The sequence below is a fragment of the Erwinia sp. MYb416 genome, assembly GCF_037479575.1.
Classification (GTDB): domain Bacteria; phylum Pseudomonadota; class Gammaproteobacteria; order Enterobacterales; family Enterobacteriaceae; genus Erwinia; species Erwinia rhapontici.
On sequence record NZ_JBBGYT010000437.1, the window covers coordinates 1 to 115,343 of the forward strand.

General features: G+C 54.1%; 103 protein-coding genes, 1 rRNA gene and 1 pseudogene (1 of these 105 running past the window's edge). 54 read left to right on the forward strand and 51 right to left on the reverse strand.

The annotated features are described in order from the left end of the window. Positions 1 to 340: ribosomal RNA gene (locus WH277_RS08295) — 16S ribosomal RNA — on the reverse strand; the annotation flags it as partial. Between the two features lie 585 nt (positions 341 to 925). Between WH277_RS08295 and WH277_RS08300 the strand changes: the two genes are divergently transcribed. Beyond that, positions 926 to 2,299 (forward strand): DHA2 family efflux MFS transporter permease subunit, encoded by a 1,374-nt coding sequence (locus WH277_RS08300; RefSeq protein ID WP_445235316.1) that lies wholly within the window; start codon positions 926 to 928, stop codon positions 2,297 to 2,299. Between the two features lie 4 nt (positions 2,300 to 2,303). On the opposite strand, the gene rbsR is transcribed toward WH277_RS08300, so the two are convergent. The 8 genes from rbsR to budA form a co-directional block, all read right to left on the reverse strand. Further along, positions 2,304 to 3,314, reverse strand: coding sequence for a ribose operon transcriptional repressor RbsR (gene rbsR / locus WH277_RS08305; protein ID WP_339505234.1), 1,011 nt, complete (start codon positions 3,312 to 3,314; stop codon positions 2,304 to 2,306). A 2-nt stretch (positions 3,315 to 3,316) separates the two neighbouring features. Then, positions 3,317 to 4,246 carry a ribokinase gene (gene rbsK, locus WH277_RS08310; RefSeq protein WP_133844902.1) on the reverse strand — a complete coding sequence of 310 codons (930 nt, stop codon included), beginning with the start codon at positions 4,244 to 4,246 and terminating at the stop codon, positions 3,317 to 3,319. A gap of 62 nt (positions 4,247 to 4,308) precedes the next feature. Beyond that, the gene (rbsB, locus tag WH277_RS08315) at positions 4,309 to 5,190 is read right to left on the reverse strand and encodes a ribose ABC transporter substrate-binding protein RbsB (RefSeq protein WP_374760145.1); all 882 of its coding nucleotides are present in this window, start codon (positions 5,188 to 5,190) and stop codon (positions 4,309 to 4,311) included. Between the two features lie 27 nt (positions 5,191 to 5,217). Beyond that, positions 5,218 to 6,186, reverse strand: a complete 969-nt coding sequence (gene rbsC, locus WH277_RS08320; RefSeq protein ID WP_339505236.1) for a ribose ABC transporter permease — start codon at positions 6,184 to 6,186, stop codon at positions 5,218 to 5,220. Between the two features lie 2 nt (positions 6,187 to 6,188). Continuing rightward, positions 6,189 to 7,694 (reverse strand): ribose ABC transporter ATP-binding protein RbsA, encoded by a 1,506-nt coding sequence (gene rbsA, locus WH277_RS08325; protein WP_133844892.1) that lies wholly within the window; start codon positions 7,692 to 7,694, stop codon positions 6,189 to 6,191. Between the two features lie 8 nt (positions 7,695 to 7,702). Next, a complete protein-coding gene (gene rbsD / locus WH277_RS08330) occupies positions 7,703 to 8,122 on the reverse strand; it encodes a D-ribose pyranase (protein ID WP_133844891.1) in 420 nt (139 codons plus the stop codon). 206 nt (positions 8,123 to 8,328) lie between these two features. Next, on the reverse strand, positions 8,329 to 10,008 hold the full coding sequence (gene alsS, locus WH277_RS08335) for an acetolactate synthase AlsS (protein WP_133844889.1): 1,680 nt from the start codon (positions 10,006 to 10,008) through the stop codon (positions 8,329 to 8,331). Between the two features lie 19 nt (positions 10,009 to 10,027). Then, positions 10,028 to 10,810 (reverse strand): acetolactate decarboxylase, encoded by a 783-nt coding sequence (budA, locus tag WH277_RS08340; protein ID WP_133844887.1) that lies wholly within the window; start codon positions 10,808 to 10,810, stop codon positions 10,028 to 10,030. 104 nt (positions 10,811 to 10,914) lie between these two features. Between budA and WH277_RS08345 the strand changes: the two genes are divergently transcribed. After that, positions 10,915 to 11,796, forward strand: a complete 882-nt coding sequence (locus WH277_RS08345) for a LysR family transcriptional regulator (protein WP_339505239.1) — start codon at positions 10,915 to 10,917, stop codon at positions 11,794 to 11,796. Here WH277_RS08345 and WH277_RS08350 read toward each other — a convergent pair. Beyond that, positions 11,793 to 12,191 carry a YgiW/YdeI family stress tolerance OB fold protein gene (locus tag WH277_RS08350; protein WP_166653740.1) on the reverse strand — a complete coding sequence of 133 codons (399 nt, stop codon included), beginning with the start codon at positions 12,189 to 12,191 and terminating at the stop codon, positions 11,793 to 11,795. The two genes, WH277_RS08345 and WH277_RS08350, sit on opposite strands and share 4 nt — an antisense overlap. Before the next feature lie 217 nt (positions 12,192 to 12,408). Between WH277_RS08350 and qseB the strand changes: the two genes are divergently transcribed. Both qseB and qseC read left to right on the forward strand, forming a co-directional pair. After that, positions 12,409 to 13,071, forward strand: a complete 663-nt coding sequence (gene qseB / locus WH277_RS08355) for a quorum sensing response regulator transcription factor QseB (RefSeq protein ID WP_339505241.1) — start codon at positions 12,409 to 12,411, stop codon at positions 13,069 to 13,071. Then, a complete protein-coding gene (qseC, locus tag WH277_RS08360) occupies positions 13,071 to 14,420 on the forward strand; it encodes a quorum sensing histidine kinase QseC (RefSeq protein WP_425306584.1) in 1,350 nt (449 codons plus the stop codon). The genes qseB and qseC overlap by 1 nt, the downstream gene beginning before the upstream one ends. A 110-nt stretch (positions 14,421 to 14,530) precedes the next feature. On the opposite strand, the gene kup is transcribed toward qseC, so the two are convergent. Next, complete coding sequence (gene kup, locus WH277_RS08365; protein WP_133844876.1) at positions 14,531 to 16,399, reverse strand: low affinity potassium transporter Kup; 1,869 nt, start codon at positions 16,397 to 16,399, stop codon at positions 14,531 to 14,533. A gap of 259 nt (positions 16,400 to 16,658) precedes the next feature. On the opposite strand from kup, the gene ravA reads away from it, so the two are divergent. The 17 genes from ravA to WH277_RS08450 all read left to right on the forward strand — a co-directional run bounded on the left by ravA (position 16,659) and on the right by WH277_RS08450 (position 33,912). Continuing rightward, positions 16,659 to 18,152, forward strand: coding sequence for an ATPase RavA (gene ravA, locus WH277_RS08370; RefSeq protein WP_133844874.1), 1,494 nt, complete (start codon positions 16,659 to 16,661; stop codon positions 18,150 to 18,152). Next, the gene (viaA, locus tag WH277_RS08375) at positions 18,149 to 19,609 is read left to right on the forward strand and encodes an ATPase RavA stimulator ViaA (protein WP_159338285.1); all 1,461 of its coding nucleotides are present in this window, start codon (positions 18,149 to 18,151) and stop codon (positions 19,607 to 19,609) included. Before ravA ends, viaA begins: the two co-directional genes overlap by 4 nt. Before the next feature lie 63 nt (positions 19,610 to 19,672). Further along, positions 19,673 to 21,832, forward strand: a complete 2,160-nt coding sequence (gene ovoA, locus WH277_RS08380; RefSeq protein ID WP_212815743.1) for a 5-histidylcysteine sulfoxide synthase — start codon at positions 19,673 to 19,675, stop codon at positions 21,830 to 21,832. Positions 21,833 to 21,957: 125 nt separating this feature from the next. Further along, the gene (asnC, locus tag WH277_RS08385) at positions 21,958 to 22,419 is read left to right on the forward strand and encodes a transcriptional regulator AsnC (protein WP_133844867.1); all 462 of its coding nucleotides are present in this window, start codon (positions 21,958 to 21,960) and stop codon (positions 22,417 to 22,419) included. A 27-nt stretch (positions 22,420 to 22,446) separates the two neighbouring features. Continuing rightward, positions 22,447 to 22,698 (forward strand): hypothetical protein, encoded by a 252-nt coding sequence (locus WH277_RS08390; protein ID WP_339505244.1) that lies wholly within the window; start codon positions 22,447 to 22,449, stop codon positions 22,696 to 22,698. Beyond that, positions 22,680 to 23,120, forward strand: coding sequence for an FMN-binding protein MioC (mioC, locus tag WH277_RS08395; RefSeq protein ID WP_133844863.1), 441 nt, complete (start codon positions 22,680 to 22,682; stop codon positions 23,118 to 23,120). The genes WH277_RS08390 and mioC overlap by 19 nt, the downstream gene beginning before the upstream one ends. 466 nt (positions 23,121 to 23,586) lie before the next feature. Further along, a complete protein-coding gene (gene mnmG / locus WH277_RS08400; protein WP_171149543.1) occupies positions 23,587 to 25,476 on the forward strand; it encodes a tRNA uridine-5-carboxymethylaminomethyl(34) synthesis enzyme MnmG in 1,890 nt (629 codons plus the stop codon). Beyond that, complete coding sequence (gene rsmG / locus WH277_RS08405) at positions 25,473 to 26,093, forward strand: 16S rRNA (guanine(527)-N(7))-methyltransferase RsmG (protein ID WP_159338281.1); 621 nt, start codon at positions 25,473 to 25,475, stop codon at positions 26,091 to 26,093. The genes mnmG and rsmG overlap by 4 nt, the downstream gene beginning before the upstream one ends. Positions 26,094 to 26,918: 825 nt before the next feature. After that, positions 26,919 to 27,299: a F0F1 ATP synthase subunit I gene (gene atpI / locus WH277_RS08410; protein WP_133844857.1), complete on the forward strand. Its 381-nt coding sequence runs from the start codon at positions 26,919 to 26,921 to the stop codon at positions 27,297 to 27,299. A gap of 8 nt (positions 27,300 to 27,307) precedes the next feature. Continuing rightward, on the forward strand, positions 27,308 to 28,120 hold the full coding sequence (gene atpB / locus WH277_RS08415) for a F0F1 ATP synthase subunit A (RefSeq protein ID WP_133844856.1): 813 nt from the start codon (positions 27,308 to 27,310) through the stop codon (positions 28,118 to 28,120). Positions 28,121 to 28,170: 50 nt separating this feature from the next. Continuing rightward, positions 28,171 to 28,410 carry a F0F1 ATP synthase subunit C gene (gene atpE / locus WH277_RS08420; protein ID WP_003849523.1) on the forward strand — a complete coding sequence of 80 codons (240 nt, stop codon included), beginning with the start codon at positions 28,171 to 28,173 and terminating at the stop codon, positions 28,408 to 28,410. A gap of 100 nt (positions 28,411 to 28,510) precedes the next feature. Next, positions 28,511 to 28,981 carry a F0F1 ATP synthase subunit B gene (atpF, locus tag WH277_RS08425; protein WP_062744106.1) on the forward strand — a complete coding sequence of 157 codons (471 nt, stop codon included), beginning with the start codon at positions 28,511 to 28,513 and terminating at the stop codon, positions 28,979 to 28,981. 11 nt (positions 28,982 to 28,992) lie between these two features. Beyond that, positions 28,993 to 29,526, forward strand: a complete 534-nt coding sequence (atpH, locus tag WH277_RS08430; protein ID WP_133844854.1) for a F0F1 ATP synthase subunit delta — start codon at positions 28,993 to 28,995, stop codon at positions 29,524 to 29,526. Positions 29,527 to 29,540: 14 nt separating this feature from the next. Next, positions 29,541 to 31,082 carry a F0F1 ATP synthase subunit alpha gene (atpA, locus tag WH277_RS08435; RefSeq protein WP_133844851.1) on the forward strand — a complete coding sequence of 514 codons (1,542 nt, stop codon included), beginning with the start codon at positions 29,541 to 29,543 and terminating at the stop codon, positions 31,080 to 31,082. A 54-nt stretch (positions 31,083 to 31,136) separates the two neighbouring features. After that, positions 31,137 to 32,006, forward strand: coding sequence for a F0F1 ATP synthase subunit gamma (gene atpG / locus WH277_RS08440; protein WP_133844849.1), 870 nt, complete (start codon positions 31,137 to 31,139; stop codon positions 32,004 to 32,006). A 35-nt stretch (positions 32,007 to 32,041) separates the two neighbouring features. Beyond that, the gene (gene atpD / locus WH277_RS08445) at positions 32,042 to 33,424 is read left to right on the forward strand and encodes a F0F1 ATP synthase subunit beta (protein ID WP_133844847.1); all 1,383 of its coding nucleotides are present in this window, start codon (positions 32,042 to 32,044) and stop codon (positions 33,422 to 33,424) included. A 68-nt stretch (positions 33,425 to 33,492) separates the two neighbouring features. Beyond that, positions 33,493 to 33,912 (forward strand): F0F1 ATP synthase subunit epsilon, encoded by a 420-nt coding sequence (locus WH277_RS08450; RefSeq protein ID WP_133844845.1) that lies wholly within the window; start codon positions 33,493 to 33,495, stop codon positions 33,910 to 33,912. A gap of 84 nt (positions 33,913 to 33,996) precedes the next feature. On the opposite strand, the gene WH277_RS08455 is transcribed toward WH277_RS08450, so the two are convergent. Beyond that, positions 33,997 to 34,374 carry a T6SS amidase immunity protein Tai4 family protein gene (locus WH277_RS08455; protein WP_133844843.1) on the reverse strand — a complete coding sequence of 126 codons (378 nt, stop codon included), beginning with the start codon at positions 34,372 to 34,374 and terminating at the stop codon, positions 33,997 to 33,999. A 393-nt stretch (positions 34,375 to 34,767) separates the two neighbouring features. On the opposite strand from WH277_RS08455, the gene glmU reads away from it, so the two are divergent. From glmU to WH277_RS08470, 3 genes are all read left to right on the forward strand, one after another. After that, complete coding sequence (glmU, locus tag WH277_RS08460) at positions 34,768 to 36,138, forward strand: bifunctional UDP-N-acetylglucosamine diphosphorylase/glucosamine-1-phosphate N-acetyltransferase GlmU (protein WP_133844841.1); 1,371 nt, start codon at positions 34,768 to 34,770, stop codon at positions 36,136 to 36,138. A gap of 172 nt (positions 36,139 to 36,310) precedes the next feature. Beyond that, positions 36,311 to 38,143, forward strand: coding sequence for a glutamine--fructose-6-phosphate transaminase (isomerizing) (gene glmS, locus WH277_RS08465; protein ID WP_133844839.1), 1,833 nt, complete (start codon positions 36,311 to 36,313; stop codon positions 38,141 to 38,143). Between the two features lie 146 nt (positions 38,144 to 38,289). Then, positions 38,290 to 39,630, forward strand: coding sequence for a serine hydrolase domain-containing protein (locus WH277_RS08470; protein WP_133844837.1), 1,341 nt, complete (start codon positions 38,290 to 38,292; stop codon positions 39,628 to 39,630). Here WH277_RS08470 and WH277_RS08475 read toward each other — a convergent pair. Next, positions 39,572 to 40,513: a LysR family transcriptional regulator gene (locus WH277_RS08475; RefSeq protein WP_205945580.1), complete on the reverse strand. Its 942-nt coding sequence runs from the start codon at positions 40,511 to 40,513 to the stop codon at positions 39,572 to 39,574. The two genes, WH277_RS08470 and WH277_RS08475, sit on opposite strands and share 59 nt — an antisense overlap. Positions 40,514 to 40,608: 95 nt before the next feature. Between WH277_RS08475 and WH277_RS08480 the strand changes: the two genes are divergently transcribed. The 8 genes from WH277_RS08480 to WH277_RS08515 all read left to right on the forward strand — a co-directional run bounded on the left by WH277_RS08480 (position 40,609) and on the right by WH277_RS08515 (position 48,346). Beyond that, the gene (locus tag WH277_RS08480; RefSeq protein ID WP_339505249.1) at positions 40,609 to 41,502 is read left to right on the forward strand and encodes a DMT family transporter; all 894 of its coding nucleotides are present in this window, start codon (positions 40,609 to 40,611) and stop codon (positions 41,500 to 41,502) included. Positions 41,503 to 41,653: 151 nt separating this feature from the next. Further along, entirely contained in the window at positions 41,654 to 42,694 is a 1,041-nt protein-coding gene (pstS, locus tag WH277_RS08485) for a phosphate ABC transporter substrate-binding protein PstS (protein ID WP_133844836.1), read from the forward strand. 98 nt (positions 42,695 to 42,792) lie between these two features. Continuing rightward, entirely contained in the window at positions 42,793 to 43,755 is a 963-nt protein-coding gene (gene pstC / locus WH277_RS08490; protein WP_133844835.1) for a phosphate ABC transporter permease PstC, read from the forward strand. Continuing rightward, the gene (gene pstA, locus WH277_RS08495; RefSeq protein ID WP_133844834.1) at positions 43,752 to 44,639 is read left to right on the forward strand and encodes a phosphate ABC transporter permease PstA; all 888 of its coding nucleotides are present in this window, start codon (positions 43,752 to 43,754) and stop codon (positions 44,637 to 44,639) included. The genes pstC and pstA overlap by 4 nt, the downstream gene beginning before the upstream one ends. 43 nt (positions 44,640 to 44,682) lie before the next feature. Next, positions 44,683 to 45,453 (forward strand): phosphate ABC transporter ATP-binding protein PstB, encoded by a 771-nt coding sequence (gene pstB / locus WH277_RS08500; RefSeq protein WP_133844833.1) that lies wholly within the window; start codon positions 44,683 to 44,685, stop codon positions 45,451 to 45,453. A gap of 17 nt (positions 45,454 to 45,470) precedes the next feature. Continuing rightward, positions 45,471 to 46,208, forward strand: coding sequence for a phosphate signaling complex protein PhoU (phoU, locus tag WH277_RS08505; RefSeq protein ID WP_133844830.1), 738 nt, complete (start codon positions 45,471 to 45,473; stop codon positions 46,206 to 46,208). A gap of 125 nt (positions 46,209 to 46,333) precedes the next feature. Beyond that, positions 46,334 to 47,572: an MFS transporter gene (locus tag WH277_RS08510; protein ID WP_133844828.1), complete on the forward strand. Its 1,239-nt coding sequence runs from the start codon at positions 46,334 to 46,336 to the stop codon at positions 47,570 to 47,572. A gap of 462 nt (positions 47,573 to 48,034) precedes the next feature. After that, entirely contained in the window at positions 48,035 to 48,346 is a 312-nt protein-coding gene (locus WH277_RS08515) for a hypothetical protein (RefSeq protein WP_238337116.1), read from the forward strand. 55 nt (positions 48,347 to 48,401) lie between these two features. On the opposite strand, the gene yieH is transcribed toward WH277_RS08515, so the two are convergent. Further along, on the reverse strand, positions 48,402 to 49,064 hold the full coding sequence (gene yieH, locus WH277_RS08520) for a 6-phosphogluconate phosphatase (protein ID WP_133844826.1): 663 nt from the start codon (positions 49,062 to 49,064) through the stop codon (positions 48,402 to 48,404). 200 nt (positions 49,065 to 49,264) lie between these two features. On the opposite strand from yieH, the gene WH277_RS08525 reads away from it, so the two are divergent. Then, positions 49,265 to 50,578: an NCS2 family permease gene (locus tag WH277_RS08525; protein ID WP_133844824.1), complete on the forward strand. Its 1,314-nt coding sequence runs from the start codon at positions 49,265 to 49,267 to the stop codon at positions 50,576 to 50,578. Positions 50,579 to 50,617: 39 nt separating this feature from the next. Here the strand turns inward: WH277_RS08525 and WH277_RS08530 are convergent, their stop codons facing one another. The 6 genes and pseudogenes from WH277_RS08530 to rpmH form a co-directional block, all read right to left on the reverse strand. Beyond that, positions 50,618 to 51,361, reverse strand: a complete 744-nt coding sequence (locus WH277_RS08530; protein WP_133844822.1) for a 4'-phosphopantetheinyl transferase family protein — start codon at positions 51,359 to 51,361, stop codon at positions 50,618 to 50,620. A gap of 156 nt (positions 51,362 to 51,517) precedes the next feature. Then, positions 51,518 to 52,882, reverse strand: a complete 1,365-nt coding sequence (gene mnmE, locus WH277_RS08535) for a tRNA uridine-5-carboxymethylaminomethyl(34) synthesis GTPase MnmE (protein ID WP_133844820.1) — start codon at positions 52,880 to 52,882, stop codon at positions 51,518 to 51,520. 154 nt (positions 52,883 to 53,036) lie between these two features. Continuing rightward, the gene (gene yidC, locus WH277_RS08540; protein ID WP_339505255.1) at positions 53,037 to 54,683 is read right to left on the reverse strand and encodes a membrane protein insertase YidC; all 1,647 of its coding nucleotides are present in this window, start codon (positions 54,681 to 54,683) and stop codon (positions 53,037 to 53,039) included. A gap of 2 nt (positions 54,684 to 54,685) precedes the next feature. Continuing rightward, a pseudogene (gene yidD, locus WH277_RS08545) lies at positions 54,686 to 54,944 on the reverse strand (membrane protein insertion efficiency factor YidD). Continuing rightward, complete coding sequence (rnpA, locus tag WH277_RS08550) at positions 54,908 to 55,267, reverse strand: ribonuclease P protein component (RefSeq protein ID WP_062744083.1); 360 nt, start codon at positions 55,265 to 55,267, stop codon at positions 54,908 to 54,910. The pseudogene yidD and the gene rnpA overlap by 37 nt, the downstream one beginning before the upstream one ends. Before the next feature lie 17 nt (positions 55,268 to 55,284). Next, positions 55,285 to 55,425 carry a 50S ribosomal protein L34 gene (rpmH, locus tag WH277_RS08555; RefSeq protein ID WP_003023858.1) on the reverse strand — a complete coding sequence of 47 codons (141 nt, stop codon included), beginning with the start codon at positions 55,423 to 55,425 and terminating at the stop codon, positions 55,285 to 55,287. A 630-nt stretch (positions 55,426 to 56,055) separates the two neighbouring features. On the opposite strand from rpmH, the gene dnaA reads away from it, so the two are divergent. From dnaA to WH277_RS08605, 10 genes are all read left to right on the forward strand, one after another. Further along, on the forward strand, positions 56,056 to 57,447 hold the full coding sequence (dnaA, locus tag WH277_RS08560) for a chromosomal replication initiator protein DnaA (protein WP_133844812.1): 1,392 nt from the start codon (positions 56,056 to 56,058) through the stop codon (positions 57,445 to 57,447). A 2-nt stretch (positions 57,448 to 57,449) separates the two neighbouring features. Next, complete coding sequence (dnaN, locus tag WH277_RS08565; RefSeq protein ID WP_133844810.1) at positions 57,450 to 58,550, forward strand: DNA polymerase III subunit beta; 1,101 nt, start codon at positions 57,450 to 57,452, stop codon at positions 58,548 to 58,550. A 74-nt stretch (positions 58,551 to 58,624) separates the two neighbouring features. Beyond that, positions 58,625 to 59,710 carry a DNA replication/repair protein RecF gene (gene recF, locus WH277_RS08570; RefSeq protein WP_133844808.1) on the forward strand — a complete coding sequence of 362 codons (1,086 nt, stop codon included), beginning with the start codon at positions 58,625 to 58,627 and terminating at the stop codon, positions 59,708 to 59,710. A gap of 17 nt (positions 59,711 to 59,727) precedes the next feature. Beyond that, positions 59,728 to 62,136 carry a DNA topoisomerase (ATP-hydrolyzing) subunit B gene (gene gyrB, locus WH277_RS08575; protein ID WP_133844806.1) on the forward strand — a complete coding sequence of 803 codons (2,409 nt, stop codon included), beginning with the start codon at positions 59,728 to 59,730 and terminating at the stop codon, positions 62,134 to 62,136. Positions 62,137 to 62,413: 277 nt separating this feature from the next. Further along, complete coding sequence (rbsK, locus tag WH277_RS08580; RefSeq protein ID WP_133844804.1) at positions 62,414 to 63,622, forward strand: ribokinase; 1,209 nt, start codon at positions 62,414 to 62,416, stop codon at positions 63,620 to 63,622. A gap of 44 nt (positions 63,623 to 63,666) precedes the next feature. Next, positions 63,667 to 64,590 (forward strand): dihydrodipicolinate synthase family protein, encoded by a 924-nt coding sequence (locus tag WH277_RS08585; RefSeq protein ID WP_133844802.1) that lies wholly within the window; start codon positions 63,667 to 63,669, stop codon positions 64,588 to 64,590. 104 nt (positions 64,591 to 64,694) lie between these two features. Then, the gene (locus tag WH277_RS08590; RefSeq protein WP_339505258.1) at positions 64,695 to 65,186 is read left to right on the forward strand and encodes a YhcH/YjgK/YiaL family protein; all 492 of its coding nucleotides are present in this window, start codon (positions 64,695 to 64,697) and stop codon (positions 65,184 to 65,186) included. Then, on the forward strand, positions 65,183 to 66,484 hold the full coding sequence (locus WH277_RS08595) for an MFS transporter (RefSeq protein WP_133844798.1): 1,302 nt from the start codon (positions 65,183 to 65,185) through the stop codon (positions 66,482 to 66,484). Before WH277_RS08590 ends, WH277_RS08595 begins: the two co-directional genes overlap by 4 nt. Before the next feature lie 91 nt (positions 66,485 to 66,575). After that, the gene (gene yidA, locus WH277_RS08600; RefSeq protein ID WP_133844796.1) at positions 66,576 to 67,385 is read left to right on the forward strand and encodes a sugar-phosphatase; all 810 of its coding nucleotides are present in this window, start codon (positions 66,576 to 66,578) and stop codon (positions 67,383 to 67,385) included. 84 nt (positions 67,386 to 67,469) lie between these two features. Beyond that, positions 67,470 to 68,738 carry a DUF3748 domain-containing protein gene (locus WH277_RS08605; RefSeq protein WP_133844794.1) on the forward strand — a complete coding sequence of 423 codons (1,269 nt, stop codon included), beginning with the start codon at positions 67,470 to 67,472 and terminating at the stop codon, positions 68,736 to 68,738. Here WH277_RS08605 and WH277_RS08610 read toward each other — a convergent pair. Continuing rightward, positions 68,719 to 69,081, reverse strand: a complete 363-nt coding sequence (locus tag WH277_RS08610; RefSeq protein WP_133844792.1) for a YceK/YidQ family lipoprotein — start codon at positions 69,079 to 69,081, stop codon at positions 68,719 to 68,721. The genes WH277_RS08605 and WH277_RS08610 overlap by 20 nt on opposite strands. A 299-nt stretch (positions 69,082 to 69,380) precedes the next feature. On the opposite strand from WH277_RS08610, the gene ibpA reads away from it, so the two are divergent. Next, on the forward strand, positions 69,381 to 69,803 hold the full coding sequence (gene ibpA, locus WH277_RS08615; RefSeq protein ID WP_133844789.1) for a small heat shock chaperone IbpA: 423 nt from the start codon (positions 69,381 to 69,383) through the stop codon (positions 69,801 to 69,803). Between the two features lie 46 nt (positions 69,804 to 69,849). On the opposite strand, the gene WH277_RS08620 is transcribed toward ibpA, so the two are convergent. Then, positions 69,850 to 71,100: a valine--pyruvate transaminase gene (locus WH277_RS08620; RefSeq protein WP_133844787.1), complete on the reverse strand. Its 1,251-nt coding sequence runs from the start codon at positions 71,098 to 71,100 to the stop codon at positions 69,850 to 69,852. A gap of 363 nt (positions 71,101 to 71,463) precedes the next feature. Between WH277_RS08620 and WH277_RS08625 the strand changes: the two genes are divergently transcribed. Then, entirely contained in the window at positions 71,464 to 72,672 is a 1,209-nt protein-coding gene (locus tag WH277_RS08625; RefSeq protein ID WP_133844785.1) for an aldose 1-epimerase family protein, read from the forward strand. A gap of 401 nt (positions 72,673 to 73,073) precedes the next feature. Here the strand turns inward: WH277_RS08625 and ghrB are convergent, their stop codons facing one another. From ghrB to fdnG, 15 genes are all read right to left on the reverse strand, one after another. After that, positions 73,074 to 74,039 (reverse strand): glyoxylate/hydroxypyruvate reductase GhrB, encoded by a 966-nt coding sequence (gene ghrB / locus WH277_RS08630; protein ID WP_133844783.1) that lies wholly within the window; start codon positions 74,037 to 74,039, stop codon positions 73,074 to 73,076. 30 nt (positions 74,040 to 74,069) lie between these two features. Further along, complete coding sequence (locus tag WH277_RS08635; protein ID WP_159338272.1) at positions 74,070 to 75,353, reverse strand: MFS transporter; 1,284 nt, start codon at positions 75,351 to 75,353, stop codon at positions 74,070 to 74,072. A gap of 69 nt (positions 75,354 to 75,422) precedes the next feature. Beyond that, on the reverse strand, positions 75,423 to 76,382 hold the full coding sequence (locus WH277_RS08640) for a sugar kinase (protein WP_133844779.1): 960 nt from the start codon (positions 76,380 to 76,382) through the stop codon (positions 75,423 to 75,425). 3 nt (positions 76,383 to 76,385) lie between these two features. Further along, positions 76,386 to 77,135, reverse strand: coding sequence for a sugar phosphate isomerase/epimerase family protein (locus WH277_RS08645; protein ID WP_159338270.1), 750 nt, complete (start codon positions 77,133 to 77,135; stop codon positions 76,386 to 76,388). Positions 77,136 to 77,359: 224 nt separating this feature from the next. Further along, positions 77,360 to 78,388, reverse strand: a complete 1,029-nt coding sequence (locus WH277_RS08650) for a LacI family DNA-binding transcriptional regulator (protein WP_159338269.1) — start codon at positions 78,386 to 78,388, stop codon at positions 77,360 to 77,362. Between the two features lie 59 nt (positions 78,389 to 78,447). Beyond that, positions 78,448 to 79,434, reverse strand: coding sequence for a LacI family DNA-binding transcriptional regulator (locus WH277_RS08655; protein ID WP_159338268.1), 987 nt, complete (start codon positions 79,432 to 79,434; stop codon positions 78,448 to 78,450). Positions 79,435 to 79,566: 132 nt separating this feature from the next. Then, positions 79,567 to 80,229, reverse strand: coding sequence for an OmpA family lipoprotein (locus WH277_RS08660; protein ID WP_133844771.1), 663 nt, complete (start codon positions 80,227 to 80,229; stop codon positions 79,567 to 79,569). 114 nt (positions 80,230 to 80,343) lie between these two features. Continuing rightward, positions 80,344 to 80,907, reverse strand: coding sequence for a DNA-3-methyladenine glycosylase I (locus WH277_RS08665; RefSeq protein WP_133844769.1), 564 nt, complete (start codon positions 80,905 to 80,907; stop codon positions 80,344 to 80,346). A 36-nt stretch (positions 80,908 to 80,943) separates the two neighbouring features. Beyond that, a complete protein-coding gene (gene selB, locus WH277_RS08670; protein ID WP_339505272.1) occupies positions 80,944 to 82,782 on the reverse strand; it encodes a selenocysteine-specific translation elongation factor in 1,839 nt (612 codons plus the stop codon). Then, entirely contained in the window at positions 82,779 to 84,170 is a 1,392-nt protein-coding gene (gene selA / locus WH277_RS08675) for an L-seryl-tRNA(Sec) selenium transferase (RefSeq protein WP_339505383.1), read from the reverse strand. The genes selB and selA overlap by 4 nt, the downstream gene beginning before the upstream one ends. Next, positions 84,167 to 84,778, reverse strand: a complete 612-nt coding sequence (locus WH277_RS08680; protein WP_133844765.1) for a glutathione S-transferase — start codon at positions 84,776 to 84,778, stop codon at positions 84,167 to 84,169. The genes selA and WH277_RS08680 overlap by 4 nt, the downstream gene beginning before the upstream one ends. Positions 84,779 to 84,781: 3 nt before the next feature. Then, positions 84,782 to 85,708, reverse strand: a complete 927-nt coding sequence (gene fdhE, locus WH277_RS08685) for a formate dehydrogenase accessory protein FdhE (protein WP_159338266.1) — start codon at positions 85,706 to 85,708, stop codon at positions 84,782 to 84,784. After that, positions 85,708 to 86,358, reverse strand: coding sequence for a formate dehydrogenase cytochrome b556 subunit (fdoI, locus tag WH277_RS08690; RefSeq protein WP_159338265.1), 651 nt, complete (start codon positions 86,356 to 86,358; stop codon positions 85,708 to 85,710). Before fdoI ends, fdhE begins: the two co-directional genes overlap by 1 nt. Beyond that, positions 86,355 to 87,236: a formate dehydrogenase subunit beta gene (gene fdxH / locus WH277_RS08695; RefSeq protein ID WP_159338264.1), complete on the reverse strand. Its 882-nt coding sequence runs from the start codon at positions 87,234 to 87,236 to the stop codon at positions 86,355 to 86,357. Before fdxH ends, fdoI begins: the two co-directional genes overlap by 4 nt. Positions 87,237 to 87,239: 3 nt before the next feature. Next, positions 87,240 to 90,287, reverse strand: coding sequence for a formate dehydrogenase-N subunit alpha (gene fdnG / locus WH277_RS08700; protein WP_166653737.1), 3,048 nt, complete (start codon positions 90,285 to 90,287; stop codon positions 87,240 to 87,242). A gap of 143 nt (positions 90,288 to 90,430) precedes the next feature. On the opposite strand from fdnG, the gene fdhD reads away from it, so the two are divergent. After that, positions 90,431 to 91,255 carry a formate dehydrogenase accessory sulfurtransferase FdhD gene (gene fdhD, locus WH277_RS08705; RefSeq protein WP_339505280.1) on the forward strand — a complete coding sequence of 275 codons (825 nt, stop codon included), beginning with the start codon at positions 90,431 to 90,433 and terminating at the stop codon, positions 91,253 to 91,255. Here fdhD and WH277_RS08710 read toward each other — a convergent pair. After that, positions 91,252 to 92,028: a DeoR/GlpR family DNA-binding transcription regulator gene (locus WH277_RS08710; protein WP_133844750.1), complete on the reverse strand. Its 777-nt coding sequence runs from the start codon at positions 92,026 to 92,028 to the stop codon at positions 91,252 to 91,254. The genes fdhD and WH277_RS08710 overlap by 4 nt on opposite strands. 181 nt (positions 92,029 to 92,209) lie before the next feature. Here WH277_RS08710 and WH277_RS08715 point away from each other — a divergent pair, with 181 nt between their 5' ends. The 5 genes from WH277_RS08715 (at position 92,210) to WH277_RS08735 (ending at position 98,491) form a co-directional block, all read left to right on the forward strand. After that, positions 92,210 to 93,550, forward strand: a complete 1,341-nt coding sequence (locus tag WH277_RS08715; RefSeq protein ID WP_133844748.1) for an aspartate aminotransferase family protein — start codon at positions 92,210 to 92,212, stop codon at positions 93,548 to 93,550. A gap of 434 nt (positions 93,551 to 93,984) precedes the next feature. Beyond that, entirely contained in the window at positions 93,985 to 94,599 is a 615-nt protein-coding gene (gene sodA, locus WH277_RS08720) for a superoxide dismutase [Mn] (protein ID WP_133844746.1), read from the forward strand. A 292-nt stretch (positions 94,600 to 94,891) separates the two neighbouring features. Continuing rightward, positions 94,892 to 96,397 carry a sugar ABC transporter ATP-binding protein gene (locus WH277_RS08725; RefSeq protein WP_212815751.1) on the forward strand — a complete coding sequence of 502 codons (1,506 nt, stop codon included), beginning with the start codon at positions 94,892 to 94,894 and terminating at the stop codon, positions 96,395 to 96,397. Next, positions 96,394 to 97,398, forward strand: coding sequence for an ABC transporter permease (locus WH277_RS08730; RefSeq protein WP_133844742.1), 1,005 nt, complete (start codon positions 96,394 to 96,396; stop codon positions 97,396 to 97,398). Before WH277_RS08725 ends, WH277_RS08730 begins: the two co-directional genes overlap by 4 nt. Before the next feature lie 25 nt (positions 97,399 to 97,423). Next, positions 97,424 to 98,491: a sugar ABC transporter substrate-binding protein gene (locus tag WH277_RS08735; RefSeq protein WP_133844740.1), complete on the forward strand. Its 1,068-nt coding sequence runs from the start codon at positions 97,424 to 97,426 to the stop codon at positions 98,489 to 98,491. A 67-nt stretch (positions 98,492 to 98,558) separates the two neighbouring features. Here the strand turns inward: WH277_RS08735 and WH277_RS08740 are convergent, their stop codons facing one another. After that, positions 98,559 to 99,041, reverse strand: a complete 483-nt coding sequence (locus WH277_RS08740; RefSeq protein WP_133844738.1) for a hypothetical protein — start codon at positions 99,039 to 99,041, stop codon at positions 98,559 to 98,561. Beyond that, positions 99,038 to 99,841: a winged helix-turn-helix domain-containing protein gene (locus WH277_RS08745; protein ID WP_339505284.1), complete on the reverse strand. Its 804-nt coding sequence runs from the start codon at positions 99,839 to 99,841 to the stop codon at positions 99,038 to 99,040. The genes WH277_RS08740 and WH277_RS08745 overlap by 4 nt, the downstream gene beginning before the upstream one ends. A gap of 375 nt (positions 99,842 to 100,216) precedes the next feature. Between WH277_RS08745 and WH277_RS08750 the strand changes: the two genes are divergently transcribed. After that, entirely contained in the window at positions 100,217 to 100,486 is a 270-nt protein-coding gene (locus WH277_RS08750) for a FaeA/PapI family transcriptional regulator (protein ID WP_133844734.1), read from the forward strand. Between the two features lie 111 nt (positions 100,487 to 100,597). Here WH277_RS08750 and WH277_RS08755 read toward each other — a convergent pair whose 3' ends face one another. The 8 genes from WH277_RS08755 to WH277_RS08790 form a co-directional block, all read right to left on the reverse strand. Next, complete coding sequence (locus WH277_RS08755) at positions 100,598 to 102,670, reverse strand: FKBP-type peptidyl-prolyl cis-trans isomerase N-terminal domain-containing protein (protein ID WP_167863221.1); 2,073 nt, start codon at positions 102,668 to 102,670, stop codon at positions 100,598 to 100,600. Continuing rightward, a complete protein-coding gene (locus WH277_RS08760) occupies positions 102,667 to 103,074 on the reverse strand; it encodes a hypothetical protein (protein WP_133844730.1) in 408 nt (135 codons plus the stop codon). The genes WH277_RS08755 and WH277_RS08760 overlap by 4 nt, the downstream gene beginning before the upstream one ends. Before the next feature lie 96 nt (positions 103,075 to 103,170). After that, positions 103,171 to 103,812 carry a helix-turn-helix transcriptional regulator gene (locus tag WH277_RS08765; protein WP_133844728.1) on the reverse strand — a complete coding sequence of 214 codons (642 nt, stop codon included), beginning with the start codon at positions 103,810 to 103,812 and terminating at the stop codon, positions 103,171 to 103,173. Between the two features lie 332 nt (positions 103,813 to 104,144). After that, positions 104,145 to 104,507: a YibL family ribosome-associated protein gene (locus tag WH277_RS08770; RefSeq protein WP_339505289.1), complete on the reverse strand. Its 363-nt coding sequence runs from the start codon at positions 104,505 to 104,507 to the stop codon at positions 104,145 to 104,147. Positions 104,508 to 104,580: 73 nt separating this feature from the next. Next, the gene (mtlR, locus tag WH277_RS08775) at positions 104,581 to 105,141 is read right to left on the reverse strand and encodes a mannitol operon repressor MtlR (RefSeq protein ID WP_133844934.1); all 561 of its coding nucleotides are present in this window, start codon (positions 105,139 to 105,141) and stop codon (positions 104,581 to 104,583) included. Positions 105,142 to 105,206: 65 nt separating this feature from the next. Further along, positions 105,207 to 106,355, reverse strand: coding sequence for a mannitol-1-phosphate 5-dehydrogenase (mtlD, locus tag WH277_RS08780; RefSeq protein WP_171149531.1), 1,149 nt, complete (start codon positions 106,353 to 106,355; stop codon positions 105,207 to 105,209). 99 nt (positions 106,356 to 106,454) lie between these two features. After that, entirely contained in the window at positions 106,455 to 108,386 is a 1,932-nt protein-coding gene (locus tag WH277_RS08785; RefSeq protein WP_159338258.1) for a PTS mannitol transporter subunit IICBA, read from the reverse strand. Between the two features lie 459 nt (positions 108,387 to 108,845). After that, positions 108,846 to 109,562, reverse strand: a complete 717-nt coding sequence (locus WH277_RS08790) for a DUF3053 domain-containing protein (RefSeq protein WP_133844721.1) — start codon at positions 109,560 to 109,562, stop codon at positions 108,846 to 108,848. Positions 109,563 to 109,894: 332 nt separating this feature from the next. On the opposite strand from WH277_RS08790, the gene WH277_RS08795 reads away from it, so the two are divergent. After that, the gene (locus tag WH277_RS08795; RefSeq protein ID WP_167863220.1) at positions 109,895 to 110,188 is read left to right on the forward strand and encodes an HTH-type transcriptional regulator; all 294 of its coding nucleotides are present in this window, start codon (positions 109,895 to 109,897) and stop codon (positions 110,186 to 110,188) included. 46 nt (positions 110,189 to 110,234) lie between these two features. Here WH277_RS08795 and WH277_RS08800 read toward each other — a convergent pair whose 3' ends face one another. The 3 genes from WH277_RS08800 to glyQ form a co-directional block, all read right to left on the reverse strand. Beyond that, on the reverse strand, positions 110,235 to 111,281 hold the full coding sequence (locus WH277_RS08800) for an NAD(P)-dependent alcohol dehydrogenase (RefSeq protein WP_133844717.1): 1,047 nt from the start codon (positions 111,279 to 111,281) through the stop codon (positions 110,235 to 110,237). A gap of 218 nt (positions 111,282 to 111,499) precedes the next feature. Further along, the gene (gene glyS / locus WH277_RS08805; protein ID WP_133844715.1) at positions 111,500 to 113,569 is read right to left on the reverse strand and encodes a glycine--tRNA ligase subunit beta; all 2,070 of its coding nucleotides are present in this window, start codon (positions 113,567 to 113,569) and stop codon (positions 111,500 to 111,502) included. 9 nt (positions 113,570 to 113,578) lie between these two features. Further along, the gene (gene glyQ, locus WH277_RS08810) at positions 113,579 to 114,490 is read right to left on the reverse strand and encodes a glycine--tRNA ligase subunit alpha (RefSeq protein WP_012443081.1); all 912 of its coding nucleotides are present in this window, start codon (positions 114,488 to 114,490) and stop codon (positions 113,579 to 113,581) included. A gap of 228 nt (positions 114,491 to 114,718) precedes the next feature. Here glyQ and WH277_RS08815 point away from each other — a divergent pair, with 228 nt between their 5' ends. Then, positions 114,719 to 115,343, forward strand: the 5' portion of a protein-coding gene (locus tag WH277_RS08815) for an acyltransferase (protein WP_133844713.1). The gene runs 371 nt beyond the window's last position; 625 of the gene's 996 nt are visible here — the first part of the coding sequence; the start codon lies at positions 114,719 to 114,721; the stop codon falls past the right edge of the window.

The following is a 115,343-nucleotide window of genomic DNA, read 5'->3' on the forward strand; positions in this document are numbered from 1 at the left end:
AGTCTGGACCGTGTCTCAGTTCCAGTGTGGCTGGTCATCCTCTCAGACCAGCTAGGGATCGTCGCCTAGGTGAGCCATTACCCCACCTACTAGCTAATCCCACCTGGGCACATCCGATGGTGTGAGGCCCGAAGGTCCCCCACTTTGGTCCGAAGACGTTATGCGGTATTAGCTACCGTTTCCAGTAGTTATCCCCCTCCATCGGGCAGTTTCCCAGGCATTACTCACCCGTCCGCCACTCGTCACCCAAGGAGCAAGCTCCTCTGTGCTACCGTTCGACTTGCATGTGTTAGGCCTGCCGCCAGCGTTCAATCTGAGCCATGATCAAACTCTTCAATTAAAAGTTCGATTTGCTGCAACAAGTGCAGCGATGCTCAAGTGTAAAACGTCATAATGAATTTCATTATGTGTTCACTCTTAAGACTTGATATTTTTTGTCACCCGGAGGTGACTGATATCAATCCTGCGAGTGCCCACACAGATTGTCTGATAAATTGTTAAAGAGCGGTGCAATCAGTGCCGAAGCTTCCTGTTGCGAGGTGGCGTATATTACGCTTTCCTCCTTCGGAGTCAACTTCTTTTTGAGAAGTTTTTTCCGGCGGTTCAGATGCTTCCTGAACCTCCTGAGCCGCTGGCCGTAAGCCGTTGTGCCGTCTCAGTGGTTGCGCATTATAGGCAGTTTCCGACGAGTGACAAGTGTTTATTGCAATAAAATGACTGAGCGCGTTATTTTTCATCAGAAGCGTTAAAAGCATACGCTTTCAGGGCAATAAATCAGCATTTACTGACAGAAAACTGCGAAAGACCGAGGAGGAAAGCAAAAATGAGATGCTATTCTTTCTGCTTCACAGGGGATTTTTCTGCCGCACTCACAAAAGAAAGGGATACCAATGATTAAATCCGCGCGCAGTATGGCCGGACTTCCATGGATTGCCGCTATGGCTTTCTTTATGCAGGCTTTATGCAGGCGCTGGATGCCACCATTCTGAACACGGCCCTTCCGGCCATCGCCCACAGCCTGGGGCGTTCTCCGCTGGCGATGCAGTCCGCCGTTATCAGCTATACCTTAACTGTCGCGATGCTGATCCCGGTCAGTGGCTGGCTTGCCGATCGCTTTGGTACCCGTAAAGTCTTTATCGCCGCGGTATTTCTGTTTTCCCTGGGTTCTCTGGCCTGCGCACTTTCGGGTTCGTTGTCGATGCTGGTCACATCCCGTGTGGTGCAAGGTGTGGGTGGGGCAATGATGATGCCGGTGGCTCGTCTTGCCCTGCTCCGGGCCTATCCGCGCAGCGAGCTGCTACCGGTACTCAATTTTGTCACGATGCCGGGACTGGTTGGCCCGGTGTTAGGCCCTTTACTGGGGGGCGTATTGGTCACCTGGGCCACCTGGCACTGGATTTTCCTCATTAATATCCCAATCGGTATTCTCGGCATTTTCTATGCACGCAAATATATGCCGGACTTTACCACTCCGAAACGCCGCTTTGACCTGATCGGCTTCCTGCTGTTTGGTTTGGGTCTGGTGGGCATCTCCAGCGGCATCGAATTATTCGGTGAACAGGTTGTATCAAGCGTGATTGCTCTGGGTGTGTTGCTGGCGGGTATCGCATTATTACTTCTATATATAGTGCATGCGCGGCGCCACCCTGCCCCGTTGCTGCCGTTACCCATGTTTAAGACGCGCACCTTCTCCGTCGGCATCGTGGGCAATATCGCTTCAAGACTGGGTACAGGCTGTATTCCCTTCCTGATGCCATTAATGTTACAGGTCGGATTTGGCTACACCGCCCTGCTGGCGGGCTGCATGGTCGCGCCCACCGCCCTCGGTTCCATTCTGGCGAAGTCGACGGTCACCCAGGTACTGCGCTGGTTTGGTTATCGCAAAACCCTGGTCGGGATCAGCATGATTATCGGCGTACTGATCGCCACCTTTGCTTTGCAGGTTCCTGGCTGGAGCATGCTGGCGCTGCTCATCCCACTCTTTATTCTGGGTATGGCGATGTCCACACAATTTACCGCGATGAACACCATCACCCTTGCAGACCTGACGGATGCCAATGCCAGCAGCGGTAACAGCATGCTGGCCGTCACACAACAGTTAGCGATTGGGTTTGGTGTCGCAGTGAGTGCAGCGGTGTTACGCTTTTATGAAAACTTTGATGGCACCACACTCCAGCACTTCCATGCCACCTTCCTGACGATGGGGGTCATTACCGTGCTGTCAGCGCTGGTCTTCCTGCTACTGAAACCAGGGGACGGTCGCAACCTGATTAGCGACCGTGATAAGAAGAAAACCTAGGCGCTTATTCCTTGCGGATATCGCCCACGGAGGCACGTTCCATCAGTTCCGGCGTCAGCACCAGCAACTGGGGGCTGGCCGTTGGATCTGTCAGGCGGTGTAGCAGAGCATCGATCGCCAGCTCCCCCAGTTCGTCTTTAGGCTGGTGAACGGTGCTGAGGGGCGGCGTCATATAGCGCGCCAGTTCGATATCATCGTAACCCACCACGGCCATATCCTGCGGGATACGCATTTCCGCCAGATAGAGCGCGTGATACACGCCAACAGCCATCGCATCATTACAGGTAAAGACAGCCTGAGGTGGAGGATCGAGGGCCAAAAGCGTATTCATGGCATTGAATCCGCCCTGGAATTCAAAATCGCTACTGACAATGTAGTCAGGCGGTATCGCTAACCCGGCGCTATCCATTGCCTGCTGATATCCTTCAAGACGCAGACGCGCAGGTGTTTTGTCCTGTGGCCCGGCAATACAGGCAATCCGTGTATAACCACGTGAAATGAGATGTCGCGTCGCCATCTCCCCACCCAGCAGGGAGTTATCCTGGATAATGTCGCTGCCGCCTTCAAACGGCGCCCAATCCATCATGACTGAAGGGATCGTGGGATAACGATGAAGTAATTCAGCGGAAGGCAGGTGACTTTCGGTACACATAATCAGTAAGCCATCAACACGCTTTTGCAGCAGTGTTTCAAGGCTTCGATTCATACGGTCTTCATCGCCTTCGGTATTGCACAATACCAGGCTATAACCACGCTCATAGCAGCTACGCTCAACACCCCGTACCACCTCGGAATAGAACGGGTTACTGCTGGCCGTCAGTAACATGCCAATAGTACGGGTCTGATTGAGCTTCAGACTACGCGCCAGCGCAGAGGGTGCGTAATTCAGCTGGCTTACCGCCGAGGTCACTTTTTCACGAACCGCTTCGCTCACGAAGCGGTTGTTATTGATAACGTGAGACACGGTGGAGGTTGAGACGCCCGCCAGGCGGGCGACATCTTTCATGGTCGCCACATCTACCCCTGCTGTTGCAAGAAGCTGTCAATCTCATCACGCCAGGGAACGGAAGGTTGTGCACCACGGCGGGTCACGGCAATCGCTGCGGCTGCATGGGCAAAGCGTACGGCTTCAGCCATCGGACGCTGCTCAATCAGTGCCGTGATCAGCGCACCATTAAAGGTGTCGCCCGCGGCAATAGTATCCACCGCTTCCACACGGAAACCAGGAATACGCTGACCATTCCCCTGCTCACTTAACCACACGCCCCGGCTGCCGAGGGTAATCAATACTGTACGGATACCTTTTTGATGCAGCACTGCCGCTGCTCGTGCAGCGTCTTCATCGCTGTTGACCGCCACACCCGTGAGGATCTGCGCTTCGGTTTCATTCGGGGTAATCATATCCACCAGCGACAATAGCTCGTCAGAGAGTTCTGTCGCCGGGGCCGGATTCAAAATCACCTGCGTCTGATGCTGATGCGCGATCTTCGCAGCCGCCAGCACGCTTTCCAGCGGTGACTCCAGCTGCATCAACAGTGCTGCGGCATCCGCAATCACCTGCTGGTGCTGCTCAACGCGCTCGGGCGTCAGGGCAGCGTTGGCGCCGGCGTGAATGCCGATCGTATTCTCACCTTCACCGTTAACAAATATCAGTGCCACACCCGTCGAGTCGCCGGCAACGGCTTCCACCGGGCTGACATCAATACGGTCATCAACCAGTTGCTGGCGGATACGTTCGCCAATGTCGTCTTCACCCACGCAGGCGATAAAGGCAATGTCTGCGCCACTGCGCCCGGCGGCAACGGCCTGGTTTGCACCTTTCCCACCGAATGCGACCTGATACTGCTTCCCGATCACCGTTTCACCCGGACGCGGGAAATGCGCCAGATTCAGAATGTGATCTGCATTAATGCTGCCGAGGACAGCCAGTTTGCCAGTTTTCATCATAAGGGGATTGTCCAGATAAGTGCGCCCCCCCAAGGTGGGGCCGTGCCATGCTTTTCTTTGATTTATTGGGTAACCAGCTTCAGGTCAACCGGATTGATAGCCTGTACTTTCTGGCCTTTCAGCACTTTATCAGCCGTCTGAACGCCGATAACGCCGATTTGCTCCGGTAACTGAGCCACGGTCGCAGCCAGTTTGCCACCTTCAACCGCTTTGATACCATCTGGGGTGCCGTCGAAGCCCACCACTACGACATCAGATTTGCCTGCCGTTTGCAATGCACGCAGGGCACCCAGTGCCATTTCGTCGTTCTGAGCAAACACCGCCTGCACGTCCGGGTGAGCGGTCAGCAGGTTCTGCATCACGTTCAGGCCTTTGGTACGGTCGAAGTCAGCCGGCTGGCTGGCGAGAATATTGAATTTGTGTGCATCGGCAGCCTGCTTGAAGCCTTCACCACGCTCACGCGCAGCAGACGTTCCGGCAATGCCCTGCAGCTCAATGATTTTTGCATTGTCGCCGACTTTTTTGGCGATGAAGTTACCGGCCATTTTGCCGCCGAAACGGTTATCAGACGCCACGTGGCTGACCACGGTACCCTGAGAGGCTACACGGTCCAGGGTGATCACCGGAATGTTCGCCTGGTTTGCCATTTTCACGGCGTTACCCACCGCATCAGAATCGGTCGGGTTAATCAGCACCAGCTTGGTGCCACGAACGGTCAGATCCTGCACGTTAGCCAGTTCTTTCGCCGGGTTGTTCTGAGAATCCAGCACCACCAGGTTATAACCCAGTTTATCCGCTTCTTTCTGCGCGCCATCTTTCAGCGATACGAAGAACGGGTTATTCAGGGTAGAAACCACCAGCGCAATGGTGTCCTTTGCCAGCGCGTTAGCGCTCAGCGTGGCGCCTAACAGTACAGCCAGTGCAGTCAGTTTATTCATCTTCATTTTCATATCCTGTAAAGGTAAAGAGTGTTATTTACTGCTTTTGTTGTCTACCAGCACCGCCAGCAAAATCACCACAGCTTTGACGATCATTTGGTAGTAAGAAGAAACACCGAGCAAGTTCAGCCCGTTATTCAGGAAGCCTAAGATCAGCGCACCTATCAGCGTGCCCATAATCCGGCCTTTACCGCCTGCGAGGCTGGTTCCACCCAGCACCACAGCTGCAATCGCATCCAGCTCATAGCCCGTACCGGCCGTCGGCGGCGCCGAAGAGAGGCGTGCCACTTCAATGGTGCCCGCCAGTGCAGCCAACATGCCGCACAGTGCATAAACGATAATTTTGACGCGGTTAACACTGATGCCGGACAGACGCGTTGCCGCTTCGTTACCGCCCAGCGCATAAATGTAACGGCCAAGGCGCGTGTGATGCAGCATGTACCAGGCGGCGAGGAACACCACACCCATTAACCAGACCGGTGTCGGGATACCCAGAGGACGACCGATACCAAACCAGCCAAACAGGTCTGCATTGTCGTTAAAGCCGGTATTCACCGGGCTGCCGTTGGTGTACACCATCGTCACACCACGCAGCAGCAGCATCATGACCAGTGTGGCAATAAACGCCTGCACTTTACCTTTCGCGACAATCGAGCCGGTAATCGCACCAATAAAGGCACCCAGTGCCAGCGATGCCGCCACCGCCACCAGAGCATTCACTTCCAGCCCGACAATCGAGGCAGCGACTGCCCCGGTCAGCGCCAGCAATGACCCCACGGAGAGATCGATACCGGAGGTGAGGATCACCAGCGTCATACCCACCGCCATAATGGCGTTGACCGACGTCTGTTGCAGAATGTTAAACAGGTTAGCCACGGTGAAGAAATTCGGGCTCAGACTGGAAACGATGGCAATCAGCACCACCAGCGCAATCAGCGATTTCTGCTCAAGCAGCCATGCCTTACTGATCAGGCGGCGTGAAGGAATTGTTTGCGTACTCATAGTTATGCCAGCTCCGCGCTGTAATGTTTACCAACTGCCGCCGCCATCAAAATTTCCTGCGAGGCTTGTTCAATCGGGAAGTCACCGCTCAGGCGACCTTCGTGCATCACCAGCACGCGGTCACTCATGCCCAGAACTTCCGGCATTTCGGAGGAGACGAGAATGATGCTCAACCCTTCCTGTTTAAACTGATTAATCAGCTGATAAATCTCTTTTTTCGCGCCAACATCGACGCCACGCGTTGGCTCATCCAGGATCAGCACTTTTGGCCGCGTCATCAGCCCGCGCGCAATGGCCACCTTTTGCTGGTTACCCCCTGAGAGCAAACCAATCGGCTGATTCATTGATGGCGTTTTAACGTTAAACAGCTTGATAAAATCACCGACCGCCTGCTGCTCTTCCGCATGTTTCAGGCGGCCCGCGCCATAGCTAAAATAGTTGAGGGCGGTCAGTGACATGTTCTCTTTCACCGACATGCCCAGCACCAGACCATCACGCTTACGATCTTCAGAAATATAGACGATACCGTTGGCCAGCCCCTCTTCCGGGGAACGCGCGAAGACGGTTTTTCCGTCCAGCGTTACGCTACCACTGCTGCGTGACAAGGCGCCATACAGCACTTTCATTAGTTCGGTACGCCCCGCGCCCATCAGCCCGGACACACCCAAAATTTCGCCTTTACGCAGCGTAAAGCTGACATCCTCAACGCCGGAACCACTCAGATTCTCCACCTTCAGGCGAACCTCACCCGGTGCTTTATCCAGGCGTGGATACTGCTCTTCCAGCTTGCGGCCGACCATCATTTCAATCAGCGACTCTTCCGTCAGCTGAGCCACTTCACGTTCTGCAATAAACTGCCCGTCACGGAAGATGGTGACATCGTCGCAGATCTCAAAAATTTCTTTCATTCGGTGGGAGATATAAACAATGCCGCAGCCCTGCGCTTTCAGCTCGTTGATCACTCGGAACAGCGAAGCGGTCTCGGTATCCGTCAGCGCGTCCGTCGGTTCGTCCATGACGATCACTTTTGACTCGAAGCTCAGGACCTTGGCAATTTCCACCATCTGCTGGTCACCGATCGACAGATCACCCACCAGCTTATGGCCGCTGAAGCGCAGATTCAGGCGCTTCAGTAAGGCATCCGCCTCGGCATACATCTTTTTCCACTGGATGCGGCCAAAACGGTTAACAAATTCGCGACCCAAAAAGATGTTTTCCGCAATGCTCAACTGGGGGATCAGGTTCAGTTCCTGATGAATAATACCGATCCCGGCTTCCTGCGACTCTTTCGGCCCGTTAAAGGTGGTTTCCTGACCGAGCCATTCAAACGTGCCCGCATCACGGGCGTAGATCCCGGTAAGCACCTTCATCATGGTCGACTTACCCGCACCGTTCTCGCCCACCAGCGCCATCACGCGGCCAGGATAAACAGAGAGGGCGGCTCCCGACAGCGCCTTGACGCCCGGGAAGGCTTTATCAATGCCTTTTAATTGCAGTAAAGGTTGCATAACAGCCTCTAAAAGGTCACGCCAGCGATCAGGATGACATTCGCATACGGAGAACACTCTCCGCTGCGAATGACAGCCTGACTACGCTGAGTTTGGTGTTTGAACTGTTCGTGACTGACATAACTGATACTGATTGAATTACCCTGGTGTTGTTGCAGTAAGTCGAGCAGGGCGATCAATTCACTATGAAGCTGCGGATTATGCTGCTTAATTTCTTCCGCAATGATGGCACTCTCGACCTGCATCTCGCTGGTGACCGCCTGGGTAACCTGTAAAAATGTCGGAATTCCATGCGTCAACGCCAGATCAATACGCTGCGGACCTTGTGGGACCGGCAGGCCGGCATCGCCAATCACGATGCTGTCAGTATGACCGAGACGTGAAATCACGGACGAGATATCAGAATTCAGTAAGGTGCCTTTTTTCATTATTCACTCCAGAGCGAAACGTTTCGCTGAGGGCAGTGTAAGAAATGGTCAGGGGAAAACAATCATCAAATGTTGAAAATGTGATCGCCATCGAAACGTTTCGCTGACGCAGAGAGAGGATTTGTTTTAAGGAAAAAAATGGCCCTTTTATGTTACCGGTAAAGGGCCATGACTGAATGTAATGAATATCTGGAAGGTATAGCAGCTCACAAAATCTGGCTGAGATGAAGCTGTCCCATCAGCAGAGGGTTGTCTGCGTAGTCCACCGGAATAGCCACCACCGCCGGTCCCTGCACATCCATCGCTTTACGCAACGTCGGTTCCAGCATTTCTGCACTTTCCACCGCAAACCCCGCGGCACCAAACGACTCGGCGTAAGCTTTAAAATCGATCGGACCGAATTTTACCCCGGAAACCCGCTGATATTTCTTCTCTTCCTGCATCGCCACCATGTTGTAGCACTCATCCACCCAGATGATATGCAGCAGATTCGCCCCCAGTCGTACCGCTGTTTCCAGCTCCATACTCGATTGCAGGAACCCGCCATCCCCGGAGACCGACACCACTTTGCGCGACGGGTCCACCAGCCAGGCACCGATTGCCCAAGGTAATGCCACGCCCATGGTTTGCTGGCCGTTGGAGATCATGATCTGACGGGCACGGAAGCTGTAAAGATAACGCGCGATCCAGATATGAAAGCTGCCCATATCCACCGTCAGGGTGACGTCACTGTTGATGATGTCCTGCATAGCACGCACGATGCGCAAAGGATGCAGGGCAAACTGATTCAGCTGATGGCCGCGCAGCGCCAGCAGTTCACGCTGTTGCTGGCGGTCGCTGAGGATCGCCGCCGCCTGTGGGCTAAGCGTTAACGGGCCGTGGATACGTGCCGTCAGTTTATCCAGCGTGGCAGCAATATCACCGACCAGCTCGGCATCAGGCTGATAACAGTTGTCGGTATCGGCGGGCAACACATCGATATGCACCAGGGTGGCTTTGCCACTGTTCCACATCGCAGGTTCATACTCTACTGGGCTATAGCCAATGGTGATAATCAGGTCGGCTTCTCGCAGTAACCGATCGCCCGCCTGATTATTAAAGAGCCCGACACGCCCGGCAAAGCGGGAAAAATGCTCCTGCCGCACTGCACCTGCCGCCTGGTAGGTACTGGTGACCGGAATATGGCTACGCTCCAGCAGCTGATGCAGCGCATCGCTGTTGGCGGGCTGGCTGGCCATCAGGCCCAGCAGCAGCACCGGGTTTTTCGCCTGTGCGATTTGGCGGGCAACGGCGTCAATCGCCACATCCGGTGCCGCCCCCAGCAGCAGCTGGCCACTGGTATTCAGCAGATGTCCGCGTGCGGGCTCATTAATAATGTCCTGCGGCAGGCTGACAAAAGCGCCGCCGGGGCGCCCCTGCTCCGCACTGCGAAACGCATTCGATAACACTTCGGCAATGGCATCTGAGGAACCGACTTCTACCGCATATTTACTCACAGGGCGGAACATCGCGACGGTATCCATGCTTTGATGCACCTGTTTGGCGCTATCCGCGCGTTTTACCGCCCCCCCCAGTGCCACTACCGGATCGCCCTCGGTGGTCGCCGTTGCCATACCGGTGATCAAATTGGAACAGCCAGGCCCGGAGGTGACCAATGCAACGCCGGCTTTGCCGGTCAGCCGACCCACGGCCGCTGCCATAAATGCGGCGTTGGCTTCATGACGTACGGCAATCGTCTGGATGGAGGTGTCCAGCAGCGAATCAAAGACTTTATCGATTTTGGCACCGGGAATGCCGAAGACCTGCTTCACCCCCTGTGCTTCCAGTTGAGCCACGACCAGATCGGCACCGTGTGCCCACTGTTGAACCTCAGTGACGTTTTTCATCTTTTGTTCTCTCTCTTTTTCAGCTTTCAACAGAACGAATGGCGGAATCCAGGTTTTCCGGGCTGAGATCCGCCCGCAGGAAGTCGCTGTCGCCAGGCAGGTCAATCACCAGCTTGCTGATCTCACCAAAGGTCAGCGTGCCGTGATCAAGCTGATAGTCCAGAAGATGACCGCCACCCTGGCGATCGTCAGTAATGAAATGTTCGTGATAGCCCGCGACGTTGATGCCCTGCATATACTGCGGCGTGCGAAAACCGATCAACACGCCATTGCGCTGCTCAAAATGAAAGGTGGGCTGCTTGCCGAGCACCTCTGGCATCGATTTATACGGGCGGTGCTGACAGGGAACCGTGCGGGTTTCTGCGCGGCTGAACAAACCGTCGAGACGCAATGCGCAGAACTGATTATCGGAACTGACCTGCTGGTCGATGACCTGATGTACCCCGGCCCGATCAACCGGGCCGGTAAAGCGATGCTGATACTGAGGGTGGAAGAAGGTCATCACTGCAAACGGCGATTGCTGATCGGGACTGGCAGCACGGGCACTGCCATCTGAACGCAACTGGTACACTTCACGGTTAAAAGCGATAAGCTCGCCATCCAACTGATTAAACGTCCCGAGGCCAAAATCGCCTTTCTTCAGCAGGTCAGCCACCGTGGTGGTACCGTCATAGACGCCGCTCAGTAACGCGCTCATCAGAGAGGTCTGATAGATTACACTTTCTGGCCTTTCCTTCTGCATCCCCCTGACCGTTTCGGTCAGTTGTTCCGAACATGAACAATCAGTTACAGAATGTGTCATTGCCATTTCCCCCGATAAACTGTTAAGAAGTATTGAATCAATGTTGACTCGATTCAGTTCGGGATTCCAATATAGAACACCCCCCACTTTGAGACGTTTTCGATATGGAACTGCGGTATCTGCGTTACTTCGTTGCGGTCGCTGAGACGAAGCACTTCACCCGGGCGGCGGAAAGGCTGGGTATTTCCCAGCCCCCGCTGAGTCAGCAAATCAAAAAACTGGAAGAAGAGATTGGTACACCGCTGCTGAAAAGGCTGACGCGTGGCGTGGAACTGACGGATGCCGGGGAAGCGTTTTATCATGATGCCTGCCAGATCCTGGCACTGACCGGCCATGCGCTGGAGAAAGCCAAAGGGATTGCCCGCGGGATCAGTGGAAAGCTGTCGATTGGTTTTGCCAGCTCCACCGCGTTTCATCCGCAGATTTTCCGGCTGCTGCACTGTTTTCAGGATCGTTTTCCGGCCATCACCTTACTGCCCCAGGAAGAGAGTATGGCGACGCTGATGCATAATCTGGAGGAGGGATTACTGGATGCCGCCTTTGTACGTCTGCCCTGTGAGAGCAGTAAGACGTTTAATCTGAAGGTGATTGCTTCTGAGAAAATGGCTGTGGTGCTACCGACGGGTCATCCGCTTGGCAGCGTACCCTCTTTGTCGCTGGCACAGTTACGTAAAGAATCACTGATTTTATTTCCACGTGAGGTTGCCCCCAGCCTGTACGAAGTGATTATCAGTGCCTGTCTGCGTGCCGGTTTTCAGCCAGATGGCGTGCAGCAGTCACCGCAAATTTCGTCGGGCGTGAGCATGGTCGCCGCAGGCTTCGGCATCACCATCGTGCCTGATTCACTGCGCTGCATCAGCCTGCCCGGCGTCAGCTTCCATCAGATTGAGGATGCTGCGCTGGGCAGTGATATCGCCCTGGCCTGGCGGCGTTGGGATCGCTCCCCCGCCGTCCACCACCTGGTCACGATGCTTGCCGGCGATTAGCCACCGATTTTGCGCACCTGTTTGACGTCCAGCTCCAGCGAGTTGAAGTCTTTATCCAGCTTGCCCTGGAGTTCAACATTGTCTTTCGGACCAATGGTCTGTCCGTCCCAGCGCTTATCGTCAATTTCGACGGTCATGGTGCCGGTGGCATCACGGAACAGATAGTCTTCATCACCAATGCGCTTTTCAATATGACCACGCATTGTTACCCAGGCATCATCACTCATATCCTGAGCCTGCTTGACGGTAGCCACCGTACCGTTCGGGCCGCTGAACCCGCCCTTCTGTACCTGGGCTGCCGGGGCGCTCGGGTCAACAAAACCGCCGCCCTGGACGGCAAGTACGGGCATGGACATCAGGGCGGTGATCGCCAGTAATGCAGCTGTCTTCTTCATCATTTTCACTTTTCCTTATGCAATAGAGCAGTCAGTTCTGCCCGGTAACGTCGGTTCAGTCAGTATTACAGCAAAAGGTTCTTAACAGGATCTTAAGAACTCTTTTATCACGAGTTTATTGTTCTAAATTGACGAAAAGTCGCGAATTTCGTCGATCGTTGCTGTACAAGCCGTATCATGATTCCGTATAACTCGGTCAACTGCGAAGGATAACACCATGCGAATTCTGTTAATCGAAGATGACCGCCTGATTGGCGACGGCATCAAAGCCGGGTTAAGCAAACTGGGGTTCAGTGTTGACTGGTTTACCCAGGGCAACGAGGGACTTCGGGCGCTGAGTGCCGCGCCCTATGATGCGATAGTACTGGATCTCAGCCTGCCAGAAATCGACGGACTCACCATTCTCCGCCAGTGGCGACAGCAGGGGCGTGATGAACCGGTGTTGATCCTCACGGCCCGCGATGCCCTGGAACAACGCGTCAGCGGGTTGCAGCAGGGAGCCGATGACTATTTATGTAAACCCTTTGCCCTCAGCGAAGTGGCCGCACGTTTACAGGCACTGATCCGCCGCCGCCACGGTCAGCTTCAGCCGACACTGCAACATGGCAGCCTGATCATGGAACCGGGTTCCCATACCGTTACCCTGAAGGGTGAACCGCTGGTACTGAAAGCGCGTGAACTGGCGCTGCTGGAACTGTTTCTGCTCAACAACGGGCGCGTGCTCACCCGCCCACAGTTAGAAGACAAACTCTATGGCTGGGATGACGACGTTTCCAGCAATGCCGTGGAAGTGCACATCCATCACCTGCGTAAAAAACTGGGCAGTGAGTTTATTCGCACCATTCACGGCGTGGGTTACACACTGGGAGCGGCACCCTGATGCGCCAAAGTCTGCGACTGCGTCTGATGCTCGGTTTTTTGTTGCTCAGCCTGCTGTGCTGGGGAGTGGCCGCTGTGGGGGCCTGGTGGCAGACCCGTCACAATATCAATGCGTTGTTTGATACACAGCAAATGCTGTTCGCGAAACGGCTCACCACCCTGAATATTGAGTCAGGGGATGAGAAAACGATAACACTGCCGAAAACAAAAAAAATCCTGCGCCATCACCGCGGCGATCAGGACGATGATGCGCTGGCCTTTGCCGTGTTTCGCCGCGATGGCCAGATGCTGCTTAATGATGGTGATAATGGCCGTAATTTCATCTTTGATTATCAGCGTGATGGTTTTGTTGATGGCCGCCTGCGCGGTGACGATGACCGCTGGCGTATGGTGTGGCTGCGTACCCCGGACGATCGCTATGTGGTGGTGGTCGGTCAGGAGTGGGAGTATCGCGATGATATGACCCGCGATCTGGTGCAAACCAACCTGACGCCGTGGCTGGTGGCACTGCCGGTAATGCTGATGTTGATGTTGTGGCTGATCACCCGGGAGCTGGCGCCGCTGAAACAGATCGCCGACCAGCTGCGGCAGCGCGCCCCGGATGACATTACGCCCCTCACCGCACAGCGTGTGCCGCAGGAAGTCCGCCCGTTGCTGACTGAACTGAATCAACTGTTTGGGCGCATCGGTGACATGCTACTGCGCGAACGCCGTTTTACCTCGGATGCCGCACATGAACTGCGCAGCCCGCTGGCCGCGTTAAAAGTGCAGACGGAGGTTGCCCAGCTGGCTCATGACGATGCCGCAGTACGCCACCATGCGCTGACCAGCCTGGATGCGGGGATAGACCGCGCTACCCGGCTGGTGGATCAACTGCTGACGCTGTCGCGTCTGGATGCCGGGGAAGATCTGGAAACACAAAGCGTGCAGTGGCAGGCGATCGTGCAGAAAGCCGTGGTGGATCAGTATGCAGCCGCACAGGCTGCGGGCGTGGAACTGGCGCTGGATGCCCCTGATGCGCCCGTTATCTGTCAGGGTCAACCGCTGCTGCTGGCGCTGTTGGTTCGTAATCTGCTGGATAATGCCATTCGCTACAGTGCGGCGGGCAGTGAAGTATGGCTGAAACTGACCGCCGGCACGTTGCAGGTGCTGGACAATGGACCGGGCGTCAGCCCGGAAGCGCTGGCACGTATTGGTGAACGATTTTATCGCCCGCCAGGCCAGCAACAGTCTGGCAGCGGTTTAGGCTTGTCGATCGTTCATCATATTGCCCGCCTGCACGGCATGACGGTGACCCTGGAAAATCGGGCAGAAGGCGGATTTGCGGTGACGGTAAATATTAACGGATAACCAGGGCGAGGCGTGCCTCGCCCCTACGATGGATCTGCTTAGGAGAGGGTGTGCCTCGCCCCAGCGACAGACAGGTTTGTAGGGGACGGGCATGCCCGTCCCGAACCGTGCTAAATCTCGACCTGAGTACCCAGCTCAATCACCCGGTTAGGCGGAATTTTAAACTGATCGGGTGCCCGCAGCGCATTACGTTGCAGCGCAAGGAACAGCTTGCCGCGCAGGCGCAGGTACCACGGACGCTTACCGATAATCAGCGACTCATGTGACATAAAGAACGAGGTCTCCATCATCCGGCAGCTCAACCCTTCCAGACCGCAGCGGTGGAAAATCTCCTCCACGTTTGGCGTTTCACGCCAGCCGTAACTGGCCACCACACGCCAGAAGGTCGGCGACAGTTGCTCGATGGTCACACGCTTCACGTTATGGACATAAGGCGCATCTTCGGTACGCAGCGTAAGCAGCACCACGCGCTCATGCAGCACCTTGTTGTGTTTCAGGTTATGCAGCATGGCGAACGGGATCACGTTCAGGGCGCGGGACATATACACCGCGGTGCCCGGCACGCGCACCGGTGGCGATTTCTCCAGCGAGGCGATCATTGCCTCCAGAGAATTACCGTGTTCGTGCATCCGACGCAGCAGACGGAAACGTTCGCTCTTCCAGGTGGTCATCACCACAAACATCACCAGCGCCAGCGAAAGTGGTAACCAGCCTCCGGCAAACACTTTCACCAGGTTTGCGGAGAACAGTGACACGTCAATGCACAACATGCCCACCAGCAGCGTCATCACCAGATAACGATTCCAGTGCCAGTTTTTAATCGCCACCACGCTGCACAGGATTGCAGTGAGAACCATCGTTCCGGTTACGGCAATACCGTAAGCCGCAGCCAGGTTGCTCGAATGCTCAAAGCCCACAATCACAATCACTACCGAGACAAACAGCAGCCAGTTGATTACCGGAATGTAAATCTGGCCCGACTCCTCTTCCGAGGTGTAAACAATACGCATCGGCGGCAGATAGCCGAGACGTACCGCCTGACGCGTCAGGGAGAAGACACCGGAAATCACCGCCTGAGAGGCGATCACTGTCGCCAGCGTGGCCAGAATCAGCATCGGGATCAACGCCCAATCGGGGGCTAACAGGAAGAAGGGGTTTTTAATCGCTTCCGGATTTTTCAGCAGCAACGCGCCCTGGCCGAAATAGTTCAGCACCAGCGACGGCAGCACCACAATAAACCACGCAAGACGGATCGGATACTTACCAAAATGGCCCATATCGGCGTACAGCGCCTCAACGCCCGTGATGGCCAACACAACGGCCCCAAGCGCAAAGAAGGACACCATTTTGTATTCAACAAAGAAATGAATCGCCCAGTAAGGATTCATGGCGTGCAGCACTTCGGGGTTACTGATGATGCCGCGCGCACCCAGTACCGCCAGCACCAGAAACCACAACAGCATCACAGGTGCGAACAGCTTACCGACCAGGCCGGTACCGTGTTTCTGGATCATGAAGAGCAATGTCAGCACGCCAATCGCCAGCGGCACGATATAGCGGTCAAGGGAGGGCGCGGCGATCTCCAGGCCTTCAATGGCCGAAAGCACCGATACCGCCGGGGTGATCACCACCTCGCCGTAGAAGAAACTGCCACCAATCAGGCCCATGATCACCAGCACGGCGGTTGACCGCGCACCGGTATTGCGTCCCGCCAGTGACATCAGTGTCAATATCCCGCCTTCCCCGGCATTATCGGCACGCATCACGTAACTGATATATTTCAGTGAAACGGTGAGTAATAACAGCCAAAAAATCAGCGACAGGAAGCCGAAAACGGCATCGCGCTCAACACCAAAACCAAACTGCCCGGAAAGACACTCACGCAGTGTATACAGCGGGCTGGTGCCGATATCACCATACACCACACCTATCGCTGCCAGGGTAACGGCACCAAGGGATTGCTTCTTCTCAGAACTCATAGACTTGTCTTTTGTTGCGGTGGACTGACGCGGGATTGCGTACGGCTCAACTGCCCGTCAAAACGCGCACAGTATGCATGATTAAACATGAATGCCTATCCTTAATTGCCTGTTAAATGACAACTTCAATGGTCAGTGTCACCCTTTGATAATAAAAAAGCTGACTGCAATCAACTCTTTCAAGCATCATAGCCAGTAGTGTTTGCGCTCGCCAGACAGCAATCTGGCCTGACCGTAGAAAAAGGATGAATGTTTGATTATGGCCCACTCTCAATTATTGGCGGAACGCATCGCCCGCCTCAGCAATGCATTAGAGAAAGGACTTTACGAACGCCATCATGCGATTCGCCTTTGCCTGCTCGCCGCCCTGTGCGGTGAGAGTGTCTTTTTACTCGGCCCACCGGGCATTGCCAAAAGCCTGATTGCCCGCCGGCTCAAGTATGCTTTCCAGCATGCCCGCGCGTTTGAATACCTGATGACGCGCTTCTCCACGCCGGAAGAAGTCTTTGGCCCCCTTTCTATTCAGGCACTAAAAGACGAAGGGCGCTACCAGCGCCTGACTAAAGGCTACCTTCCTGACGCAGAAATCGTGTTTCTTGACGAGATCTGGAAAGCCGGGCCCGCCATCCTGAATACGTTGCTGACCGCGATTAATGAACGCCGTTTTCGTAACGGTGACAGCGAAGATAAAATCCCGATGCGCCTGCTGGTCACTGCCTCTAACGAACTGCCGGAAGCGGATAGTGGGCTTGAAGCACTGTACGACCGTATGCTGATCCGCCTGTGGCTGGATAACGTGCATGAAAAGCAGAACTTCCGCAGTCTGTTGACCCACCAGCAGGATGAGAATCAGAATCCGGTATCCGATTCACTCTGCATCAGCGATGAAGAGTATCTGGAGTGGCAACAAGGTATCAGTAAAGTCAGCCTGCCCGACGATGTTTTCGAGCTTATTTTCCAACTGCGTCAACTGTTAGAAAATCAACCAGAAGCGCCGTATATCTCCGATCGCCGATGGAAAAAAGCCATTCACTTGTTGCAGGCCAGTGCCTTTTACAGTGGCCGTAGCGTGATCGCGCCTATTGATTTGATCCTGCTGAAAGACTGCCTGTGGCACGATGTGGGATCGATGAAACTGCTGGATCGTGAACTGGATAATCTGATCACCCAGCAGGCGTGGCAGCAGCAACCGATGCTGTTCAAATTGCAGCAAATTAATGCCCGCCGTCTGGCGCTCCAGCAGCAACAAAGTGTGGAACAGGCCATCCGCCTGGAGAAACATGGCGGCATGTTCAGCCGCAAACCTCACTTTGATCTGCCGGCAACGCTGTCAGCCGATGCGCTGACGCTGATGCTGCAAAAACCGCTCACGCTGCATGATATGCAGGTCACGCATATCACCCTGACCCGCGAAGCTCTGCATCACTGGCTGCAAAAAGGTGGCGAAATGCGTGGCAAGCTCAATGGTATTGGCTTTGCCCAGACGCTGGATTTGCACGTAGACGGCCATGACTGCCTGACATTGCGCGACGTCAGCCTGCAAGCCTCACGCCTGATGCTGCCGGGTAAACCGCAGCAAGGGCTGCCGGAAGAGATTTCGCTGGCGCTGGATGAGCTTGATACCCAGCTTCGGGCACAGCGCACGCTGTTCAGCCAGCATCATCGCTGCCTGTTTATCAGCGATGACTGGCTGGCACGTGTTGAAGATAGCCTGCAACAGGTGGCGGAACAGCTGAAGCAGGCGCGGCAGTGATCTCACTTGATACATTGAGTATGTTTCTGGCAGTCAGTGAAAATGAGCTGATTGAAGAACTGGTGATCACGTTGCTGGCCTCACCGCAGCTGGCCGCCTTTTTTGAAAAGTTTCCCCGGCTGAAAAATGCCCTGACGCGCGATCTTCCACGCTGGAAGTCAGAGATCCTGCAACAGTTAAAATCGACCCCGGTTCCGGACGATTTGGCTGCAGAGTTCAGCCGCTTCCAGCAGTGCCAGACTCTCAGCCAGCATGACTTTAGCAGTCAGCTGCCCGAATTACTGACATGGCTTGCGCAGAATCACTCACCCTTTGCTGAAAAAGCGCAAGCGCTGGTCAGCCATCACGATACCTTGCAGCTCAGCGGCGCTCAGCAGACGCTGTTTTTACAGCGCTGGCGACTGAGCCTGACGCTGCAAACCCTGACCCTTAACCAACAGTTACTCGATCAGGAGCGTGAAAAACTGCTGGCTGACCTGCAACAGCGGCTGGCCATGAGTGGTCAGCTGGCTCCCGTGCTGGCCACCGACGACGAAGCCGCTGCCGGGCGCTTATGGGATTTGACCCGCAGTTCACTGCAACGCGACGACTACCAGCTCATGGTGCAATACGGCGATTTCCTGGCCAGCCAGCCGGAGCTGCTGAAACTGGCGGAACAGCTGGGCCGCAGCCGTGAAGCCAAAGCGGTACTCTCGGACGATGCTCCGCCGGAAGCCTTCCACCAGTTGGTGCGCGAACCAGAAAGCGTGCCGGAAGAAGTCAGCGGTCTGCACCAGAGTGACGATATTCTGCGCCTGCTGCCACCAGAGCTGGCCACGCTGGGCATCAGCGAACTGGAGCTGGAGTTTTACCGTCGGATGGTGGAAAAACGCTTGCTCACCTACCGTCTCCAGGGAGAGAGCTGGCATGACAAAGTCACGCTGCGCCCGGTGACTCACCACCATCATGATGAGCAGCCGCGCGGCCCGTTTATCATCTGCGTGGATACATCCGGTTCAATGGGTGGCTTTAATGAACGCTGTGCCAAGGCGTTCTGCCTGGCGCTGCTGAAGGTGGCACTGGCAGATAACCGCCGCTGCTACATTATGCTGTTTGCCCATGAAGTGGTGGGCTATGAACTGACCGCTGAAGATGGCATCAGCCAGGCGATCCGTTTTCTCAGCCAGCGTTTTCGTGGCGGCACCGACCTTGCTGCCTGCCTCGATGCCGTCTTACTCAAGCTCTCCGGCCCACAGTGGCAAGATGCTGACGCCGTTATTCTCTCTGACTTTATCGCTCAACGTCTTCCTGATGTACTGGTCAAACGCGTACGCGACCACCAGAACCAACAGCAACAGCGTTTTCATGCCGTTGCCATGTCCGATCATGGAAAACCCGGCATTATGCGCATCTTTGACCACATCTGGCGTTTCGACACCGGGCTAAAAAGCCGCCTGCTCCGTCGCTGGAAACGCTGAACCCCGCCTTTGACCTAATCTGACAAAGCTTATTTGCTATAGTGATGTATACGCTTTAGCCACATGGCAAGATGGGAGCATCACGTGACTTCGCAACAACACCAGACAGGATTACCTGCCCCAACCCGCACGCTGCAGTTAACCGGCAATGACCCGGAACAAAAACGTCAGCAATTGCTCAATTACTTCCGCCAGACATGGGAGCTGTATGAAAGCCTGTTTGACTGCCTGGCGGATGAACGGGCGTGGACAACCAAAGCGATATCGCTACGGCATCCGCTGATCTTCTACTACGGTCACACCGCCACGTTCTATATCAATAAGCTGATGGCAGCTCGCCTGCTCGACAACCGTACCGACGATAGCATTGAAGCGATGATGGCCATCGGCGTCGATGAGATGAGCTGGGATGACCTCGACACCAGTCACTATGCCTGGCCATCGGTCGCTGAACTGCGCGATTATCGCGGTAAAGTGCGCGCCCGCGTTGAACAGCTGATCCGTGAGATGCCGCTAACGCTGCCGATCACCTGGGATAGCCCGGCCTGGGTTATCCTGATGGGCATCGAACATGAGCGTATCCATCTGGAAACCTCCAGCGTGCTGATTCGACAGTTGCCGCTGGCATGGGTCAAACCGCAGCCACACTGGCCGGTGTGTCCGGATGCGCGCCATGAGCGTCAGACGGTGCCGCATAACAGCCTGATCAGTGTTGCCGCAGGACGTGTCACTCAGGGAAAAACCGATGACACCTACGGCTGGGATAACGAGTATGGCAGCCGCATCACCGACGTGAAGGCTTTCGAGGCCAGTAAAATGCTGGTCAGTAACGCAGAGTTCTTCGACTTCGTGACGGCGGGTGGCTATCAGACACCACGCTGGTGGGATGACGAAGGCTGGGGCTGGCGTGAATTCGCGAAAGCCAGCCAACCCACTTTCTGGACTGGTCATGCAGACCAGCCGGAAACGCTGAAGCTCCGCCTGATGGCGGAAGAAGTCCCGATGCCCTGGGACTGGCCAGCCGAAGTCAATCAGCTTGAAGCTGCGGCATTCTGCCGCTGGAAAGCCGAAGTGACAGGCCAGTCTGTTCAGCTTCCCGCCGAAAGCGAATGGATGCTGCTGCGTGAGAAGGTGGCCGGCGATCAGCCTGACTGGGATAACGCACCGGGTAATATCAATCTCTCCCACTGGGCCTCATCCTGCCCGGTCGATCGTTTTGCTCAGGGTGAGTTTTTCGATCTGATCGGTAACGTCTGGCAATGGACGACCACACCCATTTCAGGTTTTGAAGGTTTCCGCGTCCATCCTTTATATGATGACTTCTCCACGCCGACGTTTGATGGTAAGCATTCGCTGATCAAAGGCGGCAGCTGGATCTCTACGGGGAATGAAGCGCTAAAGTCGGCACGCTACGCTTTTCGCCGCCACTTCTTCCAGCACGCGGGTTTCCGCTATGTGGTCTCCGATCATCAGGAAAGCCGGGCCAGTAACCCCTATGAAACCGACAGCATGGTGTCACAGTACCTCGACTTCCAGTACGGGCCGGAATACTTCGGCGTGGCCAACTACGCGAAAGTGCTGGTTGAGATAGCCTGCGGTGTCACAAACCAGCGTCAGCGGGCACTGGATATTGGCTGTGCCACAGGACGTGCGAGTTTTGAACTGGCACGTCATTTCGGCCAGGTGGTGGGAATGGACTATTCCGCACGCTTTATCGACGTGGCATTACAGCTCACCAGCGGCGAAGAGTTCCGCTACGTCACCCAGGAAGAGGGCGAGCTGGTGGAATACCGACAGGTACAGTTGAAGGATATTGACCTCGGTACTGAACAGGCCAGCCGTATTCAGTTTGTACAGGGCGATGCCTGTAACCTGAAACCGCAGGCTGAACCCTTCGATCTGGTGCTGGCTTCGAACCTGATTGATCGTCTGCGCCAGCCACGTCGCTTCCTGCAGGACATCACCCGCATGATCCGCCCCGGCGGTGTGCTGATGCTCTCTTCTCCTTATACGTGGCTGGAAGACTTCACGCCGAAGGAAAACTGGCTGGGAGGCATTCGTGAAAACGGTGAGGCGCTATCGACTTACCAGGCGTTGCAGCGCCTGCTGGCACCCGATTTTGAGGAGATCGAACCCGCACAGGATGTGCCGTTTGTCATCCGCGAAACGGCGCGTAAGTACCAGCACACCGTCGCTCAGGTGACACTGTGGCGTAAACGTTAATCTTTTGTTCTCCGGCGGGCACCCTTCGGTGCCCGCTGTCATATCGGCACTCTGATTGCCATTCTGTTCACGATCCCGCACATTAATACTCTGTTCATTGAATAACATTCAATCTCGGAGTCACTATGCCGGAAAATATGCAGCCAGATAATCTCGACCGCGGCATTCTCAATGCACTAATGGAGAATGCCCGTACCGCCTATGCCGAACTGGCCAAGCAGTTCAACGTCAGCCCCGGCACTATCCACGTGCGCGTGGAGAAGATGAAGCAGGCGGGGATCATTAAAGGAACGCGCGTTGAGATAGATCCGAAGCAGCTTGGTTATGATGTCTGCTGCTTTATCGGCATCATTCTGAAAAGTGCCAAAGACTATCCGTCAGCAGTGGCGCGACTGGAAGCACTGGATGAAGTGGTCGAAGCGTATTACACCACCGGGCACTACAGCATCTTTATTAAGGTCATGTGCCGCTCGATCGATGCCCTGCAACAGGTATTGATCAACAAGATCCAGACCATCGATGAAATCCAGTCCACCGAAACCCTGATCTCCCTGCAAAACCCGATTATGCGCACCATTATCCCGTGATCGGTGCATAAGGTTATCCACACCAGAATGTTTTCTCAGATCCCCTCCTCGTCATGCACCGTCGACGGTGTCGTCAGTTTCGATCCGGCCAGCGCACAGCACCCGCAGCGTACTGAAGTACATGAGGAGCGCGAGCACTGCCCGGATTGGAACTGGCCAACAAGCCAGGTGCCTGGCAGTAATACCCTTAATTATCCACAGGTAGATCCCATGGTGATCACAGAGTACAATGCCCGCCATTATCATTCAGGGATCTCATCATGGCCGACATTACCTTAATCAGTGGCAGCACCTTAGGCAGCGCAGAATATGTGGCCGATCATCTTGCTGAGAAGCTTGAAGAAGCAGGACATACAACAGAAACACTGCATGGGCCGGAGCTGGAAGAGCTGAAAATGGAAGGGATATGGATTGTGGTGAGTTCTACCCACGGTGCCGGTGAACTGCCCGATAACATTCAGCCACTGTTTGAAGCCATAAAGGAACAGCAACCGGATCTGAGTAACCTGCGTTACGGGGCTGTAGGCATTGGTAATCGTGAATATGATCTGTTTTGCGGTGCCATTATCCAGTTTGACGAGCTGCTGACATCACTGGGAGCACAGCGTATTGGCGATCGACTAGATATAGATGTGCTGCAACATGAGATTCCCGAAGATCCTGCCGGTGTCTGGGTAGAAAGCTGGAAAGAACTGATCTAACTCTTGCCCGGATCGGCCGGAGATCCTCTGCCCGATCCGCAAAACTGGCCTTTTTCGATCCTGAGTTTTGTAAATATTGCCCTTTTTTGCCTGGTTTTAACGCATTCAACTGTGGATAACTAGGCTCAATACAGTCTGATAACCGGTGTTTATCCCAAGGACAACATGAGTACCTGGCTGAGCCTGTGGATAACATGCCATTTAGATCCCAGCTTATACGGTGTGGGATCACCGATCATTAACAGCTAATGATCCTGTCTAATCACTTGATCCTTATCAGCAAAAAAGGCTTATCCACAGAGATCGTCGATCCTAATAGAAGATCTAATAAAGAGATCTCTAAATAAAAAAGATCTTCTTTTTAATACACGAAGATCCCGGTGCTTTCGCCATCGTCTAAAGTTGAGTAGAATCCACGCCCTCAGCAACACTCCCTTAATTCGCACAAACCGCGAGGTGCAGTACCATGTTTTATCCAGATCCTTTTGACGTCATCGTAATCGGTGGTGGTCATGCGGGAACGGAAGCAGCGATGGCTGCTGCCCGTATGGGTCAACAAACCCTGTTATTGACCCATAACATCGACACACTGGGGCAGATGTCCTGCAACCCAGCGATCGGCGGTATCGGAAAAGGACATCTGGTAAAAGAAGTGGACGCACTGGGCGGGCTGATGGCTCATGCCATTGACCAGGCAGGTATCCAGTTTAGGATACTAAACGCCAGCAAAGGTCCGGCAGTGAGAGCAACCCGTGCTCAGGCCGATCGTGTACTGTATCGTCAGGCGGTACGTACAGCACTGGAGAATCAGCCCAACCTGATGATCTTCCAGCAGGCGGTTGAAGATCTGATTGTCGAAAACGATCGTGTCGTGGGTGCCGTCACCCAGATGGGTCTGAAGTTCCGTGCCAAGGCCGTTGTGCTGACGGTAGGAACGTTCCTTGATGGTAAAATTCACATCGGAATGGACAACTACAGCGGTGGCCGTGCTGGTGATCCGCCTTCCATCTCGTTATCACAGCGTCTGCGTGAACTTCCTCTGCGTGTAGGTCGTCTGAAAACCGGAACCCCTCCGCGTATTGATGCCCGAACCATTGATTTCAGCGTTCTGGCTCCGCAGCATGGTGATACGCCGATGCCAGTGTTCTCGTTTATGGGTAATGTCAGCCAGCATCCACAACAGGTGCCGTGCTACATCACCTACACCAACGAAAAAACCCACGATGTGATCCGCAATAATCTCGATCGCAGCCCAATGTATGCCGGGGTGATCGAAGGGATCGGTCCACGCTATTGCCCATCGATCGAAGACAAAGTGATGCGCTTTGCCGATCGCAATGCACACCAGATCTTCCTGGAGCCGGAAGGGCTGACCAGCAACGAAATTTATCCAAATGGCATTTCTACCAGTCTGCCGTTTGACGTTCAGATGCAGATCGTACGTTCTATGCAGGGAATGGAGAATGCCAAAATCGTTCGTCCTGGCTATGCCATTGAGTACGATTTCTTCGATCCACGCGATCTGAAACCGACGCTGGAAAGCAAATATATTGAGGGTCTGTTCTTTGCAGGACAGATCAACGGCACCACAGGTTATGAAGAAGCCGCTGCACAGGGGTTACTGGCGGGTCTGAACGCCGGGCGTCTGTCTGCTGACAAAGACACCTGGGCACCGCGTCGCGATCAGGCCTACCTTGGCGTACTGGTTGACGATCTCTGCACACTCGGCACAAAAGAGCCGTACCGCATGTTTACCTCACGTGCTGAATATCGTCTGATGCTGCGTGAAGATAACGCCGATCTGCGACTGACGGCTGCGGGTCGTGAACTGGGTCTGGTGGACGATGCCCGTTGGGCTCGTTTCAACGAGAAACTGGAAAGCATTGAACTGGAACGCCAGCGTCTGCGAGATATCTGGGTACATCCGAAATCAGAGTGCGTTACTGAGGTGAATACACTCCTGAGCGCAGGCCTGACGAAAGAAGCGAGTGGTGAAGATCTGCTGCGCCGCCCGGAAATGACTTACCAGAACCTGATGACATTGAGCACCTTTGGCCCGGCATTAACCGATCCTCAGGCGGCTGAACAGGTTGAGATCCAGGTCAAATACGAAGGCTATATTGTCCGTCAGCAGGAAGAGATCGATCGTCAGTTACGCAATGAGAACACCTTGTTACCTGTTGATCTGGATTATCGTCAGGTCAGCGGCCTCTCTAACGAAGTGATCGCGAAACTTAACGATCATAAGCCAGGGTCAATTGGCCAGGCGTCACGTATTTCTGGGATTACACCTGCAGCCATCTCAATTTTACTTATTTATCTTAAAAAACAGGGGCTTTTACGTAAAAGCGCATGATTAATAAATTATCCGTATTGCTAAAAAGCGCCGGTATTTCCCTGTCCGATCAGCAGAAACAACAGCTGGTCGGTTATGTGGAAATGCTGCATAAATGGAATAAAGCCTACAATCTGACGTCAGTACGTGACCCTGAGCAGATGCTGGTACGCCATATACTTGACAGTATTGTGGTGGAGCCTCATCTGTCAGGCGATCGGTTTATTGATGTGGGTACCGGGCCTGGATTACCTGGCATTCCACTGGCGATTGTCAGGCCGCAGTCTCATTTCACGCTGCTGGACAGCCTGGGCAAGCGCGTACGCTTTCTTAAACAGGTACAGCATGAGCTGAAGCTGGAAAATATTTCACCGGTACAAAGCCGTGTAGAAGACTTTCCTGCCGAGCCGCCGTTTGATGGCGTGATCAGCAGAGCTTTTGCCTCGCTGACGGATATGGTCACCTGGTGCCATCATCTGCCGGGTCCACAGGGTCGTTTTTACGCGTTAAAAGGTGTGCTGCCTCAAGATGAAATCGCGGCATTACCTGTCGGTTTGACGGTGGAAAACGTTCTCCCACTGAGCGTTCCTCAGCTCGAAGGTGAGCGCCATTTGGTGATTATTGCCCCTTCTGCCTGATTTTGACGTTGTGCGAACCTGGCCTGTCAGCCTGTTTTTTTAGCGTTGATGGGTTTTTTTTTCGCAATTATTGGCCTTTTTAACCAGAAAAAACGGTATTTCAGTGATAGTTAACCCCTGAAATTATATGACTTTTTGGTATATCAATAGCACATTTAAAATGTGGGTATTCAGAATATGCTCATCCCATGATTTTTTTTGCGAAAATTTGCCTGGACGGAGCTGTTACCATCGGGTTAAATCACTCAGCGGAAATTATCTGAAAACCTCTGTTACATTTAACGTTATTTTCACATTTAGTTATCACTTGAGTCATATTTTCGTGGTGCGACAGGGATAAAATAGTCACGCAGGAAAATATATCGCGCTAATAAATTAGCGTGAGTGATGACCGGGTCGATGTTAAATATTTGCTACAGATGTCAATAAAAGCTTTTAATCGAGATAACAGTGTGTTTTTACAAAAATTATAATTATCTATCTGATTTTAATCATTTTATTGGTGTTATGTTATTCAAGTTCATTCAAAAGGCAGTTTGATTCTCCGCCATTACATTACTAATTTGTGATCTTCCGCACGCTTTGTAAGCATGGATTCGCGGGCATTGCAGAAAAAAGTCGATAAGCAGCCGTTGTCATTGGTTTTGGAAAATAGGCTGCTGGAAAGAAATTTAAATAATTGTTCACCTTTTCTCTACTTATCGATTGAAATCACAGGTGCGCACCGTATAATTTGCACGGTTTTTGCTGCTTGACTCAAAAGAGCAAAGGCAGTTTTATACGACACGCGACATACCCCTTTCGGGGCAGGAGAGTTTCAGCGACATGTCAGTGTCCCTTTACAGAGTTAAATTTGCCCGAACCATACTGCTGTGGCAGTTGGCGACCTTTGTCGTAATCGGTGCGCTGTTTTCCTTTAAAGATCTGACCTGGGGCGTGTCCGCCCTTGCCGGCGGGCTGGCAGCCTGGCTGCCAAACGTGTTGTTTATGATTTTTGCCTGGCGCCACCAGGCGGGGCATGAAGTAACGGGACGGCTTGCCTGGACTTTTGCGCTAGGTGAAGCGCTGAAAGTTTTCGTTACGATCCTCGTGATTATCGTGGCGCTGGGAGTGTTTAAGGCGGTGTTTACGCCGCTGGGACTGGCCTGGTTATCGGTGCTGATTGTGCAAATCGTCGCACCGGCTGTAATTAACAACAAAGGGTAAGAGGCATCATGGCTGCAGGAGAAATCTCTACGCCGCAAGAATACATAGGCCACCACCTGAAGAACCTTCAGTTGGACCTGCGTACCTTCGAGCTAGTGAATCCGCACGACGCACCGTCGTTCTGGGTATTAAATATCGACTCCATGTTTTTCTCTGTGGTGCTGGGACTGGTGTTCCTGGTGCTGTTTCGCAAAGTGGCGAAATCAGCGACCAGCGGCGTGCCAGGCAAATTACAGGCCGCTGTTGAGTTAGTTGTTGGTTTCGTTGACGACAATGTGCGCGACATGTACCACGGTAAAAGCAAACTAATCGCTCCGCTGGCCCTGACGGTTTTCGTCTGGGTGTTCCTGATGAACTTTATGGACCTGTTACCTATCGATTTGCTGCCGCATATCGCCGGGATGATGGGGCTACCAGCGATGCGTGTGGTGCCTTCTGCTGACGTGAACGTTACGTTGTCGATGGCCCTTGGCGTATTTATTTTGATTCTGTTCTACAGCATCAAGATGAAAGGCATTGGCGGCTTTACTAAAGAGCTGACTCTGCAACCCTTCAACCACCCTGTGTTCATTCCGATCAACCTGATTCTGGAAGGTGTGAGCCTGCTGTCCAAACCGGTATCTCTGGGTCTGCGACTGTTCGGAAACATGTATGCGGGTGAATTGATTTTTATCCTGATTGCCGGTCTGTTGCCGTGGTGGTCACAGTGGATTCTGAGTGTGCCTTGGGCCATTTTCCACATACTGATCATTTCGTTGCAGGCTTTCATTTTCATGGTCTTAACGATTGTCTATCTGTCGATGGCATCTGAAGAACATTGATTTTTTTCTCAACACTACTGCGTTTTAACTGAAACAAACTGGAGACTGTCATGGAAAACCTGAATATGGATCTGCTGTACATGGCTGCCGCTGTGATGATGGGCCTGGCGGCAATCGGTGCTGCGATCGGTATCGGCATCCTCGGAGGCAAATTCCTGGAAGGCGCCGCACGCCAACCGGATCTGATTCCTCTGCTGCGTACGCAGTTCTTTGTTGTAATGGGTCTGGTGGATGCAATCCCGATGATCGCTGTTGGTCTGGGTCTGTACGTGATGTTTGCTGTCGCGTAAAACCGTTTGTTCATCGCCGTACTCACGTATAGCGATGAACGGATTCTGCCGCTGTCATCACAGCGGCAGAAAACGTTAACTTAACAAGAGGCATTGTGCTGTGAACATTAACGCAACAATCCTCGGCCAGGCTATCGCGTTCATCCTGTTCGTAGCGTTCTGCATGAAGTACGTATGGCCGCCGCTTATGGCCGCTATCGAAAAGCGCCAGAAAGAAGTTGCTGAAGGCCTTGCTTCCGCTGAACGTGCCAAGAAAGATCTGGATCTCGCGCAGGCTAATGCGACCGATCAGTTGAAAAAAGCGAAAGAAGACGCTCAGGTAATCATCGAGCAGGCGAACAAACGCCGCGCTCAGATCCTGGACGAAGCTAAAGCTGAGGCTGAACAGGAACGTAGCAAGATCGTCACTCAGGCGCAGGCAGAAATTGATGCCGAACGCAAACGTGCACGTGAAGAGCTGCGCAAGCAGGTCGCGATGCTGGCTGTTGCCGGCGCCGAGAAAATCATTGAACGTTCCGTGGATGAAGCTGCTAACAGCGACATCGTTGATAAACTGGTCGCTGAACTGTAAGGGAGGGGCTGATGTCTGAATTTACTACCGTAGCTCGCCCCTACGCTAAAGCCGCTTTTGACTTTGCGGTTGAACATCAAAGTATCGATCGCTGGCAGCAGATGCTAGCGTTTGCCGCCGAAGTGGCTGGCAATGAACAGGTATCAGAACTTCTTTCCGGCGCTCTGGCGCCGGAAGCGTTGTCTGGCGCGTTCATCGCAATCTGTGGTGACCAACTCGACGAAGCCGGCCAAAACCTGATTAAGGTGATGGCTGAAAACAAACGTTTGCCTGCGCTTGCCGCTGTTCTGGAACAGTTCATCCAACTGCGTGCCGCACATGATGCGACCGCCGAGGTTGAAGTTATCTCTTCCACAACATTGAGCGATGAACAGCTGACCAAAATCAGCAGCGCGATGGAAAAACGTCTGTCACGCAAAGTTAAGCTGAATTGCAAAATTGATAAGTCTGTAATGGCAGGCGTAATCATCCGAGCGGGTGATATGGTCATTGACGGAAGCGTACGCGGTCGTCTTGAACGCCTCGCAGACGTCTTGCAGTCTTAAGGGGACTGGAGCATATGCAACTGAATTCCACCGAAATCAGCGAACTGATCAAGCAGCGCATTGCTCAGTTCAATGTAGTGAGCGAAGCTCACAACGAAGGTACTATTGTTTCTGTAAGTGACGGTATCATCCGCGTCAACGGCCTGGCCGATGTGATGCAGGGTGAGATGATTGCCCTGCCGGGTAACCGTTACGCAATCGCACTGAACCTGGAGCGTGACTCTGTTGGTGCAGTTGTGATGGGCCCATACGCTGACCTCGCCGAAGGCATGAAGGTGAAGTGTACTGGCCGTATCCTGGAAGTGCCGGTTGGCCGTGGTCTGTTAGGCCGCGTGGTGAACACCCTGGGTGCACCTATTGACGGTAAAGGCGCTATCGACAACGACGGTTTCTCACCGATCGAAGTGATTGCACCTGGTGTTATCGATCGTCAGTCCGTTGACCAGCCTGTACAGACCGGTTACAAATCTGTCGATGCAATGATTCCAATCGGCCGTGGCCAGCGTGAGCTGATCATCGGTGACCGTCAGACCGGTAAAACCGCGATGGCGATCGATGCGATCATCAACCAGCGCGATTCAGGCATCAAATGTGTGTACGTTGCTATCGGCCAGAAAGCCTCTACCATCGCTAACGTGGTACGCAAACTGGAAGAACACAACGCGCTGGCTAACACCATCGTTGTTGTTGCGACTGCCTCTGAGTCTGCTGCTCTGCAATACCTGGCTCCGTATGCCGGTTGCGCCATGGGCGAATACTTCCGTGACCGCGGCGAAGACGCTCTGATCGTATACGATGACCTGTCTAAACAGGCTGTTGCTTACCGTCAGGTTTCTCTGTTGCTGCGCCGTCCACCAGGTCGTGAAGCCTTCCCTGGCGACGTGTTCTACCTCCACTCCCGTCTGCTGGAGCGTGCTTCCCGTGTGAGCGCCGACTATGTTGAGCGTTTCACCAATGGTGAAGTGAAAGGTAAAACCGGCTCACTGACCGCGCTGCCAATCATCGAAACCCAGGCGGGTGACGTTTCTGCGTTCGTTCCAACCAACGTAATCTCGATTACTGATGGTCAGATCTTCCTGGAAACTAACCTGTTTAACTCCGGTATTCGTCCGGCAGTTAACCCGGGTATCTCCGTTTCTCGTGTTGGTGGTGCTGCTCAGACCAAGATCATCAAGAAACTGTCCGGTGGTATTCGTACCGCTCTGGCACAGTATCGTGAACTGGCTGCGTTCTCTCAGTTCGCATCCGATCTGGATGAAGCAACCCGCAAACAGCTGAGCCACGGTCAGAAAGTGACCGAGCTGCTGAAGCAGAAACAGTATGCGCCGATGTCCGTAGCGCAGCAGGGTCTGGTTCTGTTTGCTGCCGAGCGCGGCTTCCTGAATGACGTCGAACTGGCGAAAATCGGTAGCTTCGAAGCAGCACTGCTGGCATTTGCTGATCGCGATCACGCAGAGCTGATGGCTGATATCAACCAGTCTGGTAACTATAACGGCGAAATCGAAGAGAAGCTGAAAGGCCTCCTCGAAACGTTTAAAGCAACCCAGTCCTGGTAATGTCTGGCGGCTTGTCCCTTAGGGGGCAGGCCGCAAGGCTTTGAGGAGAAGCTTATGGCCGGCGCAAAAGAGATACGTAGTAAGATCGGCAGCGTGCAAAACACGCAGAAGATCACCAAAGCGATGGAAATGGTCGCCGCCTCCAAAATGCGTAAATCGCAAGAACGCATGGCGGCCAGCCGTCCTTATGCAGAGACCATGCGCAAAGTGATTGGTCACATTGCGTTAGGTAATCTGGAATACAAGCACCCTTACCTGGAAGAGCGCGACGTTAAACGCGTTGGCTATCTGGTCGTATCTACCGACCGCGGGCTTTGTGGTGGTTTGAACATTAACCTGTTCAAAAAAGTGCTGGCAGATATGAAGGCCTGGTCTGATAAAGGCGTCGAGAGCGATCTGGCGGTTATCGGTTCTAAAGGTCAGTCATTCTTCGGTTCTGTTGGCGGCAACGTGGTTGCTCAGGTAAGCGGAATGGGTGATAAACCTGCGCTGTCCGACCTGATTGGCCCGGTCAAAGTGATGCTGCAAGCATACGATGAAGGCCGTCTCGACAAGCTGTTTATTGTCAGCAACAAATTTATCAACACCATGTCTCAGTCTCCACAGATCGTACAGCTGCTGCCGTTACCGCCAGCAGATGATGCGGAAGGCGTTGTGAAGAAGAGTACCTGGGACTATCTGTATGAACCCGATCCGAAAGCGCTGCTGGATACATTACTGCGTCGCTACGTCGAGTCTCAGGTTTACCAGGGTGTTGTTGAAAACCTGGCCAGCGAGCAGGCCGCGCGAATGGTGGCGATGAAAGCCGCGACCGATAACGGCGGAAACCTGATCAAAGAGCTTCAGTTGGTATACAACAAAGCTCGTCAGGCCAGCATCACCCAGGAACTTACCGAAATTGTCGGTGGGGCCTCCGCGGTTTAACCAGGTATACGCAGAATTTAGGTAGAGGATTCAAGATGGCTACTGGAAAGATTGTCCAGGTAATCGGCGCCGTAGTTGACGTCGAATTCCCTCAGGACGCAGTACCACAAGTGTACAGCGCCCTTGAGGTTAAAAATGGTGATGCTCGTCTGGTGCTGGAAGTTCAGCAGCAGTTGGGCGGCGGTGTGGTTCGTACCATCGCAATGGGTTCTTCCGACGGCCTGAAACGTGGCCTGGAAGCGGTTGACCTTCAGCACCCAATTGAAGTCCCTGTCGGTGTGGCAACACTCGGCCGTATCATGAACGTGCTGGGTGAGCCAATCGATATGAAAGGCGACATCGGCGAAGAAGAGCGTTGGGCAATTCACCGCGCAGCACCTTCTTACGAAGATCAGTCTAACTCGCAGGAACTGCTGGAAACCGGCATCAAGGTTATCGACCTGATGTGTCCGTTCGCTAAGGGCGGTAAAGTCGGTCTGTTCGGTGGTGCGGGTGTAGGTAAAACCGTAAACATGATGGAACTGATCCGTAACATCGCGGCAGAACACTCAGGTTTCTCGGTATTTGCTGGCGTGGGTGAGCGTACTCGTGAGGGTAACGACTTCTACCACGAAATGACCGACTCTAACGTTATCGATAAAGTTTCCCTGGTCTATGGCCAGATGAACGAGCCACCAGGAAACCGTCTGCGCGTCGCGCTGACTGGCCTGACTATGGCTGAAAAGTTCCGTGACGAAGGTCGTGACGTTCTGCTGTTCATCGATAACATCTACCGTTACACCCTGGCCGGTACTGAAGTATCAGCACTGCTGGGTCGTATGCCTTCTGCGGTAGGTTATCAGCCAACGCTGGCGGAAGAGATGGGCGTTCTGCAGGAACGTATCACCTCGACCAAAACCGGTTCAATCACGTCTGTACAGGCCGTTTACGTTCCTGCGGATGACTTGACTGACCCGTCTCCAGCCACCACCTTTGCTCACTTAGATGCAACCGTGGTACTGAGCCGTCAGATCGCTTCCCTGGGTATCTACCCGGCGGTTGACCCACTGGATTCAACCAGCCGTCAGCTGGATCCACTGGTTGTTGGTCAGGAACACTATGACACTGCGCGTGGCGTTCAGTCACTGCTGCAGCGTTATCAGGAACTGAAAGACATCATCGCCATCCTGGGTATGGATGAACTGTCTGAAGAAGACAAACTGGTGGTAGCACGCTCTCGTAAGATGCAGCGTTTCCTGTCCCAGCCGTTCTTCGTGGCAGAAGTATTCACCGGTTCCCCGGGTAAATACGTGTCTCTGAAAGATACCATCCGTGGCTTTAAAGGCATCATGGAAGGTGAATTCGACCATATGCCAGAGCAGGCTTTCTACATGGTCGGTTCTATCGAAGAAGCCGTGGAAAAAGCGAAGAAACTGTAATCGTCTCCCCCGACTATTTCGGCACGTTGTCTGAAGTATGAAGGGGAAAGTTTCCCAGGAGATTAACAATGGCTATGACATTTCACCTGGACGTTGTCAGCGCAGAACTGCAAATGTTCACAGGCACTGTACAGAGCATCCAGGTATCAGGTAGCGAAGGTGAGTTGGGTATTCGCCCAAACCACGCCCCGCTTCTGACCGCCATTAAGCCTGGTATGATTCGCATCGTTAAACAGCACGGCGACGAAGAGGTTATTTACCTTTCCGGTGGCGTACTGGAAGTGCAGCCGGGTGCGGTTACCGTACTGGCTGACACAGCGATCCGCGGCAGCGATCTTGATGAAGCTCGCGCGCTGGAAGCGAAACGCAAAGCTGAAGAGCATATGAACAGCTCTCACGGTGATGTTGACTTCGCGATGGCGTCTGCGGAACTGGCTAAAGCGATCGCCAAACTGCGCGTGATCGAGTTGACCAAAAAAGCGATGTAATTCAGGTTTAAACATCAAAAAGCCGGTCAGGAAACTGACCGGCTTTTTTTATTGTCTGACTCAGATTTATCCACAGAACCTGGGCTAAGGCTTAAGGTTATCAGTGGTGGAGTGCGCATATTTTTGTTTAATCACCATCAGCTCATTGCTTCGGGATAAATCAATACACTTCATCACAATAAGCTCTGAATGCCCCTCTTTACTCACATATTTCTTGTTGAGAAATTGATGAACAAGGTCGGTGGCTTCTTCGTAAGCTTCAGCGGGATAGGATCCCAGTTCAACGTAAGCCCCCACCGCAGCCAGCGCATCTTCTTTTACGCTTTTATCAGAAAAACCATTCGCCAGACATTGGCTTAAGGCAAAGTTTTCTAGATTGTATTTTCCTGCATCACGTTGACTACCTTGCGAAATAGCAGGGAAAGAGAGTAACAACAGGAGTCCTGTTACTTTAAAATTCATCACTGTACTCCGTTGAGTTCGGGGGAACTTATACCCATTGAGTCCTGAGAGTATTCTAAACAGCGTTTCCAGATACACAGTCGATTCCATGAAAACGAGCACGATGTCCCTTCTCTGGGCCCTTTTAATCACTCCCGGGCTGAGTCGTCGCGGGATGCGCTCTTCGTTCGCTTGGTGAAATAAGCGATAAACCAGTGGCATAGCAATTTTTGCACGCTAAACTGGGCATAAATCGATAGATTTACCCTGTCAGCCGCGCTTTATGATGCGATAAAGGGTGGAAATCATCTGCGAATCGAGACTTTTCGGACGGTACGTTTTTTACTGCAAAATATGTAGAATTTTCAAGGATAAATCGATTTACTTCTCTCACTAAACAGATTCAGGACGCGTATGTCAAACAGTGCTATGAGCGTGGTGATCCTTGCCGCTGGTAAAGGAACCCGAATGTACTCCGATCTCCCGAAGGTTCTGCATACCCTCGCCGGGAAACCGATGGTCAAACATGTTATTGATGCAGCGAATCATTTGGGCGCTCAGCATGTGCATCTGGTTTACGGTCACGGCGGAGAGCTGCTTAAACAAACGCTGACTGACAGCTCGCTCAACTGGGTGTTGCAGGCGGAACAGCTGGGAACGGGCCATGCTATGCAGCAGGCCTCCCCTCACTTCGCCGATGACGAAGACATTTTGATGCTGTATGGCGATGTGCCACTGATCTCCGTGGACACGCTACGCCAGCTTCAGGTGGCAAAGCCCGCTGGCGGCATTGGCCTGCTGACCGTCATTCTGGATAACCCAACCGGTTACGGACGTATTATCCGTGAAGCGGGTCAGGTGGTCGGCATTATCGAACAGAAAGATGCTGCGCCTGAACAATTGCTGATTAACGAAATCAACACCGGCATTTTGCTGGCTAACGGCGCCGATCTTAAGCGCTGGCTGAGCAAGCTGGACAATAACAACGCGCAGGGCGAATACTACATTACCGACATTATCGCCCTGGCCCATCAGGAAGGCCGTCAGATCGCGGCGGTGCATCCGGCAAGAACCACGGAAACCGAGGGCGTCAATAATCGTCTGCAACTGGCAACGCTGGAGCGGGTGTATCAGGCTGAGCAGGCTGAAAAACTGCTGCTGGCGGGGGTGATGTTGCTCGACCCGGCGCGTTTCGATCTGCGGGGTGAACTGATACACGGCCGTGATGTGGTGATTGATACCAATGTGATCATCGAAGGCAAGGTCACGTTGGGTCACCGGGTGAAAATCGGTAGCGGCTGTGTGATTAAAAACAGCGTGATTGCTGATGACAGCGTTATCAGCCCGTACAGCGTGATTGAAGATGCGCAGCTGGAATCAGGCTGTACTGTCGGGCCATTCGCGCGTCTGCGTCCGGGCACTGAGCTGGCTGAAGGGGCGCATGTGGGCAACTTCGTCGAGATGAAAAAAGCGCGCCTGGGTAAAGGCTCTAAAGCGGGCCATCTGAGTTATCTCGGTGATGCGGAAATCGGTGCTAATGTGAATATTGGCGCAGGCACCATTACCTGCAACTACGATGGCGTCAATAAATCGAAAACGATCATCGGTGATGATGTGTTTGTCGGTTCAGATACCCAGCTGATCGCACCGGTAACGGTAGCTGCGGGTGCCACCATCGCAGCCGGAACCACCATTATGAAAAACGTTCCGGCAGCAGGCCTGGTGTATAACCGTAAAGAACAGCAGTTGAAGGCAAGCTGGCAGCGCCCGGAAAAGAAAAAGTAAGCCCATTTTATGAAGGGGTGAGGCATGCCTCACCCTCTGTTTTTGTTGTAAATGCAGTCAATACAAAAATAATCCCCACTCTCTACAAGGCTCGGGGAACCCGAATATACGGGAACAATCAGGTCAGAAGACAACGCTGATGGCTTACCGCCATCATGTCAGGAAAATAATTATGTGTGGAATTGTTGGTGCTGTAGCGCAGCGTGATATTGCAGAAATCCTGCTTGAAGGGCTGCGTCGTCTGGAATACCGGGGCTATGACTCTGCGGGTCTGGCCGTTGTTGATCAACAGGGTAACGCCACCCGACTGCGCCGTCTGGGTAAGGTGCAGAACCTGGCTGAAGCAGCAGAAACCACCTCGCTGGTGGGGGGAACGGGTATTGCGCACACGCGCTGGGCCACGCATGGCGAACCTTCGGAAGCGAATGCCCATCCGCATATCTCTGAACATATCATCATTGTTCACAACGGCATTATTGAGAATCACGAACCCCTGCGTGAACAACTGATTGCGCGTGGTTATACCTTTGCCTCAGAAACCGATACCGAAGTGGTGGCGCATCTGGTGCACTGGGAGCAGAAACAGGCTGGTGGCTCGCTGCGTGAAGTTGTGCAGCGGGTGATCCCACAGCTACGCGGTGCCTATGGCATGGTGATTCTGGACAGCCGCGATCCGTCGGTTATTGTGGCTGCCCGCTCCGGTAGCCCGCTGGTGATTGGCCGCGGCGTGGGTGAAAACTTCATTGCTTCCGATCAGCTGGCGCTGTTGCCCGTGACCCGTCGTTTTGTCTACCTGGAAGAGGGCGATATTGCGGAGATCACCCGCCGTGATGTGACCATTTTTGATCGTCAGGGACATCAGGTAAAACGTGCTGAGATCGAATCGAACGCACAGTATGATGCTGGCGACAAAGGGGTTTACCGCCACTACATGCAGAAAGAGATTTACGAGCAACCTGTCGCGATTAAAAACACCCTGAGTGGTCGTTTCAGCCACGGTGAAGTCGATCTCTCCGAGCTGGGTCCGCAAGCTGATACGCTGCTGGCCAACGTTGAGCACATTCAGATCGTTGCCTGCGGCACCTCATACAATTCCGGTATGGTTTCCCGTTACTGGTTTGAGTCGCTGGCCAACGTGCCGTGTGACGTTGAGATTGCGTCTGAATTCCGCTATCGCAAATCGGCAGTACGCAAAAACAGCCTGCTGATCACCCTGTCTCAATCGGGTGAAACGGCGGATACCCTGGCAGCACTGCGCCTGTCGAAAGAGCTGGGTTACCTTGGTTCTCTGGCGATTTGTAACGTTGCCGGTTCATCGCTGGTGCGTGAGTCCGACCTGGCGCTGATGACCAAAGCCGGGACCGAAATCGGCGTAGCGTCGACCAAAGCCTTCACCACTCAGCTAACGGTGCTGCTGATGCTGGTGGCGAAAATCGGTCGTCTGAAAGGCGTTGATCCGCAGGTTGAGCACGATATCGTGCACTCTTTGCAGGCGCTGCCAAGCCGAATTGAACAGATGCTGTCACAGGATGAGCTGATCGCGTCACTGGCGGAAGACTTCTCGGACAAGCATCATGCGCTGTTCCTCGGCCGTGGCGATCAGTATCCGATCGCGATGGAAGGTGCGCTGAAGCTGAAAGAGATCTCCTACATTCATGCTGAAGCTTATGCTGCAGGTGAACTGAAACACGGTCCGTTAGCGCTGATCGATGCCGATATGCCGGTTATTGTGGTGGCACCGAATAATGAATTGCTGGAGAAACTGAAGTCAAATATCGAAGAGGTGCGCGCCCGTGGTGGTCTGCTGTATGTCTTCGCCGATATTGATGCCGGTTTTGCCAACAGCGAAGGCATGCGCATTATTCCGTTGCCGCATGTGGAAGAGGTGATTGCGCCTATCTTCTACACTGTGCCGCTACAGCTGCTGTCCTATCACGTGGCGCTGATCAAAGGCACTGATGTGGATCAACCGCGTAACCTGGCAAAATCCGTTACGGTTGAATAAGCCCCGCCCTGCACGCAGGTGAACTCTGCGTGCTGCTCAAAAGTCCGGTATGACTGCTCCGTCAGTCGGCCGGACTTTTTTTGTACAAATTCCCGTTACTCCTTTCCTTACAATGAACGTTCTTAGGTTCTTTTTAAGGGAATAGAATGAAAAAGATGCAAACGGGGTTTTGTCTGATGGCGCTGTGCTTTGGCACCGTATATGAGGCGAATGCCTCATCAGCGAAGGTACCCTGCCCGGTGCCACTGAAAACGTGTCCTGCTCCGCTGGATAAAAACCTGCCAGACGTCAAAAATATGCTTACCTGGACGCCTCAGCAGCGCGTGGTGGGTTTTCGTAACGACTATCGATCCTATCCCGGCGATATTTTCCGCGCCAGCAAAGCAGGCGTACCGCTCCCTGTTGCTCATCGCAATCTCTCTGCCGTGTCCTATGAGTATCAGCAGCATCACTACTCATTGGCAGATTACCTTAAACGCAATAACGTGACAGGCATGATGGTTATTAAAGACGGTAAAAAGGTCTGGGACTATTACGGCCATGGCAACACGAAAACGACGCTATGGACCTCGCGATCTGTCGGTAAATCAGTGGTGTCCACGTTAGTCGGGATCGCACTGAAGCAGGGGAAGATAGCCTCGCTGGATGATGAGACTGTGAAGTACAATCCAGAGGTACGGGGCACTGCCTGGGAACATGTCCCTCTACGCAGTCTGCTGCAGCACACCTCCGGTGTGACCTGGAATGAGGATTACACCAACCCCCAATCTGATTTTGCCAAACTGACCCAGTGTGAAGCAGGAAAAGACACCTATGACTGCGTCAGCAAACTGGTACTCGACCCTCAGCGTAAAGCCTATGCAAAACCGGGTCAGGTCTGGTCCTACTCTTCCGGCGGTGCCTGGGTGCTGGGTGACACGCTGGAGAAAGCGACCGGAGAAACACTGGCCCGCTATCTGCAGGACAACATCTGGCAGCCTTACGGAATGGTGAATGATGGCGTGTGGCACAGCTATCTGCCGGGCAAACATGATGTGGGTGCACACGGCTTTAACGCAACGCTCGAAGACTGGGGAAAGTTTGGTCTGTTCGTGATGAACAATGGCATCCTGCCTGATGGCACGAAAACGCTGCCCGAGGGTTGGGTAAAAGAGGCCAGTACCTGGAATAAAGCCGAAAACTCGGTGACGACCGATTATCCTGACGGACAATTTGGTTACCAGTGGTGGAACATCGGTGTGCCCTTGAGTGCGAAAAACGATGCACCATCAGAAGGATTAACGCGTAATAAGACCCTGTCGGCTGAGGGTATTTTTGGCCAGATGATTGCGATCGACCAGGCGCAGAAACTGGTGATTGTTCAGTGGTCCGCCTGGCCACAGGCAGAACCGGCATCAGATGCCCAGCCGCTCGAAGCCTCTTTGATGTTTAATGCGATTGCGAATGCGCTGTCTGGTGCTTCAGCTTCTCCAGCAAAAAATCGATAAGCACCCGGCATTTAGGGGGAAGATAGCGATTGGGATGATACAAAATCCATGACATCCCGTAATAGGATGTCATGTAGTCCCATTCGGGAAGTACCTGAATAATCTGTCGGTTATCCATGACCTGTTGCGCGGAAAAGCGCGGCAGGCACCCGATGCCCAGATGATGAATGATGCCTTCCAGCCTCGCTTTGCTGTGATTTGAGGCAAAGCGCCCGTGTACCGCAACGCTGATTTGCTCTCCGCTGGCGATATGACGAAACTTCCACTGATTATCCCCGGGCACTTCTCCCAGATAAATACAGCTGTGCTGCGTTAAATCCTGCGGGTGCTGCGGAATACCGTGCTGTTGCAGATACTCTGCGCTGGCACAGAGCACGTGCCTGACAGGAAACAGCGGGCGTGCCGCCAGCCCCGGAGGCGGGGTATCGGTAATGCGGATCGCCAGGTCAACATTGTCATTGATTAAATCCACCATACGATCGGTGAGCATCAGTTGCAGATCCACCTGAGGGTAGCGCTGTAAAAACTCAGCCACGTGCGGGGAGATGAGATCCTTGCCGTAGGCACGCGGTGCACTGATTTTCACCCGCCCCTGCGGGGTGTCACTAATGCGCCCAGCCAGCTCAAACACCGACTCTGCGGACTGCATCATCTCAAAGCAGCGCTCCCAGGCGACGGTTCCGGCTTCTGTCAGGCGCAGCCTGCGTGTCGTCCTTTCCAGCAGTTTCACCCCCAGGGCATTTTCCAGGCTGGCGATCTGACGGCTGACCGAAGACGCGGTGCTGCCCAGCTTTTCTGCGGCCGCCGAGAAGCTGCCGAGTTCCACCACTTTCACGAACACTGCCATATACGGCAGCAGACCCATATATTGATTTGTTCTCATAGCGCACAAGTCTTGTTTACCCGTACGGATTATTCCGTCTGGAGAAAAACATCATAATCGCAGTTGGGTTTATCGCCAACGTCAGGGGAATGCAGGTGGAGAAACAACAGCGTTACGCAGAGTGGATGTTACTGGCTGTCGCCGTGGTCTGGGGAACCAGCTACGGCATGGCAAAACAGGCCGTTCTTTTCTATCCGGTCGTGGGTTTTGTGTTTTTTTGTTTTTTGCTGACCTTCGTTCTGCTCTTACCCACGTTAAGGCTCTGCTGGCGCCAGGCGCTGCCCCCGGGGTTGATACTGGGTTCGGTGTTGTTGGCTATTTTCCTGTGTGAAACTTATGGGGTGGCGTTGACCTCTGCCAGTAATGCGGCATTTCTGATCAGCCTGTGCGTGGTGCTGACGCCGTTTGTTGAATGGCTGATGTTCCGTCAGCGGCCCGAAATCAGCGTGTTTATCGCCGCCGCCGTCTCTCTTTGCGGTGCCATGCTGCTGGTGGGCGGTACGCAGATTGCGATGAACAGGGGCGATCTGCTGGTGTTGGGCGCTGCGCTGCTGCGCGCGTTGATGGTGTGTCTGACGAAAAAAATGACCCAGCATCGCAATGTGCCCGCACTGGCGCTGACGGCGGTACAAACCGGGGTGGTCGCCAGCGGTTCGCTGGTAGTGTTACTGGCGACAGAGCATGGGATACCGGCCCTGCCTGAGAGTACGCTGTTCTGGGGCCCGACGCTTTACCTGGTGTTGTTCTGCACGCTGTTTGCTTTCTTCGCGCAGAACTACGCGGTGAAACGTACCTCACCGACGCGTGCCTCACTATTAATGGGGTCTGAGCCGCTCTTTGGTGCCCTGTTTGCCGTGCTCTGGTTGCAGGAGTCGCTGACGCCAGCGGCATGGCTGGGCGGGTTGCTGATTGTTGCTGCATCGCTGTGGGCCACGCGCCCGGTTAAACGTAACCCGGGACTGAGCGCGGTAATGGAAAAAACCGACTGACGTCAGCCTTCATGATTAGAGTGGCTTGTCACAAAAGTGTCATATTTCGTACATTTTACTGTCACCAAACTGTCCTATTTTGCCTCCAGCAGCAATCATTAATTAGACAAACACGGCAACTGGCCTGACTTTTTAATCCCGTGGAGGGAACATGACACTGATGCACAAAACCCTGGCTCAATTCGTCGCAGTAACCCTTTCTCTGAGCGCCGTTACCGCAATGGCCGCGACCAACCTGACCGGTGCTGGCGGGACATTCCCGGCACCTGTGTATAACAAGTGGGCAGCAGAGTACAACACCGCGACGGGCAGCCAGGTTAACTATCAGGGTATCGGTTCATCCGGCGGCGTTAAGCAGATTATCGCTAAAACCGTAGACTTCGGTGCATCAGATGCGCCGATGAAAGACGAAGATTTAGAAAAAAATGGCCTGTTCCAGTTTCCGACAGTTATTGGCGGGGTGGTACTGGCGGTTAATATTCCTGGTATCAAATCTGGACAGCTGACGCTGGATGGCAAAACCGTGGGTGATATCTACCTCGGTACCATCAAAAAGTGGAACGACCCGGCCATCACCAAGCTGAACCCGGGCGTGAAACTGCCTGATTCCAACATCAACGTGGTACGCCGCGCTGACGGTTCGGGTACCTCATTCGTGTTCACCAGTTACCTGTCTAAAGTGAACAGCGACTGGAGCAGCAAAGTCGGTAAAGGTAGCACCGTTAACTGGCCAACCGGTTTGGGCGGCAAGGGTAACGACGGCGTGGCTGCATTCGTACAGCGTCTGCCAGGGTCTATCGGCTACGTTGAGTACGCCTACGCGAAACAGAACAGCCTGGCTTACACCAAGCTGGTGGATGCGGATGGCAAAGCCATTGAACCGGGTGAGAAAAGCTTTAGCGATGCCGCGAAAGGCGCAGACTGGTCCAAATCTTTTGCTCAGGATCTGACCTTCCAGAAAGGCGACAACGCGTGGCCAATCACCTCTACCACCTTTATCCTGGTGCACAAAGAGCAGGCTAATGCTGAGAAAGGCGCCGCCGTACTGAAGTTCTTCGACTGGGCTTATAAAAACGGCAGCAAAACCACGGCTGGCCTGGACTACGCATCACTGCCAGATTCTGTGATTGAGCAGATTCGTAGCGCCTGGAAAACCAACGTGAAAGACAGCTCCGGCAAAGCACTGTACTAAGCGATTGCAGTAAGCACCACGATGCGTGGTGCTTATGCCCCCATGGGCCAGGCTTGCCTGGCCCGATACGTATCAGCAGTATCAGACTCGAGAATTCTATGGCTGCAACCAAGCCGGCATTCAAGGCTCCCGGAAAACAGGGTGACATCATCTTCAGCGCGCTGGTTAAACTGGCTGCGTTGATTGTGCTGTTGCTGCTCGGTGGCATTATCGTTTCCCTGATTATCTCTTCATGGCCGAGTATCCAGAAGTTTGGTTTCTCGTTCCTGTGGAATAAAGAGTGGGATGCGCCTAACGAACAGTTTGGTGCGCTGGTGCCGATTTACGGTACCGTCGTCACCTCCATTATTGCCCTGCTTATCGCTGTCCCGGTAAGTTTCGGCATTGCCTTGTTCCTGACCGAACTGGCCCCTAACTGGCTGCGTCGCCCGCTGGGCGTGGCGATTGAACTGCTGGCGGCTATCCCCAGCATTGTGTATGGCATGTGGGGGCTGTTTATTTTCGCGCCACTGTTTGCCACCTATTTCCAGCAGCCCGTCGGGGACGTACTGGCTAACGTACCGATTGTAGGATCCCTGTTCTCCGGCCCGGCATTTGGTATCGGGATTTTAGCCGCCGGAATTATCCTGGCGATTATGATTATCCCTTATATCGCTTCCGTCATGCGCGACGTGTTCGAGCAGACGCCAGTGATGATGAAAGAGTCCGCGTACGGCATTGGCTGTACCACCTGGGAAGTGATGTGGCGTGTTGTGTTGCCCTTCACCAAAAACGGGGTGATTGGTGGGGTGATGCTGGGCCTGGGGCGCGCACTGGGTGAAACCATGGCGGTGACCTTCATTATCGGTAACACCTACCAACTCGACAGTGCTTCACTGTTTATGCCGGGTAACAGCATCACCTCCGCGCTGGCGAACGAATTTGCTGAAGCGGAATCGGGCGTGCATACCGCCGCGCTGATGGAGCTGGGGCTGATCCTGTTTGTCATCACGTTTATCGTGCTGGCCTGTTCAAAACTGATGATCCTGCGTCTGGCAAAAAGTGAAGGAGCGCGCTCATGACCACGATGGAATTGCAGGCGCGTGACGAACTGCTCGCTTCACGCCGTAAGATGCAGGCGTGGCGCCGGATGAAAAACCGTATTGCCCTCGCCCTGTCGTTGCTGACGATGGCATTCGGTCTGTTCTGGCTGGTGTGGATCCTGTTTTCTACCGTGACTCGCGGTATCGACGGCATGACGCTGTCGCTGTTTACTGAGAATACGCCCCCGCCGAATACGGCGGGAGGAGGCCTGGCAAATGCCCTGGCAGGCAGCGGTCTGTTGATCTTCTGGTCAACCGCTGTGGGGACGCCGCTGGGGATTATGGCGGGGATCTATCTGGCTGAGTATGGCCGTAAGTCCTGGCTGGCCGAAGTGATTCGCTTTATTAACGACATTCTGCTTTCGGCGCCGTCGATTGTGGTCGGTCTGTTTGTGTACACCATCGTGGTGGCGCAGATGCAACACTTCTCCGGCTGGGCCGGGGTGGTGGCGCTGGCACTGTTGCAAATCCCGATCGTGATCCGCACCACCGAAAACATGCTGAGACTGGTACCGGACAGCCTGCGAGAAGCGGCGTATGCGCTGGGGACGCCAAAATGGAAGATGATTTCGGCGATTACCTTGAAAGCCTCCGTTTCCGGCATTCTGACAGGGGTTCTGCTGGCGATTGCCCGCATTGCCGGGGAAACCGCACCCCTGCTGTTTACCTCGCTGTCGAACCAGTTCTGGAGCACCGATATGATGCAGCCACTGGCGAACCTGCCGGTGACCATCTTTAAGTTCGCGATGAGTCCGTTTGCCGAATGGCAGAGTCTGGCCTGGGCGGGCGTGCTGATTATTACGCTGTGTGTACTGTTACTGAACATCCTGGCACGCGTGATCTTCGCCAAGAGCAAACATTAATTGAGCAGCGCGGCGTTAGCGGCGCGGACTAAGTGAGATAAAAATGGTTGATACGACTTCCGCTAAGATGATTCAGGTTCGTGATTTGAACTTCTATTACGGAAAATTCCATGCGCTGAAAAACATCAATCTGGATATTGCTAAAAACCAGGTGACGGCGTTTATCGGCCCATCCGGCTGCGGTAAATCCACGCTGCTGCGTACGTTTAACAAGATGTTTTCGCTCTATCCTGAGCAGCGTGCTGAAGGTGAAATCCTTCTGGATGGCGAAAACATCCTGACCGCCAGCCAGGATATCGCCCTGCTGCGTGCCCGTGTTGGCATGGTATTCCAGAAGCCGACACCGTTCCCGATGTCGATTTATGACAACATCGCTTTCGGTGTGCGTCTGTTTGAAAAGCTGTCACGTGCCGATATGGACGAACGCGTTCAGTGGGCATTGACGAAAGCGGCGCTGTGGACCGAAACCAAAGACAAGCTGCATCAGAGTGGTTACAGTCTTTCCGGCGGTCAGCAGCAGCGTCTGTGCATCGCGCGTGGTATTGCGATTCGCCCGGAAGTGTTACTGCTGGATGAACCTTGCTCGGCCCTGGACCCGATCTCAACCGGGCGCATCGAAGAGCTGATTACGGAACTGAAGCAGGATTACACCGTGGTGATCGTCACCCACAATATGCAGCAGGCAGCACGCTGCTCCGACCACACGGCATTTATGTACCTGGGCGAACTGATCGAGTTCAGTGATACCGATACACTGTTCACCAAGCCGCATCAGAAGCAAACTGAAGATTACATCACCGGCCGCTACGGTTGATTTGACTGGAGAATACAATGGATAGCTTAAATCTGAACAAACATATCTCCGGCCAGTTCAACGCCGAGCTGGAGCATATCCGCACCCAGGTGATGACCATGGGTGGCATGGTCGAGCAGCAGTTGACCGATGCCATCACGGCGATGCACAACCAGGATGGTGAGCTGGCGAACAAGGTGATTGAAGGTGACCACAAGGTCAATATGATGGAGGTGGAGATTGATGAAGCCTGCGTACGCATCATCGCCAAACGTCAACCTACTGCCAGCGACCTGCGTCTGGTAATGGCGATCATCAAAACCATCTCTGAGCTGGAACGTATTGGTGATGTTGCCGAGAAGATCTGCCGTACCGCGCTGGAAAAATTCACCCAGCAGCACCAGCCGCTGCTGGTGAGCCTGGAGTCACTGGGCCATCACACCATTCAGATGCTGCATGACGTACTGGATGCTTTTGCGCGGATGGATCTTACTGCCGCCATTGAAATCTATCGTGAAGACAAGAAGGTTGACCAGGAGTATGAGGGCATCGTGCGCCAGCTGATGACCTATATGATGGAAGATCCGCGCACTATCCCGAGTGTGCTGACGGCCTTGTTCTGCGCGCGTGCCATCGAGCGCATCGGTGACCGCTGCCAGAACATTTGTGAAATTATCTTCTACTTCGTGAAAGGTCAGGATTTCCGTCACGTGGGCGGTGACCAGTTGGATAAACTGCTGACCGGCGATGACACCGGTAGCAATAACCCGTCGTAATCTCTGCTCAGGCGTGCCAACCCCCCGGCATGCCTGACTTCCTTCCCCATCACTTTTTCGTCTGGATACCTTCGTCGCTCATACTTATACTTGCGGCAAATTTCCAATGAAAAGGCCAGAAAATCATGTCAATTTCCCCCCCGGACAAGCGTAGCGTCACGCCGGGCAAAGCGATGGTCGCTGCTGTCAGCGGTTACGCAATGGACGGCTTTGATCTGCTGATCCTCGGTTTTATGTTACCTGCTATCAGTCTGTCGCTGGCATTATCCCCCTCGCAGGCTGGTTCACTGGTCACCTGGACACTGATTGGTGCCGTGCTGGGAGGCATTGTTTTCGGCCATATCAGCGATCGTCTCGGGCGTATTCGTGTACTGACCTTTACCATCCTGATGTTTTCAGTCTTTACCGGGCTGTGCGCAGTGGCACAGGGATATTGGGATTTACTGGCGTATCGCACCCTTGCGGGTATGGGCCTGGGCGGTGAGTTCGGTATTGGTATGGCGTTGATCGCCGAAGCCTGGCCTGCCAACAAGCGTAACCGTGCTTCAGCGTGGGTGGGCATGGGGTGGCAGCTCGGCGTACTGCTGGCGGCATTTATCACGCCGTTGCTGCTGAATGTGATCGGCTGGCGCGGCATGTTCCTCGTTGGCCTGCTGCCCGCCCTGGCCTCGTTTGCCATTCGTCGTGGCATGGGGGAGCCGGAAGCGTTCACCCAGCATGTGGATGTGAATCAGGGGTTGTCGTTCACGGCGCGCATTAAGCTGTTGTTCGTGGATGCGGCTACCACCAAAGCCAGCATCGGCATCTTTATCCTCTGTTCTGTACAGAACTTTGGTTATTACGGTCTGATGATCTGGATGCCGAGTTATCTCTCATCTAACTTTGGTTTTTCGCTGACGAAATCCGGGTTGTGGACGGCGGTCACGGTCGTCGGGATGACCTTCGGTATCTGGTTATTTGGTCTGCTGGCCGATCGCTTCTCCCGCTGGAAAATTTTCCTGCTGTATCAGTTTGGCGCAGTGGTGATGGTGGTGGTTTACGCTCAGTTGCGCGATCCGACGACCATGCTGTTTACCGGGGCACTGATGGGGATGTTTGTGAATGGCATGATTGGTGGTTACGGCGCGCTGATTTCTGACACTTATCCGGTGAAAGTACGTGCTACGGCGCAGAATGTCTTGTTTAACCTGGGGCGTGGTGTGGGTGGATTTGGTCCGCTGGTGATTGGGCTGCTGGTCAGCCAGTGGTCATTTACTGCTGCTATCACCATGCTGGCACTGATCTATCTGCTGGATATTGTCGCCACGTTATTCCTGCTGCCGAAAAAGCAGGGTAACGATGATGCACTGGGCGCGATTGGCTAACTGAGCGGCATCCAGCGCTGGTCCCTTCAGCGCAGGATAATATGAACCTGATTTCTCCCCCCGTTTTCTTCTATTCTTCCTTTTCCCTTTATTATTTTCATAGAAATTTTCTTAAAGTGCTTATTTATTTAAATTTACACTTTAATAGGTGTGTGAATATATCGGCTTGGTAACCTGTTTGGCATATAGTGGTATTATTTTTCTTTGTGATTTTATATTGTTTACAGCGCTTAAGAAAAACGATAGTCTCGAAATTAGTCAATGGTTTTTGTTTTTTTTCTCAGTGTTGAGGCGATATATCCCTTCTTTATTTTCCATTTCGATTTTGATGTGTTCCGCGCTGAAAATATCAACTGGTCACTTAGGGGGAACGGTGCTGGCAGTGATAATAACAATGCAGGTACACGATCCCTCCTCACCGTGAGTATAATTAATATAGCGAAAAGGAGTAATGTATAGCGGGTGATTAACGCTATCATTAATATATTAGATATGAGAAGAAATAAAACAGCCGTTCAGCTAAAGAAACAAGAGGCATTCCGTGCGCTGGCTTTAATCTGCCAGGAACTCGCCTCCAGCCCCAAAGAGGGTACGCATTTATCCGATCCCACGCTATGGCCTAAAACCAGAGAGTTAGCGGATAATTGCGGTGAGAGTATCTATATGATGCGAAATATTCTTTTACAGCTGGTCGATGAAGGCAAAGTTATTAAACATGCTTCACTGCTGTCAAATTCATTACGCTGGTATATCAATGAGGGGGACGGTATTTGATTTTTTCTATACCGCTTGCTGGCAACAGGCCGGGTTGTTTCCGGCCTGCCCCCATTTAGCGCGTTAACTGCCAGCCACGCGCCTGCCATAAATCTGGCAGCTGTGCCATATCATCAAACACCGTCACCAGTGGATGGTTGATTACCGGATTATGCGCATCGACGCAGTAATAGAATACCGGGATCCCGGCGGCGATGCCCGCTTTTGCCCCCGCCTCAGAATCATCGATCAGAATGCAGCGCTCAATCGCAACGCCCATCTGTTTGGCAGCGTAGTACATCAATTCCGGGTCGGGTTTCCAGTGCTCAATGTCATAGCCGCTGTATAAGTGGTCCCCAAAGAAGGAGAGCATGCCGGTCAGGCCGAGCGAATGCTGCATTTTGGGGACGGTCCCGTTAGAGACGACACAGGCCGGAACACTCACTTTTTCCAGCAACGCCTTTGCACCGTGAATCGGTTTAAGCTCCAGGTCAAACAGGCGAGCCACTTCCTGACGATAAGCCGGTTCCAGGACTTCAACCGGGGTCGTCAGCGGGTGCTGCTGGCAGACATCCGCGATGATGTCGTACAGTTTCACTCCTTTGTACTTTTCGAACATCTCCTGCAGCGACAGCGTGACACCAAACTGCGCGAAAGTGTTGACGTACGCCTGAGTACAGAGCATTTCGCTGTCGACCAGCGTTCCATCACAATCGAAAAAAATGCATTCCACGGTCATCCTGATTCCTTCTGTCCAGTGGGTGGATACCCGATAGTAGCGCGAAGCGGGGTGAATTATGTCAATTACTGTTAACGGTTGTGATAAGACGGGTAAAACAGCGCAATCGGTTGCGAAAAAACCGGGTGATCGGCATCCCAAAATCAGAATTTTGGGGTAGGATAACGGCCGACAACTTTTCTCCGTTCTGGAAACACATAATGACGAATCCCGGTCTGTTACAACGGATTTTTAAATTGCAGGAGCATGGCACCACCGTTCGTACCGAGGTGATTGCTGGTTTCACCACCTTTTTGACGATGGTGTATATCGTTTTTGTTAACCCTCAGATCCTCGGCGTGGCCGGCATGGACACGCAGGCGGTCTTCGTTACCACCTGTCTGATAGCTGCCGGAGGCAGTATTCTGATGGGGCTGGTCGCGAACCTGCCTGTGGCACTGGCCCCCGCGATGGGGCTGAACGCCTTCTTCGCCTTCGTGGTCGTGGGTGCGATGGGGATATCCTGGCAGATCGGAATGGGCGCTATTTTCTGGGGGGCTGTTGGCCTGCTGTTGCTGACGATCTTCCGTGTGCGTTACTGGATGATTGCCAATATTCCACTGAGTCTGCGCGTCGGGATCACTGCCGGTATTGGTCTGTTTATTGCGATGATGGGGCTGAAAAATGCCGGTATTATCGTGGCCAACGAAGCAACACTGGTAACAGTCGGTAACCTGACCTCGCACAGCGTACTGCTGGGCGCGTTGGGCTTCTTTATTATCGCCATCCTTGCATCGCGCAATATCCATGCGGCGGTGCTGGTGTCGATCGTGGTGACCACGCTGATTGGTCTGGCGATTGGTGATGTGAAATATACCGGTATCTTCTCCGCACCCCCTGCGGTGACCTCCGTTCTGGGGCAGGTTAACCTGAAAGATTCACTGAACGTTGGCATGGCCGGGATCATCTTCTCCTTTATGCTGGTCAACCTGTTTGACTCTTCCGGGACGTTGATTGGTGTGACGGATAAAGCCGGTCTGACTGATGAGACGGGCAAGTTTCCGCGTATGAAGCAGGCGCTGTATGTGGACAGTATCAGTTCCGTTGCCGGCTCATTTATCGGTACCTCTTCGGTGACTGCGTATATCGAAAGCTCATCCGGCGTGTCCGTGGGCGGTCGCACCGGCCTGATGGCCGTTGTGACGGGCGTGCTGTTCCTGCTGGTGATGTTCCTGTCACCGCTGGCGGGTATGGTCCCCGCTTATGCCGCAGCCGGTGCGCTGATCTACGTGGGCGTGCTGATGACCTCAAGCCTGGCGCGCGTGAAGTGGGATGACCTGACCGAAGCGGTTCCGGCGTTTGTGACAGCGGCGATGATGCCATTCAGTTTCTCGATCACTGAAGGTATCGCACTGGGCTTTATCTCTTACTGCGTGATGAAGCTGGGCACGGGGCGCTGGCGTGAAATCAGCCCGTGCGTCGTGGTCGTGGCGTTACTGTTCGTTCTGAAAATCGCGTTTATCGACGCGCATTAATCAGACTAACGGGTGGTGGTAACGCCACCCGTTTGACTCTCAGGAGTGATAGAGCGGTTTTTCCGCCGGCAGACTGGTCAGACGCAGCGTGCGTGGCCCAAGATTGTGTGCATAAACGTTAAAATCCCGCAGTGATTCCCAGCCATCTTCCCCGTTATATTCCCACAAATGCAGTCGGTCAGTGCCTGGCGATAACGCACAGGACCACACCAGCAATGGCTCAACATCACACAGCGCCTGAATATCTGGCCAGGTGACGCAGCGCAGTCGTCCTGATGCCGGGTGCAAGCGCAGTGAATCACTTCCTTCATCCGCTTCGCCAGTGAGTTTTAGAATGCTTTGGCGTAGCGTCCACAGCTGCGTAGACGCCTCAATGGCATCATTCTGTGCATTGATCCACGCTTTCTCTCCCGACGACAGACATTCAAAATGGTGCTCCGTCGTCTGACGGCTATGTGCGCGGACAATTTCCATATCGAGTCCGGCGCGGCCCCGTTCCTCAGCTAACATCACACCGACCATGTTACCGGCGTAGGCCAGGCTAAAGTCAGGGAGATCCGGGTCTGCAAAGCAGGGGCGTCCACTGGTGGTGGTGATCAATTCGGGCAAAAGGGGGATGCCATACACGCGCAGCATCAGTTCAGCGAGCAGGCTTCGGGCGGCCAGATAACGGGCCCGGCGTTTCTCGGAAAATCTGCTGGCCTGCTCTACCATCTGCTGCGGGAGTCGGTGAACCTGGGGTCTGGTTTGGGCGAGTGCCCAACGTGCAAAATGACTTGCCATCTGTCGCTCCGTGAAAATGGTCGGGTAATCATCTCTGCCATTGTAAGAATTTTCTTATCAAATTTCACCTGGGATTCCATTCCCAGGGGTATTTTCGGACTATTGTCACTGTTTATAGCCAGATTGCTGGTGGAATAGAGCGATCACACCGGGTGTTTACTTCCCGATGCAAAAACTGGAGAAAATACGCCCCAGCAGATCATCCGAGCTAAATTCTCCGGTAATTTCACTCAGCGCTTGCTGGGCAAGGCGAAGCTCTTCTGCCAGTAATTCACCGGCCCAGGCACCCAGCAGTTGGTCTTTGCCCTGCTGTAAGTGAGTGGCTGCTAACTCGAGTGCGAGCAGGTGGCGTCGGCGTGCCAGGAAGCCACCTTCCATATTGCCAGAGAAACCCATGCTGTGCTTCAGGTGGTCGCGCAGGACATCAATGCCATCGCCAGTGCGTGCCGACAGACGAATAAGTGAGTGACCATTTACTTCTTCGATGCCCAGCACTTCACCTGTCATATCAGCTTTATTGCGCACCACGGTAATCGGTAACGTTTGTGGCAGCCGGGCGATAAAGTCCGGCCATATTTCGGCCGGGCCGGTCGCACCCGTTGTGGTGCCATCGACCATAAACAGCACACGATCGGCCTGTTCGATCTCATTCCATGCGCGTTCGATGCCAATGCGCTCAACTTCATCGCTGGCTTCGCGTAATCCTGCGGTATCAATGATATGCAGCGGCATGCCATCAATATGGATATGCTCGCGCAGCACATCGCGGGTGGTGCCCGCGATATCGGTCACAATCGCTGCTTCGCGTCCGGCCAGTGCATTCAGCAGGCTGGATTTACCGGCGTTTGGACGCCCGGCGATAACCACTTTCATCCCTTCACGCAGCAGGCTGCCCTGGCGTGCTTCGGCACGTACGTCGTCAAGGTCGGCAATCACCTGATGCAGCTGCGCTTCAATTTTACCGTCGGAGAGGAAGTCGATCTCCTCATCCGGGAAGTCGATGGCTGCTTCTACATAGATTCGCAGGTGAGTAAGCGCTTCCACAAGATGGTTTACACGGGCAGAAAATACGCCCTGTAATGAATTAACGGCGGAACGTGCTGCCTGCTCGGAGCTGGCATCAATCAGGTCGGCAATCGCTTCAGCCTGTGCCAGATCCAGTTTGTCATTGAGGAAGGCGCGTTCTGAGAACTCTCCCGGATTGGCAATTCGCAGCCCGGGCAGTGCCACAATACGCTTCAGCAACAGATCAAGGATCACCGGACCGCCGTGGCCCTGAAGTTCCAGTACATCTTCACCGGTAAATGAGTTCGGGCCGGGGAACCACAGCGCGATGCCCTGATCGAGAGTGCTACCGTCGGCGTCACGGAACGGCAGATAGTCGGCGTAACGCGGTTTAGGCAGTTTACCCAGCAGTAACTGCGCAACGTCTGCGGCCTTGCTGCCAGAAATACGCAGAATGCCGACGCCGCCGCGTCCTGGCGCGGTCGCCTGCGCGACGATAGTATCGCTATGGCTCATGTTGAATTCTCTTTTGGAAATAAAAAGGCGGTCATAATGACCGCCTTAGTGTAAGCATTGTGCGTGTTGTTCGCACGGGGCGACCGGAAAAAATGGTTGCCCCCTACGTGCAGGGACTGACCTTCTTTTTCGGTCAGCCCGCAGCATTAACAGATTACGCTTTTTTCTTGTCGCGGCTGTGCAGGCCACGTTTTTCCAGGCCGCGATAAATCAGCTGCTGCTGGAGAATGGTCACCAGGTTACTGACGATGTAGTACAGCACCAGACCTGACGGGAACCACAAGAAGAACACGGTGAAGATCACGGGCATAAAGGTCATGATCTTCTGCTGCATCGGATCGGTCACGGTGGTTGGCGACATCTTCTGAATGAAGAACATCGTGATACCCATCAGGATCGGCAGAATATAGTACGGGTCCTGTGCTGCCAGGTCATGGATCCACAGGGCGAACGGCGCATGACGCAGTTCTACCGAGCCCATCAGCATGTAGTAAAGGGCCAGGAAGATAGGCATCTGGATAACCAGAGGCAGACAGCCGCCCAGCGGGTTTACTTTCTCCGCTTTGTACAACGCCATCATTTCCTGGCTCATACGCTGCTTGTCATCACCTAAACGCTCACGCATCGCCTGAATCTTAGGCTGCAACATGCGCATTTTTGCCATCGAGGTGTACTGCGCTTTGGTCAGCGGGTACATGATGCCACGCACGATGAAGGTGATTACGATAATGGAGAAGCCCCAGTTACCGATAAAGGTGTGCAGGAATTTCAGCAGTTTGAACAGCGGCTGAGAGATAAACCACAACCAGCCGTAATCCACGGTCAGATCAAGGTGGGGAGCCACAGCTGCCATCTTGTCCTGAATTTCCGGGCCCACCCACAGGGTGGCTGCCAGCTGCTGCTGAGAACCTGGTGCGACGGTGACCGGTGCAGATTTGTAGCCAATCGCCGCGATTCCGTTACCCAGATTGCTGGTGTACAGCGTGTTGTTACCCGCCGTCTGTGGAACCCATGCGGTGGCGAAGTACTGCTGCATCATTGCCACCCAGCCATTGGTGGTCGTGGTGCTCAGGTTTTCGTTATCGCTGATTTTATCGAATTTGTACTTTTCGTAGTTTGTCTCACTGCTGGAGTAAGCCGCGCCACGGAAAGTGTGCAGAGCAAAGTTGCTGCTGCCGGTATCGCGATGCTTCGGCAGGTCAATAGACTGCTTCAGCTGACCGAACATTGACACTTCCAGCGGCTGCTGTGAGGCGTTGTTGATCTGATAATCGACATTAATCGCGTATTCACCACGTTTCAGAACGAAGGTCTTGGTGAAGGTTGCGCCGTTTTCCGCGGTAAAGGTCAACGGAATACGCAGCTCGCTCTGGCCATCAGCCAGCTCGAAGTGATCCTGGCCTGCGGTATACAGAGGACGTGCGCCATTGGCCGGATTATCCGGGCCGTTACGACCAGTCAGACCGCTCTGGGCCTGATACAGGAATCCAGGCGTGGTTTCCAACAGTTGGAAAGGCTTGTCTGAACCCAGTGAATCCGGGTAAGTCAGCAATAACGCCTGGTCAATATCGCCACCGCGAGTATTGATGTTTAAAGACAGGACATCAGTCTTAACGGTGATCGTTTTGCCCTGGCCACTGGCAGGTACGCCTTGATTGGCGGCATCACCGGCTGCACTGGTCGTGGTTTGCGTGGTCTGGGTCTGCAATGGCTGCGGAGCGTGGTCCGTCTGCCAGGCTTGCCAGATCATGAAGGACACGAACAGAAAAGCGATGAGGAAAAGATTGCGTTGCGAATCCATCGTTAATGTTCTCTGGGATCAATGGTTATGTGGCGGCACCGGATCGTCGCCACCCGGGTTCAAGGGGTGGCATTTTAATATGCGTTTCATCGTCAACCAACTCCCTTTTATCACCCCAAACCTGCGCAATGCCTCAATTCCGTATTGCGAACAGGTGGGATGGAAACGGCAGTGGGGTCCTAACAGCGGGCTGATAACGCGTTGATAGACGCGTATCAGCCCGATCAGGAGCCGCGAGCCAGGCGACAATGGCGACGCCATAGTTTCTCCAACGCTTCCGTCAGTGCCTTATTATCCAGATCGGCAACACCCTTTTTCGCTACGATGACAAAATCCATCGCCGGAAGCTCATGTTGACGCAGACGAAAGCTTTCGCGGGTCAATCGCTTGATCCGGTTACGCTCGTGAGCACGTTTAACATGTTTTTTGGCGACGGTAAGACCGATGCGGGGATGCCCCAGCGCGTTCAGGCGGCCGAGAATAGTAATTTGCGGCGTGCCAGCCCGTTGTGGCTGCTGGAAGACGAAAGTGAAATGAGTGGGAGTTAACAAACGTAACTCCCTGGGAAATGCGAGCTTAACCACTCAGCGGTTAGCTTTTATTACTTAGAAACGGTCAGACGAGAACGGCCTTTAGCACGACGACGTGCCAGAACCTGACGACCATTTTTATTTGCCATACGAGCACGGAAACCGTGTGAACGGTTACGCTTCAGTACGGACGGTTGAAAAGTGCGTTTCATGGCGATTTCTACCTAAACTTTAAAAATTTCACTTGGTGACGCGTTATCTGGCCCGAAAAAACGACCGACGCCTCAGTGTGTCTTTAATAAAGAGGCGGGATTGTAATAATTGTACAGTCCAGAGTCAATTTACTTCGCGTGAAAAGCGCATCCTGATTGCCCGTAGTGACCGCAAAAACAGCCAAAACGGCCATGGCGCACACGCCGGGGCAAGAATTATACGGCGTCCAGTAAAAAGCGCAAGGATCGCGCAGGATCTTCTGGCGATCCTGTTGCATGCTGTTTGCGGCAATAACGTGATGGCACCATTAAATTTCAATGAATGCAGACGATCCTGAATGTCTTTTGCTCAGGGTGGCGTAAACTTATCCCCGCTGTACATGCCTGTGGATAAATTGGATCAAAACTGTGTAGAAAGTGAAGATCTCTGCGGCGCTTTACGCTATGATCCGCCCTTCCGCTAACGATCCTTCGGGTCGATCCTACCCCTTAAGCATTAGATATGCCGGGGACGGGCGGAGTAACCGTGGATAGCGGTTCGCATGTGTTTCATCGGCATGCGTCAACAATGATGAAATTATCGCTTCAGCGCTTTTATTTCTTATCGAATTTTTTCGAGTGGAGTCCGCCGTGTCACTTACGCTTTGGCAACAGTGTCTTGCCCGCCTGCAGGATGAGCTACCTGCCACAGAATTCAGCATGTGGATACGCCCCTTGCAGGCCGAATTGAATGACAATACGCTGGCCTTGTATGCACCAAACCGTTTTGTACTCGATTGGGTTCGGGATAAATACCTGAATAATATCAATGCTCTGCTAAATGATTTTTGCGGGGCAAATGTGCCATTGCTGCGCTTTGAAGTGGGCAGTAAGCCCGTCGCGCAAACCATCAGCCAGCCGGTGATGGCCACGGCACATGCCAGTTCACCAGGCATCATCAGCCGCCCTGCACCGATGCGCCCCAGCTGGGACAATATGCCGGCACCGGCGGAGCTGTCTTACCGCTCAAATGTGAACACCAAGCACAACTTCGACAATTTCGTTGAGGGTAAATCAAACCAGCTGGCACGTGCGGCGGCACGTCAGGTGGCTGATAACCCGGGTGGCGCGTATAACCCGTTATTCCTTTATGGTGGTACCGGTCTCGGTAAGACGCACTTGTTGCATGCGGTCGGCAACGGGATCATGGCACGTAAGCCAAACGCGAAAGTGGTGTATATGCACTCGGAGCGTTTTGTGCAGGACATGGTCAAGGCGCTACAGAACAACGCCATCGAAGAATTTAAGCGTTACTATCGCTCAGTGGATGCGCTGCTGATCGATGACATTCAGTTTTTTGCCAATAAAGAGCGATCGCAGGAAGAGTTTTTCCACACCTTTAATGCCCTGCTGGAAGGTAATCAGCAGATCATTTTGACCTCGGATCGTTATCCGAAAGAGATCAATGGTGTGGAAGATCGACTCAAATCCCGCTTTGGCTGGGGCCTGACGGTGGCGATCGAGCCGCCTGAGTTGGAAACTCGCGTAGCGATCCTGATGAAGAAAGCGGATGAGAATGACATTCGCCTGCCGGGTGAAGTGGCGTTCTTTATTGCCAAGCGTCTGCGTTCTAATGTGCGTGAGCTTGAAGGTGCGTTAAACCGCGTGATCGCCAACGCCAACTTTACCGGTCGTGCCATCACGATCGATTTTGTGCGCGAAGCCTTACGTGACCTGCTTGCCTTGCAGGAGAAGCTGGTAACTATCGATAATATTCAGAAGACGGTTGCTGAGTATTATAAAATTAAAGTCGCCGATCTGCTGTCGAAGCGACGTTCCCGTTCGGTTGCACGCCCGCGCCAGATGGCGATGGCGATGGCCAAGGAACTGACCAACCACAGTCTGCCGGAAATCGGTGATGCTTTCGGGGGTCGTGACCACACCACAGTGCTACATGCCTGCCGTAAAATTGAGCAGCTGCGTGAAGAGAGTCATGACATTAAAGAAGATTTCTCAAATCTAATCAGAACATTATCTTCCTGACTATGAAATTTATTGTAGAACGTGAGCATTTACTCAAGCCATTACAGCAAGTTAGCAGCCCATTAGGCGGTCGTCCGACGCTGCCGATCCTTGGCAACCTGTTGTTGCAGGTTAATGAAGGCACGCTGTTGCTGACGGGCACCGATCTGGAAATGGAAATGGTGGCGCGCGTTGCGCTGACGCAGGACCATGAGCCTGGCGCCACGACGGTACCGGCACGCAAATTCTTTGATATCTGCCGGGGTTTGCCGGAAGGCGCTGAAATCACGGTGATTCTGGAAGGCGAAAGAATGCTGGTGCGCTCCGGCCGCAGCCGTTTCTCGCTGTCTACCCTGCCTGCCAGTGATTTCCCTAACCTGGATGACTGGCAGAGCGAGGTCGAATTCACACTGCCGCAGGCGACCCTTAAACGCCTGATTGAAGCCACGCAGTTCTCTATGGCCCATCAGGACGTGCGTTATTACCTGAACGGAATGCTGTTTGAGACCGAAGGTGAAGAGCTGCGTACTGTGGCCACCGATGGTCACCGCCTGGCGGTCTGTTCAATGCCGGTGGGCCAGCAGCTCCCCAGCCATTCAGTGATCGTGCCGCGTAAAGGGGTTATTGAGCTGGTGCGTCTGCTGGATGGCGGCGATACCCTGTTACAGGTACAGATTGGCAGCAATAATATCCGTGCACATGTGGGTGATTTTATTTTCACCTCGAAGCTGGTTGATGGCCGCTTCCCGGATTATCGCCGCGTGTTGCCGAAGAACCCGGACAAAACCCTCGATGCAGGCTGTGATCTGCTGAAGCAGGCGTTTTCCCGTGCAGCGATCCTCTCTAATGAGAAATTCCGCGGTGTTCGCCTCTATATCAGCGAAAATCAGCTAAAAATTACGGCAAATAACCCGGAGCAGGAAGAAGCGGAAGAGATGCTGGATGTGACCTACGGTGGCACCGATCTCGAAATCGGCTTCAACGTCAGCTATGTGCTGGATGTCCTGAACGCGCTGAAGTGCGAGAACGTGCGTCTGCTGCTGACTGATTCCGTTTCCAGCGTCCAGATTGAAGATGCAGCCAGTCAGTCAGCGGCCTATGTTGTGATGCCAATGCGCTTGTAATTGCTGAGTTCATCTTCATCTCCGTAGGGGTCAGGTACGCCTGACCCAGACATTCCGCTGCTCTGGATCCTGCTATGGCTTTAACCCGCCTGCTTATTAAAGACTTCCGTAATATCGAAAACGCGGACCTCGCGCTGGCCCCCGGATTTAACTTCCTGGTGGGGCCCAACGGCAGCGGTAAAACCAGCGTGCTGGAAGCGATTTATACCCTCGGTCATGGCCGTGCCTTTCGCAGTTTGCAGGCGGGCAGGGTTATTCGCCATGAGCAGGACGCCTTTGTGTTGCACGGGCGTATCGCCGGGGCGGAAAGGGAAGTGTCGGTTGGGCTGACTAAAAACCGCGCCGGTGACAGCCGGGTACGGGTTGACGGTAGCGACGGCCACAAAGTGGCCGAACTGGCGCAGATGCTGCCGATGCAGCTGATCACGCCGGAGGGCTTTACCCTGCTGAACGGGGGGCCGAAGTATCGTCGTGCTTATATCGACTGGGGCTGCTTTCACAATGAACCGGGTTTTTTCAACGCCTGGAGTAACCTCAAACGCCTGCTGAAACAGCGTAACGCTGCGCTGCGTCAGGTGTCACGCTACCAGCAGATCCGCGCCTGGGATCAGGAGCTGGCACCGTTGGCTGAACAGATAAGCCAGTGGCGTGCGGCCTACAGTGAAGCGATTGCGGCAGATATTAACGCCACCTGTGCCCAGTTTTTGCCGGAATTTCAGCTGAGCTTCTCTTATCAGCGCGGCTGGGATAAAGAGAGTGATTATGCCGACCTGCTCGAACGCAGTTTTGAGCGCGATCGTGCACTGACTTACACTGCCAGTGGTCCTCATAAAGCGGATTTTCGTATTCGCGCAGAGGGAACGCCGGTGGAAGATTTGCTGTCACGCGGCCAGTTAAAGCTGCTGATGTGCGCCCTGAGGCTGGCGCAGGGTGAGTTTCTCACCCGACAGAACGGGCGACGTTGCCTGTATCTGATAGATGATTTTGCCTCTGAGCTGGATGAAACCCGTCGCCACCTGCTGGCAGCGCGTTTAAAAGCCACTCAGGCCCAGGTTTTTGTCAGTGCCATTGCGGCCGAGCATGTCTTCGACATGACTGATGAAAAGGGCAAGATGTTCACTGTAGAACAAGGTAAAATAGTGGTTCAACCTGAAGATTAAACGAGCGAGAAAAGTTGATGTCGAATTCTTATGACTCCTCCAGTATCAAAGTTCTCAAGGGGCTGGATGCGGTACGCAAGCGCCCGGGTATGTATATCGGCGATACGGATGACGGTACCGGTCTGCATCACATGGTATTTGAGGTCGTGGATAACGCCATTGACGAAGCACTCGCCGGTCACTGCTCCGATATTCTTGTCACTATTCATGCAGATAACTCTGTGTCTGTGCAGGATGATGGCCGCGGTATTCCTACCGGTATCCATGAAGAAGAAGGTATTTCTGCCGCTGAAGTGATCATGACCGTGCTGCACGCAGGCGGAAAGTTCGATGATAACTCCTATAAAGTGTCCGGCGGCCTGCATGGTGTGGGTGTTTCCGTGGTTAACGCCCTGTCGGAAAAACTGGAACTGACCATTCGTCGTGAAGGCAAAGTTCACCAGCAGATCTACGTCCATGGTGTGCCGCAGGCGCCGTTAAGCGTTAGCGGTGAAACCGATCTGACCGGAACACGCGTGCGTTTCTGGCCAAGCCATCAGACCTTTACCAACGTCGTTGAATTCGAATACGAAATTCTGGCAAAACGCCTGCGCGAGCTGTCGTTCCTGAACTCTGGCGTCTCTATCAAGCTGGAAGATAAGCGTGATGGTAAAAGCGACCATTACCACTATGAAGGTGGTATTAAGGCGTTTGTTGAGTATCTGAACAAGAACAAAACCCCGATCCACCCGAATGTGTTCTATTTCTCTACTGAGAAAGACGGCATTGGTGTGGAAGTGGCGCTGCAGTGGAACGATGGTTTCCAGGAAAACATCTACTGCTTTACCAACAACATCCCACAGCGCGATGGGGGGACGCACCTCGTTGGTTTCCGTACCGCCATGACCCGTACGCTGAATGCCTACATGGATAAAGAAGGCTACAGCAAGAAAGCCAAGGTCAGTGCCACGGGTGATGATGCGCGTGAAGGCCTGATTGCTGTCGTTTCAGTCAAAGTGCCAGACCCTAAATTCTCCTCTCAGACCAAAGATAAACTGGTCTCTTCCGAGGTGAAAACGGCGGTTGAGCAGCAGATGAATGAACTGCTGGCGGAATACCTGCTGGAAAACCCGAGCGATGCAAAAATCGTTGTGGGTAAAATCATCGACGCAGCCCGCGCCCGTGAAGCGGCTCGCCGCGCACGTGAAATGACCCGCCGTAAAGGTGCGCTGGATCTGGCTGGTCTGCCTGGCAAACTGGCTGACTGCCAGGAACGCGACCCGGCACTTTCTGAAATCTACCTTGTGGAAGGGGACTCTGCGGGCGGCTCTGCCAAGCAGGGACGTAACCGTAAAAACCAGGCCATTCTGCCGCTGAAAGGTAAAATCCTGAACGTGGAGAAAGCGCGCTTCGATAAGATGCTCGCTTCGCAGGAAGTGGCAACGCTGATCACCGCGCTGGGCTGCGGCATTGGCCGTGACGAATATAACCCGGACAAACTGCGTTATCACAGCATCATCATCATGACCGATGCCGACGTGGATGGTTCTCACATCCGTACGCTGCTGCTGACCTTCTTCTACCGTCAGATGCCTGAAATCATCGAACGTGGCCATGTGTATATCGCCCAGCCGCCGCTGTACAAGGTGAAAAAAGGGAAGCAGGAACAGTACATCAAAGATGATGACGCGATGGACCAGTATCAGATCTCTATCGCACTGGACGGTGCTTCGCTGCATGCTAACGCCAGCGCTCCGGCCTTGGGTGGCAAGCCACTGGAGGACCTGGTATCAGAGTTCAACAGCACGCGTAAGATGATCAAACGTATGGAGCGCCGTTATCCGGTGGCGCTGTTGAACGCGCTGGTTTACAACCCGACGCTGAGCGAACTGGCAGTAGAAGCGCCGGTACGGGCCTGGATGGATGAGCTGGTTACGTATCTGAACGATAACGATCAGCACGGCAGCAGCTACAGCGGTCTGGTTCGTGAAAACCTGGAACTGCACATCTTTGAACCGGTGCTGCGCATCAAGACGCATGGTGTGGATACCGATTATGCTCTGGATACGGATTTCATGCTCGGCGGTGAATACCGTAAGCTTTGTTCCCTGGGCGAGAAGCTGCGTGGTCTGATTGAAGAAGACGCGTTTATCGAACGTGGCGAGCGCCGTCAGCCAATTGCCAGCTTTGAGCAGGCAATGGAGTGGCTGGTCAAAGAGTCACGTCGTGGTCTGACGGTTCAGCGATACAAAGGTCTGGGCGAAATGAACCCTGATCAGCTGTGGGAAACCACCATGGATCCGGAAAGCCGTCGTATGCTGCGCGTGACCATTCGAGACGCGGTTGCCGCCGATCAGCTGTTCACCACCCTGATGGGCGATGCGGTAGAGCCACGCCGTGCCTTTATCGAAGAGAATGCGCTGCGCGCCGCGAACATTGATATCTGATGTTGCAGGGGGCGACCTGTTGTTCCGGTCGCCCCGTATCAATAAGCAGACCCCCCGGGTCTGTTTTTTTTCGCCTGTCATCCTCATGTCGAAAAAGTGAGTAAATTTCGACACGTCTTGTTTTCATGTTAGGCGCATCGACCTGTCTGCCTTCGTTTTTACCTCACCCTCTTTTGGTTTCACTTCCGTTTGCTTCCGTTTTTCACCGAGCGCTATGACCGCTATCACTTTTAAACTTTACGTGCTCCCTTAGGCTACTGAATAGCAAGAGGTGACTATGTATCTGGAACAACGGCGTAACAGCATTCTCGATTATCTCGACCAGCATGAAAGCCTGAGTGTCGCCTGGCTTGCTGCCGCCTTTGCCGTCTCCAAAGAGACCATTCGCAGCGATCTGGCAGCACTGGCAGGCCTTGGAATGATCCAGCGCTGTCATGGTGGCGCGATGGTGATTCGCCGCAACTTACAGGCCAAGCTGATTTCGGAAACCGGCGGCAACTTTGAGGTGCTGTTACAGCGGCTGGAGAGCCAGCGTCAGCGTTCAGCACCGCGCGACAGCACCCAGACACAGGGCCGGGTGTGCATCCTCGGCTCGTTTAACGTCGATATCGTGGCAAAAGTAGCGCGCTTTCCGAAAGGCGGGGAATCCCTGCTGGCGCTGGGCAGTACGCTGGGGCCGGGCGGCAAAGGGGCGAATCAGGCGATGGCGGCCAGCCGTGCCGGAGCACGTGTTCACTTCGTCTCCAAAGTCGGTACCGATCAGTTCAGCCAGTTCGCTTTCGACCATCTGTCGGCGTCAGATATTCACTCTTTCAGGCTGTATCAGAGTGACGTAGAGCCAACGGGTAACGCGATTATCTATGTATCGCAGCAGGATGGCGAAAATATGATCGCCATTTATTCCGGGGCCAACAAGACGTTGACCGACGCCGAAGTGGCAGAAATGACGCATGAACTCGCGGGGTCTGATGTGCTGTTGGTGCAGCTGGAAAACAATTTTTCCGCCACGCTGAACGCCATGAAGCTGGCCACCACCCTGGGCGTGCGCGTCATTATGAATCCGGCGCCTTTCTCAGCAGATGCGCTGGCGTGCCTGCACTATGTGGATGTACTGACGCCGAATGAAACCGAGGCTTCTTTGCTCTCCGGCGTGGAGGTGAATGACCTCGACAGCGCGAAAGAAGCGGCCCTGGCGATTGTGCGTCAGGGAGCGAAGCGGGTGATTATCACCATGAGTTCGCGTGGGGCGCTGATCCTCGAGAACGGTCAGTTTCAGCATATTGCCGCGTTTCCGGCACTCAGTGTCGACACTACCGGTGCCGGTGATGCGTTTAACGGTGCCTTCGCCGCGGCGCTGGCAAAAGGACAGACTATTGCGCAGGCGGCCACTTATGCCGCGGCGTTTGCTTCACTGGCGGTAGAGCGCGAAGGGGCATCGAATATGCCCGATCACCCTCAGGTGGTTGCGCGTCTGGCGCAGCATTAAATCCGACTGACTTTCATGCAGCACTGCTGCTTCAGGAGAACCAAATGAAGAAGATTGAAGGTATTGTTCCCGTCATGCTGACGCCGTTTACCGCTGATAACCAGATTGACTACCCTGGCCTTGAGCGGCTGATTAACTGGTATCTGACACAGGGCGTGGATGCGCTGTTTGCTGTCTGCCAGTCCAGCGAAATGCAGTTCCTCAGCCTGGACGAGCGCGTAGCGCTGGCAAAATTTGTGGTGGAAAAAGTCCAGGGTCGCGTACCGGTCATTGCCTCCGGTCATATCAGCGATGCGCTGGATGCGCAGATTACCGAACTGAGCGCGATGGCCAACACCGGCATTGATGCGCTGGTGCTGGTCACCAACCATCTGGACCCGAAAAATGAAGGCAGTGAGGTGTTCTTCTCCACGCTGAACGCCCTGCTGGAAGCCCTGCCGGTGACCATGCCTCTGGGTCTGTATGAGTGCCCGGCGCCGTATCGCCGCCTGCTGACCGATGAAGAGTTCAGCTTCTGCGCCAACAGCGGCCGTTTTGTGGTGCTGAAGGATGTGAGCTGCGACCTGCCTACCGTACAGCGCCGCGTGAAACTGGCTGAAGGCACACCGTTCAATATCATCAATGCCAATGCCGCCATTGCCTGGCCCGCCATCCAGTCCGGCTCCAAAGGGTTCAGCGGTGTGTTCACTAACTTCCATCCTGAGCTGTATCACTGGCTCTACCACCATGGCGCAGAGCAGCCGGAGAAAGCGCAGGAACTGTCGTTATTCCTGTCACTGTCTGCGGTAACCGAAACCCTCGGCTACCCGAAAAACGCCAAAATTTATCACCAGCAGCTCGGCACGTTCGACAGTGAGTTCTGCCGGGTGAATAAAGATAACGTGCTGGAAAAATTCTGGGGCCTCGGCGTATTGCTGGATCAAATCCAGCAGGGCACTGCGCTGTGGCAAAAGAAAATCGCGGGCTAACCTTCGCGCCGGGCGGCCCTGTCCGGGCCCCCCCGCTGTACCCCACAACCCGCTAAACAAATAACAAAAACTCGTTCGATGCGAGTGAAAACGGGACTAAAACCATGATTTTTTGCGATCGCAACGACTGGGCGAGGGAACGTCATACCCTGCATTCGGTCATTAACCAGGCTCTGGAATGGATTGCAGCAACGGATTTTTCCGCGCTGGAACCCGGTAAGTTCGACATCCTTCCTGAGAACAAAATGTTTTGTCTGTACCAGACGATGGACACCGTCCCGGCCAGCGAGATGCGTGCCGAGTCGCATTTCAAATACGTCGATATTCAGTATCTGCTCTCCGGTGAAGAGACGATCGGCGTGGCGCGTGCGCACCCCTCTCACGAGGTGGTCGAAGACCGCGCAGAGCAGCACGATATTGTGTTTTATCACCAGACCCATAATGAATCGATGATTGCGCTGGAAGCCGACACCTTTGTGGTGTTGTTTCCCCATGATGTTCATCGCCCCTGTTGCCAGACCCACGGTGTTTCCCGCCTCCGCAAAGCGGTGATCAAAATCCACCTGAGCCTGTTTACTGACGAGAGAACCTCATGAAAAATGCCTCTGTTACTGCCTCTGGCACGCAGCCATTGACCACCAACCCGCCGCAGATATCCCGTCTGCGCTGGGGCATCATTCTGATCCTGCTGCTGGCCGCCGTGGTGAACTACCTTGACCGCGCCAACCTCAGCATTGCCAATACCACGATCGCTGCCGAGTTCGGCTTCTCGCAGACGGAAATGGGGCTGTTACTGTCCGCCTTCCTCTGGCCTTACGCGCTGGCTAACCTGCCTGCGGGATGGCTGGTGGATAAGTTTGGCCCGAAACGCATGTTCTCCTGGGCGCTGGGTCTGTGGTCTGGCTTTACCTTCCTCGCCGCTTTTGTGAACAGTTATTCGGTGTTTTATGGCCTGCGTATGCTGCTGGGTATTTCTGAATCGCCGTTCTTTACCTCCGGTATTAAAATCACCCATCGCTGGTTTGGCGATAAAGAACGTGGCCTGCCGACCTCGATCATCAACACCGGTTCGCAGATTGCCAACGCCATTGCTCCGCCGATCCTCACCGTCCTGTTATTGAGCTTCGGCTGGCGCGGCATGTTTATGGCGATTGGTTTGATGGGTATTCCGTTGATGCTGGCGTGGTGGAAATTCTACCGTGACCCGGATGCACGTGAAGATGCACTGATTCATGCCGGCCACCGTAGCGTGACTGCCGAGGGCGAGAAGCAGGTAAAAACCAGCTGGGGCGCACTGTTTAAGCACCGTACTACCTGGTTTATGGTGATCGGTAACTTCTCGATTATGTTCACCATCTGGGTCTACCTGACCTGGCTGCCAAGCTATCTGGAGAAATCCCTGGGTTTCAGCCTGAAACAGACTGGCTGGATTGCCTCGATACCTTTCTTTGCCGGGATTCTGGGTGTGCTGGTGGGGGGAATGCTCTCTGATAAACTGGTGCGCAGCGGAATGAAAGCGATCCATGCACGTAAGATCCCGATTGTGGCGGGTGCGGCGCTGGCAGCCTGCTTTGTTGCGCCGATCCCGTTTGTGGAGAGCACACCGCTGGCGATTACCTTGCTGTCGCTGGGCTATTTCTGCTCTCAGATGCCACAGGGCGCCATCTGGACACTGGCCACGGATATTGCACCGAAAGATCAGGTCGCGTCGTTGGGGGCTATTCAGAACTTCGGCGGTTTCCTGGGAGCGGCAATGGCACCGATTGTTACCGGGGTGATTCTGGATATGACGGGTAAATTCACCAATGTGTTCCTGCTGGGCGCCGGGTTGCTGATGATGGGTGCGATCAGCTATGGCTTCTTTGTGAATAAACCGCTGGCCACGCGCCACTGATGGCGACGTGCCGTTCATTCCGTGATCAGACTGGTCATCGTGAGCTGAATCGCGCTAGCATGGTGACAAATTGTTAGCTAACGAGGATGGTATGGCGATTAAACTGATTGCGATTGATATGGACGGCACGCTGCTGAACCCGCAGCACGAAGTGACGCCGCGAGTGAAGCAGGCGATTCAGGCGGCACGCGATAAAGGCGTGGCGGTGGTACTGGCAACGGGTCGCCCGTTTATCGGTATCCAGCGCTACCTGGCGGAGCTGGGTCTGCAACAGGAAGGGCAGTACTGCATCAGCAATAATGGCGCACTGGTGCAGAAGGCCGATACCGGTGAATGCGTTGCAGAAGTGGCGGTCAGCTTTGACGATTATCTTTATTACGAACAGCTGGCACGCGAACTGGGTGTACATTTCCAGGCGCTGACGCAGACCCATCTGTACACCGCGAACAAAGATATCAGCCGTTTCACCATTCATGAAGCCAGCCTGACTGGCATTCCGCTGCGTTATCGCCCGGTGGAGGAGATGGATACCTCCATGACCTTCCCAAAAGTGATGATGATTGATGAGCCGGAACTGCTGGATGCGGCGATTGCCCGCCTTCCTGCCGAAGCCAGAGCGCGTAATACCATCCTGAAAAGCTCACCTTACTTCCTGGAAATTCTGAATAAACAGGTTAATAAAGGTGCCGGGGTGAAAGCGCTGGCCGACCGTCTTGGTTTACAGCGTGAAGAAGTGATGGCGCTCGGTGATCAGGAAAACGACCTCGCGATGCTGGAGTTTGCCGGAACAGGCGTCGCGATGGGCAACGGGATCGACGCCGTCAAAGCCATCGCGCAGTTTGTCACCACATCCAACCTTGAAGATGGCGTTGCCGTCGCCATTGAGAAGTTTGTGCTGTAATTCATTGCCTGCTGTAAGACGGCGGATACCCTAAGTCCGCCGAATGCATTACCCTTAGCAAAACCGTGTTAAGGGCCTCCTTCCATGAAAGAAACACAGCTTACCTTTTCCCCGCGTCATCATCAGTTGACCAATATTAACGTCTGGACGGCAGACAGCCAGTGGCTGGTATATGACGTACGCCCCTCTGGCGCTTCATTTACCGGGCTGACCATTGAACGGGTCAACGTTGTCAGCGGTGAAACGGAAGTGCTCTATCAGGTCGGTGATGGTGCACATGTGGGTGTGGTCACGGCCAGCCCTGATCTGCCTGCGCGCTATGTGTGCATTCATGGACCGGAACACCCGGACAGCCAGTGGCACTATGATTTCCACCATCGTCGCGGTGTGATTATTCAGCAGGGCGTGGCGGAAAACCTTGATGCCTGCGATATCACCCCGCCTTTTACCGCCGGTGCACTGCGTGGTGGTTCTCATGTGCATGTGTTCAGCCCGGACGGTTCACGCCTGAGCTTTACCTATAACGACCATGTGATGCACGAGTGGGATGTGGCGCAGGATCTGCGTAACGTGGGGGTGGCGGTGCCGCTGCATGCGGTGTGCCCACCGATCGATCACCCGCGTGAATATGATGGCAGCCACTACTGCGTGCTGGTCAGCCGGACCACGGTGACACCTCAGCCGGGCAGCGATGAGATCACCCGCGCCTATGAAGAGGGCTGGATTGGCCATCAGGGCTATCTGCGCGGCGACGGCGTTCGTCAGCGCTGGGCGCTGGCATTTATTGGTGACACCGTTGCGGAGACAGGTGAAAAAGTGCCGGAAGTCTTTATCGTCGATCTGCCGGAAAGCAATGCCGCGTTCGCGATAGCGGGCGATGAGCCGCTGGAAGGGACGTCCACCCAACTGCCTGCCCCGCCGAAGGGGGTACAGCAGCGTCGTCTGACATTTACCCACGGTCGCCGCTTCCCGGGTCTTGCTACTGCGCCGCGTCACTGGCTACGCAGTTCACCAGATGGCAGTGCCATTGCGTTTCTGATGAAAGATGATGCCGGGATAGTACAACTCTGGACGGTCTCACCGCTGGGCGGCGAACCGCGTCAGGTGACACACAGTGAGCATGATATTCAGTCAGCATTTAGCTGGCACCCGGACGGGCAACAGCTGGTCTTTGTCTGCGATAACAGCATCACCCTTTGTGAGGTGGCCAGCGGAACACTGCGGCGCATTACCCGACGCAGTGATATTGCGCCTGTGGCGGATGCCGTGGTGTTCTCCCCCGATGGGCGATCTGTGGCATATCTGCGTGACGGCAGTGATTACCGTCAGATCTTTACGGTACAGACGTGTTAGCGGCGTAAGGCGCCATCGTCTGCGACATGACTTCGTTGGTATGATTTGCCTCCTCGCTGCGGCGTACGCGTTCACGCGGCGAGTCGCTATTACCGGAGCGGTAATAGTCCAGCGGCAGGAGTAACGTATCCAGCACGGCAGAGAAAGGCAGATCGAGCGCCGCCAGTGGCTTCATCACCCAACCACTGTCTTTGTCGGTCAGTACGTCTGCACTGGCCCGCGTCCCAGGGTAGTAGCCATCACTGGGACCACTGTGCATCATCACGCTTGAGCAACCGCTGGTACTGACCAGCGACATACAGGCGACAAATCCGGCAATATGACTCTTCTTCAATGTTTTCATCTTGATTATCCCTTCAGTCTTTGCAACCTGGCTGAGACTCATTACCGGCGCGTGGGTTGACCCTGACCACTCTGCGGTGGCTGACACGATGGCCCGGCGAACTCATCCCTGAGTGTATGTCATTCGCTGCTTTCAGGTAAAAAAATCGTAATTTCTCCCCTTGAAAGCATCGATTTCATCACCATTTTATTTTTACGGTCAGTAAAACCTGTGCCGACAGGGCAGTGTTTTCTGAACCGACGACCCGTCCATTATGGAGGGCCGACACCCCTTACTCGCTGAATATCAGGAGCTGTAACATGCGTAATTTTGACCTTGCCCCACTTTATCGCTCATCCATTGGTTTTGACCGTTTGATCAACCTGCTGGAAACCAGCCAAAACCAGGGCACCAACAATGGTGGCTACCCGCCATACAACGTCGAGCTGGTGGGCGAAAACAACTACCGTATTACGATTGCCGTCGCCGGCTTTGCTGAGAGTGAACTGGAGATTACCTCCCACGATAATCTTCTCAGCGTACGCGGATCGCACCCGGACGAGCAGCAGGAGCGCACCTACCTGTATCAGGGTATTGCCGAACGCAACTTTGAGCGCAAATTCCAGCTGGCCGAACACGTACATGTGCGCAATGCCAAACTGGAAAACGGCCTGCTGTATATCGACCTGGAGCGCGTGGTACCCGAAGCCCATAAACCGCGCCGCATCGAAATTCTGAAATAATACGCTGTTGTTAACGGGCCACTCGCGTCAGCGGGTGGCCTTTATTTTATCCTTCGCGATGTGCCCGCTCGACTTCCTCGGCCAGAATCGTAATGCCTTGCTCAATTTTATCGCTATCCGGCACATAGTTCATGCGCATGCACTGATGCGTATGTGGCCACTCCTGCTCCAGCCCCGGGAAGAAGAGATGCCCCGGCACCATCAACACACCACGCTTTTTCAACCGCTCATACAACACTTCCGTGGTGATCGGCAGATCTTTAAACCACAGCCAGAGGAAAATGGCCCCTTCGGGCTTATGAATCAGGCAGCGTTCAGGCGATAAATAGCGGCGAATAACGGCAATAGTCTGGATCACACGTTCCTGGTAGAACGGCTTGATCACCTCTTCCGACAGTCGCAGCAAATCACCGCGCTGGATCATCTCATTGGCGATCGCCGGTCCGACGCTGCCGGGTGCCAGACTGATAATGCCATTCATATTACTGACCGCCGAGATCACTTTTTCATCGGCAATAATAATGCCGCAACGTGCGCCAGGCAGGCCAAGTTTGGACAGACTCATGCACAGAATAATATTGGGGTTCCACAGCGGACGGGCTTCGCTGAAGATAATGCCGGGGAACGGCACGCCGTAGGCGTTATCAATCAGCAGTGGAATGTCATGCTGCTGTGCCAGCGCATCCAGCTTGAGTAATTCGTCATCGGTGATCACGTTCCCGGTCGGATTCGTCGGACGCGATACGCAGATCAGCCCGGTATCTTCACCGATATGCAGATGTTCAAAGTCCACATGGTATTTGAACTGGCCTTCCGGCAGCATTTCGATATTCGGCCGCGTGGAGACAAACAGATCTTCATCCAGCCCGGCATCGGCATAGCCGAGGTATTCAGGAGCCAGCGGGAACAGCACGCGTTTTTTTCTGCCGTCAGCGCGGCGGCCAGCGTACAGGTTAAACAGATAGAAGAAAGCGCTCTGGCTGCCGTTGGTCAGGGCGATATTTTCCGGGGCAATATCCCAGCCGAGCTGTTCGCGTAGCAGGGTTGAGAGCGAATCCAGTAACGTGGTTTTACCGCGTGGCCCGTCATAATTACACAGGGCTTCTGCCAGCTTGCCTTCATCATGCATCTGTTGCAGTAACTGCTGGAAGTAGTCGTTCATCGCCGGGATTTGCGCAGGATTTCCGCCACCCAGCATCACCGTGCCGGGGGTCCGCAAACCTTCACCCATATCTTCCATCAGGCGCGTAATACCTGAATGGCGCGTAAATTTTTCACCAAATGCCGAAAAGCTCATACCCTGTTAATCACTTGTTATCTACAACGGGTGACCACCTTAACGCCAGCATCTGTGGGATGCAATATTGCGGGGACAGGCGATCGCACTTGTTCACTGCGGGCAGGCCTTTAATGGGATGAGCGACAGGCAGAGGCTGTTTTAGCTGAATCGTTTAAATTTCCTGGTACGCATGAAGGATGTTCATCACAGTTACTCATGTATATCGATCAGTTGGCGCACGTTTTAGTGACCTGGTGCACGTTTGGACGAGTTAAAACACCCAATAAATCAGTCGGTGATACCTGTCACGTTTTTATCCTACGCTGATTTGTAGTCTGTGGTTCCATAAAGCTTAATCAATTCAGCTAAAGGACAAGAACCATGAAAAAAACACTTCTGGCAGGGGTAGTGATGGCGGTGATCAGCGGTCAGGCAGCAGCGCAAAGCTGGTTGCTGACAGATGCTGAAAGCAGTACGGAGAAGGGAAACTGGCAGATTAATAGTCAGCAGCTGAAGCTGGCGGGTGAAAGCTTCAGCATTGAGCAAAAAGTTCTGCATGGCGGCAAGCAGGAAGGCTCCAAAGTGCTGACTATCACCAGTAAAAACGGCCTGACCATCAGCCTCAGCCCGACGCGCGGCATGGATCTGTTAAAAGTTACGGGCCACGGCGTTCGTCTGGGCTGGGATTCCCCGGTGAAGGAAGTGGTTAACCCGGCTAACATCAATCTGGAAAGCCGAAACGGGCTGGGCTGGCTTGAAGGCTTTAACGAAATGATGGTGCGCTGCGGCTTTGAGTGGACCGGCCACCCGGTGACCAAAGACGGCGTGATCTACACCCTTCACGGTAAAGCAGGCAATACACCAGCCTCTAAGGTTGAAGTGATCGTTGATGATAAAGCACCGCATGAAATCCGCATTCGTGGTCTGCTGAAAGAGACGACCTTCAAAAAAGCGAATCTCGAAACCTGGACGGAGCTGCGTTATGTACCGGGGTCAGATGCCTTTACCGTGCATGATGTGCTGACCAATCAGGCCGATTATCCGCACGACTACCAGATTATCTATCACAGCAACTTCGGCACGCCGATCCTTGAAAAAGATGCGCGGTTTATTGCGCCACTGAAATCCGTGTCGCCGTTTAATGACTACGCCAAAAAAGGGCTGGATGGCTGGAATGTTTACGGTGCACCGACCAAAGACTTTGATGAGATGGTGTTCAACCTGACGCCGAAAGCCGACAGCAACGGGAAAACCGTGGCGGCGGTGATCAACAGTAAAGGCGATAAAGGTGCCTCGATTGAGTTTGATACCCATCAGCTTCCGCTGCTGACTATGTGGAAGAATACCGATACCCTGAAACAGGGCTATGTCACCGGGATTGAGCCGGGCACCAACTATGCTTATCCGGTCACCATTGAGAAAGAGCAGGGACGGGTGAAACAGCTACAGCCGGGGCAGAGCACCGCGTTCACCCTGACCTACACGCTGCTGAAAGATGCCAGCGCAGTGCAGAAGGTGGAACAGCGCGTGAAGCAGATCCAGGGGGATGAAACTGTCGCCATCAGCGAAACGCCTATCGCGAAAGAATAATTCCAACGATAAACGCAGGGTCAGGCATGCCTGCCTGCCCCGTACAAATGTGGGCAGGGGAACGCTAACCGCAGAGGCATGCCTGCCTGCCCCGTACAAATGTGGGCAGGGGAACGGTAACCGCAGGGGCATGCCTGCCTGCCCCGTACAAATGTGGGCAGGGGAACGGTAACCGCAGGGGCGGGCATGCCTGCCCTGTACAAATGTGGGCAGGGGAACGGTAACCGCAGGGTCAGGCATGCCTTCCCCGTACAAATGTGGGCAGGGGAACGGTAACCGCAGGGGCGGGCATGCCTGCCCCGTACAAATGTGGGCAGGGGAACGGTAACCGTAGGGGCGGGGCATGCCCCGCCCGCTGTCATGCCGATCGAAAAAATGCTCGGGTCCTACGCAACCCTAGATTAACGCGGGTTCACGCAGTTCTTCTCGACCTTACCGCTTAACGCGGCAATCAGATTATCCACGGCGTCTTTTGCCATACCGTAACGCGTTTCATGCGTGGCAGAGCCAATGTGCGGCAGCGCCACCACGTTGCGCAGTTGCAGCAGCTCAGAGCTAACCGGTAACGGTTCCTGCTCAAATACATCCAGCCCTGCGCCATGAATCGTCCCGTCTTTCAGGGCCGCAATAAGCGCCTGCTCATCAACCACCGGGCCACGTCCGGCGTTAATCAGCACGGCACTTTTCTTCATCTTCGCCAGTTGCTCACGGCCAATCAGATGGTGGGTCTGCGCTGTCAGCGGCAGACTGATGCAGAGGAAATCAGACTCCGCCAGCAGCGTATCGAGGTCACAATAGTGCGCATCAAAACGCTGTTCAGCTTCAGGATGCTGTTTGCGTGCGTTATAGAGGATGGGCATACCGAAGCCAAGATGTGCACGCTGCGCCAGCGCCAGGCCGATGCGGCCCATGCCGAGGATGCCCAGCTTCTTATGATGCACATCTACACCGTACCAGTCAGGGGCGATGCTTTTTTGCCATTCACCCGCTTTGACGCGCTCAGCCATTTCCACCACGCGACGTGCTGAACTGAGGACCAGCGCCATCATGGTATCGGCAACGGTTTCGGTGAGCACGGTTGGCGTGTGCATCAGCAGGACGCCGTTATCATTCAGCGCCGCCACGTCAAAGTTGTCATAACCCACGGACACCGTTGAGGCTACACGCAGCTTCGGCATGTGCTGTAAAAAATCAGCATCCACTTTACCGCCCGATCCCAGAATACCTTCTGCTTCACTGAACGCGGAGGCATGAGCGGCGAGGGTTTCCGGGCTTAAGTCGTTCACTTCAGTCACACGGCAATGTTCATCCAGCCGTGCGCGCAGATCGTCCGGTAACGACTTATAAAGCACTACATTCGGTTTCATTCGATTCTCTCTGTTCAGGTAGTCGATAGATTAAGCCTGTTTTGCACCATGAGGCAGCGGCATCTGTTTATTCTGTGCGGGTTTCACGATCAACGTCAGCCAGACGGAAACCAGTAAGGCGCTGCCCATAAAAATATACGAGGCCGACGGACTGCCGGTGGCACCATTGAGGTAGCCCACCACCCAGGAACCGAGGAAGGAGCCCAGGGCACCCATCGCATTGATCAACGCCATTGCCCCGCCGGACACGTTACGCGGCAGCATTTCCGGGATAATGGCAAAGAATGGTCCGTAAGGGGCATACATCGCGGCCCCGGCGATCACCAGCAGAGCATAGGATAGCCAGAAATGACCGGGTCCCACCAAATATGAGCCTAAAAAGGCCATTGCACCAATCAGCAGTAACGGCCAGACAAACAATTTGCGGTTTTGTAACTTATCCGAAGCCCAGGAGACGACAATCATGGCGATGGTCGCGGCCAGGTAAGGCACTGAGGACAGCCAGCCGGCTTCCACCATGCCCATCTGCGTGCCGTTACGCAGAATGGAAGGCAGCCACAGAACAAAACCATAAACGCCAATACTCCAGCAAAAATACTGTGCGCACAGGATAATGACGTTTCGTGACTTAAAGGCTTCAGCGTAGTTACGAACCGCTTTCAGGCCCTCCTGCTCTTTCTGCAACTGCGCCTGCAACGCGGCTTTCTCTGCATCACTCAGCCATTTGGCCTGTGCCGGTTTATCCTGCACCAGGAACCACCATGCCACCGCCCAGATTACCGCCGGGAAGCCTTCGATAATAAACATCTCACGCCAGCCGAAGGCGTTAATCAGATAACCCGAAACCACGGACATCCACAGCACCGTGACCGGATTACCGAGGATCAGGAAGGTATTCGCGCGTGAACGCTCTGATTTGGTAAACCAGTTACTAATGTAGATCAGCATCGCAGGCATCACCGCCGCTTCCACCACGCCCAGCGTAAAGCGGATCGCAGCCAGCATCGGAATGTTGCTGACCAGCCCGGTCAGCGTGGCGCAGATGCCCCATAGAATCAGGCACCAGAACACCAGTTTCTTTACGCTGCGTCGTTCGGCATAGATCGCCCCGGGGATCTGGAAGAAGAAATAGCCCAGAAAGAACAGTGCGCCCAGCAGCGAGGAGACGCCTTTGGTGATGCCGAGGTCTTCATTAATTCCTGCGGCGGAGGCAAAGCTAAAGTTTGCACGATCCAGGTACGCCAGGCTGTAGGTGATAAACACGATGGGCATGATGTACCACCAGCGTTTCGGCGCGATTGTCTGATTTTTCATAAGTCTTCCTCGGTGGCCGCATTCTGTTGTAGGGGACGATGCGGTTTGTTTTTCCGGGTTGTGACGGTGTTAGAAATCACCCAGCGCGGCGCGCGTCGGTAATCCTTCACTGTCACCGATGGCCTGAATGGCCAGCGAACCAATTTTGTTACCGCGCCGTATCGCTGCGGGTAACGATTTTCCTTCCAGTAAGGCGCTGATCACGCCAACGGCGAACCCATCGCCGGCACCGACGGTATCGACAACGTTATCCGTTCTGATCGCCGCTATCTGGCCGCTCTCGCCATCGGCGGTTTTGTACCAGGCCCCGTCGCTGCCGGTTTTAATCACGACCGCTTTCACGCCCATCGCCAGGTAGAAGTCGGCAATGGCTTCCGGCTGCGTGTGGCCGGTCAGGATCTGGCCCTCTTTAATACCCGGCAGCACCCAGTCGGCAAACTGCGCCAGACCATTGAGCTGTTTCACCATCTCCTGTTCACTGGACCACAGCACCGGACGCAGGTTGGGGTCGAAAGAAATTGTTTTACCGGATGCTTTCATCTCACGGGCCACCTGCTGTAACAGCGCCAGCGAGCTGTCAGAGAGGGCTGCTGCTACGCCGCTGAGATGTAGATGACGGGCAGAGGTGAAGTAGCCAGGGTTGAGGGTAAAGTCAGCCACGGAGAGGTGGCTGGCGGCAGAGCCTTTGCGGAAGTACTCCACCAGTGGGTCTGAACCGTCGTCGACTTTCGATTTCAACTGAAAACCAGTGGGATAACGCGCATCGGTGGTCACCAGACGGCGATCGACACCTTCGTGGTCCAGCTGCTGGCAGGTAAAGCGGCCAAAGGCATCGTCGCCGATGCGGCTGACCCAGCCCACGTTCAGGCCAAGACGGGCGAGGCCGATCGCGACATTGAGTTCCGCCCCGGCAATACGTTTGCTGAAATGGCTGGCGCTGGCGAGATCGCCGCACTCATCGGCCACAAACATCGCCATGGCTTCGCCAAGGGTGACCACATCCAGCGGATGGTTCGCATCAATACTCATGATTTATTCCTCACGCAGCAGGTCAACATAGTGGCGAGTGACCGCCACCAGGTCCGGCCCTTCCAGCGGAAACTCAATGGCGCGCGGCACGTCTGATGGCAACAGTGCCAGTGTTTTGCGCCACAGATCATCAGCGTCATCCAGTGCAACGGCGCGCCAGCTTTCGCCCTCAGGCACAGCGGCTTTGACATGAATGTAGCTGACGTAGCGGTTTAAGCGATTGGCGGCCTCCAGGGGCTTATCACCCACCCACAGCCAGTTGCCCATATCAAAGGTCATGCCGTTACAGGTACGGCTTTCGCCGCAGGCGTGGAAGAAGCGGTCAAGGGCGGCCAGTTTTCCGCAGTCGGTCTGATCGTTTTCCACCACCAGATGCACTTTTTTTCCGGCGAGTTTGCTGCGCAGCTCATGACATTCGAAATCGGGCTGATAGTTGCCCAGCGCATATTTTAGTAGCTGGGCATTAAGCTGCTCTGCTTCAGAAAAGTGCTGGTCGAGTCGTGGATTCAGTGAACCATCGGCCATAAACAATGCTTCCGGCACGGAATAGAACGCCACCAGTCGTGCTGCGTGGATGGCGTCTGCCAGCAGCGGCAAGGTCGCCAGCTGTTGTTCGCTAAAAAGCTCGCGGCGGATCTCTACGCCGTCGGCGCCTGCGGCGGCAATAATCGGCAGCAGCGCCTGCTGACCACCCAGCGCGGCGACCTGCTTTTGTCCATAGGCGGCGGTGACAACGATGACTTCTCTTTTCATGGGGTTCTCCGGGAAATATCCACCTGTTCTGCTAAAAACGTTAGATGGAACCGGTTCCAAAAGAAAGGATCAGTGCAGTAATTTATGATCGCGCTCACGATGTGAGCGTTTGAGAGTAGGGAAAAATCTTAAAAAAGGGCGTCAGAGGGGGGCGCAGACAAAGGGCGAGGTGGGGTCGATGAGGGATCCTGTCGGGTGGCCAAGGCGGCAGGATCATCGTTGTTTTAGCGCGTCAGCCTTTGCGTTGATCCACGTACAATCAGTTCGCCGCTGAACACCTGTTCATGGCGGGGAGCATCGTCACCGCCAACGCGTTTCAGCACCTGTTCCAGGGCTGCATACCCTATCTGCCAGGTGGGCTGTTTCAGGGTCGTGATGCCGACACCGGCCAGTTCGGCCCACTCCAGTTCGTCAAAGCCCAGCAGGCCGATCTGCTCGCCCCAATTGAGCTCCAGATGGCGCAGTGCGCGGGCAACCTGAAGTGTCAGCGCCCCATTGACGACCATAACCGCACAGGGTGCCGCATGATGGCGCTGATAAAACGCATGGAGTACCGTTTCCAGACGCTCACCGTCGCCGAGGGCAACTTCAGCCTGTTCAGCCACGAGATCAGGATGCTGTGCCATACGCTCGCGGAAGCTGTGCACACGCTCCAGTCGGGTGTTCACCAGGCCCAGTGGTTCGCTGATAAACAGCACGGCCTGGTATCCCTTATCCAGCAGATGTTCCGTGGCCATCAGGGCCGCCGTGCGGTTATCCAGGCCGACGACATCGCAGTCAAAATCCGGGATTTTACGGTCGATCAACACCATCGGCAGCAGCGATTGCTGGAGCTGATTTAGCGCCTCTTCGTGCATGCCGACCGCATTCACCACAATCCCTTCCACCTGATAGCTGTTAAGCAGGTTGAGGTAGTGTCTTTCGAGATCCACTTCGTTATTGGTGTTACACATCAGCAGGGTAAAGCCGTTGGCGCGGCATGCTGCTTCAATGCCGCTCAACACATTCACCGAATAGGGATTGGTAATATCCGCGATAATCAGGCCAATAAGCCGGGTCCGTCCGCGTTTAAGGCCACGAGCCATCTGGCTGGGGCGATAATTGAGCGTGGCGATGGCCTGTTCAATACGTGTTTTGAGGTCGATGGAGAGTGCGCTGAGTTCACCGTTAAGATAGCGCGAAACGCTGGTTTTCCCGGTGTTCGCGGCTTTAGCGACATCGCTGATGGTGGCTTTCGCGGCCTTACGATTCATGATGTTCCCTGATGGTGATGATTGCGCGAGCCTACCACAACTGCCGCCCGACGGCAGCATCAGGGCAGTTTCAGCGCCGGTTGCCACAACACTTGTAACGTGTTGACGTCTTCTCCCTCAATCAGCTTCAGTACCATCTCTGCCACCTGTTGACCGACATCGGGGCGCGTGGCCTGAACAATACTGGTGACCGGATCGGCGATCACTGAATCCGCGGGCAGACCATCGTAGACCACCAGCTCAACGCGCTGCGGGCCCGTGAGGAAACCTGCTTCCCGCAGGGCAATGGCTGCGCCGTCACCCAGCATATTGCAGTCGGTGATGATCACCTGAGGGCGCTGCGGCTGTGCCAGCAACTGACGGGTCAGGCGATAGCCTTCCCGGCGGGTCGGCTCGATCCGCCAGCAGGCATCCTGAGCCAGGCCGCGTAGCGCCAGCGCATCAAGAAATCCCTGGCGGCGCTGGTCAACAAAGGTTTGATCGTGATGACTGCCCAGCAAGGCGAAGCGTTGCAGTCCGGCATCGGCATAATGCGCAACGGCCAGGGCTGGCCCAGCGTAGTTATCGAAATCAAACCAGGCATAAGGGGAGGCCAGCTCGCTGCGGCCCAGCGCCAGGAACGGGAAGCCCAGCTGTTGCAGTTTAATCAGGCGACTGTCGTGTCGCGCAGTGTGTGCAACAATCAGCGCATCCACGCAGTGTGTGCGCAGCATTCGTTGCATACCGCGATGGTCGTCATGGGTATCGTCGGCAATGATCAGCAGATCAACATCGGACTGCGCAAGCGATTGCGCGATGGCGCCCATCATTTCGACGAAGCTAATATCGTTAAACGGCAGGGGAGTGACGGGAAAAAGCAGACCTACGGCATTGGTGCGTCCGGTTTTCAGGCGGCGTGCGACAGCATTCGGGCGATATCCGCGCCGTCTGGCTTCTTGTTGAATTCGCTGACGCGTCTCTTCTGCCACGTCGTCATAGCCATTAAGAGCCCGACTGACGGTGGTAACGGAGAGGCCGAGTGCGCTGGCGATGGCTTTGAGTGACATGTGTGCGGCGGCGTGTGGGTGATCAATTTCTGCGCAGGGTAGCACACATTGTTAAAGCTCACTACGATATAGCGCAATTATTCTCAAAAACAGGAATAACTACCCGGCAGGGCGTGCCGGGTAGTGAGACGCTTACAGCGGGCTGAGGGTAATCTCAACGCGACGGTTTTGCGCTTTGCCTTCTGCGGTGCTGTTCGAGGCGATAGGGTTATCAGGCCCCATTCCCTGAGTGCGCACGCGGTTGCCCGCAACGCCCTGAGTGATCAGTGCACTTCCTACGCCATCAGCACGCTGCTGGGAGAGCGTCATGTTCAGCTGACGGCTGCCGCTGCTGTCGGTGTAGCCGATGACGTTAACTGCGGTTTTTGGATACTCTTTTAGCACCATCGCTACGCCGGTCAGCGTATTGGCACCCGCGGGTTTCAGCGTGCTGCTGCTGCTGTCAAAGGTGACGTTGTTTGGCATGTTCAGCACGATATTGTCGCCATTACGCGTCACACTCACGCCGGTGCCTTTCATTTTATCGCGCAGTTTGGCTTCCTGAACATCCATGTAATAACCTGCACCACCGCCCAGAGCCGCTCCGGCAGCAGCACCGATCAAGGCGCCTTTACCCCGGTCTTTCTTCGACGAGGAGAGCATGCCAACGCCTGCACCCAACGCGGCACCGATGCCCGCGCCAATACCGGATTTACCCGCTTCACGTTCGCCAGTGTAAGGGTTGGTAGTACAGCCCGCCACGCTCAGGGTGCCGCACAGCACCAGGGCAAGTGTAATGACGCTTTTCTTCTTCATCAGGGGATCCCTCTCATTCGCAGCAAGTGGACAAAATTGCCCGTAAACGCGATCATTATGCCGATGAAATGAGAGGGAAATACGTAGGCTTATTCCCAAATTTGTAAGTGAAAGCTACTTATTGTTATCGGGATGGCAAAAGCAGGTCGTGGTGTGTTCACTGGTCAGCCCGCAGGCCTGCATAAAGGAGTAACAGGTGGTGGAACCGACAAATTTGAAGCCACGCTTTTTCAGTGCTTTTGACATAGCGTCCGAGATGGCGCTGGTGGTGGGGGCAGAGCGATAGTCAGTAAAACGGCTGACCTGAGTTTGATGATCAACGAAACTCCAGATAAACGTTTTAAAGTCTTCTCCGGCGGCTTCCATTGCCAACAGCGCACGTGCGTTAGCCATTATCGCCGTGATCTTCCCCCGGTGGCGGATAATGCCACTGTCCTGCATGAGCCGCTCAATATCGTCATCGTTCATCGCCGCCACCTTCCGGACATCAAAATGATGAAACAGGCGACGATAGTTTTCGCGTTTTTTCAGTACGGTCAGCCAGGATAATCCCGCCACCTGACCTTCCAGGCAGATCATTTCAAATAACGCCTGCGTTTCGGTGTGAGGCACGCCCCATTCCGTATCGTGATAGGCGATATATAACGGATCTGCAGAAACCCAGCCACAACGTTGCATTGTACTCTTCCCTTTACTGGTTATTTATCCAGCATTCTAGCGGAACATCTGGCTGTCGCGCAATAAATGTTCATTGCCTTTGCGCTGAGTGAAGCCACAGTGGTCGAAAAACTCGAGGATCTGCACCGCCAGTTTCCGGCCTGTGCCCAGCTGATCGCGGAAGTCTCCGGCGCGGGTGCCCAAGCCTGTTTCAGCACGCTGAAAGATAAGACCAGCAAAGCGGGTCAGCTGCGTATGACTGTAGTACCGATCGTTAACGATAGCGGTAATGGCACCGCTCTGCGCCGCTTTACGCAGCGTCTGGCGCATCAGCTCCTCATCGCAGCCCAGCTGCGCCGCCAGGTCGCGCACCCACCATGCCTCGCTGCCGAACAGGGGTTCTGCCTGTTGCCAGATCGCAGCCTCCCGGTCATCAAAACGGATACGGAAATCGGGCAGATGCAGCCAGCCACGATTGTTAATCATCTGCTTCGCAGCGATCAACTGGTCCGTCAGTGCAAGCACCAGCTCCGCGGGTTGACCAGGGAATGCCAGACGTCGCAGGCGATCGCGGCCAATACCCGGACGGTCGCCGTGTTGCTGATGATAATTTTTTAGCACGCTGAGCAGCTCTGACTGCCACTCTCGCTGGGTTTGCCTCAGCAGCAGATAATCGGCGGCCTGCATAAACGTCGCGCTATTGAGTGAGGCAGTGATGGCCTCTCCGTTACGCTGAAAAAACCAGTGGAGTGCATCCATGCGCCAGGGATGGGGCTGTAACAGCCGTTCCAGCCGTTGTTCAAGACTGGTGGCTTTTTCCAACTGATGCAGCCAGTCGAGGAACGCGGGCTGGCGTTTTCCTCGCTTCGGCGGGGCCAGCAGCACGATTCTCGCCCCGGCCAGCGTCTGGCGCGCACTGATATCCCGCAGGATTAACCGGTCATCACCGGCCAGCCACAGCGGGTTGTCAAACAGCAACTCGGCAAAACGATCGTCCAGAAGCGAGATGCGGCCAGTGGTATGGCTGGCTGCATGATGAATATGCAGTGACTGACCCTGATGCAGCGGTTGATGGGATTGAAGGTTGACGATCGCCCGCCCGCAGGGCCGTTCGGGAGCGGTGGTCAGCAGCCAGTCGCCGCGACTGACTTCCGCTTTTTCCACCCCACCGCTGAGATTCAGCGCGATGCGTTGCCCTGCGTGGGCCTGTTCCACGGGTTGATTCTGGGCATGCAGATTGCGCACCCGCACCCGTTTATTCATGCCGGTCAGCCACAGGGAATCACCGATGCGCACGTCACCGGACAACGCAGTGCCCGTTACCACCACGCCTGCCCCTTTAACGTTAAACACCCGGTCAATCGCCAGACGGAAGGCCTGATCCTGCCACAGAGGGCGTTCGGGCAGCTGGCGCAGATGGTGGCTCAGTTCAGCAATGCCCTCCCCGTTGACTGTGCTGGTGGTAAACAGGGCGACGCTTTCCCAGCCAAATTGCCGGGTTAGCTGGCGGATCTGCTGATCGACGGCCTTACGCTGTGCGGGTTCCACGCTGTCGCTTTTGGTCACGGCGACGGTCAGCGCAGGCTGGCCACTCAGTTGCAGGATCGCCAGATGTTCACGGGTTTGCGGCATGATGCCATCATCGGCGGCGACGACCAGCAGAGCGTGATCGATACCGCCGATACCACTCAACATATTACTGAGGAATTTTTCATGGCCGGGAACGTCAATAAAGCCGATTGTCTGCCCGTCGGGCTGAGGCCAGTATGCGTAGCCTAGATCGATGCTCATGCCGCGGGATTTTTCTTCCGGCAGGCGATCGGCATTGACACCTGTAATGGCTTGAAGCAGTGATGTTTTTCCATGATCAACATGGCCAGCCGTGGCAATAATCATGACGTCATCATCCTGATAAAGAGCGCGTCATCTTCCAGTGTTCGAAGATCGAACCACAGACGACCGCTGTGAATACGCCCGATGATGGGGACGTCACCGGTGCGGAGCCTGTCTGCCAGTGCCTGCAGTGTGCTGCCGCTGCCGTTCGTCGGAGTGAGCGTCAGCGCCACGGACGGCAGCCGTTCAACCGGCAGCGAACCGCTGCCAATTTGTGACAGGCAGTCAGCTATTTCTACGAGGAACAGCCCCGTCAGTGCGGTCTGAAGTACAGGTAAAAGCCGCTGCGCCTGATGGGCGATCTCGGACTGTGTGCGGGTCAGCAGCCGCAGCGTTGGCAGCTGCTGTGCCAGTTTCTCCGTGTGCAGATAGAGCTGTAATGTGGCTTCCAGCGCTGCCAGGGTCATTTTGTCTACCCGCAGTGCGCGCTTCAGCGGGTGCTGTTGCAGACGGGCAATCAGCGCTTTTTTGCCGATGATAATGCCTGCCTGTGGGCCGCCGAGCAGCTTATCGCCGGAGAAACTGATCAGACTGACGCCTGCGGCAATCATCTGCTGCGGCATCGGTTCCGGCGGCAGCCCATACTGTGTCAGGTCAATCAGCGAACCACTGCCGAGATCGCTGATGACCGGCAGATTGTATTCGTTGCCCAGCGCCACCAGTTCGGCCTCACTGACCGCTTTGGTAAAGCCCTGCACCTGATAGTTGCTGGTATGCACCTTCATCAGCAGCGCGGTATCGCTGTTCACCGCTTCGCGATAATCCTTCAGATGGGTGCGGTTGGTGGTGCCGACTTCGCGCAGCCGGCAACCTGCCTGAGTCATCACATCGGGAATGCGGAACGCGCCGCCAATTTCGACCAGTTCACCGCGTGATACCACCACGTCCTGACCCGGTGCCAGGGCTGCCAGCATCAGCAGTACGGCTGCGGCATTGTTATTCACAATGCAGGCGTCTTCTGCCCCTGTTAGCTGGCAGAGCAGGTCGGCCAGCGCGCGATCGCGGTGGCCGCGTCCGGCATCATCCAGCGCGTACTCCAGCGTTACCGCCGAGCGCATTACGCGGGTCACCGCGTCAACGGCCGGCTCGGACAGCAACGCTCGCCCGAGATTGGTATGCAACAGCGTACCGCTGAGATTCAGCACCGATTGCAGCCCGCTGCTGCCTGTTTGCTCCAGCCGCTGGCTGGCGTGTTGTGCCCAGTTGTGGCACCAGTCAGGAAGCTGCTGGTGTTGCTGAATATGCTGGCGGGTCTGCTGCTGTAACTCACGCAGCAGGGTGACCAGCTGGCGGTGTCCCCAGCGATCGCTGAGCACCTGAAATTCAGCCTGACGTAACAGGCTGTCAATAGAGGGAAGCTGGCTGAACAATATTTTCATCGGCAGGCTCAGGTTGCTGGCGGCTCCGTACGGGCAAAGCTGTCGCGCTGAAACAGGGTAGTGGCAAGCTTGACCAGCGAAGGTCGGTTCACATTCCATCCCGGTGCCACGCGGCGGAAATTCAGATAACCGAGCGTACAGGCGGTAGCGATATCGGCCAGCGAGATCTGTGAACCGTTCAGCCATTTACCTTCCACTGCGGCCGCTTCCAGCGCATCCAGCCCGCGCTGAATTTTATCGCGCTGGCGCAGCATTTCGCTGGTGGACTGCTGGTCCGGATCTTTCTGCTGTTCGCGCACGATCAACAGCGCGGCATCACAGACGCCATCGGCGAGCGCTTCCAGCTGGCGGACCGCAAGCTGGGCGCGCGGATCGACGGGCAAAAAGGCCGGGTCGAGATGCAGCAGTTCCAGGTAAGCGGCGATAATCGACGAGTTGTACCACACGTCATCATCATCACTGACCAGCGCCGGGACTTTCCCCAGCGGAGTATAGTCTTTGACATGGCTGCCTTCGTGCCACGGAGACTCATTGACGAACTCAAAGGTGATGCCCTTTTCCAGCAGCATCACGGAGATTTTGCGCACATACGGACTGGTGTAATTGCCGATCAGCTTCATTGCCTACTCTCCGGGGAATAAAAAGGGGTTCAGACTGCTGCGGGCAAAGCCCTCCTGCTCCATACGTGCATCGAGGATCAGCGACGCCAGATCGTCTGCGACCGGCTCAACCGCCGGGTCTTTATCCTGATACAGCATCTTCAGGTAGGTGCCGCAGTCGCCGCAGCTTTCGGCTTTAATCGCTGACGTTTCACTGTCCAGCGACCAGTAATGCAGATCGCCCGTTTGTTCGCAGTTACTGCATTTGGCGCGCATGACATACCACTCGCTTTCACACAGATTGCAGTGCAGGTAACGCAGGCCGTCCTGGGGGCTGCCCATATGAATCACGCTGGAAACCGGCACGCTGGCGCAGACCGGGCAAAACTGACGTTGTTCACCCGCTTCTGCCCGTGCTTTTCCTGGGATCAGTGCCGCCATCTGTGCCCAGTACAATGACAGCGCAGCCCAGATAAACGGGGATTTATCGCTGCTGACCTGGGCGAACTCGTTGGCGAACAGCGCACTGGCCATGGCTTCCAGTTCGGAGACGGAGGCCTTCTCCAGGTTTTCCAGCACGGAGAGTGCCTGGCCGGTCATCTCCGGCTTCAGCTCGGCGATCAACGAATGCAACAGTCGTTGCCAGTGCGCGTCGCGCGGCAGGGTGCTGATATCCAGCGGCGGTTTACCCAGACGTGCGCTCTCTTCCAGGCGCCCTCGTAGATCCATCTGTAGCGGATGGTCATACAGAACGATCTCCTGTGCGGTGGCGATCACCGCCGCAAAGCGCAGGTAGTCACCTAGCGGATTTTTCTCCGCCAGCTGGCGCAAACGCGCAGCTCGGCGGCTGTAGAGTTGCTTTAGCCGGGGGAAAAGGAGCGGCGGAATGGTCTCCGCCGTCATCAGATCGCTTTTCTCCAGCGAGTCCTGCGGGATAATGCGAATGGTCATCAGGGGCCTTTTTCCTGTTGTTTTTGCCGGTGTTGCTGCTCTTGCTCGCTACGATACCAGCGCGGGTGGTGTTTTTTGGCCCAGCGGGTGGTGACCCAGCCTTCGACCATCGCGGTTATCGTGCCTTTTACCCACAGGGCGGCATAGACATGCACCATAATCACCGCAATCAGCACCACCGCCGCAACAGAATGCACCACCAGTGCGGCACGGATCAGCGGAATACTGAAAGCAGGGGCAAAGTAAGGCCGCCAGATAACAATGCCGCTGGCAAGCAGCAGTATTAAGCTGACGATAGCAGCCCAGAATACGCACTTCTGTCCGAAATTATAGCGCCCGGTATCGCCCACTTCCTTGTTTTGCACAATTTTATGGATGTTTTTCATCCAAATCATGTCCTGCCTGTCGAACAGGTTGTGCCGCCAGTAACGGAAAAACATCCGCAGGAAGGTGATAAACATCACGGTGCCCACAAAGGGATGCAGGATGCGCGCCAGTTGCGGCGTGCCGAAGATGTTCATCAGCCAGTTAAAGGAGGGAAAGAAAAAACCTAATCCGCTCACTGCCGCGAGAAGAAAACAGAATGCCATCAACCAGTGATTAAGCCGTTCTGGTGCGCTGTAGCGCTGAATACGCTGACGTGGTTTCATGGATTTTCCTCCTCATCCTCTTCTTCGGCCCGGTTTGGTCCCACCCCGACATAGTGAAACACGGCTGCCGCAAACGTGGCGGCAAAGCCCAGTGCGGCCAGCGGTTTCCACACGCCTTTCCAGAAGGTGACCGCCGGGCTGATAGCCGGAGCCTGCGGTAACCCGTGATAGAGCGTGGGCCTATCCGCATGATGCAGCACATACATCACATGGGTGCCGCCGACGCCCGCCGGATCGTACAGACCGGCGTTGGCAAAACCGCGCGTGTTGAGTTCGCTAACGCGTTCTGCCGCCAGTGTTTTCATCGCCTCTTTACTGCCGAAGTGAATGGCGCCAGTGGGACAGGTTTTCACGCAGGCCGGTTCCTGGCCCACGTTGACCCGGTCGACGCACAGCGTACATTTATACGCCCGATTATCCTGCGGGTTGATGCGCGGCACGTTGAACGGGCAGCCAGCAATGCAGTAACCGCAACCGATGCACTGCTCAGACTGGAAGTCGACGATGCCGTTAGCGTACTGAATGATTGCCCCTTCCGACGGACAGGCTTTCAGGCAGCCCGGGTCCGCGCAGTGCATGCATCCATCTTTACGGATCAGCCACTCCAGCCGACCGTTCTCCTCCACTTCGGAAAAACGCATCACCGTCCAGGATTGGGCGCTCAGATCGGCGGGGTTGTCATACACCCCGACGTTACTGCCGACCTCATCGCGCAGGTCGTTCCATTCGGAACAGGCCACCTGGCAGGCTTTGCAGCCAATGCAGGTGGTGACGTCAATCAGCTTGGCCACCTCCTGCTGGTGGTCACGCGCCTGCGGGGGAGGCGTCAGGTCGTTCGTTGCCGAACGGCGAATGATATCCTGTGATTGATAAGCCATCGTTTACACCTTCTCCACATTGACCAGGAACGCCTTGAACTCTGGCGTTTGCGTATTGGCATCACCGACAAACGGCGTCAGGGTATTGGCGAGGAAGCCTTTCTTTGCCACGCCCAAAAAGCCCCAGTGAATCGGAATACCGATGGTATCGACCTGTTTACCGTCAATGGTCAGGGTGCGCAGGCGTTTGGTGACCACCGCTTTGGCTTTGAGGTAGCCGCGCTGCGAACTGACTTTGACCCGATCTCCGTGCCGTATGCCCAGCTTGCCTGCCAGCGTTTCGCCGATTTCGATAAATTGCTCCGGCTGCGCGATGGCGTTAAGCCGCGCATGTTTCGTCCAGTAATGGAAATGCTCGGTGAGACGGTAGGTGGTGCCGACATACGGGAACTGCATGGCCTTGCCCATATTGTTGAGATCGCCCGGGAACACGCGGGCCGCCGGGTTGGAGACGACCGCCGGATGCAGCGGGTTGGTGCCAATCGGTGTTTCAAACGGCTCGTAGTGCTCCGGGAACGGCCCTTCCGCCATTTTATCCAGCGCAAACAGTCGTCCCATTCCCTCCGGTTGCATGATAAATGGCCCGGTATCGCTGCCCGGTGGTGCAGTGCTGTAATCGGCAATGTCCTGCCCGACCCATTTAGCGCCGTCCCAGTGCAGCAGCTGGCGTTTCGGGTCCCAGGGTTTGCCCTGCGGATCGGCAGATGCACGGTTGTAAAGGATGCGGCGATTAAGCGGCCATGCCCAGCTCCAGGCGGGGGTATTGCCCAACCCGGAAGGGTCACTGTTATCGCGGCGTGCCATCTGGTTACCTTCCGGCGTCCAGCTTCCGGCGAAGATCCAACAGCCGCTGGCGGTACTTCCGTCGCTGCGTAGCTGGGCAAAGCTACTAAGCTGCTGACCTTTTTTCACCAGCACATTGCCTTTGTCGTCCAGCAGGTCGTTCAGTGCACGGCCATTGCTTTCCTGCGCCACTTCCTCCGACGCCGGGGAATCAGGGGTCTGATAGTCCCAGCTCATGTTGAGGACGGCCTCAGGCAGCGCGCCCCCTTCTTCTGCGTAAAGCTGGCGCAGGCGTAGATAGATTCCCGCGAGGATCTCACCGTCGTTGCGCGCTTCTCCCGGCCCGTCTGCCCCTTTCCAGTGCCACTGTAACCAGCGCGCCGAGTTCACAATCGACCCGTTCTCTTCGGCAAAGCAGGTGGACGGCAGGCGGAACACTTCCGTGCCAATCTCCGCGGGATCGGTGTGGTTAAACTCGCCGTGATTTTCCCAGAAGCTGGCGGTTTCGGTGGTGAGCGGATCGATGGTCACGAGGAACTTCAGTTTTGCCAGTGACGATGCCACCTTCTGTTTATGCGGGAAGGACGCCAGCGGGTTAAAGCCCTGACAGATATAGCCGTTAACCTCGCCGCGATGCATCATCTCGAAATACTGCAACACGTCGTAGCCCTTATCCCACTTCGGCAGCCAGTCAAACCCCCACTGATTTTCTTGCTGGGCCTTATCGCCGTAGAACGCTTTCATCATGCTGATAAAGAACTTCGGATAGTTGCTCCAGTAGTTGACCTGGCCGGGCAGCAGCGCTTTTGGCGTGTTGGCGGCAAGGTAATGATCCAGATCGGGCTGTTTGTCTGAAGGCAGCGTCATATAGCCGGGCAGGCTCTGGGAAAGCAGGCCGAGATCGGTCAGTCCCTGAATATTGGAGTGGCCGCGTAGGGCGTTAATGCCGCCGCCTGCCATTCCCATGTTGCCCAGCAGCAGCTGGATCATCGCCATCGTGCGGATGTTTTGTGCACCGACGGAGTGCTGCGTCCAGCCCAGTGCATACAGGAACGTGGCGGTGCGGTCCGCCGCGCTGGTGGCGGCCAGTAGTTCACAAATGTGCAGGAAGTCTTTCTGCGGAGTACCGCATATGTTTTCCACTACTTTCGGTGTATAGCGGCTGACGTGGGTTTTCAGCAGGTTCCAGACGCAGCGCGGATGGGTCAGCGTTGTATCACGCTGCGCAAAGCCCTGCTCATCCAGCGCATAGTGCCAGCTGGTTTTGTCATAGCTGCGGGTTTCCGGGTCATAGCCGCTGAACAGGCCGTCGTCGAAGCTGAAATCATCGCGCACGATGAGGCTGGCGTTGGTGTACGCCGCAACATATTGATGTTGGATGGTATCGTGTTCGATCAGATAGTGCAGCACCCCCGACAGGAAGGTAATGTCGGTGCCGGAACGAATAGGCGTATAGAAATCAGCCACCGATGCCGTACGCGTAAAGCGCGGATCGATAACGATCAGTTTGGCGTTGTTATGGATTTTGGCTTCCATCGCCCAGCGGAATCCTACCGGATGCGCTTCAGCGGCATTGCCACCCATAACAATAATCAGATTCGCATTGCGGATGTCGACCCAGTGATTGGTCATCGCACCGCGACCGAACGTTGGAGCAAGACTTGCTACCGTAGGTCCGTGTCACACGCGCGCCTGGTTGTCGACGGCAAGCATGCCGAGCGAACGGGTCATTTTCTGGGTTAAATAACCGGTTTCATTGCTGGAGGCCGAGGCGCACAGCATGCCAGTACTGAGCCAGCGGTTGACGGTGACGCCGTCTTTATTGCGGGTGATGAAATTGGCATCGCGGTCATCTTTCATCAGCCTGGCGATACGGCTAAAGGCATCATCCCAGCTGATACGCTGCCATTTATCGGAACCGGCAGCGCGATATTCCGGGTATTGCAGGCGGCTTTCACTCTGAATAAAGTCGAGTAATCCGGCACCTTTCGGGCACAACGCACCACGACTGACCGGATGGTCCGGGTCACCTTCTATATGGAAAATACGCTCTTTCACGTTTTTCGCACCGTCACCCATGCTGTACATCAGCAGGCCACAGCCCACCGAGCAGTAGGTACAGGTATTACGGGTTTCACGGGAACGCAACAATTTGTACTGGCGGCTTTCTGCCAGCGCGGCGGTCGGCGTAAAGCCGAGGACGGCGGCAGTCGTGCCTGCCATTCCTCCCGCACAAATTTTAAAAAATCGTCTTCTGCTGACTTTCATGGCGTCATTCCTGGTTCGACATTGGTCATTAATTTTGCTGCACCCGGGTGAGTGGTTCACAATAAGCGCAGGTGGTTTTTTAGCGTGTACAGTGTGAAATAATACCACAATATTGTTGTGGTTTATGAGCGGAGTGGATTTCAGTGAGCGAAGAACAGCACAAAAAAGAGGGATGTTTGCCACCAGACTCAGGCATACGTCAGATTTCGGTCTGGCAGCGCGATGCGCTACAGCAGGCGCAGCCGGACTGGCTGGCAGAAGAGGTGCCCGTTGCGCTGGTCTACAACGGCATCTCGCATGTGGTGATGATGGCGACGCCGAAAGATCTCGCGGCATTTGCCGTTGGTTTTTCCCTGTCAGAGGGCATTATTGCCTCCCCATCCGATATTTTTGGTATTGACGTCGTGCCGGTTTGTCAGGGGATTGAAGTGCAGGTTGAACTGTCCAGCCGCCGCTTTGCTGCCTTAAAAGAGCAGCGACGGGCGATGGCCGGGCGCACCGGTTGTGGTGTCTGCGGCGTGGAGCAATTGGCCGAGATCGGCAAGCCACTACAGCCGCTGCCATTTACGCAACATTTTGATTTTCAATACCTTGATCATGCACTGCGTCAGCTAAAGGATTTTCAACCGGTCGGCCAGCTGACGGGTTGTACCCACGCTGCGGCTTGGGTGACACCCACGGGAGAACTGAGCCTCGGCTGTGAAGATGTCGGCCGTCATGTGGCACTGGATAAACTGCTGGGGATGCGCAGTAAAGTGCCTCCGGCTGCGGGCGCGGTGCTGGTGTCCAGCCGCGCCAGCTATGAAATGGTACAGAAATCCGCGATGTGCGGCGTGGAGATCCTGTTTGCCGTCTCAGCCGCGACGCAGCTGGCGGTGGAGGTGGCGCAGCGCTGTAATCTGACGCTGGTGGGCTTCAGTAAACCGGGGCGGGCAACGGTCTATACGCATCCGCAGCGGCTAATTTAAGCCAGAACCACCTGCGGCAGCACCTGCTGTAAGGCGGAGAACGCAGGCAGGGTGGCCGCGCTGCTGTCGGTGACCAGCGCGCTGACCTGCTCAATGCTGGCATAATTCATGCGGCTGTTCAGGCCAAGTTTGCTGTGATCGGCCAGCAAAATCAGCCGCCCGGCTTGCCGCGCCATGGCGCGTGCAATGGCCGCTTCGTGTGGCTGAAAACTACTGGCACCGTGTTTGGCGTCCAGCCCGACCGGCGAGAGCACCGCCACGTCAGCGCGGAAGCGATAGATCTCACCCACGGTCAGTTCCCCGCGCGTCTCCTGCGCCCCGGCCAGCATATTGCCACCCAGCAGGATCACCTGATTGTTCAGCGTTTCCTGTTCTTCTGCGGCACAGAGTTTGAGAGCTGCGTTCAGGCTGTTGGTGATAATGGTCAGCCCGGACATTGAGCGCAACTCTTCGGCCAGCATGGTCGTGGTGCTTCCGGCATCCAGAAACACGGTCTGACCGGGTTGCAACAGCTGTGCGGCCGCGCGTGCGATAGCGCGTTTCTCTTTCGCCATCACGGAACTGCGTACTGTCAGCGGTGGTTCCGGTGTGGCATTCAGCGCCACCAGGCCGCCGTGGACCCGTTTCGCCAGCCCCTGCGCTTCCAGTTCAATAATGTCCCGGCGGGCAGTTTCACGCGAAACCCCCAGCTCTTTAATGATCCGTTCGGTACTCACCTGGTTGAGGGTGTTCAGTAGCGCCCGGATGCGATGTAAGCGTGTTTCCTGCAGCATAGGTCTGATTTCCTGACGATAACTCACCGACATAGCCTAACCGACAATGCTGCGCTCTGCATGTGTATTTTATTGCATTTGTGTATTTTGTTGCATTTGACGTAAAAGTTGCCATGATAAAGGTCAGACACTGCTGACTGCCTGTCACCAGGCAAATCTCAATTTTGCAACGGGAGTGATTATGGCCACACGTTCAACCATCATGGATACCAACAGTTTCCGCGCCGAGCATGCCGACGGCCTGGATGCGGATGTGCGTAAGCTGACCGACAAGCGCAGCAAGGTGCTGGGTGAGTCTTACCGCCTGTTTTACCGTAAGCCGGTGCATCTGGTCCGCGGGAAAGGGCAGTATCTGTGGGATGCCGCCGGGGATAAATACCTGGATGTGTACAACAACGTCGCCAGCATCGGCCATTGTCACCCGGCGGTGATTGATGCGGTGTATCAGCAGATGAACCAGCTGAACACCCACACTCGTTATCTCCATGAAGCCATCCTGGACTACTCCGAGCAGCTGCTGGCGACGGCACCTGTGGAAATCGACCGCGCCATGTATATGTGCACTGGCTCCGAGGCCAATGACCTGGCGATTCGCGTGGCGCGTGCTTACAGCGGCGGCACCGGGATTATCGTCACTCAGGAGTCTTATCATGGAACCAGCGACCTCACTTCCGGTGTTTCTCCGGCGCTCGGCAGCGGTCAGCCGCTGGCCGCAACGACCCGTCTGGTGCTGCCGCCGGATCGCTACCGTGTGGATGCCCCGGACCTCGGTGCCTGGTTTGCCGGCGAAATTCAAAAACAGATCGATGATATGGCGGCGCACGGCATTAAATTTGCCGGTTTCCTCGCGGATTCCATCTTCTCTTCCGACGGCGTGCTGCCGGGGCCAAAAGGCTTCCTGAAGCAGGCGATAGACGTGGTGCACAAAAACGGCGGCATCTTTATTGCTGATGAAGTGCAGCCCGGTTTTGCCCGTACCGGTGAGGCATTCTGGGGCTTTGCCCGTCACGATGTGGTGCCCGATGTGATCACCACCGGCAAGCCGATGGGTAATGGGATCCCGGTGTCTGGCCTGTTGGCGAAAAGCGATGTGCTGGCCGCGTTCAGCGATGAGATACCTTATTTCAATACCTTTGGTGGCAACCCGGTGGCGATGGCCGCGGCGCAGGCAGTGCTGAAAGTGATCAAAGAAGAAGGATTGCAGGAGCACAGTCGCGTGGTGGGGGCGAAACTGCTGGCGGAACTCTCCACGTTGAAGGATAAGTATGAGTGCGTGGGAGATGTGCGCGGTGCGGGTCTGTTTATCGGCTTTGAGCTGGTGAAAGACAAAGCCAGCAAAACGCCGGATAAACAGTTGGCGTTGGATGTCACCGAGATGTTGCGTGAGAACCACGTGCTCACTTCAGTGGCAGGACCGTATGGGAACGTTCTGAAATTACGCCCGCCGTTGGCGTTCCAGGAAAGCGATATCGACTGGCTGGTAGGTGCGCTGGACAAATCACTGGCGGCACTGGGGCGTTAACCCCGGGTCGGGCATGCCCGACCCCTACGGGGGTTGCCGGGTGAACGGGTCGGGTCTGCCTGACTCCTGCGGGGGTTGCCGGGTGAATGGGTCGGGTCTGCCTGACTCCTGCGGGGGTTGCCGGGTGAACGGGTCGGGCTCTACGGGGTAACCGGGATCGGCGTAGGGTTGTGGCACGCCGGACCCCGCTATGTTGTCCGTAGGGGCGAGGCATGCCTCGCCCTGGCTGACGAAACAATCGCTTAGATCATTTGGTTGTAACACGACAGGTAAAAGATATAACCACGCTGTCCCGCCTGCTGTCATCTATACCCTTATCAACATCGGGGCATTGATATCCCTTTTCCCGATCATTTATTTAACTATAATGATCCGACTGCTTACGCGGTGCTGAACAGCGAGCGCCGCCCATAATCTGAATGGAGACGATGAACATGAGTTATTCACTGCCATCCCTGCCTTATGCGTATGACGCACTGGAACCGCATTTTGACAAGCAGACCATGGAAATTCACCACACTAAGCATCACCAGGCTTATGTGAACAACGCGAATGCCGCGCTGGAAGGGACTGAGTTTGCTAATCTGCCCGTTGAAGAGCTGATTGCTAAACTGGATCAACTGCCTGCGGACAAAAAAGGCCCACTGCGTAACAACGCTGGCGGCCACGCTAACCACAGCTTCTTCTGGAAAGGTCTGAAAACCGGCACCTCTCTGGGCGGCGACCTGAAAGCAGCCATCGAGAAAGATTTCGGCAGCGTTGACGCGTTCAAAGCAGAATTCGAAAAAGCGGCAACCACCCGTTTCGGTTCTGGCTGGGCGTGGCTGGTCAAAAAAGGCGACAAGCTGGCCGTCGTTTCTACGGCTAACCAGGACAGTCCTCTGATGGGCGAAGCCATTTCTGGCGCATCCGGTACGCCGATCATCGGTCTGGATGTGTGGGAACACGCCTACTACCTGAAATATCAGAACAAACGTCCTGACTACATCAAGGCGTTCTGGGACGTGGTTAACTGGGACGTAGCAGCAGAGAACTTCAAAGCGGCTTAATCTCCTCAGTTATCGATGATCCTAACCGGCGACCTGTTCGCCGGTTTTTTTATCTCTGACTTCTGGCCGCGTCCGCTTTGGTGCAGCATAACAACGATGCATCTGGTAAATATTCCCCGTTTTTCCACTGGTTATCAGCGCCATGCCAGCGCTTACCCCTGTAGTGTCTGGACATCTGGATGGCTAATAACATTTTGTGTTAGCTTATGCCCTTTCAATCGTTGCCTGCCGTGACAATCCATTAAAAAATGCGGCGCACCCCTTAATTTATTGAGCTTGAGAAAACACGCCCATGACCGCGATAAATCGCCTTGAAATGCGCCAGATCTCCATCGCTTTTGGCGGTTTTTCGGCGCTTAAATCCGTCGACATCACTCTGGAAGGGCACTCCATTCATGCGCTGACCGGAGCCAACGGTGCCGGAAAATCTACGCTGATGGCGGTGCTCTCGGGCGCATACGATCACTACAGTGGTGAGATTTTGCTGGATGGTCAGCCCGTCTCTATCCGTTCTCCACGTGATGCAAAACAGCTGGGTATCCACCTGGTCCAACAGGAAGTGGATGTGGCATTGGTCGCCGGCCTGAGTGTGGCGGAAAACATCATGCTCGACCGTCTGGCTGAAGGTGGCCAGCTTTATCGCTGGGGCGAGATGCGCCGTCAGGCGCGGGCACTGCTGGCGCGGTTAGATGTGCAGATTGACGTGAAGCGCCAGGTGGAACAGTGCACGCTGGCGGAAAAACAGCAGATCCTGCTGGCACGTGCGCTGTCACATCACTGCCGTTTTCTGGTGCTGGATGAGCCAACCGCCCCTCTCGACCAAAACGAAAGTGAAAAGCTGTTCGCCGTGGTTCGCCAGCTGCAAAGCCAGGGTATTGGCGTAGTGTTTATCTCCCACCGTATTCACGAACTGAATGCCATCTGCGATCGACTGACGGTTCTGCGTGACGGTGAACTGATTGAAAGCGGCCCGATGCAGGGATTAAGTGGTGAGCAAATTGTTGAGAAGATGCTGGGTCATCAGCTCAATGATATTTATCCGCCATCGCGTCCGCCGTTCAGTGAGGAAACCCTGCTGCACATTACCGGGTTGCATGATGAACACCTGTTAAAAGATATCAGCCTGACGCTGAAAAAAGGCGAGATCCTCGGTATCGCCGGGCTGGCTGGCGCAGGAAAAACGGAGCTTTGTAAGGCGCTGTTTGGTGCCAGTAAAAGCCGGGTTCAGCATGGCGAACTGCACGGTAAGCCGTGGAAACCCTCGTCCCCACATGCAGCGGTAGATAACCGCATGGCGCTGATCCCGGAAGAACGCCGCAAAGAGGGCATCTTTATTGAAGAATCGGTAGTGATGAACCTCAGTGTGACGGCGGATAATAGCTTTTCACGCTGGAGCCTGTTTGGTCACCGCCAGGCGTGGCGCTGGGCAGAAGACGTCATCGTCAAACTGGGCATCCGCACCACCGGGCCAAAGCAGACGCTGCGTCGCTTGTCCGGGGGAAATCAGCAAAAGGTGGCTATTGGCAAATGGCTGCGTAATAACGCTGATGTACTGATTTTTGATGAACCGACCAAAGGCGTGGATATTAAGGCCAAAACCGACCTGTTCGAGCTGATCGACGGGCTGGCCCGCCAGGGAAAAGGGGTGATTTACGCCTCGGGCGAATTTTCGGAACTGGTTGGCCTGTGCGACCGCATCTGCGTACTGTGGGACGGGCGCATTGTGGCGGAAATGGCGGCAAATGACGTCGATGAAGAAACACTTTTACTTTATTCCACCGGAGGAACGCCTGCGTGAGCAGCAAAGAAATTTCCCTGAAGGCGGCACCGTCCGTCCGGCACCAGCTATTTGATTTTCTCTATAAGTGGGGAATGTTGCTGACAGTAGTGGCGCTGATCGCGGGCTTTGGTCTGGCCTCAGACAGCTTCCTGGAACCGACCAATATCATCAATATCCTGCGTTCAATTGCTATTGTTACGGTGATTGCCATTGGCGTATCGATTTCGCTGACTATCGGCGGTTTCGATCTGTCCGTGGGGTCGACCGCTTCGTTGGCGAACTCGCTGGTGATCTCCCTGTTTGTCTGGTACGGATTCGGCCCGACGCAGGCGATTGCCCTGACGCTACTGCTCTGTACCCTGGTCGGTCTGTTTAATGCTTTTATGATCGTGGTGCTGAAAATCCCTGACATGCTGGCCACGCTTGCCAGCCTGTTTGTGGTGCAGGGTGTGGCGATGACCTACAGTTTCGGTGGTTCGATTACCGAGAACATGGTGCTGCCAAGCGGCGATATGGCCGAAGGCACGATCCCGGCAGTGTTCTCATTGCTGGGCCAGGTGCCGATTATTGTGATTGTGATGCTGGCGGTGACGGTGGTGGCACAACTGCTGCTGTCGTTGACTAAACATGGTCGCCGTATGTACGCCATTGGCGGTAACCCGGAAGCCGCCAGGTTGTCGGGTATCCGTACCACGCGCTATCGCGTGCTGGCCTATGTTATTTCGGCATTGCTGGCGGGGCTTGGCGGTATTTTGCTGGCTTCGCGTATTGGTTCCTCGCAGGTGAACGCCGGTGGCGGGTATCTGATGGATGCGGTGGCAGCGGCCTGGATTGGTCTGTCGCTGGCGGGTGCTGGAAAACCCAACGCGCTGGGTACGCTGCTCGGCGCAGTGATCCTCGGTGTATTACAAAATGGTCTGGTGATGCTGTCCGTGCCTTATTACGCGATGGACATCATTAAAGGCCTGGTGCTGGCGGTTGCGCTGGCCATTACCTACGTACAGCGCCGTCAGGCGTAATCTTTTCAGACAGGGTAAAATAATAATGAAAAAAATCACGACATCGCTGCTGGCTCTGAGCCTGCTGACTGCATTGCCTGCCATCGCTGCAGATATCCCCGTTCCGGCGGCCATCGCCAACCACGAAGGGCCGGTGCGTATTGCGGTGATCCGCAACCTCGGATCTGACGATAACACCACCCAGTTTGTTGCCGGTGCCATTCAGGAAGGCCGTAAGCTGGGCTTTAAAGTCAGCACCTTCCTCAGCAACGGTGACGACGCGCGCTTCCAGGACTTTGTGAATCAGGCTATCAGCCAGAAATATGACGGGATTATCCTGTCTCACGGCAAAGATCCTTACTCTACCGCGCTGGTTAAACGCATCACCGATGCTGGAATCAAAGTCTCTGTGTTTGATACCCCAGTTAACCAGCCGATCGATGGCGTAACCGTGACGGCGCAGGACGATGCTTCTCTGGCACAGCTCTCCCTCGATCAGCTGGTAAAAGATACCAACGGGAAAGCTAACATCGTCAAGCTTTGGGTCGCAGGCTTCCCGGCAATGGAACGTCGTCAGGTTGTTTATGAGAAAGTGCTGAAAGCCAACCCGGGCATTCATCAGCTGGAGTCCATTGGTGCGGTGTCTTCCGATGTGCAGGGGGATACGGCCAACAAAATTGGTGCCATCCTGGCGAAGTACCCTAAGGGTAAGATTGACGCGATTTGGGGCTCGTGGGATGCCTTTGCCCAGGGCGCGTATAAAGCCTTGCAGGAAAATGGCCGTACCGAGATCAAGCTGTACAGCATCGATGTGTCGAACCAGGATCTGCAACTGATGCATGAGAAGAACAGCCCATGGAAACAGACAGTGGCTGTCGACAGCAAGCTGATTGGTGCAACGAATATGCGCCTGGTGGCGAACAAGATTGGCGGTGAAACTACGCCGGCAACGTATCAGTTCACGGCATCAGCGATCTCTCAGCAACAGCTGGCTACCCAGACCGGAGCGGTCAATGTGGCTAACCTGAATAAAATCATCCCAGGCTGGGGCACATCAACCGATTTCGTTGCACCGTGGTTCGCTACCCTGGAAGCGAAATACGCGAAGAAGTAATTCTCTTCGTAGTTGAATAAATTAACGGCTTATCTGCGTGAGTGGGTAAGCCTTTTTTTATGCCTTCTTACTGTGCAATACAGACATACAGCGGGGTGTTGGTATCTGAGATCAGCAGTGCGTTATCACTGAACTGGGACAGTTTCACAATGGACAAGTGGCTTTGCAGGATGGCATGAAAGAAAACATCCTCCGGCGCGGTATCAATATCTCTGACATGACTGCTCGCATAGTTCAGCTCCAGAATGTGGTTTTCCGGATGATAGAGGTAGTCCATCATCAGCGTTCTGCTGAGGGTAAAGTGGCCTTGTTCAGTGAGCAAATGGCCCGAAAACTCCAAGGCCAGCCGCTTTTCACCCAACGTGGTCAGGCTGATACTCCCCTTCATTGCGACCGTGGAAGTGGGTCTGACAAGATCAAAATTCACGTTCCCTTTGCATGAAATACTCAGTTGGGGTTTATCTAGATCAGCCTTTTTCCAGGAGAAACTGATGAAGTAAATGACCATTAAAACAATGATAGCTCCGCTGGTTAAAATAATATTTCTCATGGTTTTTTTATAGTGGCTGAAAGGTAACTCTCACAATATGTGAGCCTGTTTTTTCTGTTCTGATGACACTGAGCAAGAAAAATAGCGCTCTGTTCGTACTCTTTCTTTGGAAAGAAATTGTTAAACCTAAAGTAGATGGTGCTTTTGCTTTTTTTACAGTCGATCTTATTTTTATTGATCAATAACTCTAATATCTTTAGTTTTTCTACTCTGTTTTTGTTTTTATACCCTGCCAAATCCAGGGTCTGACATGTTCCTATTTTGATAAAATCCGCTTTTCCTGAATTGAATGAGTAACGAATTAAGATAAGAGAAATAAAAACAAGACTGATGACGATCGCTGAAACTAAACGCATTTTCTTAATTTTAGGTTTTAACGCACACTTGTTAGACTCAGACACAATAGAAGGTGAAATCTCATTCGGGTTTGTCATTTTTGTAATGGAGTCATTATCAGAATGATGATCAGACCTGGTGAATGTCGTCTCTGCATCCAGGCGAAACCCTTTCTTGGGTATAGTAATAATGATGTTTTCAGTCATTCCAAGCTGTGAAAATGTCTTTCTCAGCAGGCTGATATGGTTGCTTAAATTACTCCCTGAAGGTCTAAGGCCATGTTCTTCCCATACTAAACGAAGTAACTCTTCACGTGTCATTGTTTTACCACAATGCGTAATGAGTTCAGTCAAAAGTCTTGAACCAGGCCTGGAAAGTTGTATGGTTGAATTATCATTATCGATAAGTTTAAGTAATCCATTTATTGAGTCAAAATGGATGATCTGATTAATAAAATAGTCCATTTTTTACTTTTTAAGTATATTCCATTATTTACTCTTTGATTATCTTAATCCTAAGCAGGGATGTCAATGTTTACCCCGTAAGCACAGGGTGGTGTTCTGCTAAGTGCCGACATTTACTTTTTATTATTAATACAATATTAAGATTAATTGTTACAGGTGATTGATTTAATGGTTTTACCAAAAAGAGGTTAAACTAGTCTTTTATTCTTTAAATTTGCGTTTTTGTGGTTTTTAATTTTGGATATATTTAATAATTGATATTAAGTTTTGTTTAATGTGGTTGCGTATTATCATGGCTTCGTTGTGAATTTACAGGGTCTAGTTTTATCACATATTTACTCGGCAGGAGCCGGTTATATCATAAGGAGCAAAAACATGAGTGAATCAATGGCTAAAACCATTCAAAGACGAGCATCAGTTGATAAGGTAATAACTGCACTGCATGATTTCTTTGAAGAGAAAGATTCTACCAGTTCGTCCGTTGTCTTTGCCAGCACAAGAGATGTTGCTGATCGGTCTGAATTGAGCATTTATAATGCCAGGCATATTTTAATAAAACTCGAGAGAGAAGGTGTAATCACCTCAACCAGGAAAGAAAATAGCAAGAGCTTGTACTGGAATAAAACAGATTCTTTCAAGGTGTGATTTTTTATTATGGTGCATCCACTCTCTCAGTGGATGCACTTTTTTTTAATCCCATTATCGTGCAAGATGTCAATTTCTTCCCCCGCCAACGTATGATTGAACTCCTGCATGTCATGGGTACATATCAGCAATTCTTAGGTCATAAATTATCGTGGCATTTGGCGGGATTTTAGGTGGATAACCTTTATCCTTATATGCCAGTTCTGGCGGTACGACGATGGTAATTGAACCATGATTTTTTAATTTCTGTAATGCTTCACGGAAAATCGGTGGGAAGTCAGCTATCGGCTGAGTTAGCATAGTATTGCTAGAATCCATATCGGTGACGACAACGCCATTTGTCAGGCTTTCCTTCACGACGACATCGAGAGTGGCATTCTTTGGTATTGGTGCATCACCTGCATAACTGATGTTATACCAAAATCCGGACGGTGATTTTTTCGTTTTTTTCATTTTAGTGAAATTATTTAAATACTTCTTAGTGGTTTCATCTAAATGAGTGACTAACTTTTCCTGATCGTTTTTCTCCCGGTTGCTGACTTCCAATAAAGTATCTCGTAGTACATCAGTAGACAATTTTGCCTGCCCCTTAAAGGCATCAACGATTCCGGCCAGCACAAGATTTTTCTCTGTTGCCGTACCCCAGTTATTATTGTCTTGCTGCATTTGCAAAATCTCATCGCCAAGAGACATGCCAATAGCGTAGCCTTCACGAGCACTTTTTTTCTTCAGCTGTTCTGGCGTGATACCCGGCAGTTGACTGGTGGTTTTCACCTCTACTTTCTGGCTTTTTACTGAAGCCAGTTCGGCCAATGCTGCCTCTAACCTGGCCTGAAGTTCCGGGAGTTTCTTATCGTTGTCCTGATGACCTTCTTTTGGCGACGTTCCTTCGGGTGCCGTACCGGTAGCGGCGACAACAGGATCTGGTTGCTGTAACTGCACCAGGTCCATCTTCGATTGTAGTGATTTCGCTATGAGCTGGCTCTCGGTTAACTGTGCTTGTAGCTTATCTTTATCGCCTTGCAGCGCCGTTTTCAATTGTTGTGCCTCGGAAAGCTGCTGCTGCAACGCCTGCTGTTGCTTCACGCTGTCGGCAAGCTGGCCTTCGGCGGGGCTGCCCTGGGCAATCTGGTCCAGAAGCTGCTGTTTTTCTTTATCAAACGCCTGTTTATCCGCGGTATTTTCAGCCGCTAATTGCTGCTCTTTGGCGGCGATGCCGTCGCGCTCAGCGGTGATCTTCTCAATATCCTGGCGGCTGGAAGAGAGGTGAGCCTCCAGCTCGGTTATCTTGGCGTTGTGCTGTTCAATTTGCTGCTGCAGTGCCTGCTGCTCTTTTATGCTGGCGGCAAGCTGGGCTTCGGCGGGGCTGCCCTGGGCGATCTGGTCCAGAAGCTGCTGTTTTTCTTTATCAAACGCCTGTTTATCCGCGGTATTTTCAGCTGCTAATTGCTGCTCTTTAGCGGCGATGCCGTCGCGCTCAGCGGTGATCTTCTCAATATCCTGGCGGCTGGAAGAGAGGTGTGCTTCCAGCTCGGTTATCTTGGCGTTGTACTGTTCAATCTGCTGTTTTAATCCCTCTTCATGCGCGCTGACGATGCGATCCTTACCATCGTTAATCGCTTTAAGCTGGCTGCGCAGGGCGGCTTCAGCAAGCTGAACCTCTTTAAGCTGATCTTTTGCTTGCGCTAATTTTGTCACCAGCGAGTTTTGCGTTGGATGGAGGCTGAAAACCTGGCGTAAATCCTTCACCAGATCCAGCATCGCTTCCTTATCGGCAGGGATTAAATGAGGGGGTTCATTGGCTGTATCAGGGGCGGGTGCTGTTTTTTTAAGGGCAACAATCTGCTTTTCAAGCGCGTTTATTGCTCCATTTTTTTGAGCGATTTGCCGGGTTTTATCCTCAATATCTCGTCGTAAGGCGGCCATTTGGCCGCGATCTACGGAAGGTGCTGTCGAAGTCGGCTTTTGCTTAGGTTTGACCGTTTTTCCTGGTTCCCTGGCCAAAGATGGAGGCTCAGGTACTCTGGGCGGTGGCTGCTGTTGCTCCTGCAGATAGGAGGTAGCAAAGTTCAAAACGGCCGGCGCTTCGTGTTCTGCTGCGTACAATTTACTTATACCCAGGCATGCCACCACCAGGGCAGCGGCACCTGACAAAGCAAAGGGAATAGTATATTTACCGATCATGGACGTGCTTCACCTTTGCTGGTTAGGCTATCCATCAGTGTTTGTGCAATGTGAGCACAAAGCTGATTTGCGCGATAGTGATAAAGTGAGTCCACAGTTTCCTGAGTATTCTCATCAACGCTTTTTCGCAGGCCAGTGTATTGAGCTGCGCTGTTCATCAGGTTGTCGAATGCATTTTGCATTCTAATGTATTCTGATGGGCTGACGACTTTCAGCGCCTGAAGCTGAGCCTGGCACTTTTTCAGATTCTCATTTTGTTTAATGTATTTTGCAGTGTGTGCGGATTGCGCTGATGCAGCACGCATTTTCTGCGATGTTGTCTGGCAGCCAGAAAGAGAGAAAATAAACAATACGGCGAACATATTGATAATAAATTTCAATGAAGTATTACGAATTGCCATCATAAAAATAACTCTAATTGAATAACTTTACGGATGATGATTCATCACGATAGGGTATCGGGATATCGCATTTTTGCGCTGCATCACATCCTGCCAGGATTAATGAAATTGGTCGCCAGTACGAATGGATTCACACCAGCCTTCCTGAATTAACCAGTAGTTCAGTTCAGCAGGGCGAATCATATTGAGTTTGCACATAATATTCCGTTTATGTGCGCTGACGGTTTTCTCGCTGATATGGAGGAAGCGTGCCACGCCACCATTACTGATGCCGCGTGCCAGATAGCGGAGAATCTCGGTTTCACGTCTTGTCAGATTCGTCTCCGTACGGCTAACCACTGAACACGGTTGAACAAAGGCACTACGCACGCTATTGAGCTGCTCCAGTTGTTCATTGATCACCGATAACATGCTCTCAACGGACTGGTTGCGATAGAGGGGGGTGTAATGGCTAATGTTGTGCGCTATCCCCTCGGGCTGCTCGTCAGCACTATCGCTATTTTTGATAATGAATATACAAAGCGGTCGTATCGACATCCGGCGATTTAAATAATGGATATTGGCGATGGAAAGTGATTCTTCCGCCAGGAAGATCATTTTCGCCCTGCTGTTAAAAGCACAATCGGTAAAATCAGTGTGAATGTTACGGAGGGAAAAGTTTTCAGCAAGACAATTCGTTAACCCTCTAATATAAAAGCGATTTGGGTCACGGATGACAATGGTGATGTGATTCTTTCGCATGATTAATACCTGAAGTTGTCCCTAACCGGAGACGTCTTATCAACGTCTTGCAAACGTCTCTCCGTGCATTCTTAATAGTACGCTTGCGGTATATTATATTGAATAAATTATCTGAGCGGTATCAAACTTCATTGAAAATTCCTATTGCGATATTTAATTCTGTTATATGTTTTAATTCGAGCCTATGAATCGCAAGAGTAATTTAATGGGTTTTTTTCGACATTTAATATCGGGGTGATATTTTTTTCGGGGATGGGAAAATCATTGGGATAATATCGGATCGTAAAAAAACAGGGTGCCAGGACCCTGTTTTTTTATCGATGGCACGGCTTTTAAAAGGCAGTTTTTGCGAAACCCGTCATCTCTTTCAGACCCATTTCACGGCCCAGTGCGGTCGTCGGATGTACCACAACAAAGCCACGAACGCTTTTCTTCAGCGCCCCCATATTCGCCTGCTCTTTCTTGGTGATGGGGCGGCTAAACGGTAGTTTTTGCAACGCCTGGGCTTCTTTGCTCAGGTTTTCGGCACGCACACCGCGCAGACGCTCGATTTCTGCTTCTAATTTGTCTTTTTCTTTCAATAATTCACCGAGTTTCTCGCTGTCGCCAGACGCCAGCAGAACGGGTTCTTTATGATTGAGCGCATCCAGCTTGTCGCTGAGATCTTTGATTTCTGACTGTACTTGTTCTTTCATAACGATTGACCATTAAATTGATTCATTGCTGCAAAGGATACACGAAAGCGGAGCAAAGAGGGAAAAGGGCGGATTACTTTTTGAAAGCTTGCTTGAGACTGATTTGTGAAATCAGCGTGGTCAGTGACAGGACCATCGTGGAGCGCACTACCTGCTGATAGCGTTGCTGCTGCATAGCACGCAGATCCACATCATCGCCGGCGAAATCAGGACATGGCGGCAGGCCACTAACGCAGTGAAGCTCGCCAAATGGCCCGAGAATTTCGTCATCAGTGAAACGATATTCGCTACCGTCATAATTCAACTCTTCGCGCAATGCCATAAGCAGTTCGCAGTCTTCGTACTCGCTACGGTTAATCATGCCAAGGCCGTAGATCAGCTTCAGGCGTACCGACAGTTCACCCAGCGGGCCATCGCCCAGTAGTAGCGGTTCCACAGCGTATTTGACGGCATAATCATCCTTACGGAACACCTGTATCACCAGTATGTTCACCGCTTCTGCCAGCAGTTCAACAGTGGCGATAAGAAAGCTTCTTACCGATCGTCCGGCATTAAGGCGTTCGAGCACCCGGTTTTCAAAAGCCTGAGGTTGTTCCATGAGTGCCTGCATATCATTCATATGGCCTAATAACATCTGCGCGGGCACAGCAGCAGTGCTGTGCCCTGATTGTTCGTCCGTGAGGAGCGCTTGCGCCGACATTATGCCATAGCGTTCCAGGCCTTCACTACCGCCTTGACCACATCGCTGTCGATATCCAGACCGGAAATTTGTGCCAGCGTCGTCGCGACATCCTGGCTTGCCAGCAGGGCAGCCAGTTCCTGCGCCTGTGGATCTTGCTCGCTGCGGTAATGCAGTGCGGCGGCAATCCCGGTGACCAGGTTGTCATGCGGTAGCTGGTACTCCAGTGTGCCCAGTGTTGGTTTGATCAGGCGATCGCCTGCGCTCAATTTACGCAGCGGCTGGCGGCCCACACGCTCAACGTCATCTTTCAGATACGGGTTTTCAAAACGGCCAAGGATTTTCTGGATATAGGCCGCGTGTTTTACCGCGTCAAAATCATAACGTTTAATCAGCACTGCGCCGCTCTCTTCCATTGCGCCCTGCACGACAGCACGCACTTTTTCATCGAGAATGGCTTCGCGAATGGTTTGATGACCTGCCAGCTGCCCAAGATAGGCGGTAATGGCGTGGCCGGTATTGAGGGTGAACAGCTTGCGCTCGACGAATGCCATCAGATTATCGGTCAACTCCATGCCGGGGATGGCAGGCAGGTCGCCTTTGAACTGCGTCTGGTCGACGATCCACTCGCTGAAGGTTTCTACCGTCACTTCCAGCGGATCGCTGCTGCCGGCTTCAGAAGGCGGCACAATGCGGTCAACGGCAGAGTCGACGAAGCCTACATGTGCTTCGACCCAGGCGTGATACTGCTCAGGCAGTGCTTTCAGCACGTGGCCTTTCAACTGTGTGGTGCCGCGCACCATATTCTCGCAGGCAATAATGTTCAGCGGACGGGTATTAGCGCTATCACTGCGTTTGGCCAACCCTTTGGCAATGCTGGCGGCAATGCGCTCAAGGATCTGTGGACCAACCGCCGTGGTAACGATATCAACCTCTGCTACCAGCGCAATAATATCATCGCTGGTACTGTTAACGGCGTTCACACCTTTAACAATCTCAACCTGCGCCTGCTCACCCACCACATGCACCGGGTACTCGCCGCGCGCGTTCAGGGCATCCAGCACCACCTGATTAACGTCTGCGAAAGTGAGCTGAATGCCAGCATCAGCCAGCAGTTTACCGATAAAGCCACGGCCGATATTTCCGGCGCCAAAATGTAATGCTTTCATAATTATTCCCGTATCAAAGATGTAAAGGTTGGACATGCCCAAACCAAAAAAGGGCCGGGCATGCCCAGCCCTACACAGAGGTGTGATGATGAAACCCGCTTACGCGCTGGTTTTACCGGACAGGAGGTCGAGAACTTCCTGCACACTGGTCGTGGTCGCCAGACGGGCGATCACGCTGTCATCATCCAGCGCATTAGTCAGGCTGGTAATAACCTGAATGTGCTCGTTATTACGTGCTGCGATACCAATCACCAGACGCGCGATATCATCCGGCTCTTCGCCGAAGTGAACCCCTGCCGGGTACTGACAGAAGACCACGCCAGTTTTCAGCACACGGTCTTTTGCTTCCACGGTGCCGTGCGGCACGGCGATAGATTCACCGAGGTAAGTCGGTGTCAGCTTTTCACGTTCCAGCATTGCGGCAACGTATTCCGGCTCAACGTAGCCGCCTTTCACCAACTGCTCACCGGCAAAGCGAATGGCCTGCTCTTTATTGTCCGCATGATTGCCCAGGAACACGTTGCTGGCGCTCAGTTTGAACAGGTGATCCTGGCCTTCGTCAAAGCTGTCGCTCAGCGTGGTACTCACTTTCTCACGGTGACCCGCGCTGCGCCCGGCTTCCACCAGACGTGCTGTCAGGTCGTTATACAGGCCGCTGTCGAGGAAGTTGGTCAGCGAGATGTGCTGGGCATGAGGCGCCTGGCGCATCGCTCGTTCGGTCAGATCGCGGTGAGTAATCACCAGGTCGACATCGCCCGGCAGACTGTTAATCGCGGTGTTGGTCACGGAGATGTTGGTCAGCCCTGCATCGTTCACTTTCTTACGCAGCACACCGGCACCCATGGCGCTGGAACCCATACCCGCATCGCAGGCAACGATGATTTTACGGACGTGGCTCAGATCGCTATGCAGGCCATCAGCACCGCCAGCAGGGGCAGTTGACTGGCCTTTAGACTGGGCTTTCATTTCCTGTACGCGACGTGATGCAGCTTCGATGTCGTCATCTTCTTTCACTTTGCTGGTTTTCAGCAGAATGGCAGAAACCACGAAGGAGACAGCAAAGGCGGCAAAGATCGCGGCGATGTTCGCGAAGTAAGCCCCTTTTGGCGTCATTGCCAGCACCGCCAGGATGGAACCCGGTGAAGCCGGAGACACCAGGCCGCCGTTCAGCAGAGTCAGGGTGAATACACCGGTCATACCCCCGAGGATCACCGCCAGAATCAGGCGTGGGTTCATCAGCACATACGGGAAGTAGATTTCGTGGATACCACCGAGGAAGTGGATAATGGCAGCGCCACCGGCAGACTGCTTGGCATTACCACGGCCAAAGAACATATAGGCCATCAGTACGCCCATACCTGGGCCCGGGTTCGCTTCGATCAGGAAGAAGATCGACTTACCGGCTTCGCTGGCCTGCTGGATACCCAGTGGCGAGAAGATACCGTGGTTAATGGCGTTATTCAGGAACAGGATTTTTGCCGGTTCCACGAAGATCGAGGTCAGTGGCAGCAGGTTGTTCTGCACCATCAGATTGACGCCTGCGGCGAGAATATGGGACAGACCTTCTACCAGTGGACCAATTGCCAGGAATGCGAGGATAGCCAACAGCATGCCGATGATACCGGCAGAGAAGTTGTTCACCAGCATTTCAAAGCCGCTTTTGATTTTACCGTCAACCTGGCGGTCGAAGGTTTTAATCGCCCAGCCGCCCAGAGGACCTGCAATCATTGAACCGAGGAACATTGGCATGTCCGCACCCACAATCACGCCCATGGTGGTAATAGCACCTACCACACCGCCGCGATCGCCGCCGACCAGACGACCCCCTGTAAAGCCGATCAGCAGTGGCAACAGGTAGGTAATCATTGGGCCAACCAGTTTCGCCAGTGTTTCGTTTGGCAGCCATCCGGTAGGAATAAACAGTGCGGTGATAATACCCCAGGCGATAAACGCCCCGATGTTTGGCATTACCATGTTGCTCAGAAAGCGACCAAAGTTCTGAACCTTGATCTTGATATCTGATGAGGACATAAAAAACACCCCTTATTGGTACGCGCCGCCAAATAAGAGAGCGCGTTGAATTTTTGTTTTAGACCCGACAGTGGGAAGCCGTCAGTATCACTGTATGCAGGCGGACTCTATCACGCGAATATGACGCTGCGTAGCTGTCGGGATAAGTGTGATGTAGATCACTATGTTAGGTGGGGTGCATGGGTTGTTTTAGTGATAACGATCACATTTAAGGAGTGTATGAAAAGGACGGTGGCGAATATTTAAACAATAACAACCGCGTGATGTGATGTGTATCACAAATGTATGTTGTTTGTTTGTTTTTGATTTGTGATGTTGATCACAAATTATTTGAGGGCTGAATGCGTGCGATCACACTTCTTCTGCCCGTCGAAACATGAGATGAGTCTTATGTAAGAAAGTGACAGGTGAGAGGGGAAGGAACATCAGAGCTGACGATTGTCAGCTCTGATGCAGAATTTACTGGAAATTGCCCTTCAGCGCGGCTTGCGCCTGGGTCAACGCCTGGGCATTGGTGCTCAGATTGCTCATCAGCGTATTGTACTGCGTGGCCTGAGGCTGGGTCGGGAACTGGATCGCAGAACCGTTAAAACTGACGTTTGCGCCCTGCTGTTGCAGGAAGTCACCGGTCTGTACCGCATCCTGGCTCAGGGTTTGTAACGCGGGCAGCAGCGGTGCCAGTGTTGCAGCAGGTTGAGTGACCACTTTGTTAAACACATTGTCGTACACGGTTTTTAAATCTTCCGGCTGTTTCAGTGCCGCCTTGCTGCTGTCGGCCTGCATTTTCGCGGACTGAATCTGCTGGGTCAGTACCCCAAGAGAACCGCTCACCTGGCGCAGGGCATCACGGCGTGTCAGGTAATCCTGCGGAGTGTGGATGGCTGACAGCTCATCAACCACCGGTTTCAGCCCGGAATCCACGGCACGATTTACCTGCTGAGAAAAACCATAAAGAATCGCGTAATCGCTGACGAAGGGACCAAATTTCTGCTTCTGATCTTCACTCAGGCTGGGCAGATGTTCGCCGCTGCGCATAACGGTGTTTTGCAGGAAATCGATAAACGCTTTACGTTGATCGGCTTCGTTATCGCCACAGCCAGTAAGTTGTAACACCATAAATAGCGCCATAACGGGCACCAGCAGACGCGTCAAGATGCGTGATGATCCTGTCATCATAAGAAATTAACTCCTGTTAACAAATACTTATCGGTTTTATTCAAACTACAAATGTTGGGTAAAGAATAGTCGAAATCACTTTTGATGGATAGCGATGTCTGTGTAACTTATTTTTGCGCTGTATTTGTGAGGCGGGCTGCAACGCAGGATGGAAAAATAAACAAAAAATATGATCCCGATCTCGCAAAATGATCTCATACTTATGATCCTGGCGTTTCCCTGTGCTGCCCCAAAAAGCGTCCCAGTGGCTGATGTATGCCAGCATTGAGAACCTGGATTTAAGGTTCTTTCCCTCTGGTTGTTCACGTTTAGTGAGTTTTCGAGGAGTGCTTATGGAGACTAAAGATCCCATGTCCGAACTGCTTTCCAGTCTGGAGCAGATTGTTATGACCCGCCCTATGATGCATGTCATTCCGGCCCTGAAGAGTGATGTGGCGCAGCCCGAGCCAAAGCGAGTTCGGGAAATTACCGGCATGCAGATTGATGAATTTGCTCAGGCGTTAGGTGTCAGTGTTTCTTCAGTGAAAAACTGGGAAGCCAAAAAAACCAAACCCTCAGGCAGTGCGCAAAAATTAATGCAGTTGATACACTCGAATCCATGTCTCAGCAGACAGCTGCTGGACTGACCGAAAAAACCCGCCATCAGGCGGGTTCTTGTTTTTAGGCTAATGATTATTGCCCGGCTTTCATATCAATCACAAAGCGGTACTTCACATCCCCTTTCAGCATCCGTTCAAATGCCTGCTCAACCTCATCGAGACGAATCACTTCCACATCGGACACGATATTGTGCTGACCACAGAAATCCAGCATCTCCTGCGTCTCTTTGATGCTGCCGATAGAGGTCCCGGAAATGCTCAGGCGTTTGAAAACGATAGGCGTAACGTCCGGCGACGTGTGCGGTGAGTCAGGAATACCGACCAGCACCAGATGACCATTGGTTTTCAGCGCGCTGAGGTACGGGTCAAGATCGTGCGGGGCGGCAACGCAGTCCAGGATCATATCCAGGCTGTTTTTCACCCCGGCCATTTGCTCCGCATCTTTCGAAACCACAACCTGGCTGGCGCCGAGGCGCAGTGCATCGGCCCCTTTGGCAGGGGAGGTGGTAAACAGAACCACTTCCGCGCCCAGCGCAGCAGCCAGTTTCACCGCCATATGGCCGAGGCCACCCAGGCCAATGACGCCGACGCGCTGGCCTGCCTGAATGTTCCAGTGCTTGAGCGGTGACCAGGTGGTGACGCCCGCGCACAGCAGGGGGGCCACGGCGCTGAGTTCCAGATTTTCCGGCACGGCCACCACAAACTTGCTGTCGACCACGATGCTGTCGGAGTAACCCCCAAAGGTTTTGCCGCCGATCACTTTCTCGTCGCTGTTGTAGGTCGCGGTGAAGCCTTCTTCGCAGTACTGCTCTTCACCCTCGTGGCACTGGGCGCAGTGGCCGCAGGAGTCCACCATCACGCCAACGCCGACCAGATCCCCGGCTTTAAACGCGCTGACCGCGCTGCCGGTGCTGACCACGCGGCCAACGATTTCGTGGCCTGGCACCAGCGGGAACTGGCTGACGCCCCATTCGTTACGCGCCATATGCAGGTCGGAATGGCAGACACCACAGTAGTGGATATCGATGTGGATATCGTTAGCCTGGAGTTCTCGGCGGGTAAATTCGAAGGGTTCCAGCGGGGTGTTTGCTGCTTTGGCAGCGAATCCATAGGATTGCATGATGTCTCAACCTGGTTGGCGAAAACCGCACAGGGTAAGGAAATGGGGGGAGGAGGGCAAGGCGGAATTGTAAAGCGGGATGTCGACGAGCGAAAAATACGGCGGGTGCAAATTATCGGCACGGGGCGACCGGAAAAAATGGTCGCCCCTACGGTTCGGAGCAACCTGGATCCCGTAGGGGCGGACACCTGTTTCGGTCCGCCCGTAACAGCATCACATTACTGTAGCAGAGAGATATCCGCTACCTGCAGGAACAGCTCGCGCAGTTTCGCCAGCAGCGTCAGACGGTTAATACGCACTTCTTTCTCTTCGGCATTGACCATCACCTTGTCAAAGAAGTTGTCCACCGCTTCACGCAGCTGTGCCAGCTCAATGAGAGCGTCCTGGTAGCGTCCTTCCGCGAAGAACGGCTGCAGTTTGCTGCTCAGCGCCGACACGTAGGTCGCCAGCTTGATCTCTTCATTCTCTTTCAGCAGTGACGCCTGCACGCTGTCGTTCAGCGGTTCAGTCGCTTTAGCGAGAATGTTGGAGACGCGCTTGTTGGCACCTGCCAGGCTGGCTGCCTGCTCCAGCGTACGGAAGTGAGATACTGCCTTCATACGCGCATCGAAGTCGGCCGGACGCGTTGGACGACGTGCCAGTACCGCCTGAATGGTATCGACGCTGTGGCCTTCTTCCTGGTACCAGGTACGGAAGCGACCCAGCATAAAGTCGATCACTTCATCCACTGCTTTAGCGTTAGACAGCTTGCTGCCATACAGGCGCACGGCTTCTTCTGTCAGGGTTTGCAGATCGAGCGGCAGGTTCTTCTCAACGATGATACGCAGCACGCCCAGCGCAGCACGACGCAGAGCAAACGGGTCTTTATCGCCTTTCGGATGCTGACCAATACCGAAGATACCCGCCAGGGTATCCATCTTGTCAGCGATAGCCAGCGCACAGGCAACCGGGTTGGACGGCAGCTGATCGCCGGCAAAGCGCGGCTGATACTGCTCGTTCAGCGCCACGGCCACGTCTTCGGCTTCGCCATCATGACGCGCGTAGTGCATCCCCATCACACCCTGGGTGTCGGTGAACTCAAACACCATATTGGTCATCAGGTCGCACTTGGACAGCAGGCCTGCACGGGTCGCGTGATTAACATCCGCACCGATCTGCGCAGCAATCCAGCCTGCCAGCGCCTGAATGCGGTCGGTTTTATCACGCAGCGATCCCAGCTCTTTCTGGAACAGCACGGTTTCCAGACGCGGCAGGTTATCTTCCAGGCGACGTTTACGGTCGCTGTTAAAGAAGAACTCGGCGTCAGCGAGACGTGGACGCACCACTTTCTCGTTACCGGAGATAATCTGCTGCGGATCTTTCGATTCGATATTGGTCACGAAGATAAAGTTAGGCAGCAGCTTGCCCGCGTTGTCGTACACCGGGAAGTACTTCTGATCGCCCTTCATGGTGTAGACCAGCGCTTCTGCCGGTACCGCGAGGAACTTCTCTTCAAACTTCGCCGTCAACACCACCGGCCACTCGACCAGGGAAGTGACTTCTTCCAGCAGACTGTCGCTCAGATCGGCAATGCCGCCAATTTTTGCCGCAGCGGCTTCAGCATCGGCTTTGATGGTGGCTTTACGCACGGCGTAATCCGCCTGCACCTTGCCGCGCTCCAGCAGGATCTGCGGATACTGGTCAGCGTTATCAATGGTGAACTCAGGCTCGCCCATAAAGCGGTGACCGCGAATGATACGTGCAGAGTCGATACCCAGAATTTTTGCCGGGATCAGCTCATCACCCAACAGCAGCGTGACGGTATGCACCGGGCGCACGAACTGCACCTCGGACGCGCCCCAGCGCATCAGTTTCGGGATCGGCAGCTTCGCCAGGGAGGTGGCGATCATCGCGGGCAGCAGGGCCTGGGCACTTTCGCCAGTGACCTGAGCGCGATACAGCAGCCATTCACCTTTATCGGTGCTCAGACGCTCGGCCTGATCAACGGTGATGCCGCAGCCACGTGCCCAGCCTTCAGCGGCTTTGCTCGGGACGCCATTCGCATCAAAAGCGGCCTGAATGGCCGGGCCACGTTTTTCCACTTCGCGATCGGGCTGCGCAGCGGCCAGATTCGCCACTTTCAGTGCCAGACGGCGCGGCGCGGCAAACCAGCTGACTTCGCCGTGGGCCAGGCCAGCGGCATCCAGTTCAGCGGTAAAATTGGCGGCAAAGGATTCTGCCAGGCTGCGCAGTGCTTTTGGTGGCAGCTCTTCGGTGCCGATCTCCACCAGGAAGGTTTTTTCAGTCATGGCTGCCTCTTATTTCTTGTTATTGCACATCGGGAAGCCCAGTGCCTCGCGGGAGGCATAGTAAGCTTCAGCCACGGCTTTCGTCAGGGTGCGGATGCGCAGAATATAGCGCTGACGCTCGGTGACGGAGATCGCTTTACGCGCATCCAGCAGGTTAAAGCTGTGTGCGGCTTTCAGAATACGTTCGTAGGCAGGCAGCGGCAGGGGTTTTTCCAACGCCAGCAGGCTCTGCGCTTCCTTCTCGTACTGCTCGAAGCAGGTAAACAGGAAGTCGACGTCAGCGTATTCGAAGTTATAGGTGGACTGCTCCACTTCGTTCTGGTGGAACACATCGCCGTAGGTGGTTTTCCCCAACGGACCGTCGCTCCAGACCAGATCGTAAACGCTGTCCACGCCCTGGATGTACATCGCCAGGCGCTCAAGACCGTAGGTGATCTCACCGGTAACCGGTTTACATTCCAGACCGCCAACCTGCTGGAAGTAGGTGAACTGCGTCACTTCCATACCGTTCAGCCACACTTCCCAGCCCAGACCCCAGGCACCCAGCGTTGGGTTTTCCCAGTTATCTTCCACAAAGCGGATGTCGTGGATGGTCGGGTCCATGCCCAGCTCTTTCAGGGAGCCGAGATAAAGCTCCTGAATATTGTCGGGTGAAGGTTTGATGATCACCTGGAACTGGTAATAGTGCTGAAGTCGGTTCGGGTTCTCACCGTAGCGGCCATCGGTCGGGCGACGTGAAGGCTGCACATAGGCAACGGCCGTCGGCTCCGGACCCAGCGCACGCAGGCAGGTCATTGGGTGAGAAGTACCAGCGCCCACTTCCATATCCAGAGGTTGGATGATGGTGCAGCCCTGGCGTGCCCAGTAATCCTGTAAGGTCAGGATCAGCCCCTGAAAGGTCTTGGTATCAAACTTTTGCATTTGGATTCGCACGCGATACGAGTGGTGATAAAAAGTGGGCGTCAGTATACCCTTTGACCGTACCTATTACCAAAATGCCGTGAGGGGGGATTCAGGAATTTTTGTCGCCTCCACCACATAATCCCTTCATCCTGGTCCTATTTTTCCCCTCTCCGGTTGTTGAAGCGCAGCGACCTGGCTACCCTCTTTCTCGCATTAATGCAGATTTTGCCGGGAACAGAGGATGAAATGTCGCAAAAGATAGGATGGATAGAGAATTTACGCGCAGTTGCCTGCCTGATGGTGATTATGATCCACACCACCACCTGGTATGTGACCACCGGGATGTCGGTGGGTGAGCACAGCTGGGATCTCTCCAACCTGCTTAATTCGGCCTCACGCGTCTGCGTGCCGATCTTCTTTATGATTTCTGGTTACCTGTTCTTCGGAGAACGCAGCGCCCAGGGGCGGCATTTCCTGCGCATCGTGCTGTGCCTGCTGTTCTACAGCACGGTGGCGCTGATTTACATCACGCTGCTGACACCGATAAATGAAGCGATGTCGGTGAAGCATCTGCTGCAAAAGCCGGTGTTCTATCACCTCTGGTTCTTCTTCGCGATTATCGTCATTTATCTGCTGTCACCGTTGATCCAGGTGAAGCCGGTGCGGGCGGGTTACCTGGCCGTGGTGACGTTGGTGATAGCGCTGCTGGCTAACCCCAACACCGTCGACAGCTCTATTGCCCGCTTCCACTGGCTGCCGATCAATCTGTATATCAACGGTGATACAATTTATTACCTGCTGTACGCCCTGTTTGGCCGGGCGATTGGGATGATGGAAACGCAAAAACGCGGCGTCTCCTGGCTGGCGGGTG

Coding starts and splice junctions, on each gene's coding strand:
- ibpA (WP_133844789.1), top strand. CDS start 69,381: ATGCGTAATTTTGACCTTGCCCCACTTTATCGCTCATCCATTGGTTTT.
- WH277_RS08665 (WP_133844769.1), bottom strand. CDS start 80,907: ATGCAACGTTGTGGCTGGGTTTCTGCAGATCCGTTATATATCGCCTAT.
- atpH (WP_133844854.1), top strand. CDS start 28,993: ATGTCTGAATTTACTACCGTAGCTCGCCCCTACGCTAAAGCCGCTTTT.
- phoU (WP_133844830.1), top strand. CDS start 45,471: ATGGATAGCTTAAATCTGAACAAACATATCTCCGGCCAGTTCAACGCC.
- WH277_RS08625 (WP_133844785.1), top strand. CDS start 71,464: ATGAAAAAAACACTTCTGGCAGGGGTAGTGATGGCGGTGATCAGCGGT.
- glmU (WP_133844841.1), top strand. CDS start 34,768: ATGTCAAACAGTGCTATGAGCGTGGTGATCCTTGCCGCTGGTAAAGGA.
- dnaN (WP_133844810.1), top strand. CDS start 57,450: ATGAAATTTATTGTAGAACGTGAGCATTTACTCAAGCCATTACAGCAA.
- qseB (WP_339505241.1), top strand. CDS start 12,409: ATGCGAATTCTGTTAATCGAAGATGACCGCCTGATTGGCGACGGCATC.
- WH277_RS08350 (WP_166653740.1), bottom strand. CDS start 12,191: ATGAAGAAGACAGCTGCATTACTGGCGATCACCGCCCTGATGTCCATG.
- rbsB (WP_374760145.1), bottom strand. CDS start 5,190: ATGAAGATGAATAAACTGACTGCACTGGCTGTACTGTTAGGCGCCACG.
- WH277_RS08795 (WP_167863220.1), top strand. CDS start 109,895: ATGGAGACTAAAGATCCCATGTCCGAACTGCTTTCCAGTCTGGAGCAG.
- mioC (WP_133844863.1), top strand. CDS start 22,680: ATGGCCGACATTACCTTAATCAGTGGCAGCACCTTAGGCAGCGCAGAA.
- atpI (WP_133844857.1), top strand. CDS start 26,919: ATGTCAGTGTCCCTTTACAGAGTTAAATTTGCCCGAACCATACTGCTG.
- WH277_RS08475 (WP_205945580.1), bottom strand. CDS start 40,513: ATGAGAACAAATCAATATATGGGTCTGCTGCCGTATATGGCAGTGTTC.
- selB (WP_339505272.1), bottom strand. CDS start 82,782: ATGATTATTGCCACGGCTGGCCATGTTGATCATGGAAAAACATCACTG.
- gyrB (WP_133844806.1), top strand. CDS start 59,728: ATGTCGAATTCTTATGACTCCTCCAGTATCAAAGTTCTCAAGGGGCTG.
- WH277_RS08740 (WP_133844738.1), bottom strand. CDS start 99,041: ATGAGAAATATTATTTTAACCAGCGGAGCTATCATTGTTTTAATGGTC.
- yidA (WP_133844796.1), top strand. CDS start 66,576: ATGGCGATTAAACTGATTGCGATTGATATGGACGGCACGCTGCTGAAC.
- WH277_RS08590 (WP_339505258.1), top strand. CDS start 64,695: ATGATTTTTTGCGATCGCAACGACTGGGCGAGGGAACGTCATACCCTG.
- alsS (WP_133844889.1), bottom strand. CDS start 10,008: ATGAAAAACGTCACTGAGGTTCAACAGTGGGCACACGGTGCCGATCTG.
- WH277_RS08650 (WP_159338269.1), bottom strand. CDS start 78,388: ATGAATCGTAAGGCCGCGAAAGCCACCATCAGCGATGTCGCTAAAGCC.
- glmS (WP_133844839.1), top strand. CDS start 36,311: ATGTGTGGAATTGTTGGTGCTGTAGCGCAGCGTGATATTGCAGAAATC.
- WH277_RS08800 (WP_133844717.1), bottom strand. CDS start 111,281: ATGCAATCCTATGGATTCGCTGCCAAAGCAGCAAACACCCCGCTGGAA.
- WH277_RS08760 (WP_133844730.1), bottom strand. CDS start 103,074: ATGATGGCAATTCGTAATACTTCATTGAAATTTATTATCAATATGTTC.
- yidC (WP_339505255.1), bottom strand. CDS start 54,683: ATGGATTCGCAACGCAATCTTTTCCTCATCGCTTTTCTGTTCGTGTCC.
- fdoI (WP_159338265.1), bottom strand. CDS start 86,358: ATGAAACCACGTCAGCGTATTCAGCGCTACAGCGCACCAGAACGGCTT.
- WH277_RS08790 (WP_133844721.1), bottom strand. CDS start 109,562: ATGATGACAGGATCATCACGCATCTTGACGCGTCTGCTGGTGCCCGTT.
- WH277_RS08755 (WP_167863221.1), bottom strand. CDS start 102,670: ATGATCGGTAAATATACTATTCCCTTTGCTTTGTCAGGTGCCGCTGCC.
- WH277_RS08770 (WP_339505289.1), bottom strand. CDS start 104,507: ATGAAAGAACAAGTACAGTCAGAAATCAAAGATCTCAGCGACAAGCTG.
- pstC (WP_133844835.1), top strand. CDS start 42,793: ATGGCTGCAACCAAGCCGGCATTCAAGGCTCCCGGAAAACAGGGTGAC.
- mtlR (WP_133844934.1), bottom strand. CDS start 105,141: ATGTTATTAGGCCATATGAATGATATGCAGGCACTCATGGAACAACCT.
- rbsC (WP_339505236.1), bottom strand. CDS start 6,186: ATGAGTACGCAAACAATTCCTTCACGCCGCCTGATCAGTAAGGCATGG.
- qseC (WP_425306584.1), top strand. CDS start 13,071: ATGCGCCAAAGTCTGCGACTGCGTCTGATGCTCGGTTTTTTGTTGCTC.
- glyS (WP_133844715.1), bottom strand. CDS start 113,569: ATGACTGAAAAAACCTTCCTGGTGGAGATCGGCACCGAAGAGCTGCCA.
- atpG (WP_133844849.1), top strand. CDS start 31,137: ATGGCCGGCGCAAAAGAGATACGTAGTAAGATCGGCAGCGTGCAAAAC.
- WH277_RS08605 (WP_133844794.1), top strand. CDS start 67,470: ATGAAAGAAACACAGCTTACCTTTTCCCCGCGTCATCATCAGTTGACC.
- WH277_RS08530 (WP_133844822.1), bottom strand. CDS start 51,361: ATGGCAAGTCATTTTGCACGTTGGGCACTCGCCCAAACCAGACCCCAG.
- pstS (WP_133844836.1), top strand. CDS start 41,654: ATGACACTGATGCACAAAACCCTGGCTCAATTCGTCGCAGTAACCCTT.
- sodA (WP_133844746.1), top strand. CDS start 93,985: ATGAGTTATTCACTGCCATCCCTGCCTTATGCGTATGACGCACTGGAA.
- WH277_RS08640 (WP_133844779.1), bottom strand. CDS start 76,382: ATGAGTATTGATGCGAACCATCCGCTGGATGTGGTCACCCTTGGCGAA.
- glyQ (WP_012443081.1), bottom strand. CDS start 114,490: ATGCAAAAGTTTGATACCAAGACCTTTCAGGGGCTGATCCTGACCTTA.
- kup (WP_133844876.1), bottom strand. CDS start 16,399: ATGAGTTCTGAGAAGAAGCAATCCCTTGGTGCCGTTACCCTGGCAGCG.
- WH277_RS08610 (WP_133844792.1), bottom strand. CDS start 69,081: ATGAAAACATTGAAGAAGAGTCATATTGCCGGATTTGTCGCCTGTATG.
- atpA (WP_133844851.1), top strand. CDS start 29,541: ATGCAACTGAATTCCACCGAAATCAGCGAACTGATCAAGCAGCGCATT.
- rbsD (WP_133844891.1), bottom strand. CDS start 8,122: ATGAAAAAAGGCACCTTACTGAATTCTGATATCTCGTCCGTGATTTCA.
- pstB (WP_133844833.1), top strand. CDS start 44,683: ATGGTTGATACGACTTCCGCTAAGATGATTCAGGTTCGTGATTTGAAC.
- WH277_RS08470 (WP_133844837.1), top strand. CDS start 38,290: ATGAAAAAGATGCAAACGGGGTTTTGTCTGATGGCGCTGTGCTTTGGC.
- WH277_RS08735 (WP_133844740.1), top strand. CDS start 97,424: ATGAAAAAAATCACGACATCGCTGCTGGCTCTGAGCCTGCTGACTGCA.
- recF (WP_133844808.1), top strand. CDS start 58,625: ATGGCTTTAACCCGCCTGCTTATTAAAGACTTCCGTAATATCGAAAAC.
- WH277_RS08660 (WP_133844771.1), bottom strand. CDS start 80,229: ATGAAGAAGAAAAGCGTCATTACACTTGCCCTGGTGCTGTGCGGCACC.
- WH277_RS08750 (WP_133844734.1), top strand. CDS start 100,217: ATGAGTGAATCAATGGCTAAAACCATTCAAAGACGAGCATCAGTTGAT.
- WH277_RS08595 (WP_133844798.1), top strand. CDS start 65,183: ATGAAAAATGCCTCTGTTACTGCCTCTGGCACGCAGCCATTGACCACC.
- atpE (WP_003849523.1), top strand. CDS start 28,171: ATGGAAAACCTGAATATGGATCTGCTGTACATGGCTGCCGCTGTGATG.
- mtlD (WP_171149531.1), bottom strand. CDS start 106,355: ATGAAAGCATTACATTTTGGCGCCGGAAATATCGGCCGTGGCTTTATC.
- WH277_RS08680 (WP_133844765.1), bottom strand. CDS start 84,778: ATGAAGCTGATCGGCAATTACACCAGTCCGTATGTGCGCAAAATCTCC.
- WH277_RS08710 (WP_133844750.1), bottom strand. CDS start 92,028: ATGCTGCAGGAAACACGCTTACATCGCATCCGGGCGCTACTGAACACC.
- atpB (WP_133844856.1), top strand. CDS start 27,308: ATGGCTGCAGGAGAAATCTCTACGCCGCAAGAATACATAGGCCACCAC.
- WH277_RS08645 (WP_159338270.1), bottom strand. CDS start 77,135: ATGAAAAGAGAAGTCATCGTTGTCACCGCCGCCTATGGACAAAAGCAG.
- WH277_RS08455 (WP_133844843.1), bottom strand. CDS start 34,374: ATGAATTTTAAAGTAACAGGACTCCTGTTGTTACTCTCTTTCCCTGCT.
- ovoA (WP_212815743.1), top strand. CDS start 19,673: ATGGCAAGATGGGAGCATCACGTGACTTCGCAACAACACCAGACAGGA.
- ravA (WP_133844874.1), top strand. CDS start 16,659: ATGGCCCACTCTCAATTATTGGCGGAACGCATCGCCCGCCTCAGCAAT.
- pstA (WP_133844834.1), top strand. CDS start 43,752: ATGACCACGATGGAATTGCAGGCGCGTGACGAACTGCTCGCTTCACGC.
- WH277_RS08450 (WP_133844845.1), top strand. CDS start 33,493: ATGGCTATGACATTTCACCTGGACGTTGTCAGCGCAGAACTGCAAATG.
- WH277_RS08345 (WP_339505239.1), top strand. CDS start 10,915: ATGGAACTGCGGTATCTGCGTTACTTCGTTGCGGTCGCTGAGACGAAG.
- rpmH (WP_003023858.1), bottom strand. CDS start 55,425: ATGAAACGCACTTTTCAACCGTCCGTACTGAAGCGTAACCGTTCACAC.
- WH277_RS08785 (WP_159338258.1), bottom strand. CDS start 108,386: ATGTCCTCATCAGATATCAAGATCAAGGTTCAGAACTTTGGTCGCTTT.
- WH277_RS08655 (WP_159338268.1), bottom strand. CDS start 79,434: ATGTCACTCAAAGCCATCGCCAGCGCACTCGGCCTCTCCGTTACCACC.
- WH277_RS08620 (WP_133844787.1), bottom strand. CDS start 71,100: ATGAGCTTTTCGGCATTTGGTGAAAAATTTACGCGCCATTCAGGTATT.
- budA (WP_133844887.1), bottom strand. CDS start 10,810: ATGACACATTCTGTAACTGATTGTTCATGTTCGGAACAACTGACCGAA.
- rbsA (WP_133844892.1), bottom strand. CDS start 7,694: ATGCAACCTTTACTGCAATTAAAAGGCATTGATAAAGCCTTCCCGGGC.
- asnC (WP_133844867.1), top strand. CDS start 21,958: ATGCCGGAAAATATGCAGCCAGATAATCTCGACCGCGGCATTCTCAAT.
- WH277_RS08390 (WP_339505244.1), top strand. CDS start 22,447: ATGTTTTCTCAGATCCCCTCCTCGTCATGCACCGTCGACGGTGTCGTC.
- WH277_RS08510 (WP_133844828.1), top strand. CDS start 46,334: ATGTCAATTTCCCCCCCGGACAAGCGTAGCGTCACGCCGGGCAAAGCG.
- WH277_RS08585 (WP_133844802.1), top strand. CDS start 63,667: ATGAAGAAGATTGAAGGTATTGTTCCCGTCATGCTGACGCCGTTTACC.
- WH277_RS08635 (WP_159338272.1), bottom strand. CDS start 75,353: ATGAAAAATCAGACAATCGCGCCGAAACGCTGGTGGTACATCATGCCC.
- rbsK (WP_133844902.1), bottom strand. CDS start 4,246: ATGATGAAAACTGGCAAACTGGCTGTCCTCGGCAGCATTAATGCAGAT.
- ghrB (WP_133844783.1), bottom strand. CDS start 74,039: ATGAAACCGAATGTAGTGCTTTATAAGTCGTTACCGGACGATCTGCGC.
- rsmG (WP_159338281.1), top strand. CDS start 25,473: ATGATTAATAAATTATCCGTATTGCTAAAAAGCGCCGGTATTTCCCTG.
- fdhE (WP_159338266.1), bottom strand. CDS start 85,708: ATGACCATTCGCATTATCCCGCAGGACTCGCTGGAGAAAAGCGATCTG.
- WH277_RS08525 (WP_133844824.1), top strand. CDS start 49,265: ATGACGAATCCCGGTCTGTTACAACGGATTTTTAAATTGCAGGAGCAT.
- yieH (WP_133844826.1), bottom strand. CDS start 49,064: ATGACCGTGGAATGCATTTTTTTCGATTGTGATGGAACGCTGGTCGAC.
- WH277_RS08300 (WP_445235316.1), top strand. CDS start 926: ATGGATTGCCGCTATGGCTTTCTTTATGCAGGCTTTATGCAGGCGCTG.
- atpD (WP_133844847.1), top strand. CDS start 32,042: ATGGCTACTGGAAAGATTGTCCAGGTAATCGGCGCCGTAGTTGACGTC.
- mnmG (WP_171149543.1), top strand. CDS start 23,587: ATGTTTTATCCAGATCCTTTTGACGTCATCGTAATCGGTGGTGGTCAT.
- mnmE (WP_133844820.1), bottom strand. CDS start 52,882: ATGAGCCATAGCGATACTATCGTCGCGCAGGCGACCGCGCCAGGACGC.
- fdxH (WP_159338264.1), bottom strand. CDS start 87,236: ATGGCTTATCAATCACAGGATATCATTCGCCGTTCGGCAACGAACGAC.
- WH277_RS08765 (WP_133844728.1), bottom strand. CDS start 103,812: ATGCGAAAGAATCACATCACCATTGTCATCCGTGACCCAAATCGCTTT.
- WH277_RS08725 (WP_212815751.1), top strand. CDS start 94,892: ATGACCGCGATAAATCGCCTTGAAATGCGCCAGATCTCCATCGCTTTT.
- rbsK (WP_133844804.1), top strand. CDS start 62,414: ATGTATCTGGAACAACGGCGTAACAGCATTCTCGATTATCTCGACCAG.
- WH277_RS08715 (WP_133844748.1), top strand. CDS start 92,210: ATGGCCACACGTTCAACCATCATGGATACCAACAGTTTCCGCGCCGAG.
- WH277_RS08745 (WP_339505284.1), bottom strand. CDS start 99,841: ATGGACTATTTTATTAATCAGATCATCCATTTTGACTCAATAAATGGA.